Source organism: Streptomyces sp. NPDC017448 (genome assembly GCF_044330565.1).
Taxonomy (GTDB): domain Bacteria; phylum Actinomycetota; class Actinomycetes; order Streptomycetales; family Streptomycetaceae; genus Streptomyces.
In genome coordinates this window covers 1-115,343 of the sequence record NZ_JBIRLM010000017.1, presented here as the reverse complement: position 1 = coordinate 115,343, position 115,343 = coordinate 1, and the positions used below count along the sequence as shown (strand labels likewise).

General features: G+C 72.6%; 91 protein-coding genes, 2 tRNA genes and 5 pseudogenes. 51 read left to right on the top strand and 47 right to left on the bottom strand.

The annotated features are described in order from the left end of the window. Positions 1-170 precede the first annotated feature (170 nt). Positions 171-587 (top strand): annotated as a pseudogene (locus ACH4K1_RS25090) (transposase); the annotation flags it as partial. A gap of 41 nt (positions 588-628) precedes the next feature. Here ACH4K1_RS25090 and ACH4K1_RS25085 read toward each other — a convergent pair. Beyond that, a complete protein-coding gene (locus ACH4K1_RS25085; protein WP_398091705.1) occupies positions 629-1,042 on the bottom strand; it encodes a DUF6086 family protein in 414 nt (137 codons plus the stop codon). 301 nt (positions 1,043-1,343) lie between these two features. On the opposite strand from ACH4K1_RS25085, the gene ACH4K1_RS25080 reads away from it, so the two are divergent. Continuing rightward, a complete protein-coding gene (locus ACH4K1_RS25080) occupies positions 1,344-1,634 on the top strand; it encodes a hypothetical protein (protein ID WP_398091704.1) in 291 nt (96 codons plus the stop codon). 654 nt (positions 1,635-2,288) lie between these two features. Here the strand turns inward: ACH4K1_RS25080 and ACH4K1_RS25075 are convergent. Both ACH4K1_RS25075 and ACH4K1_RS25070 read right to left on the bottom strand, forming a co-directional pair. Then, positions 2,289-3,341, bottom strand: a complete 1,053-nt coding sequence (locus tag ACH4K1_RS25075) for an aminoglycoside phosphotransferase family protein (protein WP_398091703.1) — start codon at positions 3,339-3,341, stop codon at positions 2,289-2,291. Between the two features lie 475 nt (positions 3,342-3,816). Beyond that, entirely contained in the window at positions 3,817-4,260 is a 444-nt protein-coding gene (locus ACH4K1_RS25070) for a hypothetical protein (RefSeq protein WP_398091702.1), read from the bottom strand. A gap of 297 nt (positions 4,261-4,557) precedes the next feature. On the opposite strand from ACH4K1_RS25070, the gene ACH4K1_RS25065 reads away from it, so the two are divergent. Continuing rightward, positions 4,558-4,932 (top strand): hypothetical protein, encoded by a 375-nt coding sequence (locus ACH4K1_RS25065; RefSeq protein WP_398091701.1) that lies wholly within the window; start codon positions 4,558-4,560, stop codon positions 4,930-4,932. Between the two features lie 295 nt (positions 4,933-5,227). Here the strand turns inward: ACH4K1_RS25065 and ACH4K1_RS25060 are convergent, their stop codons facing one another. The 8 genes from ACH4K1_RS25060 to ACH4K1_RS25025 form a co-directional block, all read right to left on the bottom strand. Continuing rightward, positions 5,228-6,739, bottom strand: a complete 1,512-nt coding sequence (locus tag ACH4K1_RS25060; protein ID WP_398091700.1) for a hypothetical protein — start codon at positions 6,737-6,739, stop codon at positions 5,228-5,230. A 1,167-nt stretch (positions 6,740-7,906) separates the two neighbouring features. Further along, positions 7,907-8,242 (bottom strand): YnfA family protein, encoded by a 336-nt coding sequence (locus ACH4K1_RS25055; protein WP_398091699.1) that lies wholly within the window; start codon positions 8,240-8,242, stop codon positions 7,907-7,909. Positions 8,243-8,484: 242 nt separating this feature from the next. Further along, on the bottom strand, positions 8,485-9,675 hold the full coding sequence (locus ACH4K1_RS25050) for a cytochrome P450 (RefSeq protein WP_398091698.1): 1,191 nt from the start codon (positions 9,673-9,675) through the stop codon (positions 8,485-8,487). 48 nt (positions 9,676-9,723) lie between these two features. Further along, entirely contained in the window at positions 9,724-10,779 is a 1,056-nt protein-coding gene (locus ACH4K1_RS25045; protein WP_398091696.1) for an MDR family NADP-dependent oxidoreductase, read from the bottom strand. Further along, complete coding sequence (locus ACH4K1_RS25040) at positions 10,776-12,497, bottom strand: phytoene desaturase family protein (RefSeq protein ID WP_398091694.1); 1,722 nt, start codon at positions 12,495-12,497, stop codon at positions 10,776-10,778. The genes ACH4K1_RS25045 and ACH4K1_RS25040 overlap by 4 nt, the downstream gene beginning before the upstream one ends. Beyond that, positions 12,494-14,176 (bottom strand): phytoene desaturase family protein, encoded by a 1,683-nt coding sequence (locus tag ACH4K1_RS25035; protein ID WP_398091692.1) that lies wholly within the window; start codon positions 14,174-14,176, stop codon positions 12,494-12,496. The genes ACH4K1_RS25040 and ACH4K1_RS25035 overlap by 4 nt, the downstream gene beginning before the upstream one ends. Further along, entirely contained in the window at positions 14,166-23,624 is a 9,459-nt protein-coding gene (locus ACH4K1_RS25030) for an amino acid adenylation domain-containing protein (protein WP_398091690.1), read from the bottom strand. Before ACH4K1_RS25030 ends, ACH4K1_RS25035 begins: the two co-directional genes overlap by 11 nt. Positions 23,625-23,665: 41 nt before the next feature. Beyond that, the gene (locus ACH4K1_RS25025; protein ID WP_398091689.1) at positions 23,666-24,607 is read right to left on the bottom strand and encodes a sterol desaturase family protein; all 942 of its coding nucleotides are present in this window, start codon (positions 24,605-24,607) and stop codon (positions 23,666-23,668) included. Positions 24,608-25,229: 622 nt separating this feature from the next. On the opposite strand from ACH4K1_RS25025, the gene ACH4K1_RS25020 reads away from it, so the two are divergent. After that, positions 25,230-26,438, top strand: coding sequence for a cysteine desulfurase-like protein (locus tag ACH4K1_RS25020; RefSeq protein ID WP_398091688.1), 1,209 nt, complete (start codon positions 25,230-25,232; stop codon positions 26,436-26,438). An 82-nt stretch (positions 26,439-26,520) separates the two neighbouring features. Here ACH4K1_RS25020 and ACH4K1_RS25015 read toward each other — a convergent pair whose 3' ends face one another. Continuing rightward, complete coding sequence (locus ACH4K1_RS25015; RefSeq protein ID WP_398091687.1) at positions 26,521-27,480, bottom strand: MerR family transcriptional regulator; 960 nt, start codon at positions 27,478-27,480, stop codon at positions 26,521-26,523. A 194-nt stretch (positions 27,481-27,674) separates the two neighbouring features. On the opposite strand from ACH4K1_RS25015, the gene ACH4K1_RS25010 reads away from it, so the two are divergent. Then, positions 27,675-28,199 carry a DUF4383 domain-containing protein gene (locus ACH4K1_RS25010; RefSeq protein ID WP_398091685.1) on the top strand — a complete coding sequence of 175 codons (525 nt, stop codon included), beginning with the start codon at positions 27,675-27,677 and terminating at the stop codon, positions 28,197-28,199. 5 nt (positions 28,200-28,204) lie between these two features. On the opposite strand, the gene ACH4K1_RS25005 is transcribed toward ACH4K1_RS25010, so the two are convergent. Beyond that, positions 28,205-29,044, bottom strand: coding sequence for a DUF1206 domain-containing protein (locus tag ACH4K1_RS25005; protein ID WP_398091683.1), 840 nt, complete (start codon positions 29,042-29,044; stop codon positions 28,205-28,207). Positions 29,045-29,263: 219 nt separating this feature from the next. Between ACH4K1_RS25005 and ACH4K1_RS25000 the strand changes: the two genes are divergently transcribed. The 3 genes from ACH4K1_RS25000 (at position 29,264) to ACH4K1_RS24990 (ending at position 32,708) form a co-directional block, all read left to right on the top strand. Next, the gene (locus tag ACH4K1_RS25000; RefSeq protein WP_398091681.1) at positions 29,264-29,845 is read left to right on the top strand and encodes a fasciclin domain-containing protein; all 582 of its coding nucleotides are present in this window, start codon (positions 29,264-29,266) and stop codon (positions 29,843-29,845) included. A 92-nt stretch (positions 29,846-29,937) separates the two neighbouring features. Continuing rightward, positions 29,938-30,438, top strand: coding sequence for a MarR family winged helix-turn-helix transcriptional regulator (locus ACH4K1_RS24995; protein WP_398091679.1), 501 nt, complete (start codon positions 29,938-29,940; stop codon positions 30,436-30,438). Positions 30,439-30,578: 140 nt separating this feature from the next. Beyond that, positions 30,579-32,708, top strand: coding sequence for an MMPL family transporter (locus ACH4K1_RS24990; protein WP_398091677.1), 2,130 nt, complete (start codon positions 30,579-30,581; stop codon positions 32,706-32,708). A gap of 36 nt (positions 32,709-32,744) precedes the next feature. Here the strand turns inward: ACH4K1_RS24990 and ACH4K1_RS24985 are convergent, their stop codons facing one another. Further along, the gene (locus ACH4K1_RS24985; RefSeq protein WP_073770289.1) at positions 32,745-33,272 is read right to left on the bottom strand and encodes a DoxX family protein; all 528 of its coding nucleotides are present in this window, start codon (positions 33,270-33,272) and stop codon (positions 32,745-32,747) included. A gap of 229 nt (positions 33,273-33,501) precedes the next feature. Here ACH4K1_RS24985 and ACH4K1_RS24980 point away from each other — a divergent pair, with 229 nt between their 5' ends. Then, a complete protein-coding gene (locus ACH4K1_RS24980) occupies positions 33,502-35,517 on the top strand; it encodes an FAD-dependent oxidoreductase (protein WP_398091754.1) in 2,016 nt (671 codons plus the stop codon). 64 nt (positions 35,518-35,581) lie between these two features. Further along, positions 35,582-36,112, top strand: coding sequence for a PadR family transcriptional regulator (locus ACH4K1_RS24975; protein ID WP_398091675.1), 531 nt, complete (start codon positions 35,582-35,584; stop codon positions 36,110-36,112). 68 nt (positions 36,113-36,180) lie between these two features. Here ACH4K1_RS24975 and ACH4K1_RS24970 read toward each other — a convergent pair whose 3' ends face one another. Together ACH4K1_RS24970 and ACH4K1_RS24965 are read right to left on the bottom strand one after the other, a co-directional pair. After that, positions 36,181-37,149, bottom strand: a complete 969-nt coding sequence (locus ACH4K1_RS24970; protein ID WP_398091673.1) for a DMT family transporter — start codon at positions 37,147-37,149, stop codon at positions 36,181-36,183. Continuing rightward, entirely contained in the window at positions 37,146-38,150 is a 1,005-nt protein-coding gene (locus tag ACH4K1_RS24965; RefSeq protein ID WP_398091671.1) for a phosphatase PAP2 family protein, read from the bottom strand. Before ACH4K1_RS24965 ends, ACH4K1_RS24970 begins: the two co-directional genes overlap by 4 nt. 164 nt (positions 38,151-38,314) lie before the next feature. On the opposite strand from ACH4K1_RS24965, the gene ACH4K1_RS24960 reads away from it, so the two are divergent. From ACH4K1_RS24960 to ACH4K1_RS24945, 4 genes are all read left to right on the top strand, one after another. Beyond that, positions 38,315-38,944: a TetR/AcrR family transcriptional regulator gene (locus ACH4K1_RS24960; protein ID WP_398091669.1), complete on the top strand. Its 630-nt coding sequence runs from the start codon at positions 38,315-38,317 to the stop codon at positions 38,942-38,944. A gap of 353 nt (positions 38,945-39,297) precedes the next feature. Then, the gene (locus ACH4K1_RS24955) at positions 39,298-40,311 is read left to right on the top strand and encodes an SPFH domain-containing protein (RefSeq protein ID WP_398091667.1); all 1,014 of its coding nucleotides are present in this window, start codon (positions 39,298-39,300) and stop codon (positions 40,309-40,311) included. Further along, positions 40,308-41,207, top strand: a complete 900-nt coding sequence (locus ACH4K1_RS24950) for a hypothetical protein (protein ID WP_398091665.1) — start codon at positions 40,308-40,310, stop codon at positions 41,205-41,207. Before ACH4K1_RS24955 ends, ACH4K1_RS24950 begins: the two co-directional genes overlap by 4 nt. A gap of 273 nt (positions 41,208-41,480) precedes the next feature. Continuing rightward, complete coding sequence (locus tag ACH4K1_RS24945) at positions 41,481-41,885, top strand: SHOCT domain-containing protein (RefSeq protein ID WP_398091663.1); 405 nt, start codon at positions 41,481-41,483, stop codon at positions 41,883-41,885. A gap of 229 nt (positions 41,886-42,114) precedes the next feature. Here ACH4K1_RS24945 and ACH4K1_RS24940 read toward each other — a convergent pair whose 3' ends face one another. Together ACH4K1_RS24940 and ACH4K1_RS24935 are read right to left on the bottom strand one after the other, a co-directional pair. Then, a complete protein-coding gene (locus ACH4K1_RS24940) occupies positions 42,115-42,771 on the bottom strand; it encodes a LysE family translocator (protein WP_398091661.1) in 657 nt (218 codons plus the stop codon). 122 nt (positions 42,772-42,893) lie between these two features. Continuing rightward, on the bottom strand, positions 42,894-44,600 hold the full coding sequence (locus tag ACH4K1_RS24935) for a SpoIIE family protein phosphatase (RefSeq protein WP_398091659.1): 1,707 nt from the start codon (positions 44,598-44,600) through the stop codon (positions 42,894-42,896). Positions 44,601-45,244: 644 nt separating this feature from the next. Between ACH4K1_RS24935 and ACH4K1_RS24930 the strand changes: the two genes are divergently transcribed. Further along, positions 45,245-46,291, top strand: coding sequence for an NAD-dependent epimerase/dehydratase family protein (locus ACH4K1_RS24930; RefSeq protein ID WP_398091657.1), 1,047 nt, complete (start codon positions 45,245-45,247; stop codon positions 46,289-46,291). Between the two features lie 60 nt (positions 46,292-46,351). On the opposite strand, the gene ACH4K1_RS24925 is transcribed toward ACH4K1_RS24930, so the two are convergent. The 4 genes from ACH4K1_RS24925 to ACH4K1_RS24910 form a co-directional block, all read right to left on the bottom strand. Further along, positions 46,352-47,611 carry a cytochrome P450 gene (locus ACH4K1_RS24925; RefSeq protein WP_398091655.1) on the bottom strand — a complete coding sequence of 420 codons (1,260 nt, stop codon included), beginning with the start codon at positions 47,609-47,611 and terminating at the stop codon, positions 46,352-46,354. 67 nt (positions 47,612-47,678) lie between these two features. Further along, positions 47,679-48,488, bottom strand: coding sequence for an SDR family oxidoreductase (locus ACH4K1_RS24920; protein WP_398091653.1), 810 nt, complete (start codon positions 48,486-48,488; stop codon positions 47,679-47,681). A gap of 180 nt (positions 48,489-48,668) precedes the next feature. Next, positions 48,669-49,787 carry an FUSC family protein gene (locus ACH4K1_RS24915; RefSeq protein WP_398091651.1) on the bottom strand — a complete coding sequence of 373 codons (1,119 nt, stop codon included), beginning with the start codon at positions 49,785-49,787 and terminating at the stop codon, positions 48,669-48,671. 482 nt (positions 49,788-50,269) lie between these two features. Further along, positions 50,270-51,406: an amidinotransferase gene (locus tag ACH4K1_RS24910; RefSeq protein WP_398091649.1), complete on the bottom strand. Its 1,137-nt coding sequence runs from the start codon at positions 51,404-51,406 to the stop codon at positions 50,270-50,272. 354 nt (positions 51,407-51,760) lie between these two features. Between ACH4K1_RS24910 and ACH4K1_RS24905 the strand changes: the two genes are divergently transcribed. The 7 genes from ACH4K1_RS24905 (at position 51,761) to ACH4K1_RS24875 (ending at position 60,214) form a co-directional block, all read left to right on the top strand. Continuing rightward, a complete protein-coding gene (locus tag ACH4K1_RS24905; RefSeq protein ID WP_398091647.1) occupies positions 51,761-52,924 on the top strand; it encodes a glycosyltransferase in 1,164 nt (387 codons plus the stop codon). Further along, positions 52,921-54,021 carry a glycosyltransferase family 4 protein gene (locus tag ACH4K1_RS24900; protein WP_398091645.1) on the top strand — a complete coding sequence of 367 codons (1,101 nt, stop codon included), beginning with the start codon at positions 52,921-52,923 and terminating at the stop codon, positions 54,019-54,021. The genes ACH4K1_RS24905 and ACH4K1_RS24900 overlap by 4 nt, the downstream gene beginning before the upstream one ends. Further along, positions 54,018-55,049: a glycosyltransferase gene (locus tag ACH4K1_RS24895; protein ID WP_398091644.1), complete on the top strand. Its 1,032-nt coding sequence runs from the start codon at positions 54,018-54,020 to the stop codon at positions 55,047-55,049. The genes ACH4K1_RS24900 and ACH4K1_RS24895 overlap by 4 nt, the downstream gene beginning before the upstream one ends. Next, entirely contained in the window at positions 55,034-55,927 is an 894-nt protein-coding gene (locus tag ACH4K1_RS24890) for a glycosyltransferase family 2 protein (RefSeq protein WP_398091642.1), read from the top strand. Before ACH4K1_RS24895 ends, ACH4K1_RS24890 begins: the two co-directional genes overlap by 16 nt. Positions 55,928-56,126: 199 nt before the next feature. Continuing rightward, on the top strand, positions 56,127-58,406 hold the full coding sequence (locus ACH4K1_RS24885) for a catalase (RefSeq protein ID WP_398091640.1): 2,280 nt from the start codon (positions 56,127-56,129) through the stop codon (positions 58,404-58,406). A 172-nt stretch (positions 58,407-58,578) separates the two neighbouring features. Beyond that, positions 58,579-58,767 (top strand): hypothetical protein, encoded by a 189-nt coding sequence (locus tag ACH4K1_RS24880; protein ID WP_398091638.1) that lies wholly within the window; start codon positions 58,579-58,581, stop codon positions 58,765-58,767. A 121-nt stretch (positions 58,768-58,888) separates the two neighbouring features. Then, complete coding sequence (locus tag ACH4K1_RS24875; protein ID WP_398091636.1) at positions 58,889-60,214, top strand: APC family permease; 1,326 nt, start codon at positions 58,889-58,891, stop codon at positions 60,212-60,214. A 189-nt stretch (positions 60,215-60,403) separates the two neighbouring features. Here ACH4K1_RS24875 and ACH4K1_RS24870 read toward each other — a convergent pair whose 3' ends face one another. Together ACH4K1_RS24870 and ACH4K1_RS24865 are read right to left on the bottom strand one after the other, a co-directional pair. Then, the gene (locus ACH4K1_RS24870) at positions 60,404-62,452 is read right to left on the bottom strand and encodes a CocE/NonD family hydrolase (protein ID WP_398091634.1); all 2,049 of its coding nucleotides are present in this window, start codon (positions 62,450-62,452) and stop codon (positions 60,404-60,406) included. A gap of 81 nt (positions 62,453-62,533) precedes the next feature. Then, positions 62,534-63,814 (bottom strand): acetyl-CoA carboxylase biotin carboxylase subunit family protein, encoded by a 1,281-nt coding sequence (locus tag ACH4K1_RS24865; RefSeq protein WP_398091632.1) that lies wholly within the window; start codon positions 63,812-63,814, stop codon positions 62,534-62,536. A gap of 174 nt (positions 63,815-63,988) precedes the next feature. On the opposite strand from ACH4K1_RS24865, the gene ACH4K1_RS24860 reads away from it, so the two are divergent. Both ACH4K1_RS24860 and ACH4K1_RS24855 read left to right on the top strand, forming a co-directional pair. Continuing rightward, positions 63,989-66,478 (top strand): molybdopterin oxidoreductase family protein, encoded by a 2,490-nt coding sequence (locus ACH4K1_RS24860; protein ID WP_398091630.1) that lies wholly within the window; start codon positions 63,989-63,991, stop codon positions 66,476-66,478. Beyond that, complete coding sequence (locus ACH4K1_RS24855; RefSeq protein WP_398091628.1) at positions 66,475-66,966, top strand: hypothetical protein; 492 nt, start codon at positions 66,475-66,477, stop codon at positions 66,964-66,966. The genes ACH4K1_RS24860 and ACH4K1_RS24855 overlap by 4 nt, the downstream gene beginning before the upstream one ends. Before the next feature lie 211 nt (positions 66,967-67,177). Here ACH4K1_RS24855 and ACH4K1_RS24850 read toward each other — a convergent pair whose 3' ends face one another. After that, positions 67,178-68,170: a GlxA family transcriptional regulator gene (locus ACH4K1_RS24850; RefSeq protein ID WP_398091627.1), complete on the bottom strand. Its 993-nt coding sequence runs from the start codon at positions 68,168-68,170 to the stop codon at positions 67,178-67,180. A gap of 52 nt (positions 68,171-68,222) precedes the next feature. Here ACH4K1_RS24850 and ACH4K1_RS24845 point away from each other — a divergent pair, with 52 nt between their 5' ends. Further along, positions 68,223-68,618, top strand: coding sequence for a cupin domain-containing protein (locus ACH4K1_RS24845; RefSeq protein WP_398091625.1), 396 nt, complete (start codon positions 68,223-68,225; stop codon positions 68,616-68,618). 418 nt (positions 68,619-69,036) lie between these two features. Here the strand turns inward: ACH4K1_RS24845 and ACH4K1_RS24840 are convergent, their stop codons facing one another. Then, complete coding sequence (locus ACH4K1_RS24840; RefSeq protein ID WP_398091623.1) at positions 69,037-69,279, bottom strand: hypothetical protein; 243 nt, start codon at positions 69,277-69,279, stop codon at positions 69,037-69,039. Between the two features lie 445 nt (positions 69,280-69,724). Between ACH4K1_RS24840 and ACH4K1_RS24835 the strand changes: the two genes are divergently transcribed. Further along, positions 69,725-70,312, top strand: coding sequence for a hypothetical protein (locus ACH4K1_RS24835; protein ID WP_398091621.1), 588 nt, complete (start codon positions 69,725-69,727; stop codon positions 70,310-70,312). A gap of 107 nt (positions 70,313-70,419) precedes the next feature. Here ACH4K1_RS24835 and ACH4K1_RS24830 read toward each other — a convergent pair. Next, positions 70,420-70,527 (bottom strand): annotated as a pseudogene (locus tag ACH4K1_RS24830) (IS630 family transposase); the annotation flags it as partial. 260 nt (positions 70,528-70,787) lie between these two features. On the opposite strand from ACH4K1_RS24830, the gene ACH4K1_RS24825 reads away from it, so the two are divergent. Beyond that, positions 70,788-72,653 carry a glycosyl hydrolase family 18 protein gene (locus ACH4K1_RS24825; protein ID WP_398091619.1) on the top strand — a complete coding sequence of 622 codons (1,866 nt, stop codon included), beginning with the start codon at positions 70,788-70,790 and terminating at the stop codon, positions 72,651-72,653. Positions 72,654-72,947: 294 nt separating this feature from the next. On the opposite strand, the gene ACH4K1_RS24820 is transcribed toward ACH4K1_RS24825, so the two are convergent. After that, positions 72,948-74,012: an alpha/beta hydrolase family protein gene (locus tag ACH4K1_RS24820; RefSeq protein WP_398091617.1), complete on the bottom strand. Its 1,065-nt coding sequence runs from the start codon at positions 74,010-74,012 to the stop codon at positions 72,948-72,950. 115 nt (positions 74,013-74,127) lie between these two features. Here ACH4K1_RS24820 and ACH4K1_RS24815 point away from each other — a divergent pair, with 115 nt between their 5' ends. The 5 genes from ACH4K1_RS24815 to ACH4K1_RS24795 all read left to right on the top strand — a co-directional run bounded on the left by ACH4K1_RS24815 (position 74,128) and on the right by ACH4K1_RS24795 (position 78,625). Next, on the top strand, positions 74,128-74,763 hold the full coding sequence (locus ACH4K1_RS24815; protein WP_398091615.1) for a GNAT family N-acetyltransferase: 636 nt from the start codon (positions 74,128-74,130) through the stop codon (positions 74,761-74,763). 35 nt (positions 74,764-74,798) lie between these two features. Further along, the gene (locus tag ACH4K1_RS24810) at positions 74,799-75,644 is read left to right on the top strand and encodes a PaaX family transcriptional regulator C-terminal domain-containing protein (RefSeq protein WP_398091752.1); all 846 of its coding nucleotides are present in this window, start codon (positions 74,799-74,801) and stop codon (positions 75,642-75,644) included. A 544-nt stretch (positions 75,645-76,188) separates the two neighbouring features. Continuing rightward, complete coding sequence (locus ACH4K1_RS24805) at positions 76,189-76,989, top strand: alpha/beta fold hydrolase (RefSeq protein WP_398091613.1); 801 nt, start codon at positions 76,189-76,191, stop codon at positions 76,987-76,989. A 2-nt stretch (positions 76,990-76,991) separates the two neighbouring features. Next, positions 76,992-78,275 carry a SpoIIE family protein phosphatase gene (locus ACH4K1_RS24800; RefSeq protein ID WP_398091751.1) on the top strand — a complete coding sequence of 428 codons (1,284 nt, stop codon included), beginning with the start codon at positions 76,992-76,994 and terminating at the stop codon, positions 78,273-78,275. Continuing rightward, positions 78,272-78,625 carry an STAS domain-containing protein gene (locus ACH4K1_RS24795; protein WP_398091612.1) on the top strand — a complete coding sequence of 118 codons (354 nt, stop codon included), beginning with the start codon at positions 78,272-78,274 and terminating at the stop codon, positions 78,623-78,625. The genes ACH4K1_RS24800 and ACH4K1_RS24795 overlap by 4 nt, the downstream gene beginning before the upstream one ends. A gap of 32 nt (positions 78,626-78,657) precedes the next feature. Here the strand turns inward: ACH4K1_RS24795 and ACH4K1_RS24790 are convergent. From ACH4K1_RS24790 to ACH4K1_RS24780, 3 genes and pseudogenes are all read right to left on the bottom strand, one after another. Continuing rightward, positions 78,658-78,879 (bottom strand): annotated as a pseudogene (locus ACH4K1_RS24790) (transposase family protein); the annotation flags it as partial. Positions 78,880-78,948: 69 nt separating this feature from the next. After that, a tRNA-Pro gene (locus ACH4K1_RS24785) sits at positions 78,949-79,022 on the bottom strand. Positions 79,023-79,071: 49 nt separating this feature from the next. After that, positions 79,072-81,726: an ATP-binding protein gene (locus ACH4K1_RS24780; RefSeq protein ID WP_398091610.1), complete on the bottom strand. Its 2,655-nt coding sequence runs from the start codon at positions 81,724-81,726 to the stop codon at positions 79,072-79,074. A 110-nt stretch (positions 81,727-81,836) separates the two neighbouring features. Here ACH4K1_RS24780 and ACH4K1_RS24775 point away from each other — a divergent pair, with 110 nt between their 5' ends. The 3 genes from ACH4K1_RS24775 (at position 81,837) to ACH4K1_RS24765 (ending at position 85,118) form a co-directional block, all read left to right on the top strand. Continuing rightward, complete coding sequence (locus ACH4K1_RS24775) at positions 81,837-82,316, top strand: DUF309 domain-containing protein (protein WP_398091608.1); 480 nt, start codon at positions 81,837-81,839, stop codon at positions 82,314-82,316. Between the two features lie 84 nt (positions 82,317-82,400). After that, positions 82,401-83,063, top strand: coding sequence for a hypothetical protein (locus ACH4K1_RS24770; protein ID WP_398091606.1), 663 nt, complete (start codon positions 82,401-82,403; stop codon positions 83,061-83,063). 120 nt (positions 83,064-83,183) lie between these two features. Next, entirely contained in the window at positions 83,184-85,118 is a 1,935-nt protein-coding gene (locus ACH4K1_RS24765; protein WP_398091604.1) for a DUF2264 domain-containing protein, read from the top strand. Between the two features lie 161 nt (positions 85,119-85,279). Here ACH4K1_RS24765 and ACH4K1_RS24760 read toward each other — a convergent pair whose 3' ends face one another. Beyond that, on the bottom strand, positions 85,280-85,567 hold the full coding sequence (locus tag ACH4K1_RS24760; RefSeq protein ID WP_398091602.1) for a DUF3040 domain-containing protein: 288 nt from the start codon (positions 85,565-85,567) through the stop codon (positions 85,280-85,282). 443 nt (positions 85,568-86,010) lie between these two features. On the opposite strand from ACH4K1_RS24760, the gene ACH4K1_RS24755 reads away from it, so the two are divergent. The 3 genes from ACH4K1_RS24755 (at position 86,011) to ACH4K1_RS24745 (ending at position 88,682) form a co-directional block, all read left to right on the top strand. Further along, positions 86,011-86,964 carry a HAMP domain-containing sensor histidine kinase gene (locus tag ACH4K1_RS24755; RefSeq protein ID WP_398091601.1) on the top strand — a complete coding sequence of 318 codons (954 nt, stop codon included), beginning with the start codon at positions 86,011-86,013 and terminating at the stop codon, positions 86,962-86,964. 2 nt (positions 86,965-86,966) lie between these two features. Next, entirely contained in the window at positions 86,967-87,659 is a 693-nt protein-coding gene (locus tag ACH4K1_RS24750; RefSeq protein ID WP_398091599.1) for a response regulator, read from the top strand. A gap of 111 nt (positions 87,660-87,770) precedes the next feature. Beyond that, a complete protein-coding gene (locus ACH4K1_RS24745) occupies positions 87,771-88,682 on the top strand; it encodes a DUF2510 domain-containing protein (RefSeq protein ID WP_398091597.1) in 912 nt (303 codons plus the stop codon). Between the two features lie 243 nt (positions 88,683-88,925). Here the strand turns inward: ACH4K1_RS24745 and ACH4K1_RS24740 are convergent, their stop codons facing one another. Both ACH4K1_RS24740 and ACH4K1_RS24735 read right to left on the bottom strand, forming a co-directional pair. Beyond that, positions 88,926-89,432 (bottom strand): GNAT family N-acetyltransferase, encoded by a 507-nt coding sequence (locus tag ACH4K1_RS24740; RefSeq protein ID WP_398091595.1) that lies wholly within the window; start codon positions 89,430-89,432, stop codon positions 88,926-88,928. Between the two features lie 266 nt (positions 89,433-89,698). After that, on the bottom strand, positions 89,699-90,304 hold the full coding sequence (locus ACH4K1_RS24735; RefSeq protein WP_398091593.1) for a DinB family protein: 606 nt from the start codon (positions 90,302-90,304) through the stop codon (positions 89,699-89,701). 110 nt (positions 90,305-90,414) lie between these two features. On the opposite strand from ACH4K1_RS24735, the pseudogene ACH4K1_RS24730 reads away from it, so the two are divergent. Then, a pseudogene (locus ACH4K1_RS24730) lies at positions 90,415-90,765 on the top strand (transposase); the annotation flags it as partial. A gap of 135 nt (positions 90,766-90,900) precedes the next feature. Continuing rightward, positions 90,901-91,578 carry a hypothetical protein gene (locus ACH4K1_RS24725; RefSeq protein ID WP_398091591.1) on the top strand — a complete coding sequence of 226 codons (678 nt, stop codon included), beginning with the start codon at positions 90,901-90,903 and terminating at the stop codon, positions 91,576-91,578. A 957-nt stretch (positions 91,579-92,535) separates the two neighbouring features. Here the strand turns inward: ACH4K1_RS24725 and ACH4K1_RS24720 are convergent. Next, positions 92,536-94,761 (bottom strand): hypothetical protein, encoded by a 2,226-nt coding sequence (locus tag ACH4K1_RS24720; protein ID WP_398091589.1) that lies wholly within the window; start codon positions 94,759-94,761, stop codon positions 92,536-92,538. A 401-nt stretch (positions 94,762-95,162) separates the two neighbouring features. Between ACH4K1_RS24720 and ACH4K1_RS24715 the strand changes: the two genes are divergently transcribed. Then, on the top strand, positions 95,163-95,657 hold the full coding sequence (locus tag ACH4K1_RS24715) for a hypothetical protein (RefSeq protein ID WP_398091587.1): 495 nt from the start codon (positions 95,163-95,165) through the stop codon (positions 95,655-95,657). Between the two features lie 3 nt (positions 95,658-95,660). On the opposite strand, the gene ACH4K1_RS24710 is transcribed toward ACH4K1_RS24715, so the two are convergent. The 3 genes and pseudogenes from ACH4K1_RS24710 to ACH4K1_RS24700 form a co-directional block, all read right to left on the bottom strand. Then, positions 95,661-95,912, bottom strand: a complete 252-nt coding sequence (locus ACH4K1_RS24710) for a hypothetical protein (RefSeq protein ID WP_398091756.1) — start codon at positions 95,910-95,912, stop codon at positions 95,661-95,663. Between the two features lie 20 nt (positions 95,913-95,932). Next, positions 95,933-96,205 (bottom strand): annotated as a pseudogene (locus ACH4K1_RS24705) (helix-turn-helix domain-containing protein); the annotation flags it as partial. 259 nt (positions 96,206-96,464) lie between these two features. Next, positions 96,465-96,541, bottom strand: a tRNA-Pro gene (locus ACH4K1_RS24700). A gap of 125 nt (positions 96,542-96,666) precedes the next feature. On the opposite strand from ACH4K1_RS24700, the gene ACH4K1_RS24695 reads away from it, so the two are divergent. Continuing rightward, positions 96,667-97,404 (top strand): transketolase, encoded by a 738-nt coding sequence (locus tag ACH4K1_RS24695; RefSeq protein ID WP_398091585.1) that lies wholly within the window; start codon positions 96,667-96,669, stop codon positions 97,402-97,404. 70 nt (positions 97,405-97,474) lie between these two features. Then, positions 97,475-98,377 carry a transketolase family protein gene (locus tag ACH4K1_RS24690; RefSeq protein WP_398091583.1) on the top strand — a complete coding sequence of 301 codons (903 nt, stop codon included), beginning with the start codon at positions 97,475-97,477 and terminating at the stop codon, positions 98,375-98,377. A gap of 39 nt (positions 98,378-98,416) precedes the next feature. Here the strand turns inward: ACH4K1_RS24690 and ACH4K1_RS24685 are convergent, their stop codons facing one another. The 5 genes from ACH4K1_RS24685 to ACH4K1_RS24665 are packed head-to-tail and all read right to left on the bottom strand — an operon-like array spanning position 98,417 to position 102,443. Continuing rightward, complete coding sequence (locus ACH4K1_RS24685) at positions 98,417-99,001, bottom strand: GAF domain-containing protein (RefSeq protein WP_398091581.1); 585 nt, start codon at positions 98,999-99,001, stop codon at positions 98,417-98,419. Beyond that, a complete protein-coding gene (locus ACH4K1_RS24680; protein WP_073770229.1) occupies positions 98,998-99,621 on the bottom strand; it encodes an ATP/GTP-binding protein in 624 nt (207 codons plus the stop codon). The genes ACH4K1_RS24685 and ACH4K1_RS24680 overlap by 4 nt, the downstream gene beginning before the upstream one ends. Beyond that, positions 99,599-99,970: a DUF742 domain-containing protein gene (locus ACH4K1_RS24675; RefSeq protein WP_228989365.1), complete on the bottom strand. Its 372-nt coding sequence runs from the start codon at positions 99,968-99,970 to the stop codon at positions 99,599-99,601. The genes ACH4K1_RS24680 and ACH4K1_RS24675 overlap by 23 nt, the downstream gene beginning before the upstream one ends. A 2-nt stretch (positions 99,971-99,972) precedes the next feature. Continuing rightward, positions 99,973-100,404 carry a roadblock/LC7 domain-containing protein gene (locus ACH4K1_RS24670; protein ID WP_228989364.1) on the bottom strand — a complete coding sequence of 144 codons (432 nt, stop codon included), beginning with the start codon at positions 100,402-100,404 and terminating at the stop codon, positions 99,973-99,975. Continuing rightward, positions 100,401-102,443 carry an ATP-binding protein gene (locus ACH4K1_RS24665; protein ID WP_398091578.1) on the bottom strand — a complete coding sequence of 681 codons (2,043 nt, stop codon included), beginning with the start codon at positions 102,441-102,443 and terminating at the stop codon, positions 100,401-100,403. The genes ACH4K1_RS24670 and ACH4K1_RS24665 overlap by 4 nt, the downstream gene beginning before the upstream one ends. Before the next feature lie 453 nt (positions 102,444-102,896). Here ACH4K1_RS24665 and ACH4K1_RS24660 point away from each other — a divergent pair, with 453 nt between their 5' ends. Further along, positions 102,897-104,342 (top strand): glyceraldehyde-3-phosphate dehydrogenase, encoded by a 1,446-nt coding sequence (locus tag ACH4K1_RS24660; protein ID WP_398091576.1) that lies wholly within the window; start codon positions 102,897-102,899, stop codon positions 104,340-104,342. A gap of 91 nt (positions 104,343-104,433) precedes the next feature. Here ACH4K1_RS24660 and ACH4K1_RS24655 read toward each other — a convergent pair whose 3' ends face one another. Together ACH4K1_RS24655 and ACH4K1_RS24650 are read right to left on the bottom strand one after the other, a co-directional pair. Next, positions 104,434-104,862: a pyridoxamine 5'-phosphate oxidase family protein gene (locus tag ACH4K1_RS24655; protein WP_398091574.1), complete on the bottom strand. Its 429-nt coding sequence runs from the start codon at positions 104,860-104,862 to the stop codon at positions 104,434-104,436. A 309-nt stretch (positions 104,863-105,171) separates the two neighbouring features. Beyond that, complete coding sequence (locus tag ACH4K1_RS24650) at positions 105,172-106,377, bottom strand: MBL fold metallo-hydrolase (protein ID WP_398091572.1); 1,206 nt, start codon at positions 106,375-106,377, stop codon at positions 105,172-105,174. Between the two features lie 155 nt (positions 106,378-106,532). Between ACH4K1_RS24650 and ACH4K1_RS24645 the strand changes: the two genes are divergently transcribed. Further along, entirely contained in the window at positions 106,533-107,174 is a 642-nt protein-coding gene (locus tag ACH4K1_RS24645) for a TetR/AcrR family transcriptional regulator (protein ID WP_398091570.1), read from the top strand. Between the two features lie 135 nt (positions 107,175-107,309). Here the strand turns inward: ACH4K1_RS24645 and ACH4K1_RS24640 are convergent, their stop codons facing one another. Then, complete coding sequence (locus tag ACH4K1_RS24640; RefSeq protein WP_398091568.1) at positions 107,310-108,314, bottom strand: DUF6745 domain-containing protein; 1,005 nt, start codon at positions 108,312-108,314, stop codon at positions 107,310-107,312. Between the two features lie 92 nt (positions 108,315-108,406). Then, positions 108,407-108,733, bottom strand: coding sequence for a hypothetical protein (locus ACH4K1_RS24635; RefSeq protein WP_398091566.1), 327 nt, complete (start codon positions 108,731-108,733; stop codon positions 108,407-108,409). Positions 108,734-108,908: 175 nt separating this feature from the next. Here ACH4K1_RS24635 and ACH4K1_RS24630 point away from each other — a divergent pair, with 175 nt between their 5' ends. Genes ACH4K1_RS24630 through ACH4K1_RS24605 form a run of 6 tightly spaced genes read left to right on the top strand, consistent with a single transcriptional unit; the run spans position 108,909 to position 115,247 of the window. Further along, positions 108,909-109,862 (top strand): STM4015 family protein, encoded by a 954-nt coding sequence (locus tag ACH4K1_RS24630; protein ID WP_398091565.1) that lies wholly within the window; start codon positions 108,909-108,911, stop codon positions 109,860-109,862. A gap of 13 nt (positions 109,863-109,875) precedes the next feature. Further along, positions 109,876-110,832, top strand: a complete 957-nt coding sequence (locus ACH4K1_RS24625) for an STM4015 family protein (RefSeq protein ID WP_398091563.1) — start codon at positions 109,876-109,878, stop codon at positions 110,830-110,832. Continuing rightward, positions 110,813-111,970 (top strand): STM4014 family protein, encoded by a 1,158-nt coding sequence (locus ACH4K1_RS24620; protein ID WP_398091561.1) that lies wholly within the window; start codon positions 110,813-110,815, stop codon positions 111,968-111,970. Before ACH4K1_RS24625 ends, ACH4K1_RS24620 begins: the two co-directional genes overlap by 20 nt. A gap of 43 nt (positions 111,971-112,013) precedes the next feature. Next, positions 112,014-112,925 (top strand): STM4013/SEN3800 family hydrolase, encoded by a 912-nt coding sequence (locus tag ACH4K1_RS24615; protein WP_398091559.1) that lies wholly within the window; start codon positions 112,014-112,016, stop codon positions 112,923-112,925. Continuing rightward, complete coding sequence (locus tag ACH4K1_RS24610; RefSeq protein ID WP_398091557.1) at positions 112,922-114,322, top strand: STM4012 family radical SAM protein; 1,401 nt, start codon at positions 112,922-112,924, stop codon at positions 114,320-114,322. Before ACH4K1_RS24615 ends, ACH4K1_RS24610 begins: the two co-directional genes overlap by 4 nt. A 7-nt stretch (positions 114,323-114,329) precedes the next feature. Next, complete coding sequence (locus ACH4K1_RS24605; protein WP_398091555.1) at positions 114,330-115,247, top strand: STM4011 family radical SAM protein; 918 nt, start codon at positions 114,330-114,332, stop codon at positions 115,245-115,247. The last annotated feature ends 96 nt before the right edge of the window (positions 115,248-115,343 follow it).

Sequence of the window (115,343 nt, the reverse complement as noted above, 5' to 3'; positions counted from 1 at the left end):
TGAGATCCGTTCTCCCCCGCACCGCCAACCGCGGCGCGCACCACACAAGTGTGGCAGACGCGCCCTCGCTTCCATCGCACCGCGGAAGTTGTGCCAGGGCCCGGACTCGTGAACATTCCGGCCCCGCTGCGACCGTGAACCGCCTCTCAAACCGACGTAGAAGTGCTGCCCCTTCTCGGGTCACCGCACGGCCGCCAGGACCCCGCGTGGTGTCCCGATGGATTCTCAGCCGCTCGGAGACACTCACCGAGCTCGAACAGCTACGGCTCAAGGCCGTGTTGGCCGAGTGTCCCGAACTCGATGCACTCGCCGATCACGTGCGGTCCTTCGCCCGGGTGCTCACCGAGTGCCAGGGCGAACGGCTCCCGCAACGGCTCGACGCCGTCCGCCAAGACGACCTGCCCCATCTCCACAGCCTGGCCGCAGGCATCGACCGGGACCGCGACGCCCTCATCGCTGGTCTCACCTTGCCCTGGAGTTCCGGTGTTGTTGAAGGACACGTCAACCGAATCAAGATGCTCAAGCGCCAGATGTTCGGCCGAGCCGGCTTCGATCTCCTCCGCAAGCGTGTCCTGCTCTACACGTAGGGCAACGTTCCTGAGTTGCCAGAGGTGCTGGCAGATCAGGCTCAGGGCGCCATGTGCCGGACGAGCTCCCGTGACTTCTGCTCCAGTGCGCCTGTCCACTCCTTTGCACGGGGATCCGAAGCCGTCTTGAGATAGTGGCTCTCGGCGCGCTCGGCCGCCTGCCAGTTCACCTCGATGTTCGCTATCTCAGCCAAGGCCAGCACCGTGGCGACAAACCCTTCGGACAGGGTGGCCATGACGGCGTGCCTGGTTTTGCTATGCCAGGCGAGCAGAGCGTCGACGAACGCTGCGAATGCGATGGGGTCGATCCGATACTCGTCAGCTTCCATGGGGCCGATGCCGGAGGGCAGACCCACTTCGGCTTGATAGACGGTGACCTGGCTCATGAACAGCCGGGACGCCCCATTGGACGGGTTCCACAGGGTTTGGTCACCCAATTTGTAGTACTGGCTCACGTCAGCCTCTCACTGCTGGTCATAGGAGGTCGACATTACGGTCAGTCAGCCCTCCACGGAACTTGAGCCAGAACCCAAACTCGGGTTCTGGCACGCATTCCGTGAAGCATGCACCGTGAGTGACGGCTGGTTGGAGCACGCTCTGCCCTTCGGGGGATCTGGCCATCGGACGGACGCGCGTACTCATCGGTGGCAGACAGGCAATCAACTGAACCTCAGATTGCCGGTCTCTGGCATGACGGCCGGTCTGTATCCCGGCATACCGTGCACCTACCGAATAGCTCCTGAACGGGAGGAACGGATGTATCTGGCCCCCCTGCTGCTGGGCCTCGGGCTGGTAGTGGTCGGACTTGCGCTGGCGACGAACCACCGCGGTATCACCCAGCGGACCGTGGACACATACCTCAACCCTGCCCACGCCGACCCCAGCCTCCTGCGGACCTTCAACCGACTGGGATTCGAGCATCCAGGGATGGACTCCCTCCGCTACGCCCCACTCCAGCGGCGGCTCGTGCGGATCTGGGGCGGGTTCCTCTCCGTCTTCGGCCTCGCGCTCCTGGCCGCAGGCCTCGTGCTCCTGGTTCGTACGTGACCGCCGCTGCGCGGGCTTCGAAACCGGCGTGACAGCCCCGGCGCGCTCCTCGGCGAGATCTGACTCCCCGTAACTGCTCCACGGACTGTGCGTCAGAGCCCAAACTCGTGAACAAAGCCAGGGCCGGGCTTGTTCTCGAAGACGGCGACGGCCTGGGCGATGGAAGGGCGGTCCGCCGTGGGCACGCCGGGACAGGCTCGGCGAGCCCCTCGATGCTCCAGCGCACCGCGTCAGCACCGTGCCGTTCGCCGGAGCCCAGGAGCACGACGATGTCCAGACGCACCGCCGACGGCATCGTGCGCACGGCATGCGAGCAGGTTGGTCGGGTCCGGGGCGACGCCGACGCTGAGCACCGCCGTGGCTCGCGAGGCGGCAGCCACAGCGCGCAGCTCCGCCACACCGCCGAGCAGCCTTCGGGTGGCGCCGATGTCGACCAGACGGATACCGCGCTCCAGCCATGCACGTGCGATGCCCGTGTCCGGTGACTCGACACACGACACCACCGTGACCACGTCCCCCAACCGGTCCAGCACCTTCCGGCGCCCTTCCACGAACTTCTGCGGGGCGGCGCCGGCGCCGTATCAAGCAACGTGGCCCTGGTTGTCGCCCGGCGGCGCAACACGTCGGCGAAGGGCTCGGGAACCGGTGTGGACGTCAGGGCCGTGTGCTCTGCGTGGGCAGTGCGCGCAGTGTGGGCCATCGTTCCGACAGGCGTACGGCCAGAGCCGCGCTGAGGTGACCGAGTGCGTGCAAATGGTCGTGGTCGCGGGTCAGGTCGGCAACCACCCCAAGTCGGTGGACGAGGCGTTCTCGGGCGGAAACGTAGCCCCACTCGAAGTCCTCCGCAGCCACTCGTGCGAGGTGGTCGACGGACTCGCGGTGGGCACGTTGGACGAGTGCGTCGCCACGGATCAACCAGCCGGCGCATGCGTCGGCGAGGTCGCCCGGAACGTCCCTTCCGGTGAGGTCGCGCCAGGTGGCACGGTAGACAGCCTCGGCTTCCGCGAGCGGCGCGGCCGTGACCGACATGGCGCACCAGCAGGTCGGGAAACCGGTACGGAAGTAGGCCAGTTCGACCAGGCCATTGCCCAGCGATGCCTGCTCGAAGTCGACGAAGTGGACGCCGACGGCGGTGCGCAGGTCGTTGCCGGGGCAGGGGTCTCCGTGCAGCAGCGCATGGTGGGGCGCTGGGTCGAGCCGGTCGATCAGGCCGGCGAGTTCGTTCGGCGCTCCGGGTGGGACGGGGACGTCAAGGGCCTGGGCGAGGGTGAGGAAGGACTCGGCGTCGGCGGCCGTCGGTCCGGACCAGGCGGGGAGCGCGCCCGTGTCAGCCGGCCCGGTGAGCGCGTGCAGCCGGGCGAGGGACTCGGCGTAGCCGGGCATCCAGTCATCGGCCGTGCCGAGGTCGTCCAGGTCTTCCAGAACCATCACACGTGACGCCGCGTCCGTTCCCAGCAGTGCGGGCGCGACGGTCGGCCGGGTCGCCCGTGCGGCGAGCCGCAACGCGGCGACCTCCCGCGCATAGCGCGCATCTCCGTCGGGCCCGGTTCCACCTCCGTCGACGATCTGTTTGACGATCACCCGGCCACCACCGCTCAGCTCGACCCGCCACACCCGGGAGCGCGGGCTGCTGTCCAGGAGCGTGGCCTCCGTGGGGGAGCCCAACGCGGAACGCAGTTCGTCGTTGATCGGCACCCGGGTCGACATGAGGGTCAGCATAGGACCTTCCGGACCCCGCCCGCCCAGGCCACCGCGCCCCCGGCAGCCCTGGCAGCCCCGGCTCATGTTCGGCCTCCAGCCGCCCGGCGTTTCCTCCACCGACTGGGACAGCCCTGTCGGCACGGACACCGAGGTCATGGCCCGGTTCGCCGACCGCTTCCAGGCCGACTCCGGCGAAGCCACCACCATCCGGTACCTGCCGCGCCTCCGGGGAATCCACGGACCGAACATCCCTCTGGACGCCGTCGGCCGCCTGGAACAACGCACTCCGCACCGGACGGCGCGTGGTCGTTCGTGGAGCAGAGGGTCCAGGCGTCGGCGGAACGCGTCGGCGCGGGCACCTGACCTCACGCCGTACGGTCCAGCCGCTCGGGCACGGACGCCCGGGCGATGACGCTCGGTCCGGCCCGTTCGGCGGCAAGGCGTTGCAGGGCCCGTGCCGGGGCGCGTCGCCGGGCCGGACCTACTGCTGGGAGGCCGCTCTGGCGCGGAGCTCCGCGAAGGACTGACGGCCGGCGGCGAAAAGCGCCTCGGGTTCCCGCAGCCAGTCGCGGAGTTGCCGTTCGGCGGCCTCCTGGGGCTCGGGGTCGGTGTGCTGCCGGGTGGCGTGCCAGGTGGCGCGGTGGGCGGCGAGGGCTTCGCGATAGCCGTCAGAGGCTGCTTCCGCGGTCGTCTGGGCCGCTGCTTCCGGCGCGGCCGGGGCGGCGAAGGATCCGAAGGGACGCGGGTTCGTGGCGAGGGGCCGGCTGTACGGGCACTGCCTGTACCGGCGCCGCGAGGAGCCCCGGCGCCGCGAGGAGCCCCGGCGCCGCGATGTGCTGCTGCGGCCCGGCGCTACGGGTCGCCGCGCCTGGTGGGTGGCCGCCGTGGCGGCCCTCGCCATCATCGTCATTGGAGCCTTCTCCACGATGCCCGGCATCCTCCAGAACCCCCTTCAGCAGGAGTTCCACTGGTCGCGCGGCACCATCGGCGTCGCCTCCTCGCGGGAACCGGCCGCCCCGCGCACGGAGTTCGACGGCCCCGGCCCCGCCGCCCGGCTTCACGGCCTGCGACAGGTCCTCACCGACCGCCTCCCGGACAGTGCGACCGCGAGCCGCCGAGGCTCAGCGTCCTCCTCCTCGACGCACTGGCCGGAACAGCCGAAGGCATCGGAGAGCACTCGGTTCCGCCCCGCGGCGCGGCGGAGCGCCCCTACAGTGGCGCCATGGACATGAGCTTGGTCAGGAACGGCATGCGCTACACCCTGAAGGTGGTCGAGCAACCAGTCTGGACGTCGCTGTCCGACTCCAGCACGCCCGGTGCTGTGCGGGCCCTGTTGCGCGGGACCGGAAACAAGATCGTCGGACACGCTGATCTGCGCTCTCCGGTCCTCGTCGTCGTGGGCGTCGCCGCGGCGTCGGCGACGGTGGGCAGCGGACTGACGTTCGCGTGCATGAAGCTCAAGAGTCGGTTTGACGACCGCAAGGCCAAGCACGCCGAGGCGGCCGCGGACGTCGTCAAGGAGAAGGAGACGGACACGCCCGCCGAGGGGGTCGAGGAGACGTACGCGCCCGAGCCCCCACGGCTACGCGCGGTATGAGCGTCAGGCGAAGCGCCGACGGCCCGCGCGCAGCACGCGCTGCCCGTTGATAGCCGCCGGCCGGACCTGTGGGGTCCCATGCTTCTGAAGTGGCCCCTTCCTGCCCTTCCCCATCCCGGCGACCTCGTCGAGCGACGGCCCGCCGAGCTGGTCGGCCCGTCCGGCCGAGAGGCCCGGGGCCGCCGGTCGGCTCGGTGTCGCACAGCGGGCGCCCCTGCCGCGGCTACGCCCCCCGCGCTCTTCCCCCAGGTCGTGCCAGGAGGCCCCGCGCAGACCGGGTCCGTGAAGCGGCGCCCTAATCCCTGACCTTGAGGAAACGCATCCGGGTTGCGCCGTTGCTGTCCGTCCCGCCGGCCTCGGCGTTGGAGATCTTGCCGCCGGTGGGGACGAACATGAGGTGCAGGCGGACCGTCCGGGGACCGGAGGCGACCGCGTACTCGGTCATGATGTGGGTGGTTCCGCCTTGCTGCTCCTGCCTCTCCGCGTTGATCGCCGCGATCTGGGTGAAGCTCGTCAGGAGGGTGTCCGTGGTCTCGTCCCGGAGCCAGCCGATGATGTAGCCGCTCCCGCCGGTGGCGGAACCGAGCGCGTACCGTACATCGCTGTCGATGTGGTAGACACCGGCTTCCGGGAGCACGATGTCGGACTCGGGGATCGGTACGTCGGTACCGGCCCGGGCCAGGAGGTTGGCGTGCTGCCGCTCGGTGTTGAGGAAGGCGCTCACCGGGGTGAGGCGGGCGCCGACCACCCACCGCTCGGGGCAGCCGCGCGCCCCGGTGACGTCGATGTCCACCGACCGTTCGGCGCTGCTGTTGCCGCCGGGGGCGATGCCCCTCACGTCGACCCGCGGCACGAGCAGCCCGCCGGTCGTGTGCCGTGCGGCATTGCACGGGGACGGGTCCAGAGCAGGCGCGTCGGGCGCGTACAGGCACCCGTCGCTGCCGCGGGTGATGGCGTTGCCCCGGTCGGTGGAGATGCACGGAGGGCGGGCGGTGGCGCACCCGTCCTGGCAGGAGGAGACCGGGACGACCGGCGGGACCGGGGCGTAGGGGCGGGACGAGCCGTCGAGGGTGTCGGTCGTGCAGGTGACCGCGCCGTCGCAGTCGCGGCAGGTCGTCCGCAGGAAGGTCCTGCCGCACCCCGGGGCGGACGCCTGGACGGTGAGGACGAAGCTGTCGACGGTCCACTGCTTCGGGCCGACCCGGCAGGCGTCGTCGTTGCCCGTCTCCAGGTTGAGTTCGACGACGACCTTTCCGGCGAGGACGTCCGCGAGGGGCACGGTGGTCGGCGGGATGGCGCCGTTGTCGTCACCGCCCGCCGACAGGTCGGGTGGGCCCAGGAGATCGGTGCGGACCGGGGTCGTGCCGTTCCACAGGGCGAAACGCCCGTAGAGCCGGCAGGCGGTATTCGGCCCGTCGTTGTGAACGTGCACCGAGGCGCTGATCGTGACGTCGGTGGGGTCGCCGCGCAGGGACTCAGGGTCGATGCGCACGACTCCGGCGAGCCAGGTGTGCTGGCCGTTGTGCGTCCCGTCGTCGGCCGGGAACGTGCCCGTGCCGCTGTTCAGGATGGTCTGTGCGACGACGGGGTCCAGTGCGGCGTGGGTGTTGGCGATGGTGTAGTACGGCGTCGGGTCCGTGCTGCTCGCGGTCGCCGCGACCCGGTACGGCGCGGAGTCACGCAGCGGGGTCGTCTCGCACCGGTCGCACCGCGGGGAACCGGCGCAGGCAGTGGGTGGGCAGGCCGGCTTGGGGGGCGGGCAACCGCCGATGGTGATCGGGGACTGCTCGCAACCGCATGCACTCATAGGTCGACTCCTTGTGAGGCGGGGGGCGTTGTACGCAGGGCGTGCGGCGGCGCCGCTGGGGCGCGGGGGGGCACGCGGGGGTGACGCGGCGGCTCGTCGGCCGAAGCGGAGGAAAGTCGGGAGGCAGCGCGATGAGCGATGCCGGGGGTTGGGAGGCGGCCGCGCGAGCGGAGAGCGAAGAAGGCCGTCCGGCGGCTGTTCGCCGGGCCGTGGCCGACATGACGTCGGTCGTCACACGGCCGCGTGCTCCCGCAGCCGGTCATGTCCTGGGGGTGGGGAACAGAAGCGGCCGCGTCGGTCTCTCGCCGCGCTTCTGCTACTGGGCAAACCTCGTGGGGCGCTCCGACAGAGGGGTGCCTGAAGCCCCGTCACTCGTCTTCTTCGTTGCTTTTCTTAAGGTACTGGCCCGTGACCTGTCGGGCATTACCCCGTTAGGGTGACCGGCCTCGCCGGTCAAGGCGTCGGGTGACGGGGAAAGCCCCGCGGGCTCATGTCAGCAGGGTCACCCGGCCCGCTCGGGAATCGCCGGGAGGACCGCCTCGGCGATATCGAGGAACGCGCTGTCGTCGGGGAGGGCTCCGGACTCGCTCCACGCCGTGGATTCGCCGTAGCCGCCCCGATCCTTCTCGTCCAGGGCCGCGGACAGCGTTCTGGCCGGGGGCCCTGCCCCACAGGGCCGCCGGTCCCGCCGCTTCCGAGATCGATCTCGATCGCCATGGTGTGATCCGAGGAGAGGACCGCGGTGCGGCCGAGGACCGGGAGCGTTCTGACGTCCGTCTCCTCCCCCAACTTCATCAGCTTCACGTACTGCGCCATCGACCCGACCCGCCCCTGATGAACAGGGGCTCCCGGGCCCAGAAGGGCAGGAGGCGGCAGAGGAAACCGAGCACCCGGCGATCCCACCAGGACATGAGCGCGTTGACCGTGACGGAGGCCGTAGTTCCGGCGCCGTACTCAAACGTGATGAACCCGGGGCGGTCGACGCTCTCGCCCCGGGGCGGTCGACTCCCTTGCCCGGGGCGTGCGGGCCGGGTGGAAGCCGGGGACACCGGTCGGGCGCGGTCGGCCGCCGGCACGCGTCCGCGAACACCGTCGTCGGGGGTCGGAGGCGAGGGCCGAGAGACCCCGCCGCCCGCCCCGTACGGCGCCTGGCGGCGGACCGGCCGGTCAACCGCCGCGCGGGGCGTACATGATCAGGGCCATGCCCGCGAGGCAGACGAGGGCGCCGACGACGTCGAAGCGGTCGGGGCGGTAGCCGTCGGCGACCATCCCCCAGGCGATCGACCCGGCGACGAAGATCCCGCCGTACGCCGCGAGGATGCGTCCGAAGTCGTCGTCGCTCTGGAGGGTGGCGACGACTCCGTAGAGGCCGAGGGCGATCACTCCGGCGCCGATCCAGATCCACCCCCGGTGTTCGCGGACGCCCTGCCAGACCAGCCAGGCTCCTCCGATCTCGAAAAGGGCGGCGACGGCGAACAGGGCGAGGGAGCGGGCGACGAGCACGTGGTGGTTCCTGGATCTCTGGGGTCGGCGGGCGGGCGGGGGCGGTGGTGGGTGCGGTCGGGCGGCCGTGCCGAAGGGGGCGGTGGGGAGGCCGGCGCCGTCGACGGGCGGGCGGAACCCGGCCCTCATGACGGACAAGCTCCACACTTTCACCCGACTCGAACGGCACGCCCGCCTCCCCCTCATTGTGGGCTCCGACCCGTCTGTACGCCGTCCCGGGGGTGGCCGCCGGACCGGCCGGTCTACCAGGCGACCCCCAGCCGCAGCGGGCTGCGGGAGGTCGTTCCGGTCCGCCAGGCGACGGCGTCCACGGGGGCGGCCAGGCGCAGCTCCGGGAAGCGGGCGGCCAGCCGGTGCAGGGCGAGCTGGAGCTCGGTGCGGGCCAGCCACACCCCCAGGCAGTAGTGGGGGCCCGCGCCGAACGAGAGGGTGGGCGCCTCCAGCGGGGCGAAGAGGTCGTGGAGGGTGGCGGGCGGGAAGACGTCAGGGTCGCGGTTGGCCATGCCGCAGTCGGCGATCACGATCGCTCCGGCCGGGATCGTCACCCCGCCGACCTCGACGTCCGTGGCGGCGTGCCGGGTGCTCCCCCGGTCGTCGCCGAGGGGGACGAGGTGGACGAGCCGGTCCACGACCCGTCCGGCGGCCTCCTCGTCGGCGCCGATGCGGGGCCAGGTCTCACGGCGTTCGCCCAGGAGGTAGAGCAGCGCGTTGCCGAGCATGGTCATCGTGCTGTCGTGGCCGCCGACGACCAGCCCGCACACCAGGCTGACCAATTGCGCCTCGGGGACGCCCCCTTCCGCGTCGGCCGCCGCGACGATGCCGCTGACCAGGTCGTCGCCCGGCGACCTGCGCCGCTCGGCGAGGAGGTCCGCGCCGAACGCGCTGAACTCCTCCAGGGCGGACGCCACCTGTGCGCTGTCGTGGGTGCCGTCGGAGAAGGCGTGCTCGCTCCAGTGGCGCATCCGGGCCCAGTCGGACTCGTCCAGGCCCATCAGCCGGCTGATCACCGCCGCCGGCAGCGGGAGGGCGAACTCCGCCACCACGTCGGCGGGTTGCTCCCGCCACTCCAGCCGGTCGAGCAGCTCCTCCACGATCGCGGCGATCCACGGCCGCCAGCGGGCGACGGCCCTCGGGGTGAACGCGCGCCGCAGGGTGCGGCGCAGCCGCAGATGGTCGGGGCCGTCCTGGTTGAACATCAGGTCGGGGTCGTTGACGAGGTCCGGTACGTCGGAGAGGGCCGGGGCGTCCGCCGTGTACAGGCCCGCCCGGCCGAACCGCGGGTCGGAGAGGACCTGGCGTACGTCGGGGTAGCGGCTGACCAGCCAGGCGGGAGCGCCACCGGGCAGTTCGGCGGGGCGCGGTGGCCCGGGTTCCTCGAACCGCAGGCGGTGCATCGGCTCCGGAGCGGGGGCCATGGGGTCGTCGGTGGTCAACGTGCCTCCTCGGCGGCGACGTCGGAGTGTCCAGGGGTCGGTCCGCCCTCAGAGTGCGACGAGCACCTTGCCCCGGTTGGCGGCCCGGTCGCCGTAGAGGCTGCCGTAGGCGGCGGGGATGCTGTCGAAGCCGTGGTGGAGGGTGTGGTCGAAGGCGACCTCGCCGCGCCGGACGCGGCCGCCGAGTTCGGTGTGGAGGCGCTGCCAGTTCTCCTCGGTGAACCACTCCAGCGAGAAGATGCCGCGGACGGTGGCACGCGGGAACATCAGGTAGGGCAGCAGCCGGGGGCCGGTGGTCTCCTTGCCGACCTGGGTCGCCCACTGCCAGCACACCGCCACCTGGCTGCCGACGTTGAGCAGCGGGAACACCGCGTCGGTGACCGTGCCGCCGAGGTTGTCGAAGTACCGGTCGACGCCGTCCGGGGCGGCCTGTGCCAACGCCTCGCGCACGGCGTCGGCGTCGTCCCCGTGGCGGTAGACGACCACCGCGTCGAAGCCGAGCCCGGTGAGGTAGTCCGCCTTGCCCGGGGACGAGGTGGTGCCGACGACCCGGGCCCCCGCGAGTGCGGCGAGCTGGCCGACGAGGGAGCCCACCGCGCCGGAGGCCCCGCTGACGACGAGCGTCTCACCGGGGTTGATCGTCATGTACGTGGAGAGGGTTCCCCACGCGGTCATGCCGGGGCCGCCCATGACGCTGAGGGCGGACGGCAGCGGCAGGGCGTCGTCGTACCACCCGGGGTCGAGCCTGCGGTACGCCGGGAAGACCATGGGGAACGTGCCGGTCTGCCAGAGTTCGGGGGCGCCGGTGGAGACCACATGGGTGCGCCAGCCGCCGAAGCCCTGTACGAGGTCGCCGACGCGGTGGGCGGCGCGCGGGCCCGCCTCCACCACCTCCATGATCGAGTCGGCGCCCATGTGGCCGCCGAGGGGGGTGTCGAGGGCGATGCCCTGGAGGTAGGGGTCGACGGAGACGTACAGGGTACGCAGCAGCATCTCGTCCGGCGCCAGCGTGACGTCGACGTCCTCGACGACCTTCTCGTAGACGCGGTCCACGTCGGGGATGCCCTCGACGTGTTCGCGGACTACCCATTTCGCGATCCTCATGGCTTCCTCTCCGGCGGGGTGGCGGGGCGGACGGGTACGGGAACGACCCGGTGGGTCGGGGCCGGTGCGGTGAGATCGAGCGAGGCGGTGAAGGGCTTGCCGTCGTCGCGGCAGACGAACTGCATGACGTGGCGGCCGGCCGCGGCGGCCCGGATGAGGCCGCCGGTGGTGGCCCAGACGCCGGACTGGTAGAAGTCGCGCAGCCCGGGGAGGCCGGGCCCGTGCTTCTTGATCAGCTCTTCCAGGGTCTCGCCGCTCTCGACGAAGGGCTGCCAGCCCAGCACGGTCCCGTCGTAGTTGCCCGTGTAGCGGACCTGGGTGAGGGGGCTGGAGACGTCGCGGACGACGATCGCGTCCCGCAGCCCGGGGTGGCGCTGCTCCAGGAAGCCGATGAGCGCCTCGCGGGCCCGGCGCTTCGCCGCGTAGTAGCCGCGCCCGTGGCGTACGGGCAGGGTGTGCAGCTTCTGGCCGCCGCGGGTGCGGGTGACCTGTTCGGGGCCCTCGTCCAGGGCGCGCCAGGGGGCGATGTCGCAGAAGTAGGTGGCGTAGACGACGGTGGTGCCGTCCGGGGACAGTTCGGGGTAGTGGCGGCTGCGGAACTGGACGTTGACGCTGGGGTGGCGGATGCCGGTCAGCTCGGCCGCCAGCGCCTCGTCGATGAGGTGCGTCGTACAGGGGTCGCCCTCGGGGAAGGGGCGGGAGAGGCCGAGGAAGAGGGTGAAGTAGCCGGGGAAGACCATGCCGGGTCGGTGGATGGTCTCGGTGTAGAGCTTGCGGTAGTCCTCGCCCAGGTACCTCCCCTCCAGGAACTTCATGGTGGTGGTGTAGCCGTCGCAGGCGGAGACGACGATGTCGGCCCGCAGCTCCCCGCCGCCGCTGAGGCGGACGCCGACGGCCCGGTCGTCCTCGACGATCACCGATGCGACCTTCGTGTTGTACGTGACCTCGCCGCCGAGCCTGCGGTAGCGGGCCTCGATGGATTCGGCGAGGCCGAGGGAGCCGCCTTCGGGGACGCCGGCGGAGAGGTTGGCGTGCGAGGCGAGCTGGAAGTGGAACGGCAGGACGGGGAAGGCCGGGTGCTTCTCGTACAGGATGAAGTTGAACGCCTCCCGCAGGAGCGGGTCCTTGAACTTCTGGGAGAAGTCGCTCATCAGGACGGTGATCGTGGTGCGGACGGTGTTGAAGTAGGGGAGGAAGGAGGCGAGCATCCGCCAGCGCTCCACGCGTCCCATCAGCCCCACGGGCTTGAGGAAGGGGTAGACGGCGAGCGCCTTGCGGAAGTTGCGCAGCTGCCCGCAGAACTTGCGTACGAGGCGGGCGTCGGCGGGCGAGATGGCGATGAGGTGGGCTTCGAGCCGGTCCGGGTCGGAGTAGAAGTGAACGGCCCGCCCGTCCGTGCCGCGCACGATGTTGAAGACGTCGAAGTGGCGGATCTCCTTGCCCTGGAGCGCGCCGAGTTCCAGCCAGATCTGGTGCATCTCGTTGCCGGGGCCGCTGCCGAGGAGCCAGCTGACGCAGGCGTCCAGGGTGAAGCCGCCGCGCTCCCAGGCGGTGCAGCAGCCGCCGGGGATCTCGTGCATCTCCAGGATGCGGGTGCGGTAGCCGTTCATCTGGGCGTAGCAGCCGGTGGAGAGGCCGCCGAGCCCCGCTCCGATGATGATCATGGTCTCCCGGGGCCGGTCGCCGTCCTTCCGGGGGGTGGCACCGCGGTCGCTCATGAGCCCTCCCTCTCCCGTGCGGACCACCGGTCGAGCTGGGGCAGGTGTCCCAGCTTCCCGGGGTGCCAGGGTTCGGTCCCCTTGCTCTCCCAGGCCCGGAACTCCAGGCCGAGTTCGCGGCAGAGGTACTGGACGGCGAAGCGGCCGGTGGAGGCGGCGCGGATCAGGCCGCCCATGCCGGCCCACTGTCCGGCCATGGAGAAGCCGCTGAGTCCGGGCAGCCGCATCCGGTCCTTGCCCACCAGGCGGGTGGCGACGTCGTCGGCCTCGGAGAACGCCTTCCAGGCGAGGATGGAGCCGTTGAGGTTGCCGGTGTAGCGGTGGGTGGTGGCGGGGGTGGCGACCTCGACGACCTCGATGCGGTCGGCGGTGCCGGGGCTGCGGCGTTCCAGGAAGTCCCGGACGAAGTCGGCTACTTCGCGTTTGCGGCGGCGGTACTCCTTGCGGTCCCTGGTGCGCAGGTTCTTCCAGTGGGCGTAGTCGCTGAAGTAGGTGCAGTGCAGGACGGAGTGGCCCGGCGGCGCGAAGCCCCCGGAGTAGCGGGAGCGGGCCTGTACGACGAGGCTGTCCTGGAGGGCGGCGGGGAGGTGGGCGGCGTCGTCCGGGGCCAGGAGGTGGGTGGTGCTGTGCGCCTCGCCGGGGTCCAGGTCGCCGCGCAGGCCGACGAAGGCGGAGACGACGGCGGGGAAGAGGGTGCCGGGGCGGTGGAGGAGGTCGGTGTACAGCTTGTCGATGCGGGGTCCGGTGTACCGGCCGCCGAGCAGTCCGTAGACGGTGGTGTGGCCGTCGCAGGCGGACACCACGTGCTCGGCGAAGTACCTTCTGCCGTTGCGGAGTTCGATGCCGATCGCCCGGTCCCTCTCGACCAGGATCCGTTGGGCGCGGGCCCGGTAGGTGATCGTGCCCCCCAGACCCCGGTAGCGCTCCTCGATCGAGCGGGCGAGGCCGAGCGAACCCCCCTGGGGGAAACCCGCGTTGCCGTGGTGGGCGGCCGCCATGTTGAAAAGGTACGGCAGCAGCGGGAAGCCCTCCGGGTCCTGGAAGAAGATGTTGCGGAACGCCGTGCGCAGCAGCGGGTCCTGGAACCGGTCGGCGAAGGCGTGCATCGGGGTGGCGGCGGTCCGCCAGAACAGCCGGAAGGCGGGCATCACCGTGCGCAGGGTCCGGGCCCTCTCCCGTACGGTCCGCAGGGCGGGCGCGGTCAAGAACGGGTACAGCTCGATGTCGATGAAGCGCCGCAGGTCGCGGGTGAAGGCCCGGATGAGCGGGGCGTCGGCCGGTGAGACGTCCAGGAGGTGGGCCTCCAGGCGGTCGGGGTCGTTGTAGAAGGTCACCGACCGGCCGGAGGCGTCCTCGACCTTGTTGAACAGCTCGAAGTTGGTGACGGTCTTGCCGTCCAGCGCCCCGAGTTCGGCCCACACCTGATGGGCGTCGTTGCCCGGCGCGGTGCCGATGAGCCATTCGATGCAGTAGTCGAAGAGGTAGCCGTCGCGCGACCAGGCGGTGCAGCAGCCGCCGGGCAGCACGTGCTTCTCGAAGACGCGGGTCCTGGCCCCGCTCATCTGCGCGTAGCAGCCGGTGGAGAGGCCGGCCACGCCCGCGCCGACGACGATGACGCGGGGCGGGGCGCCCGGGGCGCGCTCCCTGGTGGTCCAGTCGGTGGAGTCGTCATCCGCCATGGGGCGTTTCCCCCTTCAGGGTGGAGCGCACCAGCTCTGCGTTGCGCGGCAGGTGTTCGGCGTCGAGCATGTCGGCGTGGACGCCGGAGCCGCGCAGGACGGCGGTGGTCCCGGTGGAGCTGCCGTGCCAGGTGCCGGGCTGCCCGGCGGCGTAGAGGGCGGCCTTCTCCTCATCGGCGATGACGGTGACCGCTGCGGCGACGGCGCCGGTGTTGGGGGTGCGCCCGCAGAACGCGAGGTACTCGGCGGCGTGGACGAGCGTCTCGTGGGCGACGGCTTCGGACCCGGTGTGTTTGCGTACGTGCTCGGCGAGTTCGGTCTCGAAGGCGGCGATGCCGGAGGCGTCCGGTTCGTAGGCGGTGAGGGTGCGGCGGGAGTCGATGATGACGACGTGGGCGACGCGGTGGCCGCGCCGCTCCAGCTCCTTGGCGGTCTCGAAGGCGAGGTTGCCGCCGAGGGAGTAGCCGAGGAGCAGGTAGGGGCCCTCGGGTCGCGCGGCCTCGACGAGGTCGGCGTACCGGGCGGTCTTGTCGTCGCCGGGCAGGTAGTTGAAGCCGATGACGGCGAGGTCGGGGAGGTGGGCGGCGAGGCCGCGGTAGACGAGCCCGTGGCCGCCGGCGGGCGGGAAGCAGAAGAGCGCGGTGTCCTGTCCGGCGTTGAAGGTGAGGCTGGGCAGCTCCTCGGCGCTCGCCCCGAGCAGGACGTCCTCGACGGTGGCGGCCATCCCGTGCAGGGTGGTGACCTGGTAGAGCCTGCTGACGGGGACGCCGACGCCGAACTCGGTGCGCAGGTGGTGGAGGAGTTCGATGAGTTTGATCGAGCTGCCGCCGAGTTCGAAGAAGTCGTCCTCCAGGCCGACCTGTTCCCGGCCGAGGAGGGTCTTCCAGTGCCGGGCGAGGCTGATCTCGTACAGGGTGACGGGCTCCTCCCGGGGCCGGTCGCCGGCCCCGGCGCGGGGCGCGGGCAGGGCGGCCGTGTCGACCTTGCCGTTGGCGGTCAGCGGCAGGGCGGGCAGCTCGGTGAAGTGGGCCGGGATCATGTACGAGGGCAGGGAGCGGGCGAGGTGGCGGCGCAGGGCGCGGACGTCCAGCGTGGCGCCGGCCTCCGGTACGCAGTAGGCGCACAGGGCCGCGTCTCCCCCGGTGTCGGTGCGTACGGTGACGACGGCGCGGGCGAGCGGGGGCCACTGGGCGAGGTGCGCCTCGATCTCGCCGATCTCGATGCGGTGGCCGCGCAGTTTGACCTGGCCGTCGGTACGGCCGAGGAGGTGGACCCTGCCGTGCGCGTCCCAGCGGGCGATGTCCCCGGTGCGGTAGAGCCGTTCGGGGCGGGCGCCGGCGGTCGCGGAGAGCGTGCGGGTCACGAAGCGTTCGCCGGTCTGCCCGGGGTCGCCGGCGTAGCCGAGGGCGACGCCGGCGCCGCCGATCCAGAGTTCGCCGGGCACGCCGGGCGGGACGGGTTCGCCGTGGGCGTCGAGGACGTGGAGGGTGCTGTTGGGCAGGGGGCGGCCGATCGGGACCATCAGGCCGGGTTCGAGGTCGTCGACGGGCCCCTCGAAGTAGGCGCTGTCGATGGTGGCCTCGGTGAGGCCGTAGGAGTTGACGAGGCGGGTTCCGGGGCCGCACAGCTCGGCCAGCCGTCGGTACTCCCCGACGCTCCAGGCGTCCGATCCGACCACCAGGAGGCGCAGGAAGTCCAGTCGCAGCCCTTCCCGTTCGCAGTGGTCCATCAGGCCGCGCACCACGGCGGGGACGAACTCGGCGCAGTCGACGCGCTCCCGGCGCATCGTGCGGTACAGCCGGGTCGTGTCGAAGAGGAGGTCGCGGTCGGCCAGGACGAGCGTGCCGCCCGAGCAGAGGGCACGCACCAGGTCGCCGGTGAACACGTCGAAGGACGGGTCGGCCATCTGGAGGTGCACCCGTACGTCGGTCTCCAGCCGGTACGTCTGCCGCCAGGCTTCGTAGGCGGAGGCCAGGTTGCGGTGGCCGACGCGGACGGCTTTGGGGCGGCCGGTGGAGCCGGAGGTGGTGATGACGTAGGCGGGGGCGTCCGGGGCGGTCGCGCGGGGCGCGGCCTCGGGGTGCGGTGCGGTGGCGTCGAGCGCGGCGAGGGTGAGCGCCGGGGCGGCCAGGGCCGCGGTCCGCTCGGGTGCGGTGTCGTCCGCGACGAGGACGAGTGCCGCGCCGGTGGCCGCCACGAGGTGCGCGAGCCGGTCGGCGGGCTGGTCGGGGCGGAGCGGGAGGTAGGCCGCGCCGGCCTTGAGGACGCCGAGCAGGGCGACGACCAGCTCGGGCGACTTCTCCAGGCACAGCACCACCGTCGAGCCCTCGCCGACGCCGAGGGTGCGCAGCCGGGCGGCGGTGTCGTCGGCCCGCCGGTCCAGCTCCGCGTAGGTCATCCGGTGCGCCTCGCCGTACGGGGAGGGCGTGGTGACGGCGGTGGCCCCGGGGTGTTCGGCGGCGGCACGGGCGATCAGGGCGTGGACCGGGGTGAACGGTTCGCCGTCCCGGTGGCCGGTGGACGGCAGGGCCGGGCGGCTCCACTCCCCCACGAGCCGCTCGCGCTCCCGGTCCCCGAGCATCTCCAGGCGGGAGGCGGCCCGGTCGCCCGGGGCGCGGGTCATGCGGTCGAGGAGACGGGTGTAGTGGGCGGCCATGCGGCGCATGGTCTCGGCGAGGAAGAGGTCGGTGTTGTACTTGAACACGCAGTGGAAGCGGCCCTCGGCCTCGTCCTCGTAGGCGGACAGGGTTATATCGAACTGCCCCTCCTCCTCGGGTAGTTCGATGTACTCCAGCCGGTATCCGTACTGCTCGGCGGCCACCTTGTGGGTGAGGAGGATGAACATCGCCTGGAAGACGGCGGAGCGGCTGGGGTCGTGCTGGAGGCCCAGCTCCTCGACGAGGAGGACGAAGGGGTACTCCTGGTTGTCCAGGCCGCCGAGCACGGTCCGGCGGACCTGTTGGAGCAGTTCGGCGACGGTGGGGTCGCCGGACAGGTCGGCGTGCAGGGGCAGGGGGTTGACGAAGTAGCCGTAGACGGAGGCGAAGTCCTGCCGGGTGCGGCCGGTCACCGGGCTGCCCACGACGAGGTGGTCCTGCCCGGAATAGCGGTGCAGCAGGAGGTAGTACGCGCTCAGCAGCACCATGAACGGGGTGACGCCGTGCGCGCGGGCCAGGGTGTGGACGCGGGCGCTCAGCTCGTCGTCCAGGACGAAGAACTCGGAGGCCCCGTTGTGGGTCTGGACCGCCGGGCGCGGCTTGTCGACGGGGAGGTCCAGCAGCGGGACCTCGGCGGGCAGGTGGGCGCGCCAGTAGTCGAGCATGCCGGCCGCCTCGGGTCCGGCCAGGAAGGTGTTCTGCTGGTTGAGGAAGTCGAGGTAGCGGGCCTCGACCGGCGGGAGCTGGGGCTCCTGGTTGCGTCGCAACGCCTCGTAGACGCTGAGGAGTTCGTCGATGAAGGTGAAGGTGGAGATGGCGTCGGAGACGATGTGGTGGACGGCTTTCATGATGATCCAGCGGTCCGGTGCGCGCTTGAAGAGGCGGAAGCGGACCAGGGGGTCGTGGGCGAGGTCGTAGGGCTTGCGGTACTCCTGGACGATCGTGGCGTGGATGGTCTCCCAGTCCTCGCCCTGGACGTCGAAGAGGGCGAGGTCGCTGGCGGCGTCCTCGGAGACCCGCTGCACGGCCTGCCCGTCCACCAGGTGGAAGGTGGTGCGGAGCGCGGGGTGGCGGGCGATGAGGCGGCGTACGGCGTCGAACATCAGGTCGGGTTCGAGGGCGACGTTCACCTCGACGGCCCCGCCGATGTTGTACGCGTAGCCGTCGGGGTTGAGGTGCTTGAGGAACCAGAGCGCCTTCTGGTTCTGGGTCAGCGGGTACTCCCGCTCGTCGGTGTGGAGGGCGACCGGCCCGGCCGCCCCCTCGCCGGCGTCCGCCGCGGCCAGGGCGGTGAGGCCGTCGTGGAGCTGGGCTGCCAGCTCTCCGGCCGGGGTGCCGCTGAGCAGGGCCACCACGGGCAGGGCGACGCCGAGTTCGGCGTGGACACGGGCCCGCAGCTCCATGGCGAGGAGCGAGTCGAGGCCGAGTTCGCCGAGGCCGGCGGCGGGGTCGATGCGGTCGGCGCCGGTGCGCAGCACGGTGGCCGAGAGCGCGGCGAACCGCTCGGCGACCAGGGTGCGGCGGGTCTCCTCGTCGGCCGCGCGGAAGGTGTCGAGGAACCCGTTGCCGGAAGCGGCGTCGGCCGGCGGGGCGGCGGCTGCCGCCAGCTCGGCGACCAGCGGCGGCGGTGAGGGGTACCAGGCGAGGAAGACGGGCCAGTCGACGACGGTGGCGACGACCAGCTGGGCGTGGTCCTGTCCGATGACGCGTTCCAGGACGGCCATGCCCGCCTCCGGGGAGAGCGAACTCATGCCCCGGCTGTGCAGGTAGTGGTCGACCAGGCCGAGTTCCTCGATCATGCCGGTGGCCCACGGGCCCCAGTCGAGGCTGAGCGCGGGCAGCCCCTGCGCGCGGCGGTGGTGGGCGAGGGCGTCCAGGAAGGCGTTCCCCGCGGCGTAGTTGGTCTGGCCGGCGGTGGTCAGCAGGGAGGCGATCGAGGCGAAGAGCACGAAGTGGTCGAGGGGTTCGTCCCGCAGGTGCCGGTGCAGGAGGTGGGCGCCCACGGTCTTGGGGTCGTGGACGGCGTCGAAGGCGGTCCGGTCGAGGTCGGCGACGAGGGTGTCGCGGACCTGTCCCGCCAGGTGGAACACTCCGCGTACGGGTGGCGCCCCGCTGTGCCGGTAGGCGTCGAGCCAGGTGGTCAGGGCGTCCTCGTCGGTGATGTCGAACGCGGCGGGGACGGGCTGGGCGCCGAGCGCCTCCAGTTCGCGCAGCAGGGCCACGGCCCGGCCCTCGGCGGTGGCGGGGTCGGCGCCCGCCCACTTCTCCCGGGCCGGGACGGGGGTGCGTCCGACCAGGACGATCCGGCGGGCCCCCCGGCGTACGAGGGTGCGGCACAGCAGCCGGCCGAGCGCGCCGAACGCGCCGGTGACCAGGTAGGTCCCGTCGGCCCGCAGACGCGGTGGCAGCGGTCGGGTCAGGTTCCCGGCGGGGCGGAGGCGGCTGGTGCGGCGGACGCCGTCGCGCAGCGCGATCTCCTCCTCGTCGTCGCTCAGCGCCTCGGCCAGGAGTGTTCCGGCCTCGGCGCGGTCGCCGTCCTGGCCGGGGCGCCGCCGGGGGTCGAGGTCGATGAGCTTGCCCGGGTGGTCGGTGAGCTCCTGGTGGCGCAGGACGCGGCCGATGCCCCAGGCGGGCGCGCCGAGGGGTTCGGGCGCCTCGCCCGGCAGGGCGGGCTGCGCCCCCCGGGTGACGATGTGCAGGCGGCCTCCCCCGCCCCGGGCCGCCAGCAGCCGGGCGAGGGGGATCAGGGAGTACGCGCCCGCTCCGGTGTGGTCGCGCAGCGAGGTCCGGTCGCAGTCGGCGAGGGCCGGCGCGTCGAGGTTCCACAGGTGCAGGACCGCTCCCCGGAAGGGGCCGCCGTTCCGGTCGAGGTCCGCGAACAGACGGCGCAGGTCGGCGTCGGAGGTGGGGTCGACGGTGTACGTGGCGCCGTCGCCGGAGGCGGTGTAGGCCGCTCCCGTACGGACCAGGCGGCAGCGTTCGCCGCGGGCCCGGGCCAGGGCCGCGAAGGCGTCCGCGACGCCCCCGGTATCGGCGAGGAGGAGCCAGTCGCGGTCGTGCGCGGGGGTGGCCGGGGGTTCGGGGCGCGTGTCGTCCGGGCGCTCCGCACCCTCCTCGCCCGCGGCGGCCGGGTACGCGTCCCGGGGCGGGGCGCCGGTCTCCCCGGCGGGCAGCGGCGGGCAGTCGGTCCAGACGGGTTCGGCCAGCCAGGAGTCGATCGTGGTGCGGGCGACGGCGGTGGCGGCCTTCTCCACGTCGGCGGCGCGGAAGCCCTGGACGCGGCCGAGCGGTGTGCCGTCGTCGGCGTACAGCGCGATGTCGCCGAGGGTGGTGTCCGCGTCGGCGGGGCGCAGGGTGGCGTGCGCCCAGAACGGCTGGTCCCCGACGGGTTCGAGGGCGACCTCGTCCAGGGAGAGCGGCAGCCTGATCCCGGCGTCCGGGGCGGGGCCGTCCAGGATCAGCGGGGTGAGGAGGGTCTGGAAGCAGGCGTCGAGGAGGACGGGGTGGAGGTGGTGGCCGGCGGCGCCGCCGTCGATCTCCCGGGGCGCGCGGATTCTGGCGAGCACTTCACCGCTGCCGATCCAGACCTCTTCCAGGGCCTGGAAGGCGGGTCCGTAGTGGTAGCCGAGGGCGGCCAGCGCGGTGTAGCAGTCGGGGCCTTCGAGGCGCCGGAGCGCCCTGCCCCGGATCGTGGGGGCGTCCAGCGGCTCGGTGGTGCGGCGGCGCTGCCCGGTGCGGACGACCCCGGCGGCGTGCACGGCCCTCTCGCCGTCGTCACCGGTCGGGGAGGCGATGGTGAAGGCGGCGTTCTCCAGGGAGAGCGAGAGCTCCACGGTGCGGTCCTCGCCGTCCGGCAGGAAGAGCGCCTTGCGCAGGTCGACGTCGGCGAGGACGGCGGTGGTGCCGCCGGTGAGCCGCAGGACGGCCTGGGCGGCCATCTCCAGGTACCCGGCGGCGGGGAAGACCACGGTGTCCTGGATGCGGTGGTCCGCGAGGTAGGGCAGGTCCTCGGTGTCCAGGCGGGCCAGCCAGGTGGGTTCGGTGGCGCCGGTGCGGCGGCCGAGGAGCGGGTGGTCGCGGTGGCCCAGGCGGACCTGGGCGACGGGGCCGGGCTCCGTCCAGTGGCGGTCGCGCCGGAAGGGGTGGCGGGGCAGGGTGACCGGGCGGCCGGCGGGGTGGAGCAGTTCCCAGTCGACGGGGACGCCGAGGGTGTGGAGGGAGCCGAGCGAGGTGGCGAAGCGTTCGCTCTCGTTCTCCCGGCGGCGGATGGAGGGCAGGGTGGCCCCGGACGTGGAGGCGGCGTCGAGGCATTCGCGGATCGCGTGGCCGAGGACCGGGTGCGGGCCGATCTCCAGGAAGAGCCGGTGGCCGTCCGCGGCGATGCGGTCGACCGCCGACCGGAAGCGCACCCGGTCGCGGACGTTCTTCCACCAGTAGGCGGCGTCCAGCTCCTCGCCCCGGACGGTCCCCCCGACGCCGGTCGGGTACAGCGGAACCCGTGCCGGCTGCGGCTCCAACGGGGCGAGTGCGTCGAGGAGTTCGTCCTTGATCCGCTCCATGGCGACGCTGTGGTAAGGCACTTCGACGGTGAGGAACTTGGCGAACCGCTGCTCGGCCCGCAGCTCCTCGGCCAGCCGGGTCAGCGCCGCCCCGTCCCCGGCCAGCGTGATCGCGGTGGGGCTGTTGACGGCGGCGATGGAGACCCGGTCGGCGTAGGGGCGCACCCGGCGCTCCGCCTCGTCCTCCGACAGGCTGACGGCGAGCATGCCGCCGCTCCCGGCCAGGGTCTGCTGGAGCCGGCTGCGGTGCACGGCGATCCTGGCCGCGTCCCGCAGGGAGTAGACGCCGGCTTCGTGGAAGGCGGCGATCTCCCCGGTGCTGTGGCCGACCACGGCGTCGGGGCGCACCCCGTGGGACCGCCACAGGGCGGCCAGACCGGCCTGGAGGGCGAAGTTCGCGGGCTGGGCGAGCCAGGTCTCGCTCATCCGGGAGACGGATTCGTCGGCGGTCATCTCCTCGACGAGGGACCAGTCGGCGAACTCCCGCATCGCCCGGTCGCAGGCGAGGACCGTATCGCGGAAGACCGGTTCCTCCTCCAGGAGTTGGCGCCCCATGCCCCACCACTGGGGGCCCATTCCGGTGAAGACCCAGACCAGCCGCCGGTCGTCGGCGTCCCGGGTCCGGCCGTGCACGACCCGGGGGTGGGGCTCGCCGCGCCCGTGGGCGGCCAGGGCCTCCTCCAGGGAGGCGCGGGTGGAGTAGGCGACGGACAGCCGCTCGGGCAGGTGCTGGCGGCGGTGGGCCAGGGTGTGCCCGAGGTCGTCGAGGGAGACCGCGGGGCCGTCGGCGCCCGCCAGCTCGGCCCGGATGCCGGCCGCCATCTCCGTCAGGGCGTCCGGGTTGCGTGCGCTGAGCGGCAGGATGCTCCAGCTCCGCCCGGCGGCCGCGGGCGCGTCGCCGTCCACGGGGGCCGGCGGGGCCTCCTCCAGGACGACGTGGGCGTTGGTGCCGCCGAAGCCGAAGGAGTTGACCCCGGCGCGGGCGGGCCCTTCGTGGTCGGGCCAGGCGGTGGGCCGGGTGGGGATCTCGTACGGCAGGGCGGTCGGGTCGATGGCGGGGTTGAGGTTCTCCAAGTTGATGTGGGGCGGGATCGTCCGGTGTTTGAGGCTCAGGACGGTCTTGATCAGCCCGGCGACCCCGGCGGCGGATTCGGTGTGTCCGATGTTCGTCTTGACCGAGCCGACGTAGGCGCGGGCGCCCGGGGCCCGTCCGATGGCCAGCGCGCGGGCGAGGGCGTTCGCCTCGATCGGGTCGCCGACGGGGGTCGAGGTGCCGTGCGCCTCCATGTACTGGAGGTCGCCGGGGACGATGCCCGCCTCCGCGCAGACGCGGCGGATGAGGTCGACCTGCGCGTCGGGGCTGGGCACGGTGATGCCGTTGGTGTGGCCGTCCTGGTTGACGCCGCTGCCGATGATCACCGCGTGGATCCGGTCCCCGTCCCGTACGGCGTCCTCCAGCCGCTTCAGCGCGACCAGGCCGACGCCTTCGGCCCGTACGTAGCCGTCGGCGGCGGCGTCGAACGTGCGGGAGCGGCCCTCGGGTGACAGGAAGCCGCCCTTCGTCTCCGCGACGGTGTACTGCGGGGCCATGTGCAGCAGCGTTCCGCCGGCCAGCGCGAGGTCGCTCTCCCCGCTGTTCAGCGCCTGGCACGCCAGGTGGACGGCGACCAGGGAGGAGCTGCAGGCGGTGTCGACGGAGAGGCTGGGGCCGCGGAAGTCGAAGCAGTACGAGATCCGGTTGGAGACCATCGTCATCATGGTCCCGGTCGCGGTGTGGGCGGCCAGCGAGGTGAAGCCCAGGTCGGCGAATTGCAGGATCTTGTAGTCCAGGGTGAAGGCGCCGACGTAGACGGCGACGTTGCCGCCGGCGAGGTCGTCGGGCCGCTGGCCGCCGTCCTCCAGGGCCTCCCAGGCCACTTCGAGCAGTTTGCGCTGCTGCGGGTCCATGTGGTCGGCCTCGCGGGGGCTGATGCCGAAGAAGGCGGGGTCGAACTCGTCGAAGCCGTCGATGTACCCGCCGCGCCCGCCGACGAGGCGGCCGGGCTTGTCGCGGAACCGGCTGCCGAGCGTACGGACGTCGTACCGGTCGGGCGGGGTGGGCGTGATGCAGTCCTTGCCCGCCACCAGGTTCCGCCAGTACGCGCGGTGGTCCGAGGCGCCACCGGGCAGGCGGCAGCCCATACCGATGATCGCCACCTTGTCCCGTGAGGCCCGGTTGTTCACGTCGGCCATGCGAACTCCTCAGATCGTCGTGGAGCGTCAGGGGGCGGCGGTCACTCCGGGCAGCCGTCCGGTGCGGTTCGGCGCCGCCAGGGGTGCAGGAGTGCGGCGAGGATCTCGCCGGTGGCGGGGAAGGACGTGGGGTCGTGGAGGCCGACGGCGGTGGGCTCGCGGCCGGGGTGCCAGGTGAAGCTGCCGAAGAGGTGGTCCCAGCACGCCAGGTCGGAGCCGTAGTGGCCTGCTTCGGACAGGTCGGTGCTGTGGTGCAGGCGGTGCTGCTCGGGGCTGGCCAGCAGATGGTTGAGCGGCCCGATGCGGACGTCGACGTTGGCGTGGACGAAGTAGCCCTGGGCCGCGACGAAGAGTCCGACGACCAGCACCGCGGGCCGGGAGAACCCCAGGAGGGCCAGGGTCAGTTGGACGAGGCCCTGCGCCAGGACGACGTCCAGCACGTGGTTGACGCCGTTGTTGGCGACGTTGACCTTCTCCGGTACGTGGTGCACCCCGTGCAGCCGCCACAGCAGAGCGTTGCGGTGGCCCAGCCGGTGCACCAGATAGCTGACGAGGGATCCGGCCAGCAGGGCCCCCGGTATCTCCACCCCGAGGGGATAGGTCGGCTCCACCGGCGATATCAGGCCGACGGCCACGGCGACCAGGAGTTGCGCCAGTCCGCTTCCGGCCATGGTGAGCAGGAACCAGATGCCGTACCAGCGCCATTCCTTCGTGTCCGGATGCCAGGTCCGGTCGTAAGGAATCAGCCTTTCCAGAAGGGTCAGGTAGGAGATGACCCCGATCAGGAAAAGCGGACTGACCCACGCCGGATCCCACCGCAGCCGCAGCGCGGCCCCCGCCACGAGAAGGACCGCGAGCAGGAGAAGAGGATAGCCCGCGACCCGGAGGAGTCGAGCAGGGGGATTATCGAACCCATCTTTCCGGCCAACCGAAAAGGCGGCCGAATGGTTTTCGCCATCGGCGGATCGTTCACGCTCGTTCATCCGTGACCCTCCACGAGAGACCTTGTCCGGGAGAGAGTCCGCCACATCGCATCCGTGCAGTTCAGAGCTGCTGGTGAGTGGCGGTTTCCCCATCGGCGGCCAGGGCGCCGCACCGGCCGATCTCCGACGCCCGGCTTCGATTAATTCCAGCCGCAGCGTGAACCGATGCCCCCCGGCCCCATCGATCCCAGATCATCTATTTCCCGATCCACCGGCTTTAACCACAGCCCGCCCCTGGAAATTCGCGGACGCTTTCCTCCGGAGGCCAAGGCGAAGAAAGTCCGCACAGCGGAGGCGAGACCGCCCGCACGAGGCATTCCTTTGTAGGATTATCTTCATGCCGAGAAACGGCGCATTTTCGCGCGCCGGAACATAGTTTTTCACGCGGAGGCGCCCGCATTCTCCGGAAGCGGTGCGCCCGCGTGAAAGGGGCGCTTTCCGAGCGCTCCACCGGAACGGCTCCCCCGGGCCGGCAGCCCCGTACGGGGCCCCGCTCCTTCCGCCGGACGGCGCCTCCCTGCGATGATCACGGCGAAGCCCGGCACACAGTCCGGCACACAATCCGGCGCGAAGGCCGGCAGCGAAGGCCGGCAGCGAAGTCCGGCCCGACCGAGGAGCCTCCTTGTCGTACGACGTCCGCGCGGTCCGCGCGCAGTTCCCCGCCCTGCGGTCCGGCACCGCGCACTTCGACGGACCGGGCGGCACCCAGACCCCGGCCTCCGTCGTGGCCGCGATCAGCGAGGCGATGAGCGGCCCCCTCTCCATCAGGGGCGGCGGCCTGCCCGGGGAGGTCAACGCCGAGGAGATCGTCCTCGGGTTCCGGCGGGCGATGGCGGATCTGCTGGGCGCGGACCCGGGCGGGATCGTGTTCGGCCGCAGTGCGACCCAGCTCACCTACGACTTCGCCCGCACCCTGGCACGGGGGTGGGGCCCGGGCGACGAGGTGGTGGTCAGCCGGCTGGACCACGACGCCAACATCCGCCCGTGGGTGCGGGAGGCCGAACGGGCGGGGGCGGTGGTGCGGTGGGCCGACTTCGATCCGGCGACCGGAGAGCTGCCGCCGGAGGCGGTCGCCGCGCAGCTCACCGGGCGGACCCGGCTGGTCGCGGTGACCGGCGCGTCCAACCTGATCGGCACCCGTCCGGACATCCCGGCCATCGCCGAACTCGTGCACGGGGCCGAGGCGCTGCTGTACGTGGACGGCGTCCATCTCACGGCCCACCACACGGTGGACGTGGAACGGCTCGGGGCGGACTTCTTCGTCTGCTCCCCGTACAAGTTCTTCGGACCCCACCACGGCGTGCTCGCCGCCCGGCCCGAGCTGCTCGACACGCTGCGTCCGGACAAGCTGGCCCCCTCCACCGACGCCGTCCCGGAGCGCTTCGAACTCGGCACCCTGCCCTACGAGGTGATGGCGGGGACCAGCGCGGCGGTGGACTTCATCGCCGGCCTCGGGACGGGGGCCGAGGCGGCGGGCGGGCGCCGCGCGCGGCTGCGGTCGGCGTACGCGGCGATCGACGCCCACGAGAGCGGACTGCGGGAGCGCGTCGAGCGGGCGGTGGGCGAGCTGGACGGGGTGGCCGTGCGCTCGCGTGCCGCCGAGCGCACCCCCACCCTGCTGCTCACCTTCCAGGGCCGCGACCCGGCCGACGCCTACCGCTTCCTCGCCCGCTCCGGGGTGCACGCGCCCGCCGGTTCCTTCTACGCCCTGGAGGCCTCCCGCCACCTGGGGCTCGGGGAGGCCGGCGGCCTGCGCGTGGGGCTGTCCGCGTACAACGACGCCCAGGACGTGGACCGGCTCCTGACGGGGCTCGCGGACTTCCTGCGCTGAGGGGGCGGGCAGTCGCCGCACCGGCCCGCGCCACCACCGGACGCGTTCGCCGGCGCGGCCACGCGCCGACGCCAGGGCACGCCTACCGCGCGGGCACCGTGGCGAGCACGTCCACGGCGTGGGCCAGCCCGGAGAGGTGGCGGGTTTTCGGCGGCCGCCGTCCGGCCCAGCCCGGTCCGGCGACCAGGACGGCGGGCCGCCGCCGCGCGCCCCGTACGCCCCACTCGACGGCCTCCACCCGGTCCACCGTCGCACCGGCCGCCGTGTCCGGGGACTGCGCCCAGAGCACCACCGCGCTCGGCCCGGTACGACGTACCGCCTCCACCAGCGCCTCGACCGGCAGCGCCGCACCGAACATGCTGACGGGAAGACCCCGGTGGGCCAGGGTGGCGGCAAGCGCCTCCAGGGCCAGCGAATGGGTCTCCCCGGGCACGCAGGCCAACAAGGAGAGGCCCGCGCCGGAAGAGGGCGACGGCGGCTGCGCCGGCACCCTGCGCAGCGCGCCGGAGACGTGCCACGACAGCAGGTGCTCGACCTCGATGTACCGCTCCCCCGCCGACTCCCACCTGCGGCCCACCGCGTGCAGCACGGGCATGATCACCTCGTCCCACGCGGCCGGCAGGCCGTACCGGTCGAGCGCCCCCGTGAGAAGTTCGTCCATGGTCCTCCCGTCCAGCCGGGCGGCCGCGCGGGCCAGGCCGCGGCACTCCCGGCGGGCCCGGCCCGCCGGAAGCGGTACGGGGGCCCGCGAGGCACGTCCCGGCGCCACTGGAGCGGGGGCCTCCCCGGCGAGGACGGTACGGGCGGCCTCGGCGGGCGGCAGTCCCGCGCTCGTGAGTCGGCACATGGCCCGCAGGGCGGCGATGTCGGCGGCGGTCCAGCGGCGGTGCCGGCCGTCCTCCCGCGCGGCCGGGCCGAGGCCGTAACGGCGGTCCCACGAGCGCAGAGTGGTGGGCGCGACGCCCAGGAGGCGGGCCACCGCACCGGTGGTGAGGCCACCCTCCGGCGGGGCCTTGGACAGCAGGTCGCCTGACAGGTCCATCAACCCGCCATACGATGCGAAAACGACGCATGTTGCCGAGCGGGCTGCGGCGCGGTTCGCTGAGAACGGAGTGCGGACCTGCTGCTTCCGCGCTCCGGGACCGCGCCCGCCCGAGCCGTGCGGGCGCGCCCCCCAGCCCGTACCGGACGGGCCCACCCCTAGGAACCGGCCCGCAGGGACTGAAGGAGACGGTCATGAAACTGAGCGACGAACTCCCCGTCGATCACCGCCTGGCGAAGGTGTACCGGGTGGGCGCGGGGCTGTGCGGCGCCATCCTGGTGACCTTCGGCATCCTCGGCTTCACCCGGAATCTGGGCTTCTTCGACACCAGCGGCGAGAGCATCGCGGGGCTGTCCACCAACGGGCTGCTCAGTCTGATCTCGCTGGTCGTCGGCGGGCTGCTCCTCGTCGGAGCCGCTGTGGGCGGCAACGTCGCCTCCGCCCTGAACATGACGATCGGCACGCTGTTCGTGCTCAGCGGCTTCGTGCACCTCTTCATCCTGGACCGGGCCGCCAACATCCTGGACTTCGGGATGTCGAACGTCGTCTTCAGCTTCGTGATGGGGCTGCTGATCCTGACGTTCGGGATGTACGGGCGGGTGGCCGGCGGGCTGCCGCACGACAATCCGTACTGGCGCCGCCGCCACCCGGAGGAGGCCGAACGCGAGGCCGACGCCGCCCGCCGGAGTGCGGCGGCGGGCGGCATGCTCGGGCGGTGAGCCCCTCAGACCTTGCGGTAGCGGGCGTTGGCCCAGGAGAACACGCCGAAGGCGACGAGTCCGAGGGCGATCACCACGAGCAGCCACGGGCCCACCGGGGTGTCGGCGAAGGAGCGCAGCGTGTCGTCCATGCCCTTGGTCCGGTCGGCCTGGTGCTCGATGGCGGCGGCCACCGCGAAGCCGCCCGCGGTGGCGAAGACGACGCCGCGCGCCGTACCGCCGAAGACGCCGGTGAAGTCGACCGCCTGCCGGACCCGTTTGGACATCGTGGACATCTTCAGGTGCTTGCGGTACTTCCGCATCATCGCGCGGACCGCGATCCAGAGCCCCGCGCAGGCCACGCCGACGCCGGCGATCCCGACGATCCACTGACCGCCCGGCCAGCCGAGCGTCATGGCGGTCACGTCCTGGGACTGCTGGTCGGACGAGCCGCCGCCGCTGCCCGAGCCACCGGCCGCGAAGGACAGGACGGAGTAGGCGACGAATCCGTAGAAGACGAAGCGGCCCGCCGCCATGGCCCGCTTCGTGGGCTTGCCCCCGTCCGGCCCCACCGAGCCGAACAGCGCCTCGGAGAGCCTCCACAGGGCCATCCCCACCAGGGCGATGCCGAGGGCCCACAGCAGGATCTTCCCGAAGGGCTTCTCGGATATCTCGGCGACCGCGCCGCCCCGGTCGGCCTGTTTCCCGCCGCCGGACAACGCTATCCGCAGGGCGAGGGCGCCCACGAGGGCGTAGATCGCGCCGCGGGCGACGAACCCCGCGCGGGCACCCGCCTCGACCGCCTTGCTGTTCGCGGCTCTTCGGGCGTGACCGCGTCCCTGCGCTGCTACTGAACGGGTATTCATGTCCTCCCCTTGCCCCCGCCCCGGCATTCGATGTCACGAGCGGGCCGGAACTCCTCCCCCTCTCGCCGCCCGCCACGCCCGGCACCGCTCCCGCTCCCCGCGGCGGGGTCTTTCGACGCAGAAACGACGCGGCAGGCCGACCCGGCGGGAGCGCGAGAACGTGGGGTGACGGAGACCGCCCTCCCTCGCTCGCCTCGAGGGACATCCGGAGGAGACCTCATGACGATCACCCGCCTGCAGCGCACCGCCGCGGCCGCCGCCGCCCTCGCCTTCCCCGCCTCGCTGGCGTTCTTCGCTCCGCAGGCCGGGGCGGAGGCGCCCGCCGAACCGTACGGCCCCGCCTGCTCCTCCGTACCGAAGGAAGGCGCGGGCAGCCTGGAGGGGATGGCGAAGGACCCCGTGGCCACCGCCGCCTCGAACAAGCCGGAGCTCTCCACCCTCGTCAGCGCGGTGAAGAAGGCCGGGCTGGTGGACACCCTGAACAACGCGAAGGGCATCACGGTGTTCGCGCCGACCAATGCCGCGTTCGAGAAGATCCCGAAGGCGGATCTGGACGCGCTCCTCAGCAACAAGGCCCAGCTCACCAAGGTGCTCACGTACCACGTGGTGGGCGAGAAGGTCACGACCCAGCAGATGGAGGAGGGCACGTTCAAGACCCTGGAGGGCAGCGACCTCATGACGAAGGGCTCGGGCGCCGAGTTCACGGTCAACGACTCCTCCAGGATCGTCTGCGGCGGTGTGCCGACGGCCAACGCCACGGTCAACCTGGTCGACACCGTCCTCATGCCGCCGTCCTCCTGACGTCCGCGAATCCGCCCGCCCGCGGGGCTCCGGGCCCGGAGCCCCGCCGGTCCGCGCGCGGCCCGCGGACGGAGGTTCTATACGCTGAGGGCGTGACCAGCGCCGACGACCGATCGCCCCGGGGCCCCGCCGCACGACCCGAGGCGGGGCTCGCCGACCTTCAGGCGTTCGCGGTGGAGCTGCGCCGGATGAACGGCGAGATCAACCGGATGACCCACGGCTTCGCGGCGCACCAGCAGCTGCATCCCACGGACGTGAGCGCGCTGGCCGCCATCCTGGACGCGCCCTCGCCCCTCACGCCGGGGGCGCTGCGCGAGCGTCTGGGGCTCACCTCGGGAGCGGTGACGGCCTGCCTGGACCGGCTGGAGCGGGCGGGTCACGTCCGGCGGGCGCGGGAGAGCGCCGACCGCCGGGTGGTGCACGTCCACTACGAGCCGAGCGCCCGCACCGCCGCCCGCGATTACTTCATGCCGCTCGCCGAGGCCACGGCACGGGCCAGGGCGCGCTTCAGCGAGACGGAGCTGACGACCGTCCTGCGTTTCCTCGCCGCGATGAACGAGGAACTGGCCGGCCCGCCTCCGGCGCGTCGCTGAGTTTTCGCCCCGCCCGGTGCGTCCATGAGGGGATGGACCGCCGAAGCCACCCCGCACGACCGGACAGGACAGCTACCCCGTAATGTATTTCAACGATTGAGATTGTTAACCGCTGAGCTATCTCCACTCCCGGGAGCCCCATGTCCACCCCCGCACGGCCGCTCCGCCGACTGATCCCCGTCGTCCTGCTGCTCGTCTGGCTCGGCATCGGCGGCGGGCTCGGCCCGTACGCCGGAAAGCTCGGCGAGGTCGCCACCAACGACCAGGCCGCTTTCCTGCCCCAGAACGCCGAGTCCACACAGGTCATCGACGCCCAGAAGGCGTTCCAGCAGAACGAGACCGTCCCCGCCATCGTCGTCTGGACCTCCAAGGAGCAGGACGCCCCGGTGGGCGCCGCGCAGCGGAAGGCGGCCACCGACGCCCTCGCCTCGCTCGCCGGGAGCGAGGGCGTCGCCGGAAAGCCCTCCCCCGCCCTGCCCTCCGAGGACGGCCGGGCGCTGCAGGGCATCGTGCAGTTGAGCCCCGATCTCGGGGACGAGTTGCCGACGGTGCTGGAGAGGATCGAGAAGGCGGGCGCGTCCGTGTCCGGCACGACGGTCCAACTCGCGGGACCGGCCGCCAGCCAGGCCGATCTGTCCGACGCGTTCGCGGGCATCGACGGGCTGCTGCTCGGGGTCGCCCTGATCACCGTGCTCGTCATCCTGCTGCTGGTCTACCGCAGTGTGCTGCTGCCGTTCGTCATCATCCTCGGCGCGGTCTTCGCCCTCGGCCTGGCCTGCGCGGTCGTCTACGTCCTCGCCGACCACGACGTGGTGCGCGTGGACGGCCAGGTGCAGGGCATCCTGTCGATCCTGGTGATCGGCGCGGCGACGGACTACGCACTGCTGCTCACCGCCCGGTTCCGGGAGGAGCTGGCCGTCCACGGCGACCGGTTCACCGCCATGCGGGTCGCACTGCGCGAATCCTTCGGCCCGATCACCGCGAGCGCCGCGACGGTGGCGGCGGGGCTGCTCGCCCTGCTGCTCAGCGACCTCACCAACAACCGGGCGCTCGGCCCGGTGGGCGCGATCGGCATCGTCTGCTCGGTCCTGAGCGCCCTCACCTTCCTGCCCGCCGCCCTGGTGCTGCTCGGCCGGGCCGCGTACTGGCCGGCGAAGCCCAGGGCCGCCGAGGAGAAGGCGTCCGGCGGCCGGGGCGTCTGGCACAAGGTCGCGGCGCTCGTCGACCGGGCTCCCCGCAAGGTCTGGGCGATCACCCTCGCGGCTCTGATCGCCTGCGCCGCGTTCGCCCCCACGCTCACCTCGAAGGGCGTGCCGCTGGACGAGATCTTCGTCAACGACGCGCCGTCCGTGGCCGCCCAGAAGACGCTGGGCGAGCACTTCCCCGGCGGCTCCGGCAACCCGGCGGTGATCATCGCGTCGGCCGATCGCCTGGCCGAGGTCACCGAGGCCGCCGAACGCACCGAGGGGGCGGCCTCGGCCGCTCCGGTGAGCGCGAGCGGACGGCCGGGCGGCGAACCCCTCGTCGTCGACGGCAGGGTCCGCATCGACGCCACCCTCGAGGACGCGGCCGACAGCGACGGCGCCAAGGAGGCGGTGGCCGCGCTGCGCACCGCCGTCCACGCGGTGCCCGGATCGGACGCCCTGGTCGGGGGCTACACCGCGCAGCAGTACGACACCCAGCGGACGGCCGAGGACGACCGCATGCTGATCGTCCCGGTGGTGCTGGCGATCATCCTGGTGATCCTGGTCTTCCTGCTGCGGTCGCTGCTGATGCCGGTGCTGCTCGTGGCGACCGTGGCGCTGAACTTCCTCGCCACGCTCGGCATCTCCTCCCTGGTCTTCACCCACGTGTTCGGCTTCACCGGTACGGATTCGTCGGTTCCGCTGTACGGGTTCGTGTTCCTGGTCGCCCTGGGCGTCGACTACAACATCTTCCTGATGTCCCGGGTCCGGGAGGAGTCGCTGCTGCACGGCGTCCGGGAGGGCATCCTGCGCGGGCTCACCACCACCGGCGGGGTCATCACCTCGGCGGGCGTCGTCCTGGCGGCCACCTTCGCGGCGCTGGGCGTGATCCCGCTGGCGTTCCTGCTCCAGATCGCGTTCATCGTGGCCTTCGGCGTCCTGCTGGACACCCTGGTGGTCCGCTCGCTCCTGGTCCCGGCGCTGGTGCGGGACATCGGACCGAAGGCGTGGTGGCCCGGGGCGCTCAGCCGCCAGGGCGCGGACGCCGCGCCGGGGGCGGAGTCCGGGGCCGCCGGGGCCCGGTAGAGACCCCGGACGAAGGGGCGGACCGAGCGGCCGGCGTCAGAACTCCTCCGGCTCCCGCTCGGCCTGCCCCTTCGCGCGTTTGCCGACCACCGCGGCGGCCGCGACGGCGGCGCCCGCGAAGGCCAGGGCGACCGTCCAGGGGCGGTCGAAGACATGGCGGGTGGCGTGGTCCACGGAGTAGCGGCCGGGACCGATCAGGCCGATGGCGGCGGCGGTGAAGCCGAGGAAGGCCGGGTACTCGTAGCCGCCTCCCTGGGCGAAGAACCCCGCCGGGGCGTGCACGGCCACCGCTCCGGCCATCGCTCCGGCCGCCGCCGCGCCCGCCGCCGGAGTGGCGAGGCCCAGCGCCAGCAGGGCGCCGCCGCCCGCTTCGCCGAGACCGGCGGCCACCGCACTGTGTTTGGGCGGATGGAAGCCCATCGCCTCCATCGCGGCCGTGGTGCCCTGGATGCCCCCGCCGCCGAACCAGCCGGCCAGCTTCTGGCCGCCGTGGGCGGCGAGGACCGCGCCGGTGCCGACGCGCAGGGCGAGCAGGCCGAGATCACGCCGGTTGACGCAGACCATGGGGACTCCCGGGATGAGGGGCGTACGTGCGGTACGGGTTCCACTCTCGTCGGCGGCCGCCGACCGGGCACGGCCGATTGCGCCGTGCGGGGAACGAGCCGGGCGCCCCAAGGGCTCCGCGGGCCCCGGTGCGACGCAGATCATTATGCAACTTGTTGCACAAGAAAGCCGCGGTGGTCTACAACTGTCCCGACGACCCTGTGCGGAGGAGACCCCCATGAGCGCCCCCCTGACCCCGTATCCGAATCTGCTGAGCCCGCTGGACCTGGGGTTCACCACCCTCCCCAACCGGGTGCTCATGGGCTCGATGCACATCGGCCTGGAAGAGGCCGAGCGCGGCTTCGAGCGGATGGCCGCGTTCTACGCCGAGCGCGCCCGGGGCGGCGTCGGCCTGATCGTCACCGGGGGGATCGCCCCCAGCGAGCGGGGCTGCTCCTTCCCCGGCGGCGCCAAGATGACGACCGAGGCGGAGGCCGAGCAGCACCGGGAGATCACCTCCGCGGTGCACGCGGCGGGCGGCCGGATCGCGATGCAGATCCTGCACTTCGGCCGGTACGCCCACCACCCCGACCTGGTCGCTCCGAGCGCCCTCAAGGCCCCCATCAGCGGGTTCACCCCGAACGCCCTGACCGGCGACGAGGTCGAGGAGACCGTCGAGGAGTTCGTCCGCGCGGCGGAGCTGGCGCGCCGGGCCGGGTACGACGGGGTCGAGATCATGGGCTCCGAGGGCTATCTGATCAACGAGTTCATCGTCTCCGCGACCAACCACCGCACCGACCGCTGGGGCGGCTCGTACGAGAACCGCATCCGGTTCCCCGTGGAGATCGTGCGCCGGGTCCGTGAGCGGGTCGGCGGCGACTTCATCCTGATCTACCGGCTCTCCATGCTGGACCTGGTGCCGGGCGGATCGACGCTGGAGGAGGTCGTCACGCTCGCGAAGGAGATCGAGGCGGCGGGCGCCACCATCATCAACACCGGGATCGGGTGGCACGAGGCGCGCATCCCGACCATCGCCACCTCCGTGCCGCGCGGCGCGTTCACCTGGGTGACCGAGAAGGTGCGCGGTGCCGTGTCCGTACCGCTGGTGACGAGCAACCGCATCAACACCCCCGAGGTGGCGGAGGAGATCCTCGCGTCGGGCCGGGCCGACATGGTCTCGATGGCACGCCCCTTCCTGGCCGACCCGGAGTTCGTCGCGAAGGCCGCGGCGGACCGGGCGGACGCCATCAACACCTGCATCGGCTGCAACCAGGCGTGCCTGGACCACGTCTTCAGCCTCAAGATCACCTCCTGTCTGGTCAATCCGCGCGCCTGCCACGAGACCGAGCTGGTGCTGAGCCCGACCCGGACACGTAAGCGCGTCGCCGTGGTGGGGGCCGGTCCGGCGGGCCTCGCCTGCTCGGTGACGGCGGCCGAACGGGGGCACGCGGTGACCCTGTTCGACACGGCGGACGCGATCGGCGGCCAGCTGAACGTGGCGCGCCGGGTGCCGGGCAAGGAGGAGTTCGAGGAGACGCTGCGCTACTTCCGTACGCGGCTGGCGGAGCTGGACGTCGAACTGCGCCTGTCCACCCGGGCGGACGCCGAAGCGCTGGAGGACTTCGACGAGATCGTGCTGGCCACCGGCGTCGAGCCGCGCACTCCGGCGATCCCCGGCACGGACCGCCCGAACGTCGTGAGCTATCTGGACGTACTGCGCGACGGGGCGCCGGTCGGCGACCGGGTCGCGATCGTGGGGGCGGGCGGTATCGGTTTCGATGTCGCGGAGTTCCTCACGGACGGCGGCGAGGCGGCGAGCCTGGACCCGGACACGTTCTTCCGGCAGTGGGGCGTGGACACGGCGTACGAGGACCGGGGCGGACTGCGCACCCCCGAACGCCCCAAGCCGCCCCGCACGGTCCACCTGGTCCAGCGCAAGAGCACCAAGGTCGGTGCGGGGCTGGGCAGGACGACCGGCTGGATCCACCGCACCGAACTGCGCCACCGGGGCGTCGAGATGATCGCCGGGGCCTCCTACGACCTCATCGACGGCGATGGCCTCCACCTCACCGTCGACGGTGAGCGCCGGGTGCTGCCGGTCGACACGGTGGTGCTGTGCGCGGGCCAGGAATCGCGCCGCGAGCTGTACGAGGAGCTGCGCGCGGGAGCCGTCCCGGTCCATCTGATCGGCGGCGCGGACGTGGCGGCCGAGCTGGACGCGAAGCGGGCGATCCGCCAGGGCACGGAGCTGGCCGCCGCGCTCTGACCGCCCCGGCGGCCGGGGCGGCGGGCCCGTCGCCCCGGCTCCGTACGTCCTTAGGATGCACCCCATGTCACTGCCGCACGCGATCCTCACCGCCCTGTTGGAGAAGCCGTCCTCCGGTCTGGAGCTGACCCGCAGGTTCGACCGGTCGATCGGCTACTTCTGGTCATCGACCCACCAGCAGATCTACCGCGAGCTGGGGAAGCTGGAGCAGGCCGGGCGGATCAGGGCGCTGCCCGCGGCGGTGCCGGCCCGGGGACAGAAGAAGGAGTACGAGGTGCTGCCCGCCGGCCGCGAGGAGCTGGCGGCCTGGGTGGCGCTCCCCGAGGACCCCAAGCCGGTCCGCGATCCGCTGCTGCTGCGCATGCGGGCGGCGGCGGTCGTCGGGGCGGACGGCATGGGCGCGGAGCTGCGCCGTCACCTGGCGCTGCACGAGAGCCAGCTGGCGGAGTACCGGGAGATCGAGCAGCGCGACTTCACCCCCGCGCCGACGACCGACGAGGGCCGGCTGCGGCATCTGGTGCTGCGGGGCGGCATCGATCTGGAGACGTTCTGGACCGGCTGGCTGACCCGGGCCATCGCCGATCTGGACGGCTGAGCGCGCCTGCGGGCCGGCCGCCGCGTGAGCCGGTGCGCGCCCGACCCATCGGCCGCCCCCTCCCCCGGTCAGCCGCTCGCGTGGGCGGGAACGGGTTCGGGAGCGGGCGGCGGCGTCGCGGTGTCCGCGCGCCGGGGGCTGCGGATGACGGTCCGGGAGGAGGGCCGCTCCATCGGGGCGGGCCCCCCGGGCGCGTCGTCCGGCTCCGTCCCCCGCGCCTGGGCCCGGCTGAGGAGGACCACTCCTCGCACGGCCGCCGCTGCGCCGAGGAGGGCGAGCGCCAGGCTGACCGGACCGCCCTGGAGGCGTTCGCCGAGCAGGGCCAGGCCGATCGCGGCGGCGGCGACCGGGTTGGCGAGGGTGACCACGGCGAGCGGGGCGCCGAGCCCGCCCCGGTAGGCGGTCTGGGACAGCAGCAGACCGCCCATCGCGAAGGCCGACACGAGCAGGGCGACCGTCAGCAGCCGCCAGCTGAACAGCGGGCCGCCGGAGTGGTCGGTGACGGCGACGGTGAGCGTCTGGGTGAGGGCGGAGGCGACGCCGGAGGTGATCCCGGAGGCCGCCGCGTGCCGTAGCCCCGGACGGACCCCGGGCCTGCCGAGTCCGGCGACGACCGCCATGGTCGCCGCGCCCACGCCGAGCGCTTCGGGGAGGGTGAGGGTGTCGTGCGGTGCGGAGCCGCCCGCGGTCAAAAGCAGCGCGCCGAGACCGAGCAGGGTCAGGGCGGTGCCCCGCCACTCGACGCGGCCGACCCGGCGTCCGGCGGCGCGCGCCCCGAGCGGGACGGCGACGACGAGGGTGAGCGCGCCGAGCGGCTGGACCAGGGTCAGCGGACCGTAGTTGAGGGCGGCTACGTGCAGCAGCGCTCCGGCGGCGTTGAGACCGACCGCCGACCACCAGGCTCCCCGGCGGAGCATCCGCAGGAATCCGGTGGCGGGGTCGGTGCGGCCGGCCAGCCGCGACTGGGCCACGGCGGCGGCCGCGTAGGCGCCCGCCGAGACGAGGGAGAGCGCGACGGCGAGAAGAGTGGCGTTCATCGCACGGCTCCGGCACGGGTGCGCGGGCGCGGACCGGGGCCCGCCTCCGCGGTGGAAGCGGCGGACCGGCGGAAACCGGCCGGCGCGGGCGGACCGGCGGACGGGCCGGGCGGCGGGGCCGCGGCAGCCGCCGGGCGGCGGGGCACGAGGGCGGTCCCGCGGAGGCCGGGGACGGCCGCACCCCCCGCGTACGCGCCGACCACGCCGCCCGCGTACGCCGGTACGGGGGCGGCGGCGCCGCTCGCCCACCGGCCCGGCCGGGGGACGGTCCGGGCGGACGGCGGCAGCCGGAACGCGGCGAGGGCCACGGCGAGCAGCGCCACGACGACGACGGCGTCGAGCCAGTAGTGGTTGGCCGTGCCCACGACGACGAGCAGGGTGATCGCCGGGTGCAGCAGCCACAGCCACCGCCACCGGGAGCGGGTGGCGGCGATCAGCCCGACGGCGACCATCACGGCCCAGCCCACGTGCAGCGAGGGCATGGCGGCGAACTGGTTCGCCATCGTGTCGGTCGCGGGCGTGTGCCCGTACACCGTCGGCCCGTAGACCTGGCCGGTGTCGACGAGGCCGGCGGCCGGCAGCATCCGGGGCGGGGCCAGCGGGAAGACCAGGTGCAGGGCCAGGGCGGCGGCCGTCAGCACGGCGAGGACGCGGCGCGACCGTACGTAGTGGCGGGGACGCCGCCAGTAGAGCCAGACCAGGAAGAGGGCCGTGGCCGGAAAGTGCACGACGGCGTAGTAGGTGTTCGCCGCGTGGATCAGGGGCCCACTGTGCAGCAGCATCCCCTGGACCGCGCCCTCGCCGGGGAGGCGCAGGGCGCGTTCGAGGTCCCAGACGTTCCCCGCGTTGCGGAACGCCTCCTCGACATGGCCGTTGGCGGCCTGGCGGCCGAATTTGTAGGCCAGAAAGAGTCCGGCCACGAGAAGGAACTCGCGGACGAGGGGCGGTCGGGCACGTATGTCCGGCTCCTGGTCCACGGGCTCGGTGCGGGCGGGTGTCACCCGGTGCCCCCTTGGATGCGAAGCGGTGTCAGGACGGCCCGGTCATCTCGATCCACGCCGTATCGATACGCCAGTGTACCGATACGTTGGCGTATCGGTACACCTGCGTATCGGTACACTGGCGTATCGACAACCTCGCCGCACCGCCGCAGGAGGTACCGCCCATGCCGTCGCCCGATTCCGCGCAGGAGTCAGCACCCGTCTCCCCCCGGTCGAAGATCACACCGGAGCGGGCGCAGGAGCTCTACACGGCGGTGCTGGACCTGTTGCGGGAGAGCGGATACGAGTCGCTGACGATGGAGGGCGTCGCCTCGCGCACCCGGTGCGGGAAGTCGACGCTGTACCGGCAGTGGGGTTCCAAGCCCGAGCTGGTGGTGGCCGCACTGCGGGGCACCCGGCGCATGCGGCTTCCGAGGATCGACACCGGGACGCTGGCCGGGGACCTCCTGGAGGCGGCCCGGGCGATCGGCGAGGCGGCGGGGCGCGACACCCCGCTGATGCACGCCCTCAGCCACGCGGCGCTCCAGAGCCCGGAGCTGCTGTGCGCGCTGCGCGAGGCGCTGATCGCGCCGGAGGTCGCGGCGATCGACGCGATGGTCCGGCGCGGCCAGGAGCGCGGCGAGATCGCGGCGGACCACCCGGGGGCCGCGTTCGTCTCGGCCCAACTGCTCGGCGTGATGCGCGCCCGCCCGCTGCTGGAGGGGCGTTACGCCGACGCCGCGTACCTGACCGGGTTCGTGGAGAAGGCGATCCTCCCGAGCCTCGGACTCCCGGCGGGGGCGCCGGAGTCCTGACAGACGTGGACCGCCCGTCCCGGCGGATGGGGACGGTCCACCCGCGCCGCACCGTGGGGACGGGGGCGGCGCACCCCCGGGCGGCCGGCGACCTCTGCGGAGGCCGCCGGCCGCCCGCATGTCCACGCCCCCGCAAGCGCTCGGCGGTTCGCGGGGCCGGGCGGGCGCGACCGGGCCCGCACCCGTCCGGCGAGGGCCGGACCACGGCCCCGCCCCGGCGACGCGCTCCACGGGGCGGACGGCGCTCGCGACCGTCACACGGCCCGCCGGACCGCACCCCTCCTTATCGTCACCTTGACACTATGAACGAGGCCCCTTATCGTCGTCTTGACGAAATCAAGGGGGTTCCCATCATGGCCGACATCACCCGCCGCTTCGGCTGGCGCCACCTGCGCTCCGCGCCCACCGCCCACATCCGCCACCACAAACGCGGACGGCTCGCCCACGACGGGCAGGGGCTCAGCTTCTGGTACCGGTCCCTGACGGCGGCGCTCTCCGAGGTCCCGGTGGACGACCGGGAGCTGGCCATGGCCTTCCACGCCCGTACGGCCGACTTCCAGGACGTCACCGTGCAGGCCACCGTCACCTACCGGATCAGCGACCCGGCCGAGGCGGCGAACCGGCTGGACTTCTCCGTGGACCCGGACACCGGGAGCTGGCGCGGCGCCCCGCTGGAGCAGATCGCCACCCTCCTCACCGAGACCGCGCAGCAGCACACCCTGGACGTCCTGGCCCGCACCCCGCTCGCGGCGGCCCTGGTGGACGGGGTCGCCTCCGTACGCGAACGGGTCGCCACCGGTCTCGCCGCCGAGCCCCGGCTCCCGGCCACCGGCATCGACGTGGTGGCCGTGCGCGTCGTCGCGATCCGCCCCGAGGCCGAGGTCGAACGCGCCCTGCGCACCCCGGCCCGCGAGCAGATCCAGCAGGAGGCCGACCGGGCGACCTACGAGCGGCGGGCCGTGGCGGTCGAGCGCGAGCGCGCCATCGCCGAGAACGAGCTGGCCAGCCAGATCGAACTGGCCCGCCGCGAGGAGCAGCTGGTCGATCAGCGGGGCACCAACGCCCGCCGCGAGGCCGAGGAGAAGGCCGCGGCCGACGGGGTACGGACCGAGGCGCAGGCCGCCCGCACGGTGCGCCTGGCCCGCGCGGAGGCCGAGGCGGCGCGCGAGACGGGTGCGGCACGGGCCGAGGCGCAGGCCGCCTGGCTGCGGGTGCACGGCGAGGTCGATCCGGCCACGCTGCACGCCCTGGCGACGACTCGCCTCGCGGAGAATCTGCCGCGCATCGAGAGCCTCACCCTCTCCCCCGACGTCCTCACCGGCCTGCTCGCCAAGCTCGGCCGCGCGGAAGGCGGGGCGGGAGCGTGAGCCTGGCGCCCCGGGCGGTGCTCGTCCACCGGCGGACGGAGTACGAGGAGCTGCTCGCCCGGCACGGCACGCACGGGCAGGCCGCGTTCTTCCTCTCCAGCCGGGGCCGCGCGATCGACGAGGTGGCCCGCCGCCACGAGGACACCCGGCAGGCGCTGCGCGAGGTGGCGGCGGCGGTGCCGCTCACCTGGCGCTCCACCCGGGTGGAGCGGGCGGACCTGGACCGCTTCCTGTTCGCCCCGGAGGACGTGGTGGTCGTGGTCGGCCAGGACGGACTGGTCGCCAACACCGCGAAGTACCTGTCCGGCCAGCCGGTGGTGGGCATCGACACCGACCCGGGACGCAACCCCGGCGTCCTGGTCCGCCACCGCCGCGCCGACGCGGCGGCCCTGCTGCGCGCCGCGACCGCCGCCGGAGGGCGGGCCGACGAACTGACCATGGTCGAGGCCGTCGCCGACGACACCCAGCGCCTCCTCGCCCTGAACGAGATCTACCTCGGACCGCCCGGCCACCAGACGGCCCGCTACCGGCTCGGCCGCGACGGCGAGAGCTCCCCCGGCGAAGCGCAGGCTTCCTCCGGAGTGCTGGTCGGCACCGGCACCGGCGCCACCGGCTGGCTCCGCTCGCTGTGGCTGGAGCGCGGCAGCGCCCTCCCGCTCCCGGCGCCGTGCGACGCGCGCCTCCTGTGGTTCGTACGCGAGGCATGGCCCTCACCGGCGACCGGGACGTCGAGGGTGGCCGGGGGGCTGGGGCGGGGCCAGGGGCTGCGGCTGACCGTGGAGTCGGACCGGCTGGTGGTCTTCGGGGACGGCATGGAGTCCGACGCCCTGGAACTGACCTGGGGTCAGAGCGTCCGGCTCGGCATCGCGGAGAGGTCGCTGCGCCTGGTGGTCTGAGCGTGCCGGGGCCGCCGGTTCGCTACGGCGGCCCGAGCGCGTGCCCGCACCCCCAGCGACCCGGTCCCGTTGTCCGAGCCGGCGGCGCGGATCCCGGCGGTCGACGGCCCGGGTCGGGGATCTCCCACCCGCCCGCGCACGTCCTGCGGATCGCACCGTCCGGACGCCGCGGCCGACGGGCCGCGCCGCCGCTCGCGCCCCCCTTTGCACAGATGCGGGTAAAACGGTCGCACTGTATGAATAAGGGACCATCCGTGCGATCGGAGAAGCCCCATGGACGATTACCCGCTCCTGAACCTCTTCCTGACCATGCTGTACCTGTTCCTGTGGGTCATGTGGTTCTTCCTGCTGTTCAAGGTGGTCACCGACCTCTTCCGGGACCACTCTCTGAGCGGCTGGGCCAAGGCGGGCTGGCTGATCTTCGTGATCCTGCTGCCGTACCTGGGTGTTCTGGTCTACCTCGTCGCCCGCGGACGCAGCATGCACGAGCGCGACGAGAAGGCGGCCAGGGAGTCGGAGGCGGCGTTCCGCAGTTACGTGCGCCGGGCGGCGGGGCCCCGGGAAGGGGCCGGCGGCGGATCCCACGTGGACGACCTGGCGAAACTCGCCGAGCTCAAGGAGAAGGGCGCGCTCAACGACGAGGAGTACGAGCGGGCGAAGGCGAAGATCCTCGCCTGAGGGTCACGCGGCCCGACGGCCCGGCCGCGTTTCCCGTGAAGCGCCTACCCGCCCGGGGCCCCGGCCCGGGGCCCGCGCGGCCTGGCGGGGGGGGGAAGCGGCCTCGTCCCCGGCGGCGGGTGGGGTTCCCGTCCCCGCGAGAGAGCCGAACGCCGTGGTGGGGGAAGCCGGGGCGATGCCGCCGCCCGTCCCGCCGCGCCCTCTCGCTTCCCGTCCCCGGGGCCGGAGTTCAGGCCGCGGCCGCGAGGCCGACGCCGACGCCGATGAACAGCCACCCCGTGGTCAGCTCCCAGCGCCGCTGGATCTTCGGACGGGCCAGCAGGGTGCGCAGCCGGGCGGCGACGGCGACCACGATGAACCAGTAGGCGATCCCGATCAGGACGTCCAGGGTGCCGAGGAAGAAGATCTGCCGCGTGGTCGAACCACCGCCGTCGACGAACTGCGGCAGGATGCTGAGGAAGAACAGCGCCGCCTTGGGGTTGAGCACGTTGGTGAGGAAGCCCTCGGCGAAACCGGAACGCCACCGTGCGCCGGTGGACCCCCGCCCTCCCGTCGGCGGTCCCTCGCCCTTCGCCTTCCGCGCCACGGACCGCTCCCGGGCGGCGCGCCGGGCGGCGAGCACCGCCCGAACCCCGAGATGGACCAGGTAGGCGGCGCCCAGGAGTTTGATCGCCGCGTAGACCGCCGGGGAGCGGGCGGCGACCACCGCCAGGCCGACGGCGGCGGCGAGCATGTGCACGCACAGCCCCGCCTGGGCGCCCAGCCCCGCCGCCCGGCCCTTGGAAGGGTGCTCCACCGCCGACCGGAACACCACCAGGAAGTCGGGGCCGGGGACGGCGTACGCGATCAGCGCCACGCCGAGGAATCCCATGAGATCGACCGACATCCGCTCTCCCCTTCTTCACCCCGGCGTCCGGGGCCCTGGGCACCCTGTACCCGCCGACCGGTTCGGACAGGCAGCGGATGCCGGGGCGGTTTCGGCCGGGCCGCGGGGGCCCGGGCCTCGGCTCAGGTGGTGGAGGGGATGCGGATGGCGAGCAGCGCGACGTCGTCATCGTTGTCGGCAGGACGCGAGCGTGCGAGCAACTGGTCCACGAAAACGTCCAGTTGCCGGTGGCCGAAGTCGGCCGCGTGTTGGCTCAGCCGCTTCAGGCCGGCGTCCAGGGGCTGGCGGCGGGATTCGATGAGGCCGTCGGTGTAGAACAGGAGCGTCGAGCCGGGCGGCAGGTGGACATGGGCGTCGGGCCGGGGGCGGTTGGCGGAGGCTCCGAGAAGGATGCCTCTGCCGTCGTCGAGGAAGCGCGTCCGGCCGGCGGAGTCGAGCAGCAGCGGAGGCGGATGGCCGGCGTTGGTCCAGCGCAGGACCCGGCCTCCGGTCGGGGCGGTGGTCAGCCTGGCCAGCACGAGGGTGGCCATGGAGACGTCGGTGATGTGGCTCATGGCCTGGTCCAGGCGTTCGACGGTGTGGTGCGGCGGCTCGTCCTGGGCCCAGGTGTAGGCACGCAGCATGTTGCGGAGCTGGGCCATCCCGGCAGCGGCTTCCAGGTCGTGACCGACGACGTCGCCGACGACCAGAGCGGTGTCGCCGTTGGGGAGGGGGAAGGCGTCGTACCAGTCGCCGCCCACGTGCGACGCGTCCGGGGCGGGAAGGTACCGCGCCGTCATCTCCACCCCGGTCAGCCGGGGAAGCTGGGGCAGGAGATAGCGCTGCATGGTCGCGGCGACCTGGCGTTGGCGCTGGTAGTGCCGGGCGTTCTCCAGGGCGATGCCGATACGCCGGCCGATGTTCTCCAGCAGCTCCAGGTCGCCCGGGGTGAACGGCTCCTCCCCCGCGGTGCGCCCCAGGGTGATGGCGCCGAGTACCTCGCTCGGCCCCTGGACGGGAGCGATGGCCGCCGTCTCGATGCCGGTCGCCGTGAACAGCTTCCGCTGCTCCAGCGCCACCGCGCTGTCGGGCGGTACGTCGTAGGTCTTCGGTCCGGCGAGGGTGGAGGCCACTCCGCGCAGGGCCATGGACAGCGGCATGGGCGAGGAGGCGGGCACGGGCGGCATAGGCCCCTGGAGGTCCTCGCGTACCTCCAGGCCGTCGGAGCGGGCATGCAGCACGAGCGACCTGTTCACCTCCTCCGTCTCCGTGATCAGGTCGATGACCGCCCAGTCGGCGAGACGCGGCAGCAGCAGCTCCACCACTCTGCGCAGGGACTCGTCCACGTCGATGTTGTAGATCAGCTGGGCCGTGGTGTCCGCCAGCAGGGCCAGCCGGTCCCGCTCCGACAGGGTCCGCGTGTACGAGGACGGTCCGGTGGGGCGGTGCCCGGGTCCGTCCTCGTCGGTGTCGAAGGCGAGCAGACGCACCCCGCCACCGCCACCGCCGCCGGAATCGACGGGCAGCGGGAACCACCGGACCGCCAAGGGCGAACCGTCGCCGCGCGACAGCCACGTCCTGTCCTCGGCGGGGACGGCCGGCGCCCCGGCGTCCTCCCCGGCCGACCGGGGAGGGGGGACCGGCCGGGCGCCCGGGTGGAGCAGCGCCCGGAGGCCCCGGCCGACGACCTCCGGGGCGGAGCACGAGAGGAAGGCCAGGGACGCGGCGTTGGCCCAGACGATCCGGTCGTGGCCGTCGAGCGCGAACACGCCCACCCTGAGGCGGTCCAGCACGGCGGCCAGCTCCTGCTGGACGACGGCCTGCGCCGAGGTGCCCGTACCGTCGCCCACACCGGCTCCTTGCCTCGGAAACGTAGCCCCGTGGGCGCCGGCGGACGGAGGCGCACCCCTTCACGCCCCCCGGGGGCTCAAGGGAGAACGAGCGCGGCACGGGGGGCCGTGGGAGGGCTGCTTCCGTCCGAACAGCCGCCGACCAACCGGCCACGAGGACCGAAGGACCATTACTAACACGGATCGCCGGGATGGACCGCTTCGCCCGCCCCGCTCCTGGGGGGGGCGGGGCCCGGCGCCGGTGAGCCCTTCGACGTACGACGCGCCCGTTCCGGGGGAGGCGCCCGGCCACCGGCCCCGGATCTCCCGGCGGGCGGGAGTAACCAAGATCTCTTCGGGGGCGCCGAGCGGGCAGGCCCTCCCCGGAGTCCCGCCGGGTTCACGGGAAGCGTTCCGGTCTTCCGCCGCCCGTTCGCTTCGCGGCCCCCGTGCTCCGCGTCGGGACGGCCCTGCCGTCGCCGGGTACCGCCGGCCGGGCCCCGAACGCCGAGGCCGCCGGGCGAACGGCCCCGGGCCGGACGTCACGTTAGGGACGCGCTCCGGGGGGAACCCACTCCGCGGTGAACCGATCCACCGACTGAACGCGCCCGGCCGTCCGGAACCACGGCGCAGGACACGGCCGGAGGAGAGAAGGGACGTTCCTCATGGAGACCGAAGACCACCCTCCCGGCAGGCGGGTCGTGGTGACGGGGGCCACCGGCAACGTGGGGACCGGTGTGGTGCGCGCGCTCGCCGCCGATCCGGAGATCGGCTCGGTCCTCGGGCTGGCCCGCAGGCGGCCCGCGATGGAGATCGCGAAGGTGCGGTGGGACACCGTCGACCTGTCCCGCGCCGACTGCGAGGACAGGCTCACCGCCCTCCTGCGCGGTGCGGACGCCGTGGTCCATCTCGCGTGGCGCTTCCAGCCCACGCACGATCCGGTCGTGACCTGGCGGAGCAACGTGCTCGGTTCCCGGAGGGTGTTCGACTCCGTGGTCCGCAGCGGGGTTCCCGCCCTGGTGTACGCCTCCTCCGTCGGGGCCTACTCCCCGGGTCCGAAGGACGAGCCGGGCGTGGACGAGACGTGGCCCACCGACGGATGGCCCGACGCGGCCTACTGCCGGGAGAAGGCCTACCTCGAACGGGTCCTCGACGCCTTCGAGCCGCGGCATCCGGAGGTGCGGGTGGTCCGGATGCGGCCCGGGTTCATCTTCAAGGAGACGGCCGCGCCCGAACAGCGGCGCATCTTCGCCGGGCGCTGGGCCCCCGGGCCCCTCCTGCGGCCCGACCTGCTGCCGTTCGTGCCCGACCTGGAGGGCCTGCGCTTCCAGGTGCTCCACACCGACGACGCCGCCGAGGCCTACCGGCTGGCCGTTCTCCGTGACGTCCGGGGCCCCTTCAACCTGGCGGCGGATCCGGTGGTGGACGCCCCAGTACTGGCGGACCTGCTCGGCTCGCGGGTCGTACGCCTCCCCCGCACCCTGGTGCGTACCGCCCTGGCGGGCGCGTGGCACACCCGGGCCGTGCCGGCCTCGCCCCACCTGTTCGACGCGGTGCTGCGGATGCCGGTCATGGACGCGGCCCGGGCGCACGACGTACTGGGGTGGCGGCCGAGCCGTACGGCGGAGGACGCGTTGAGCGAGTTCCTGCGGGGCGTGCGGCGGGGCCGGGGCGAGGGCACGGCGCCCCTGGCCGGCGGAAAGGCCCGTTGAGCGGAGGAGCTCTCCCACCGCCCGGCCGCGTCGCGGGGCCGGGCGGGGGCGCCGTGCGGGTCAGGCGGAGAGGTCCCGGCCCTCCGCACGGTGGCCGGCCGGAGCCCCGGCGACGTCGCTGACCACGAATCCGCTGCGGGGGGCCGTGGGGATCCGGCGGAGCGGGATCCGCAGGTCCTGCTCGGGGACCTCGTACGTCGACCGCGCCAGGAAGCGGGCCACCGTCGCCAGGACGGAGACGGTCACGTCCTCCCCGGGACAGCGGTGGCCGTCCACCGGGCCTCCGCCCTGGGGCACCAGGGCATCGGACGGGACCGGACCGGACAGGAAGCGCGACGGGTCGAAGCGGTAGGGATCGGGCCACAGGTCCGGGTCGTGATCGAGTCCGTACAGGTCGAGCAGCACCATGGTGCCGGGGGCGATGGTCCGTCCGGCCCACTCCAGCCGCTCGGCCGCCAGGCCCCCCACGAACGGGGCGAAGGGGTAGAAGCGGCGTACTTCCTGGGCGAACGCCCACCCGGCCCGGAGCCCGTCGTCGGCCGCCAGGGCTCCGCGGTGCTCGGGGTGGCGGTGCAGCGCGTGGGCGGCGAACACGGCGAACCAGGTGATGGCGACGGTGGGCCGCAGCACGTTGAGCAGTTCGACCGCGGCGGTGCGCGGAGGGAGCAGGGCCCCGTCCGCGTCCCGGTGCGCCACGACCGTCCGGAACACCGTGGCGGCGGGGTCGTGGGCGTCCTCGCGAGCCGTCTCCACGAGGGGCGCCAGCCGCTCTTCCTGGCGTCGGCGCGCCCGGCGTGCCCGCAGGTGGCGGGGGCCGGGGGTGGCGAACCCGTCGACCATGGCGATCAGATCGCGTGCCGTGCGCTTCAGCTCGCCCTCGTCCAGGGGAACCCCGGCCCAGGTGTGCACGGCGCGGGTGAGCACCCTCGCCATCGCGTCGAAGAGCACGACGCGCCCCTTCCCGGACCATTCCGCCCGCGCCCGTTCCAGTTCCGCGCCGACCTGGTCGGCGAGTTCCCGCACCGCCGCCGGGTCCTGGAGCAATCCGGTGAACAGCGCCTTGCGCACCCGGTGGCGCTCGCCGTCCAGCGTGTGCACCGCTCCTCGGCCGAACAGCGTGTCGATGATCGGTTGCGGCAGGGCCTCGTGCCGGTGGATGTGCTGTTCGTCGTAGAAGAACCGCACGGCGGCCGGGCCGTGCAGGGCGATGGCCTTCTTGCCGAGGAGGCGGGTGCGTACCGGCGCTCCGCCGCTGCGGCGCCTGCGGTCCGGGAGCCAGGCGTAGCCCTTCAGGAGAAGCGGGAGAGTGCTGTCGACCATGGGGGAGATCCTTCGTGGGGGGGGTGGGGCCGAGGGGTCGCGGGTACGGCTGCGGACCGGTCGGGGGTCAGGGGCGGCGCCAGTCGTGGGACCGGAGGTGGGAGCCCGCCTGCGGGCCCATCCGCAGCATCCCGCCGTCCACGGCCCAGGAGGCGCCGGTCGTGTACGAGGATTCCGGCCCGGCGAGGAAGGCGACCACGGAGGCGACCTCCCGGGCGTCCCCGGGCCGCCCGAGGGGGATGCCCGGCCGGTCCGCGCTCTCCACGTCGGTGTCCTCCTGGCCCGTCATCGGGGTCGCGATCTCACCGGGGGCCACCGCGTTCACCGTGATGCCGTACTCGGCCAGCTCCAGGGCCATCACCTGCGTCAGCAGGCCCAGACCGCCCTTGGCCGCGCAGTAGGGGGCCGCCCCCACCCGGGGCTGGTGCTCGTGCACCGAGGTGATGTTCACGATGCGTCCCCCGGCCCCCTGGGCGATCATGCGGCGGGCCGCGTGCTGCGAGCAGAGGAAGGGGCCGACGAGGTCCACGTCGATCACCCGCTGAACCGTGGCGTGGTCCAGGTCGAGGAAGGGGGTGGACGTGCCGGTGCCCGCGCAGTTGACGAGGACGTCGATGCGGCCCAGTTCGTCCGCCAGCTCGTCCACCACCTCGGCGGCGGCGGGCAGTTCGGTGAGGTCCAGCCGGGCGAGTGCGGCCCGTCGGCCGGCGCCGCGGACTTCGGCGGCGGTCTCCTCGCCGCCCTGCCGGTCCCGGTGGTAGGTGATGGCTACGTCCATGCCCTGTCGCGCGAGCTTCACGGCGACCGCTCGGCCGATGCCCGAGTCCGCTCCGGTCACCACGGCGACGGGGATGGTCGGCCCGGTGGCGTCGGTCATCTCTCCTCCAGGTTCGGTTTTGGAAGGCGGCGGGCCCGTGCGGGCCGGGCTGGGGGGTACCGCGGCCGCCCGATCTCAAACGTGCTGCTCCCCGCCTCCGCGGTCCGTCCCGGGGCCCGGGGGCCGGCAACCCTCCAGGCGCCGGGGGCGGGACGGCCTCGGGGAGTCGGCACTCTCCCGTCATGCGCGGGTGGGCGTTTCGCCGGTGTCCACGTCTCCCCCGCCCGGGGCGAGGTCGTCCAGCAGCGCTTGGCAGTCGGCCACGAGACTGCCGAGCGCGGCGCCGACGTCGGGGTCCTGCCCGTGCAGCTGTTCCTTGGCGGCGGCGAGGGCCCGGTGGGCGTCGGCGAGCGCGGCGCGCCGTCGGTCGCGCGCCTCCCGGTCGGTGCTGTTCTCCATGATCGTTCCGCAGGCCTCGCACGACTCCGCCGCCGACGTCAGGAGCCGGCCGAGTTCCTTCAGGGCGGGGGGCGAGGGCCGGGGCAGCCCCCGGTCCTCGGAGGCGGTCTCCCAGAACGTCAGGGTCAGGGCGAGCAGCCTGTTCGCCACCCGGGCCCAGACGACGTCCCAGTCGGCGGAGGGGGCGGGCGTCCAGCGGCGTAGCCGGTGGCCGGGGTTGAGCCGGAAGCTCTCGGAGTCCCATCCCCGTCCGACGTACAGCTCCGACAACCCGGCCAGCAGGTCCTTGGCGCTGTGGTGCCACTGTTCCGCCCGCGACGTGTCGTAGTCCTCCACGCCCTCGGCCATGTCCCGCAGCAGCCGCGCGCTGTCGCGCGGCAGCGCGACCGCCAGCCTGGTGACGTGGTGGGAGTGGACCGGCGGCAGCACCACGGCGTTCACGGCGACGCCCACGGCGGCCCCCACCAGGGTCTCCAGCAGCCGGTGCCCGACGGCAGGGGCCGAATAGGAGCCGTACGCGAGGACGAAGAGAGCGGTGGTGGACGCGTACAGGCCCTGTCCTCCGACGGGAGCCACGTTGCCGAGCAAGGTGGTGAGGGGGAGGACCACGACCATGGCGATCATCGTGTCGCCCGTGAGGGCGGCGGCGCCGGCGGCGAGCAGCGTCCCCACCGTGATCATGAGGACGAGCTGTACGGCGGTGCGCACCGACCGGTACACGGTTCCCTGCACCAGCGCGACGGCCGCCCAGGGGGCCATCAGGGCCATGGGGGCCGACAGCCACCACCCGGTCAGGGCCCAGGCGATGATGGCCGCGGCAGCCGACTTCAAGGACTGCGACACCTGGTAGCGGTCGGGGCGGTGCAGGCCGGGTTTCAGGCGGGCGAATGCGTTCTTCATGGGGCGTGAACCCGTCGCGGATCGTTCGTCGGCTCCCCCCGGTCGCGGCCGGGGAGCCGTGCGGCCGGTCTGCGGGACGCCCGCTGCGCGGCCGACTCCTCCCGGGGCGGGCGCGGTCCCTGGCCGGACGCAGCCTGCATACGTGCTCACTCCTCGTCGATGGTGCGGTGGACCGCCGTGGGAGTGGGTGGCACCGGGAGGACAGGGCCGCCCGGGCCCCCACGGGCGTGCCTCCTGTCCGAAGCACGTCGCTCGCTTGCCCTTGCGAACAGGGCCTAAACGTCTCCGTCCCCCTGCCGCCGCCGGAGCATCCCTTCGCCCCGCGGAGAGCCGGGCGCGGGCCTCGGGGCAGGAGCGGGGCCGGGAAGCGCCATGAGGGTCCGGTCACGCGGGAGGCCGGCCCCGCGACGAAGCGGCGTGGCGGAAGCGGGGCTCAGTCGAAAGCGGAAGCGGAAGCAGGGCTCAGCCGAAAGAAGCGGGGCTCAGTCGAAATAGGACTCCAGGCCGCCGCGACGCCGGATGTCGAGTGTCGCGCAGTGGAAGGACCCGCCGAAGGGCGCGTAGTGCAGCAGGTCGCAGGGAATGGGTTCGAACCCCCACCTCTCCAGTGCGCGCAGCATGGTGACGTGGTGCCGCTCGGCGATGACGCGCTTTTCGTCGATCATCAGGACGTTCATGCTGAGCCACTTTCCGCACAGGGAAGTGATCTGCAGCAGCGGGTCGCGGATGGGGTCCGGCGGGGGCGCGATGAGAATGTCCCAGGACCTCAGGATGTCGGGGAGCCGGTCCACATCGATGTATTCGGGGTTGACGAGGACTTTCCCCGGGGCGAGCACCATGAAGGTGGTGTCGATGTGCATGGGGGTACGGCATCGGCTCTCGATCTCGTGAATCCGGTAGTCCGGGCCGAGGTGGCGTCGCACCCATTCGATGCCCAGGCGGTTGGTGACGTTGCTGCGGGTGACGAACAGGTCGCGGCCCGCCCGGACGAAGTCGGCGGCGTCGAAGACGGGCTCGAACTCGGTCAGGATGTAGCGCATGGGCTCGCCGGGGCCGGGGGGCCGGTAGCCGGGGTCGTACAGCGCGTCGGTGAGCTGCGGTTTCGGGGCGGCGGTCCAGCGGGCGCCCCTGCGGAAGTAGTCCTTGAGCAGGCCGCGGTAGGAATGGGTCTCGAAGTATCTGCACGGCCAGGCCATCGGGGTTTCGATGATCTCGTCGCCGATCACCAGCATGCTGTCCCGGGGGCAGGTGTTGCAGAAACCCCGTGACGACCAGTCGGGGGTGGCGAAACGCCGTCGGTGGTCGACGGCGTCGGGGCGGGTGACCGTGATCCCGAGGGTCTGCAGGAGCGTGACGAAGCGGTCGAGCTCCTGCTGCGCCGGTCCGATCAGGGCGCGCGGATAGCTCATTCCGGCGGCGAGCCGCTGAAACCGGGCGGCCAGCGGCGGCACGTTGCAGGAGACGACCGAGTGCCGTGAGGGTGTGGTGGCGCCCTCGAGACGGCCGACGAGAACTTCCTCCAGCGGATCCCATTCGTTGTGCGACCCGACGGGCGACCGCGGGGTCTCCGCCCTCCCGCCGGTTCTGTCCTCGTTCTCCGCTTCCAGCGGTTCGCTCATGGGTATACCCCGATGCATTTCCCGACGCCGACAGATGCCTGGGGCGTGAGTATCCCGCCGGGCCGGTGTGTAACGCGCCCGGTCGGCCGAAAAAGGAAGGGCCCGGCCGGGGAATCGGCCGCCCGCCGCCGCCGCACCGCCGTGCGGCCGACGTACTCGTCCTCTGCGCATCCGCGCCTTCTTCGGCCGAGGTGCGTTTGATCCGCGGATTGCGGGAACTCGGAGGCTCGACCCTGAGCACCCACCGAGCCCTTCACCCCGTCGGTCCAGCCGCTCGTCCACCGGCCGCCGGGGACGCCGACCGCCCCGACGCGGGCCGGGGGCGGGGGGCGACCGAAGAACGAGGAGACCGTCGTGGCCGAACCCCTGGCCCGCCACCCCCGGGGCCGTCCGCCGCTCCGAACGCCCGCCGCCCCCCGAGGCGTGCGAGCGGCGGGGCGGTCCGGGCGCCGACAGGCGTCCGCCGACGCCATCAGGGTCGCGTCGGTACCGGCCGGCCACGTCTACGTCCGCCACCTCTCGCCGCCCGAGGGCGACCGCGTGACCCGGCTCGCCGACCCCCGCCCGTGCGGCGCTCCCAGCGGTTCCCAGCAGTGGTGGCCCCCCGTCATGCTCGACCCGGACTGGGTGGACGAGCATGCCGACGCCTTCGACGTCTTCCACCTGCACTTCGGCTTCGACGCGCAGTCTCCCGCCTCCTTGAAAGCTCTGCTCGCCGCGCTGCGCCGGAACGGGAAACCGCTGGTCTACACGGTCCACGACCTGGCCAACCCCCATCACCACGACGAGGGCGAGCACCGGGCGCAGCTGGACGTGCTCGTCCCCGGGGCGGACGGGCTCATCACGCTCACGCCGGGCGCCGCCCAGGAGATCGCCGCACGGTGGGGCCGCACCGCCACGGTCCTGCCGCATCCGCACGTCGTCGGGCCCGACGGGCTGGTGCGCCCCCGCCCCCGGCACGAGGCGTTCACCGTCGGCCTCCACGCCAAGAGCATCCGACCCAACATGGCCCCCCTGCCGGTGGTCAGGGTGCTCGCCGACGTGCTGGCGGAGCTCCCGGGCGCGGTGCTCCGCGTCGACTGCCACCCGGACGTCGACGATCCGGCAAGCCACTGGTACGCGCCCGGAGTCCTCGACGAACTGCGCGGGATGGACCGCGAGGGACGGCTGGAACTCAGCGTGCACGACTACTTCGACGACGACGCGCTGTGGGACTACCTGATCGGCCTGGACGTGTCGGTGCTGCCCTACCGGTTCGGCACCCACTCCGGCTGGCTGGAGGCGTGCTACGACCTCGGCACCACCGTCGTCGCTCCGTCCTGCGGGTTCTACGCGCAGCAGCGCCCGTGCCTCACCTACGGACACGACCGGCAGGGCCTGGACGCGACGTCCCTGCGCGACGCCGTGCGCACGGCCTACGAGGAGCGCCCCGCCTGGCGTGCCGACCCGGTGGAGCGCGGGGCGGAACGCGTCCGGATCGCCCGTGCCCACGAGATGCTCTACGCGGACCTGCTGTGACCGGTTCCCCCCAGGCCCCGACCCGTCCGGCGACGGCGCCGCTGCGCATCGCGCTGATCGCCTCCGCCCGGCACCCGATCGCCGAGCCCTTCGCCGGCGGTCTGGAAGCGCACACCTGGACGCTCTCCACGGCCCTGCGGGCCCGCGGCCACGAGGTCACCGTCTTCGCGGGGCCCGGCTCCGACCCCGGTCTGGGCGTGGTCGAGATGCCGTTGCGTCCGGCCCGGATCAGCGAGACGGCGCGCCGGGACACGAGCACGGCGGCCGCGCCGTGGATCGAGGAGCACCACGCCTACCTCCAGCTGATGCTCGAACTGGGGCGCGGGCCGTCGCGGTACGACCTCGTCCACAACAACAGCCTGAACTACCTGCCGGTGGCGATGGCCCCCGCGCTTTCCGTCCCGGTCGTCACCACGCTGCACACCCCGCCCACCCCGTGGATCGAATCGGCCATCCAGGTCGCCCCGCACTGCCCGGTGCGCTTCAACGCGGTCAGCGCCCACACGGCGGCCGCCTGGCGCCACATCGTCCCCGCGGCCACCGTCGTGCACAACGGCATCGACACCCGGCGCTGGCGCCCCGGACCCGGCGGGGACGACCTGGTCTGGTCGGGGCGGATCGTCCCCGAGAAGGGCGTGCATCTGGCGATCGAGGCCGCGGAACTGTCGGGCCGGGGGCTGCGGATCGCGGGGCCGGTGGGGGACGCCGACTACTTCGACGCGTGCGTCCGCCCCCGGCTCGGCCGCACCGTCACCTACGAGGGCCACCTCCGCCAACCGGACCTGTGCGAGCTGGTGGGGTCCTCGGCGGCGGCCGTCGTCACTCCCTGCTGGGACGAACCGTACGGACTGGTGGTGGCGGAGGCGCTGGCCTGCGCCACGCCCGTCTGCGGATTCGCCCGGGGCGCGCTGCCGGAGATCGTCACCCGCGCGTGCGGCCGTCTCGTACGGCCCGGCGACACCGCGGCCCTCGCGGAAGCGGTCGAGCCCACGGTCGCCCTCTCCCGGGCCGACGCCCGACGCCACGCGGAAGCCTTCTGCTCCATGGACGCCATGACGCACAGCTACGAACGCTTCTACCGGTCGGTGGCGGCGTGATCGGTTACTACGTCCACCACCACGGCAGCGGCCACCTCCACCGCGCCCGGTCCATCGCGGCCCACTCCCCCTTCCCGGTGACCGGGCTCTCCTCCCTCCCGGCCCCCGACGACTGGCCCGGCGCCTGGGTGCGCCTGCCGAGGGACGACGACGGCGACCCCACCGCGTTCGGCGACGTGACGGCCGGAGGACGGCTGCACTGGGCGCCGGTCGGGCACGCCGGGCTCCGGGGGCGCATGGCACGGATCGCCGAGTGGATCGCGGCGGCGTCACCGGCGCTCCTGGTCTCCGACGTCTCCGTCGAAGTCGCCCTGCTGGCCAGGCTCCTGGGGGTTCCGACGGCGGTCGCGGCCATGCGGGGCGAGCGCACGGACACGCCGCACCGGACGGCCTACGACCTGGCCGAGCTGCTTCTCGCCCCGTGGCCGGCGACGCTGCCGGAACCGGGCTGGCCGGAGCACTGGCGGGCCAAGACGGTCCACACCGGGGCGTTCTCCCGGTTCGACGGCCGCTCCCCCGCCCCGGTGGACGAACGGGCGGGGAGGACGCGCCCCCGGCGGGTCCTCCTGTTCATGGGGTCGGGCGGACGCGACGTCTCCACCGCCGAGGTCGCCGCCGCGCGGGCCGCCGCCCCCGGCTGGCGGTGGACGACGCTGGGCGGTCCGGACGGCCGGTGGGAGGCGGACCCCTGGCCCGCGCTGTGCGCGGCGGACGTCGTGGTCACCCACGCCGGCCAGAACGCCCTCGCCGAGTGCGCCGCCGCACGCCGCCCGGCGGTGGTGGTGCCGCAGGAGCGTCCCTTCGGCGAGCAGGCGGCCACCGGGCGCGCCCTCGCCCGCGGCCGCTTGGCCGTCGTCGCGCCCCGGTGGCCGGAGGCCGGCGAGTGGGCCCCGCTTCTGGAGCAGGCTCACGCCCACGGCGGAGACCGCTGGTCGCAGTGGGCGCCCGGGGACGGCGCCGTTCGCGCCGCGCGGGCCCTGGCCGATGCCGCGTACCGGGGAAAGGGGGCCGGATGCGTACAGCGGTGATCACTCCGGCGGCCGGGCGGCACCGGCATCTGGCTCTGCAGCACCTCGGCCTCGCGGCCGGCTCGCACTCCCCCGACCGGTACGTGGTCGTCGCCATGGACGATCCGGGGCTCGGCGCGGTGGTGGCCGGTCGGGAGCCCGCCGCGACGGTGGTCGACTGCCCGGTGCGGAACGGGGCCCTGCCGCTGGCCCGGGCCCGGAACCTCGGCGCCGCCCGCGCGATGGACGACGGCGCCGAACTGCTGGTCTTCCTGGACGTCGACTGCGTCCCCGGGGAGCACCTGCTGGAACGCTACCGGGAGGTCGCCCTCGACGCCCGGCACCGGCGCTCCCTGCTCTGCGGCACCGTGTCCTACCTGCCGCCCCCGGGCCCGCAGGGGTACCGGCTGGCCGACCTCCCGGAGCTGGCCGGGCCCCACCCCGGCCGACCGGCTCCCGCCGCCGGGGAGCTGCGCCGGAGCGAGGACCACCGGCTGTTCTGGTCCCTGTCCTTCGCCGTGACGGCCGACACCTGGCAGGCCGTCGGCGGGTTCTGCGAGGAGTACGAAGGCTACGGCGGCGAGGACACCGACTTCGGCCAGCGGGCCCGGGCGGCCGGCGCCCCGCTCACCTGGGTCGGCGGCGCCCCGGCCTTCCACCAGCACCACCCGGTCTCCGACCCGCCGGTGGCGCACCTGCACGACATCCTGCGCAACGCCGGGATCTTCCACCGGCGGTGGGGCTGGTGGCCGATGACGGGCTGGCTGGAGGCGTTCGCCGACCGCGGACTCGCCCACCGGAACCCTGCCACCGGCGAATGGTCCCCCGGTCCCGCACCCGAACAGCGCGTAACCGCACCGGGCGACCCCGGGGCGCCCCGCGGAGAGGACGTTCCATGACCGGGAACGTGCCCTCGAGAGCTGCGGAGACCTTCCGCGGCACGGCATGCCTGCGTGCACCGCCCGCCGCGGGCGGCCCGACGCGACCAGAGCCACGAACACGGTGCGTAGCCGTCCAGGTAGCGGCTCCTCCCCTGAGCCGCACATTCTGGACGAGCGCCCGCCCTCGGCAACAGACCCCCGCAACGATCGGAACCCCATGAGCGAGAAGAAGAACCCCCTCAAGGCCGCGGCCGACAAGGTGGCCGAGAAGGTCCAGGACGCCGTCGACCCGGGGAACGAGATCCCCGGCGCACCGGGGCCGGTGCCGCCGCCGGTGGACGAGCCGACCACGCCGGCGGATCCGCTGCCGCCCAAGCACGACCAGCGCGGCCCGGACACGTACAGCCCGACCGGACAGGAGACCGGGGTTCCGCAGAAGGAAGTGGCGCAGAGCGGTGCGTACCTGACGACCGCCCAGGGGGCCCGGCTCTACGACACCGACCACTCGCTGAAGGCGGGGGCGCGGGGCCCGGTGCTGTTGCAGGACCACCACCTGCGGGAGAAGATCACCCACTTCGACCACGAGCGGATCCCGGAGCGCGTCGTGCACGCGCGGGGCGCGGCCGCCCACGGGGTGTTCCAGGCGTACGGCACGGCGGCCGCCGTGACCAAGGCGGCGTTCCTCGCGAAGGGCGTGGAAACCCCGGTGTTCGTCCGCTTCTCCACCGTCCTGGGTTCACGCGGTTCCGCGGACACCGTGCGCGACACCCGGGGCTTCGCGACGAAGTTCTACACCGAGGAAGGCGTCTTCGACCTGGTCGGGAACAACATCCCGGTCTTCTTCATCCAGGACGCGATCAAGTTCCCCGACATCATCCACGCCGGCAAGCCCCACCCCGACCGGGAGATCCCGCAGGCGCAGAGCGCCCACGACACGTTCTGGGACTTCGTCACCCTCCACACCGAGGCCACGCACCACACGCTGTGGAACATGTCCGACCGGGGCATCCCGCGCTCCTACCGGATGATGGAGGGCTTCGGCGTCCACACCTTCCGCCTCGTCAACGCCGAGGGCGCCACCACGCTGGTGAAGTTCCACTGGAAGCCCAAGCTCGGCGTGCACTCCCTGGTCTGGGAGGAGGCGCAGATCGCCGCCGGCGTCGACCCCGACTTCCACCGCCGGGACCTGGCCGACGCGATCGAGGCGGGCGCCTTCCCGCAGTGGGAGCTGGGCATCCAGACGTTCCCCGACACCCCGGAGCAGAACTTCGCGGGGATCGACCTCCTCGACCCGACGAAGATCGTGCCCGAGGAGCTGGCGCCGGTCCAGCCGATCGGCCTGCTCACCCTCAACGCCAACCCGTCGAACTACTTCGCCGAGACGGAGCAGGTCGCCTTCCACCTCGGCCACCTCGTGCCCGGCATCGACGTCACCGACGACCCGCTGCTCCAGGGCCGCCTGTTCTCCTACCTCGACACCCAGCTCACCCGGCTCGGCGGCCCGAACTTCGGCCAGCTGCCGATCAACCGCACCCACGCCCCGGTCAACGACATGCTGCGCGACGGCATGCACCAGACCGCCGTCCACCGCGGCGTCGCCCCCTACCGGCCCAACAGCCTCGACGGCGGGTGCCCCTTCCTCGCCGGGGAGGACACCGGCGCGTTCATCGACGTGCCCGCCGCGGTCGCCGCGAGCGTCAAGGAGCGCAAGGCGCCCGCCTCCTTCGACGACCACTACAGCCAGCCGCGCCTGTTCTGGCTCAGCATGACCCCCACCGAGCGCGAACACACCATCGCCGCCTACACCTTCGAGCTCGGCAAGTGCTACGAGCAGGCCGTCAAGGAGCGGGCCCTGACCGTACTGGCCAACATCGACCCCGAGCTCTGCGCCCAGGTCGCCGCGGGGCTCGGCCTCCCCGCGCCGGCCGCCGGCACGCGGCTCGCCGACCCCGCTCCGAGCCCCGCGCTCTCCCAGCTCGGCCAGGACTGGCCGCTGGACGGCCGGATCATCGGCATCGTCGCCGACGCCGACGCGGACCTGGACGGTGTCAGCTCCGTACGGCAGACGATCCTGGACGCCGGCATGGTGCCGCTCGTCATCGCCCCGGCCGGCGGCACCATCGGACCGGACGACGCCCCCGTCACCGTCCAGCGCACCTTCACCACCGCGCGCTCGATCGAGTTCGACGCCCTCCTCGTCGCCGGCGCCCCCGCCCCGGGCGCGGACGGCTACGGCGCCCGCGACGCCAAGGTCGACGACGGGGCGGCGGCGGCTGCCGGGATCGACCCCCGCGTCCTGCTGCTGCTCACCGAGGCGTTCCGGCACGGCAAGGCCGTCGGCGCCTGGGCCGGCGGCCTCGAAACGCTGAGGGCCGCCGGTATCGCCCCCGACGCGCCCGGTGTGGCGGCCTCCGACGATCCGGCCGCGGTCCTGGAGTCCCTGAGCGGGATGCTGGCCCGCCACCGGGTCTGGGACCGGTTCACCCCGGCTGTCTGACGCCGCCTGCCGGGGGCCCCGCCCGCGCGGGGCCCCCGGTGCGTACCGAACGCGGGGAGGCCGCGGCCCCCCGGGGACGGCGTGCGTCGGCCCTCTGCCGCCTCCCGCGCCGAGTCGTTCCTCCCCGCACGGGTACGAGACGAAGGCACTCACCACGAAGGAGGACCCGATCATGACGGAGACATCGGAGGCGGAAGGCGAGCAGCGGTTCTGCACGGCATGCGGCACCCCCGCCGGAACGGCGAAGCTGTGCGAACGCTGCGGTGCCGTGTTCGCCCCCGACCGCGGCGGCCTCGCCGACGACGAGGGCGCCGTCGCGCGCCGCGTGTTCGAAGGCCGGGAAGAGGCTGCCCGGGAGTGAGCCGGACGGTGTGGCGCCGGCCCGCGGAGGCGGGCCGGCGCCCGCGACGGCTCCCCGGCGGGGCGGACGGGCGCCGAAGGGACGCGGATTACCGGATGGGGGGCGGGGTACCCGGCGCCCCGTGAAACCATCTCCTACGAAGCCCCCCGCCTCGGACGCTCCGGCGCCGCTCAAGAAGGCTCTCACCACACGGCTCCTCTACTTCTTCATTCTGGGGGACGTGCTCGGCGCGGGCGTGTACGTCCTGGTGGGCCAGGTCGCCGCCGAGTCCGGCGGGGCCGTATGGGTTCCCCTGCTCGCGGCCATGTGCCTGTCCCTGCTGACGGCCGCCTCCTACGCGGAGCTGGTCACCAAGTACCCGCGCGCCGGTGGCGCCTCCCACTACGCGACCTTGGCCTACGGCCCGTTCCTGGGGTTCCTCGCGGGCTTCTGCATGCTGGCCGCGGGCGTGGTCTCGGTGGCCGCCCTGGCCCGGGGGTTCGCCGGCGACTACCTGTCCGAGTTCGTCACCCTCCCCGTGGTGCTGGTGGTCGTCGTCTTCCTCGTCCTGCTGGCGCTGCTCAACGCGCGGGGCATCAACGAGTCGACCCGGGCCAACGTCGTCGCCACCGTCGTCGAGGTGGGCGGGCTGCTGCTGGTGATCGGTCTCGGCGTCCGGATCATGCTGCGCGGCGACGGAGACCTGGGGAGGCTCACGGAGCTGGGCACCTCCCACGAGGGCCCGGTGGCGGCCGTGCTCAGCGGCGCCGTACTCGCCTACTACTCGTTCGTCGGGTTCGAGACGTCCGTCAACGTGGCCGAGGAGACGCGCGAGCCCCGCCGCTCGTACCCCCGCGCCCTCTTCGGCGCGCTTCTGACCGCGGGCGCGGTGTACGCCCTGGTCGGTGTGGCGGCGTCCGCGGCCGTGCCGACGAAGACGCTGGCGGACTCGAGCGGTCCGCTGCTCGAGGTGGTCCGGGCGGCAGGAGGGGTTCCCACCGAGCTGTTCGGCGCCGTCGCCCTGGTGGCCGTCGCGAACGGGGCGCTGCTGACGGGCATCATGTCCTCGCGGCTGGCCTACGGCATGGCGCGGGACGGCCTCCTCCCCCGCTTCCTGACGAAGGTCCTCCCCGGCCGCCGCACCCCGTGGGCGGCCATCGCCGCGACCACCGCGCTCTCGCTCCTCCTCGCGGCGACCGGCGACGTGTCCACTCTCGCCTCCACACTGGTCCTGCTGCTGCTGGTGGTCTTCTTCCTCGTCAACACCTCCCTCCTGGTCCTGCGCCGCGACCCGGCGCCCGGGCGCCACTTCCGGGCGCCGACCGTCGTACCGGTGCTCGGAGCCCTGTCCTGCCTCCTGCTCGCCACCCAGATCGAACGTGAGGTCTGGCTGAGGGGGCTGGTCGTCCTGGCCGTCGGCGGTGGCCTCGGCGCCATCGCCTCGCTCCGCTCGCGCCGGGCCTCCTGACCTTCCGTACGGACCCCGGAGCCGGCCCCGACCGGCCCCGGAGACGACCGGGGGCCGGTTCCGGAGCGCTCCGGAACCGGCCCTGATCACGGAGGGCGCGGCGCTCCCCGGCCCTCGGACGGGGCTACTCGCCGGGGAGCCCGCCCCGCCGCGCGACCGCCACCAGCCGCGGCACCGCCCGCGGGCGTCCTAGACGCGGGTGCGGGGCACTTCCTCGTTCCACGTACGGGAGAACACGCGCCGGCCGCCCTCGTAACCGTCCAGGGTCGCGTCCACGTGGAAGGCGTCCCTGTCCGACGTCAGGACGGTACGCGTCTCGACGCGCACGTCCCACCCGGGCCGGCCGAAGCTCATGGTCCAGGCCGACTCACCGCGTACCGAGGCGAAGTCCTCGGCCACCCAGCTGTACCGCTCGCAGGCGCGCAGGCCGACGTCGATCCCGGCGTCCTCGTACCGCCGCACTCCCTGGTCCTTCACGATGTCGAGCACGGACCGGTAGTTCACCAGGTCGCGGGAGACCGTCCACGCCTGTTCCGGTTCGCCGAGCTGGACGACGGCCGACGGCGCGCAGCCCTCGGGCTCGCCGAAGGGGCGCAGCTCCGCGTCGGTGGCGACGTCCTGGTCGCGGACCGGCAGGGTGAGCGCGCTTCCGCTCTCGTACACCGTGAGCAGGACCGGCTCGGGCGCCGGCCAGACCAGCGGCCAGTACGAGGTGGACAGGGAGACCCGGATGCGGTGGCCGGGCGGGAACGCCTGCGCGACCCCGTGCAGAGGCACGCGGACCGTGTACCGCTCCCCCGGGACGAGCTCGCTCGGCTCCGCCTCACTGCTCCTGTGGGCGAGGTTGAGCACCCCGTAGGTGACCCGCGTCGAGCGCCCGTCCGGAGCGACGTCGGAGAGGCGGACGTTCACCTGCGCGGCAGGGGCGTCGGCCGACACGTCGAGGGTGACGGAGGGAGCGCCGAGGATCTCCACCCGGTCGGTCAGGACGTCGGTCTCGAAGACGAGCGACCCGCCGTCCTCCTCGCGCTGGTCGTAGGGCAGATCCGGCGGGGCGTTGTAGGACGCCCACTTGCCGGCGAACTGGCCGACGGACAGCGGGGACTGGACGGTGTACGCGCGCTCCGGGCCCTCCGGCCGCTCGGCCGCCCCGCCGCTGCCGGGAGGCATCAGGAGTCCGCGGTCGTGGAAGGGCAGCACGGTGTCCGTGACGTGCGGCGAGGGCCAGGAGGGCTCCCCGATCCAGCGGCCCGGCCGCTCCTCGTACGAGGTGGAGGGCGGCACGCTCTCCTGCATCCAGGTGCGGAGCATGGGCCCGTCCATGACGCCGTTGTCCACGCCCTTGAGCCAGTGGTCCCACCAGCGCACCACTTCCTGGAGGTAGCCGATGGCGGGGCCCGGCTCCCCCAGGTGGGGCAGCTTGTGCGACCAGGGGCCGATCAGCCCCTTGCGGGGCACGTCGACGTGGTGCAGCAGCCGGGTGACGGCGTTGGAGTAGCCGTCGGCCCATCCGCTGGAGGCGAGGACCGGGCAGGCGAGGGCGCTGTAGTCCTCGCTGAGGCTGGCGTGGCGCCAGTAGGCGTCGCGCTGCGGATGGCGCAGCCACTCCAGGACCCAGGGCCGGGCGGCCCGCAGCCGCTCCTCCCACATCGCGCGCCACCGGTCGCCGACCACGGCCGGGTCGGGCGGGCAGGTGGCGTAGGCGAACATGGTGCCGGCCTCGGCCAGGTTGTCGGAGAGCATGGCGCCGCCCAGGTAGTGCATGTCGTCCGCGTACCGGTCGTCGGTGAAGGACGAGATGCAGATGGCGCGCAGGCTCGGAGGCCGGCGGGCGGCGACCTGGAGGGCGGCGAAGGCGCCCCAGGAGATGCCCATCATGCCGGTGGCGCCGTCGCACCAGGGCTGGTCGGCCAGCCAGGCGAGGACGGCTTCGGCGTCGGCCTGCTCCTGTTCGAGGTACTCGTCGACGAGGACTCCGTCGGACTCGCCGGTGCCCCGGATGTCGACCCGGACGCAGGCGTAGCCGTGCCCGGCGATGTAGGGGTGGTGGATGGAGTCCCGTGGGGAGGTGAGGTCGTTCTTGCGGTAGGGGATGTACTCAAGGACCGCCGGGACCGGCTCGGTGTCGGAGGAGACGGGGCGCCAGATCCGTGCCGAGAGCCGGGTTCCGTCGGCCATCGGGATCGTGACGTGCTTCTCTTCCTTGACCGCGTGGGGGAGTTGGTCCACGTGTCGCATGGTGCTGCGACCTCCTCTGCTGCTCGGGTGTCCGGGCCCGCTCGGTGCGGTGGGGCCCGTGGCCGCCGTGGTGCGCGCGGGTCAGTCGAAGGAGAGGCCCAGGGCCGCCACGGCGAGGTCGAACTTGCGGCGCAGGTCCTCCTCGTCGTTCCCGCCGGTGAAGATGTGCGCGACCTCGTAGCTGTAGCTGTCCTGCTGCGAGACGGTGGAGAGCTTCTGCCCCTCCTCGGGGACGACGTCGATACGGACGCCGGGTATCTCCTTCTCGATCTCGGCGATCCGCTCCGGGCCGGGTATCCCGTGCACCTTGCCGTCGGTGAACCAGCGGTAGTACCACTTGGCCGCCATGGCGTAGTCGCCCCGGCCGCCGGGCAGCGCCGGGTCGCGGCCGAGCGCCAGCGCGATCATCCGGTGGTGGTTGGGGACGCCGTCGACGTACTGGAACAGCTCCGCGTGGGACTGGGAGTGGCGTGGGTTGATCTCCAGCAGGCTGACGTCACGGGTCTTGGGGTCGTAGAAGTACTCGATGCTGAAGGTGGCCGTGTCGAACCCGATCTGGCGCATCGTGCGCTCGCTGACGTCGTGCAGGGTGCGGATGACGTCGGGCGGCAGGGTGCTGGGGTACTGGTGGCGCAGGAAGCAGGACGAGCCGGGGTAGTTGATCGAGTCCAGCACGCCGTAGACGGTGGGCCGGCCCTCGTGGACGTAGCCCTCGACGGCCACCTGGATTCCGGTCATCGCCTCTTCCGCGAGGCAGACCTCGCCTCCGACGCCGTCCATCTCCTCGGGCAGCTCCAGCATGTCGAGCACGGTCTCGAAGGGGCGTCCGACCCGTCCGATACCGCTCCGGATCTCCTTCACCGCGGCACGGAACTCGCTCTCGTCCTTCACACCGAAGGCCAGCTCGGACGAGTAGGCGAGGGCCGGCTTGAGCCACATCGGGAAGGAGACGCCCTCGGGCGGTCGCGGGTCGTCGGTGTCGAGGTCGACGCGGCCGAAGCGCGGATACGCGTCGACCGCCTTGCGCTGCTCCAGCCGGCTCCAGTACTTGTGCTCGCACTTCACCACGGACTCCAGGCTCGTGGTGCGGGTGCCGTACTCCTTGCCGAGGATCGGGACCATGGTGCTGACGGGGAAATCCCAGTAGCCCACGATGGCGTCGATGCTCCCCTCGTGCGCGTCGAGCACCTTCCGGGCCCGGTCGAGGAGGTCGTTCACGGAGACCTCGCCCTCCTGGAGCTCCTCCACGGTGAGCAGCCCGTGGAAACGGTAGGAGTCCGCGTCCGGAACGGCACGCAAGGTGGGCAGATTGGCCTCGTCGAGGCCGACGACGAAGATGTTCTGACGATGGTCCTCGGGCATGCGGGGTCCTTTCGCAAGGGGACGGTCGTGTGTATCCGGCCGCGTGCCCGGTGACGGCGAGCCCATGCGTGGACGTACGCGGGGCGACGTCCTCCCTGTTAGGGAACGCCCGTGGCGGGTACCGATGGTCGGTCGAGGAAACGGGCACCGGCGGGTGCCGGCCGAGAGGTGCGTATGGAGACGTCGGTTGACCGGATCGCGCAGCCGTGGGGCGGCCGTACCCCGTACGCCCGCGGTCAGGCGTGGCCCCCGCGGGTGGACGCCTTTCTGGCGGAAGGCGTGGAGACCGAGGAGGTGGAGCGGTGGGTCCAGGCCGCTTCGATTCTGCACTCCGACGGGGATGCCATGGACATCGCGGTCAAGGACGGCCGGATGGTCGGGGTGCGCGGCCGGAAGGCGGACCGGGTCAACCGCGGCCGTCTGGGGCCGAAGGACGTGTTCGGCTGGCAGGCCAACGCGTCACCGGACCGTTTGACCCAACCGCTCGTCCGCCGTGACGGGAAGCTGGTCCCGACGGACTGGGACACCGCGATGGGCCTGGTGGCCGCTCACTCGCGCGAGCTGCTCCGGGAACGGGGGCCCGGATCGATCGGGTTCTACACCTCCGGCCAGCTGTTCCTGGAGGAGTACTACACGCTGGCGGTCGCGGCCCGGGCCGGTATCGGCACGAACCACCTCGACGGGAACACGCGTCTGTGCACCTCGACGGCGGCCGAGGCGCTCAAGGAGTCCTTCGGCTGCGACGGCCAGCCCGGTACGTACGACGACATCGACCACGCCGATGTGATCGCGCTCTTCGGCCACAACCTCGCCGAGACCCAGCCCGTGCAGTGGATGCGCGTCCTCGACCGGCTCGACGGGGGCGACCCGCCCCGCCTGGTATGCGTGGATCCGCGGCCCACGCGGGTCGCGCGGGCGGCTGCCGTGCACCTGGCTCCGCGGGTCGGGACGAACGTGGCCCTGCTCAACGCGCTCCTGCACGAGATCATCCGCAGCGGCCGCGTCGACCACGCCTACGTCGACGCCCACACCGTCGGATTCGACGAGCTGGCGAAGACGGTCAAGGAGTGCACCCCCGCCTGGGCGTCGCGCGTCTGCGACGTTCCGGCCGCGCGGATCGCGGAAGCGGCCGAGGTGCTCGGTACGGCCGACAGGCTCCTGTCCACCGTCCTGCAGGGGGTCTACCAGTCCCACCAGGCCACCGCCGCCGCCGTGCAGATCAACAACCTGCACCTCCTGCGCGGCATGCTGGGACGGCCGGGCGCCGGCGTACTGCAGATGAACGGGCAGCCCACGGCGCAGAACACCCGCGAATGCGGTGCCAACGGGGACCTCCCCGGCTTCCGGAACTGGCAGAACGAGGAGCACGTGGCCGACCTCGCCCGGGTCTGGAACGTCGAACCCGCGACGATCCCCCACTACGCCCCGCCCACCCACGCCATGCAGATGTTCCGCTACGCGGAGCAGGGCTCGATCCGCATGCTGTGGATCAGCGGCACCAACCCTGCCGTCTCCCTGCCCGAGCTGTCGCGCATCCGCTCCGTCCTCTCCCAGGACCGGCTGTTCGTCGTGGTCCAGGACCTGTTCCTGACGGAGACCGCCCAGCTGGCGGACGTGGTCCTGCCGGCGGCGACGTGGGGCGAGAAGACCGGCACCTTCACCAACGCGGACCGTACCGTGCACCTGTCCGACAAGGCGGTGGAACCGCCGGGCGAGGCGCGAGCGGACCTCGACATCTTCCTCGACTACGCCCGGCGCATGGGCTTCACCGACAAGGACGGCGCGCCGCTGATCACCTGGCACGACCCCGAGTCCGCCTTCGAGGCGTGGAAACGCTGCAGTGCCGGCCGCCCCTGCGACTACACCGGCCTCACCTACGACGGACTCCGCGGGGGCAGCGGAATCCAGTGGCCGTGCACCGAGCAGGCGCCGGGGGGAACCGACCGCCTGTACACCCGGGGGATCACCTGGGCGGGCCCGGACGCGTGCGAGAGCTACGGCAAGGACCTCCTCACCGGCGCCTCCGTCACCGCCGACGAGTACCGGTCCCTCAACCCTGACGGCAGGGCGATGCTGAAAGCCGCCGACTACGTTCCCCCGCATGAAGCACCGGATGACGCCCACCCGTTCCAGCTGACCACCGGGCGCACCCTCTACCACTTCCACACCCGCACCAAGACAGGCCGCACCCCTCAGCTGAACGCGGCGGCGCCCGACGTATGGGTGGAGATCTCTTCCTCCGACGCGGCGGCCCAGGGGCTGGACGAGGGCGACGTCGTGGAGGTCACCACCCCCCGGGGCGCTCTGCGAGGGCGTCTGAGGATCACCGGTATCCGGCCCGGCCTGCTCTTCGTCCCCTTCCACTACGGCTACTGGGACACGGCCTCCGGTTCGGGGCCGGACGACGGAACCCCGCCGCGCGCGGCCAACGAGACGACCGTCACCGACTGGGATCCGGCATCCAAGCAGCCGCTGTTCAAGACGGCCGCCGCCGCGCTCGCCCTCGTCGAGAAGGGCGCGGGGCGCTCCGCGCCGGCCCCCACGACCACCGCGTCGGCGCCCGTCCGCCCGGGCGGGGTCCGCCCCACCCGAGGCGGCGCCTCGGCGCGGGTCCGGGAGACGACCGGCCCGTACGGGGACGACACCGATGGAGCCTCACAGTGAACACGATCGCCCTCGTCCTGCGCGCGCTGCACGACGGGGAGCGGCGCCTGGCCGGGGAACTGGCCGTCGTCGCGGAACGCCACAGCGCCGAACACGAGGTCCGCCACGTGGCGAAGGAGCTGGTCGCCTGGTCGAACGAGCACTGCGTCCGGCTGGCGGCGGCAGCCGGGCACTACGGCCTGGATCTCGACGGCCCCGCCCACCGGCCCACCGCCGGCCCGGCGCCGGCGCACCGCGAGAAGCCCGCCGGCATCCCGGGCCGTCGACCCCCGCCAGGTCTCCTCCTGCTCGAAGACCTGCGGGAGCTCCACCTCGGTGCGGCGGGGAACTCCCTGTACTGGGAGATGCTCGCCCAAGCGGCCCGGGCGGCGAAGGACACACGGCTGCTGGACCTGGCGACGTCCTGCCACCCTCGGACGCTGCGGCAGATGCGCTGGACCACCACCATGGTCAAGAACCTGTCCCCACAGATCCTGACGAGTCGGTGAACACGGCTTTCGCCCCGGTATGCCGCCGGCGGGTGCGGGCTGATGTCTCCGGCGTGCCCCCGCTGTCCGCGCACGTCCCCGGCGCCCGCGCACGGCCGTGGGCGGGCCGCCCCGCGAGGACGGTCCCACCGTGCCGTGACACCTCTGCCTCGGAACGCCGGTCCGTCGCCCGGGGACGCGCCCCGTCCTCGTCGCCCGGGGACGCGCCCCCTCAGTCCGCTCCCGGCCCGAACCGGCGCTTGTACGCCGACGGTGGGATGCCGGTCTCACGACGCATCAGGGTGCGCAGATGGGCGGCGGTGCCCAGCCCGCTGCGTCGCGCGACCACCTCGAACCGGGACTCGCCCCGCTCGATCAGCCGGCACGCCAGAGCAACGCGTTCCCCCGTGAGCCACGTCAACGGCGTCGTGCCCAGTTGCGCCCGGAAGCGGCGGTGGAGCGTCGCCGGACTGACCGCCGCACGGGCCGCGAGGTCCGAGACGGTGAGCGGTGAGTCCAACCGCTCCTGGGCCCAGGCCAGGACGGGCGCCAGGGACTCGTCGGGCAGGTCGGGCATGGGCCGCTCCACGAACTGCCGCTGTCCGCCGTCCCGGTGCGCGGCGAAGACCAGGCGCCGGCTCACCGAGTTGGCGATCTCCGCACCGTGGTCGCGGCGCACCACATGCAGCCCGAGATCGAGCGCGGCCGCACTCCCCGCCGCGGTGAGGATGTCGCCGTCGTCCACGAACAGCACGTCCGAGGTGAAGCGGACGGAGGGGAAGCGGGCCCGGAAGGAATCCGCCCACTGCCAGTGCGCGGTGGCCCGGCGCCCGTCGAGGACTCCGGCCTCGGCGAGGGTGAAGGCTCCGCTGCAGAAGCCGACCAGCCGCGCACCGCGTGCGTGCGCCCGTCGGACGGCGTCGAGGACAGCGGGGCGGCGGGGCACCTCGACGTCCGGGCGGTTGGGGACGATCAAGGTGTCCGCCGCATCGGCCGCTTCCAGGCCGTCGACCCCGGTGAGCGTGAAGAATCCGTCCCGCATCAGGGTGCGGGGCTCCGGGGAGCAGAGTCCGAAGTCGTAGAGGTCACGGCCGATCTCCGGTCTGCGCAGACCGAAGACCTCGGTCGCGCAGCCGAGCTCGAAGGGGTTCGAGTTCTCGTCCACGATCACGACGACCCGGTGCACGCCCGCCGCGGGGTCCGTGTGCGAGGATTCTTTCGCCATGTGCGATTCCTAGCACTCCCGGCGCCCCTGCGGAACAGCGCAGGATGAGCCCGTGAGTAACGAACCCCTCTCTCTCAGCCATGCTCTGGCCTCCTTCGACGCTCTGTGGAGCCCTCGCATCGTCACGCGCGTCAACGACTACGACGTCCGCGTCGCGAAGGTCGAGGGCGAACACCTCTGGCACGTCCACGACGACACCGACGAGTTCTTCCTGGTACTCGACGGCGAGCTGCACATCTCCTTGCGCGAGCCCGCCGGGGAGCGCACGGTCCTGCTCCCCCGGGGGGCGGTCTTCACGGTTCCCCGGGGCACGGAGCACAAGCCGTACGCCCCGTCCCCCACCGCGATCCTCCTGTTCGAGCCCACCGGGACGCCGTCCGTGGGCGATCGCCACGACGAGATCCCGGAGCACGTCGACTCGACGACCGGGCACGCCCTCGGCACCTGACCCGACAGGCGGGGGCCCGCCCCCGCCCAGGGCGCCGGCCCGTCAGCGGAGAGCCGCTGTCGGGCGCTCGCTCTCGTCCTCACTCCTGACCGGGCCGGAGACCCGCCCGCATTCCCTCAGCCCCGGGTCCGCCTGCGGGTGCAGCGACCGACCGGCCGGCCCGGGGGCGCCCCTGGCGCGGTGCCGGCCGGCAAGGCGTACTCGTCTCACGCCATCCGGGCCCGTCTCCGCCGACCCGGAATCCGAGCGGTGATTCCGCAACCGGTCAACCAGGCTGCGAGAGTTCCCGAATCCACTGGTCGAGCCCCTTCTCCTACGGTGGCCTCCGCGGATCCTGCCCGTACGTACGGCATGACCGTGCGACGGGCAGGGGCGGGAACGAACGATCATGGGGAAAGGGGCGGCGGGTGACGCTCCCTCAGGGGAGCTTCCACAGCCGCACGGACATGTCCTCGCCGCCGCCGGCCACACTCTTTCCGTCCGGGCTGAACGCCACCGCTTCGATGGGTGAGGTACGGCCCGTCAGTACGACTCCGCGAACACGGACTCCTTCTTCTTTCCTGCCCTTGGAGGCGTTTCCCCCTGCCCGGTCTCCCCCTGAACTGTTGAGCGCGATGGCCGCGGGGACGGCGCCTACCGCCAGTACGCCCAGACCCGCCATGAGTGCGCCAGTCGTCTCCCTCCGCAGAGGCCCGGAAGTCCGGTGCCCGGTCAGTCGCCCACTCTGCGGCTGCAACACCCTTTGCCGAGGGAGGCGGAACAGGAGAGTCCGTCGTTTCGTTGACCAGTTCCCGTAGGGCGGCACGGCATTCGGCCAGAGGCCGATCGCCGATCCGGCCGGCCCACCGGCGGTCGATGTCCTCCGCGCTGCGCCGGCCTGCCTCGGCGGCCACCGCGGGCATGTCCGGCCTGCAACGCCCTCGGAGGACCGGTGCCGCCGGTCGGAGCGTTCACGTCAGCGGCGGCCCGGATCACCGGTCACCTCGGGCCCGTGCCCGCCCCTCCACCTCACCACCGGTCCGTCCACGTTCAACCATGCTGCGCACCGACTGCTACGGAGCGGCCCGACCGTAGACGGCCCAGCACGTTCAGGGCAGGATCCACCTATGGAGAACGGGGTGGTGATCGCGCTGATCGGGGCGGGCAGCGCCCTGGCCGGCGCCCTGATCGGCGGTGCCGCTGCTGTGGTCGGAGCGTCGAAGGCGGCCCGCAGCGCCTATCTCGGATCCCTCGACGTCACGCGCCGCACGGCGCAACGGGAGGTCTACTCCGAACTCCTGAGAGCCGCGCATGCCTACGAGGCCGGGACCAGAGCCGTGCTGGAAGAGGCGGGCTTCCTGCTCGATGACCTGTTCAACGAGCAGGAAGGTCTCCCGGTCCGGCACAGCGACTCGGAACGGTCCGCCCTCCGACGGGCCGTCTCGTCCGCGGCCGACCCCCAGCCGGTGGCGGCCGCAGCCCGTCAGGTCGAGCTGGAGGGGCCTTCGAGCGTCGCAGCGGCCGCCCGCGCCGTTCAGGCCGCAGCCGAACGACTGGGCGCTACGCTCAACGGCATCGGGGACGGTTTCGAGGCCGCCGACGGGGGGCTGCCTCCCTCCACGCCGACGGATCTCCCCCGGGAGCACTCCGAGCTCCTGAAGTCGGCCATCAGCGCGTTCGCCGGGGTCGCGCGCAAGCATCTCAACCACCGTTAGGGCTGCCGCCCGCGTGGTCACCCAGCGGTCTCCACCCGTTCGGGAGACCGAAACCGCGGCGCGTCGAGCCGGTTACCGAGGTTGAACTCGGGATGTCGTGCTGCTGGTCAGGCGGGTCGGACAGTCAGGCCGGTCTCGGCGAGGCAGCCGTCGATGAGGTCGCTGCGGTACTGGACGCGCCGTAGGCCGCCCCGGCGTGTGCGGATGAGGCGCTCCGCCCTGCCGCTCGTAGGCCAGGACGCCGGCGTCCGGTATCTGGCGGGTAGGGGCTCGGCGCCCCTGGAGGCGTAGGCACTCGAGTTCCCTGATCTCAACTCCTCTTTGGCCCAGACCCCTTGACGATTGGTCTAGTCCTTCTTAGGGTCACGGCAACACTGCGGGGCGCCGAGGAGAAAGCTACGTGCTCGTGGCCACGCAGGGTTGACGGGCCAGGGATTCCCCCTGTCCCTTGAAGCCCCCCACTTATGGAGCAGCGTTGAGTACGAAAACGCGATGGCGCCTCACCAGATCCTCACAGCGCGTCTCCCCGGCCAAGCGGTCCAAGGCCGTCGCGGGAGCCACGGCGCTTCTCCTGCCGCTGGCCGCCATGGTGGGCCTCGCAACCCCGGCGGAGGCCGCGACCTCGGCCACCGCCGTCTACACCAAGGCATCCGACTGGGGCAGCGGCTTCGAGGGCAGGTGGACGGTGAAGAACACCGGTACCACCACGCTCTCCGCCTGGACCGTCGAGTGGGACTTCCCGGCGAACACCAAGGTCACCTCCGCCTGGGACGCCGGCGTCACCAACTCCGCGAACCACTGGACCGCCAAGAACCTCGGCTGGAACGGCACCCTGGCCCCCGGCGCGTCCGTCTCCTTCGGCTTCAACGGCTCCGGCACCGGCGCACCCTCCGGCTGCAAGCTCAACGGCAACCCGTGCGACGGCGGCTCCACCAACCCCGGCGACACCGCCCCCACCGCGCCGGGCAAGCCCACCGCGAGCGACATCACCAACTCCTCGGTGAAGTTGTCCTGGGCGGCCGCCACGGACGACAAGGGCGTCAAGAACTACGACGTCAAGCGCGACGGAGCGACGGTCGCGACCGTCACCGGCACCACGTACACCCAGACCGGCCTGACCGCGGGCACGGACTACAGCTACTCCGTGGTGGCCCGCGACACCGCCGACCAGACGGGCCCCGCCTCGGCCGCCACCACGGTCCGCACCGCCGGGGGCGGCGGCGGCGAGAACCCCGGCGGCAACGGGAAGATCAACCTGGGCTACTTCACCAACTGGGGCTCCTACACGGTGAAGGATCTCGTGGCCTCCGGCTCCGCCGAGAAGATCACGCACATCAACTACGCCTTCGGCAACGTGCAGAACGGCAAGTGCACCATCGGCGACGCGTACGAGGACTACCAGAAGCCCTACAGCGCCGCCCAGTCGGTCGACGGCAAGGCCGATGCTTCGGACCAGCCGCTGCGGGGCCACTTCAACCAGCTGCGCAAGTTGAAGGCGCAGTACCCGCACATCAAGGTCCTCTGGTCCTTCGGCGGCTGGACCTGGTCCGGCGGCTTCGGCCAGGCCGTCCAGAACCCGGCCGCGTTCGCCCAGTCCTGCCACGACCTGGTCGAGGACCCCCGCTGGGCCGATGTCTTCGACGGCATCGACCTGGACTGGGAGTACCCCAACGCCTGCGGGCTGTCCTGTGACACCAGCGGCCCCGCCGCGTTCAAGAACATGATGCAGGCCATGCGGGCCGCGTTCGGCCCGAACAACCTCCTCACCGCGGCCATCACCGCGGACGGCTCCAACGGGGGCAAGCTCGACGCCGCCGACTACGGAGGCGCCGCACAGTACATCAACTGGTACGACGTGATGACGTACGACTACTTCGGCGCCTGGGCGGCGCAGGGCCCGACGGCCCCGCACTCCCCGCTGACCTCCTACCCGGGCATCCCGGCGCAGGGCTTCAACTCGGCCGACGCCATCGCCAAGCTGAAGGCCAAGGGCGTCCCGGCCTCCAAGCTGCTCCTGGGCATCGGCTTCTACGGCCGCGGCTGGACGGGTGTCACCCAGTCGGCTCCTGGCGGTACGGCCACGGGTCCGGCGGCCGGAATCGAGCCCGGCAACCAGTACTACAAGGTCCTCAAGACGGCGTGCCCGGCCACCGGCACGGTCGGAGGCACGGCATACGCACACTGCGGGAACAACTGGTGGAGCTACGACACCCCGGCGACCGTCGGCACCAAGATGGCGTGGGCCAAGAGCCAGGGCCTTGGGGGCGCGTTCTTCTGGGAGTTCAACGGTGACACGGCAAACGGCGAACTGGTGACGGCCATCAGCAGCGGCCTGAAGTAATCCCCGGTACTCCCCCGTGCCCGCCCGCCCCGAGAACAGGGGCGGGCGGGCACGGCACTTTCGGGGCGGGCGGAGTGGCGTGTCCCGAGCGGCTCGTCCCCCCGGCGCCGAGGCGGCCGCCCTGATCGCCCCGAGCCCGGTCGGCTCGCTCGCCGCCGTCCTCGACCAGCGCAAACCGCCGGCTGGGCGGATCGAGTAGCGGCTGAAGACCTACCCTGTCGGCGTCCATTTCGAAGTGCACCGGCCAGTACACGTGAACGTGCGCCCCGCGCCACAGCCGGGCCTGCGAGAGTGTCATGAAGTGACGCGACCGCCTCGGCCGAGCTCCTGGAGGAACCGTCCTTGGCCGTCCAGGAACCCGTCCGCGAAGAGCGAGCGGGGGGCGAAGAGCGCGGTGAGAGTGGTTTCGAGCTCCGACTGCTCGATGGACTGCTTGAGCAGTGAATGGGTCGCGTCCGGGTAATGCCTGACCGTCAACGCGCCGCCTGCTCCCAGCACTCGGCGGTAGGTGCGCTCCGTGTCGGCGGTGTCCACGTTGATGTCATGTCCCGCGAGGGCCAGCAGCACCGGTACGCCGCGCAGGGCGCGGAGGTCTCGCGTGGCGTCCGCGGTGTAGTTCTTGGAGACGAAGCCCCAGCGGCCGGCGGTCATACCGTCCGCGTCGCCGCCCATCGCCCTGACGTACTCCTCGAAGCTCGCGCGGCGTCCCAGCAGCCGACGGGTGGTGTCGCTCTTGGCGACCTCCGCCTTGGTGCGGGCTGCCGATGCGTTGTCGGCGCGCAGCTCGGCGAGGAGGTTGTAGCGGCCTTGCTGGAGCCAGTTGATCGCGGGCGAGACGGCGATGACGAAGCTCACGGGCGTCTTGGCGGCGATCTTCGGCAGGACCCAGCCCGCCTGGCTGGCACCCCACAGTCCGATCCGGTCGCCGTCGACGTCCGGGCGCGCGCGGGCCCAGGCGATGGCGGCGGCCGCCTCGTCGGCCCGGTCGTCCATGGACTGGTCGAGCCAGTCGCCGGGCGCGCCCGCGACGCCGGGCTTGTCCCAGGACAGGGAGGCGTACCCGGCCTTGGCGTTCGCCTCCCACATGGGCTTGTAACCGTCGTCGTGGGTGGCGTCGACGGGGCCGTCGCCGTGGACGTACACGACCAGGCCGTGGCGGTTGCGGCCGTCCTTGGGGACGGCCAGTACGCCGTTGAGGGTGTGGCCGCCGCGGCGGATCGTGACCCGCTGCTCGTCCATGCCGTAGGAGTTCTGCCACAGCACCACACCGACGAGACCGACGGCCAGGATCAGGACCGTGACGAGTGACCACACGGTGATGCGGAGCCCGCGTCGTCGGGGCTGGGTCTTCGGACACATGGGAGGGCCGCCTCTGTTCGGGTGGGAAGCAGACAACGAAACTATCATCACGGAAACGACCGTTGTAAATCTGATAGTTTTGGGTCTCGATCGTGGAGAGAAGAGGAGGCACGGCATGGGAGTGGACACGACAGGGCCCGCGGCCGGACCGATGACGGTGCGGCGGGGTGTTCCGGCTGGAGCCGAGCGGCGGGTGGCCGAGCTGTACTGGGACGCCTTCGGCCGCAAACTCGGTCCCGCCCTGAACCCGGCGAGCAAGGCGGTGCCCTTTATCGCCGCCCACCTGAACACCGATCGAGCGGTCTGCGCACTCCTCGACGGGCAGCTCGTCGGCCTCGCCGGCTACCACCACGGCGGGCGGGCCTTCACCGGAGGATCGGCCCGCGCCGTCCTGCGCGCTTACGGGCGCCTGCGTGGACTGCACCGACTCCTGCTCCTCTCCCTGTTCGAACGTCGCCCGGCCCCCGGACAGCTCGTCATGGACGGCATCGCCGTGGACCCGGACATGCGCGGCCGCGGCGTCGGAGGCCTGCTCATCGAGGAGGTGGCCGCCGTCGCGGCGGAGCAGGGCTGCCGGGAGATCAGACTGGACGTGATCGACACCAACCCACGCGCCAGGGCCCTGTACGAGCGGCGCGGCTTCACGGCCGTACGGACCGAGTACACGCCCTACCTGCGCGGGCTGTTCGGATTCGGCGCGGTGACCACCATGCACCGCCCGGTCGGAACAGGAGGGGCGGGAGAACTGTGAGCGCCGACACCGACCACGTCGAGATCCCCACCCGCATGCTCGTCCACGCGCTGATCCGCGAGGACGGCGCCGTGGACGCGGACGAGCTGTACACCGTCGCCAACACTCTGGGCATGAGCGACCAGCAGGTACGGCTGTGCGTCAAACGCCTCGTGACCGAAGGCCGATTCACCCACGAAGGCCGGGGCCGCAAGGCGGAACTGCACGCGACCACGGACACCGTGCGTGCCCTCGCCCCCCATGCGGACTTCCTGCGGCACGCATTCCAACAGGACGCCGGGCTCGCACCCTGGGACGGAGTCTGGCACCTGGCCGCCTTCGCGGTGCCCGAATCGGCGCGCACCGCCCGGGACACCTTGCGCGAGACACTCGTCCACCTCGGCGGCGCCCCGCTCCAGGGCGGACTGTACGTCTGCGCCAACCCATGGGAACCGTACGTCGAAGAAGCGGCCCACCGCCTCGGCGCCCACGATGCGCTCACCCTCCTCACCACGACCGACCTGCGCAGGGGCGACATCCGGGAGCCCGCCGAACTCGCCCGGCGTCTGTGGCCTCTCCAGGAGATCGCCGACCGCTACCACCGCCTCGGCCGCATCGCCCGGCCCCGCCTCGCCCGGCTCACCGGTCCCGTCGAACTCTCCCCGGCCGCACTTCTCACCATCGCTGTCGAGTTGGCCGCCGAACTCACCCGCGCCATGGAGCCCGACCCGCTGCTGCCGCCTCAGCTCCTGCCCCGGCCCTGGCCCGGCACCCAGGCCCGGGAGCTCATCGCCCGGTGCTGGGCGGCCCTGCACCAACGCGACCGGGGCGAGGCCCGCCCGGCCCTCTTCCGCCTCTACGCCGACATCACGAGAGAAACAGCCGACCGGGCCACGCGCTGAAGACACAACAGGCGGCGCGGGCCATGCCGGTGGAGTGAAGCCACCGCGAGAGCGCCCGCCCTTGCGGACAGACGAGCAGCAGATCAAGGTCGTGCACTTTGATCCGTACCGATCGGCGCACGTTCGGATGTACGCCGACACATCCCCTTTCCCAGCTCCTCCGACAGCAACCCCTCGAACTACCAGGCCCCGCCTGTCGGGCTCGTCACCCCCGCCCGGTCCCTCCCGCCAGTCGAGGAGACCGCTGAGGGACCAGAAGCAGGGCCGGCTCCACCGGCGGATTCTTGGTGCTGAGGCAGGTCACGGCCGCAGGTGGGGGAGCTGCTCGAGGACCTGGTCGACCAGGTCCTCGGTGGGCTTCCCGGGTCCGAGCCGCCCGCACGCGGGGCTCTCCCGAACGTCGTTCCTCTGGGACCGCACGAGCCTCCGGAAACATCCGGACAGGGGGGTGCCGGACCCGTGATCTTGGACTTACCGCAGGGGGGCACCGGGGTTACCGGGCCCCTGCGCCGGGGCGGAACGGGGGGATGGGAAGCTGGCGGGTATGGATATCCGTCGCAGGAACAACGTCACTGTCACCGGCCGTGCGGACGGACCGGTGGTCATGCTGGCTCACGGGTTTGGCTGTGACCAGAACATGTGGCGCCTGGTGGTCCCCGCCCTGGCCGAGAACTACCGGTTGGTGCTCTTCGACTACGTGGGCTCGGGCAAGGCCGACCCGTCGGCCTGGGACGAGCGGCGCTACAGCTCCCTGGAGGGCTACGCACGGGACGTGCTGCAGGTCTGCGAAGAGTTCGACCTGCGGGACGTGGCCTTCGTCGGGCACTCGGTCAGCGCGATGGTCGGGGTGCTCGCGACCGCGAAGGCGCCGGAGCGGATCTCCCGGTTGGTGATGGTCGCGCCCTCTCCGTGCTACATCGATGATGAGGGTTACCGGGGCGGATTCAGCGCCGAGGACATCGACGAGCTGCTGGAGTCGCTGGAGTCGAACTACCTGGGCTGGTCGGCAGCGATGGCCCCGGTCATCATGGGCAACGCGGACCGGCCCGAACTCGGTCAGGAGCTGACGGCCTCGTTCTGTGCGACCGACCCGGACATGGCGCGCGTCTTCGCCCGCACGACGTTCCTCTCCGACAGCCGCCAGGACCTGAAGACGGTCACGGTGCCGACGCTGGTCCTGGAGTGTCGGCAGGACGTGATCGCTCCCCGGGAGGTGGGCGCCTACGTCCGCGACACGATCCCCGGCAGCCGGCTGGTCACCCTGGAGGCGACGGGGCACTGCCCGCAGCTGAGCGCGCCGCAGGCCACCGCGCGGGCGATCGTCGACTTCATGAGTGCGGCCTGATGATGTGCCGCACCGACCAAGGGCCCGAGCCGGGTGAGGAGCAGGACGTGGACGCCACGGACGCGGTGTTCACCTCGCTCTTGGAGGACAGTGCCGAGGAGCTGTACGAGCAGGCCCCGTGCGGATACCTGTCCACGCTGATGGACGGCACCATCGCCAAGATCAACACCACCCTGCTGGACTGGCTGGGTCTGGACCGGTCCCGGGTGGTGGGGCGGATGCAGTTCATCGACCTGCTCACGGTGGGCGGCAAGCTGTATCACGAGACGCACTTCGCACCGCTGTTGCAGATGAAGGGCGAGGTCAACGGCATCGCCCTGGACATCAAGGCCGCCGGAAAGCAGCGGATGGCGGTGCTGGTCACCTCGAAGGTGAAGACCAGCCAGGACGGCGAGCCGATGCTGATCCGCACCACCGTCTTCGACGCCCGCGACCGCCGCGCCTACGAGGCAGAGCTGCTGCGCGGCCGCAAGGCGGCCGAAGAAGCCCGTCGGCGGTCCGAGGCCGATCGCGCCCGGCTCCAAGAAGCCCTCGCCGTCCTCCAGCAGAGCCTGCTGCCCACCGCGCTGCCCGTGGTGCCGGGCCTCGAAGCCGGCTCCTACTACCACACGGCCTCCCCGGACCTGCTGGGCGGAGACTTCTACGACTTGTTCCCCCTGGGCCCCGGGCGGTGGGCGTTCTTCCTCGGCGACGTGTGCGGCAAGGGCCCCCAGGCCGCAGCCGTCACCTCGTTGGCCCGCTACACCCTGCGCGCCGCCGCCCTGCACAACGCCGACCCCGTCACCGTGCTCACCACCCTGAACACCGTGCTGCACGAGCGGTACGCCAGCGGCGAGGGACGCTACTGCACCGCCATATTCGGCGTCCTCGAACCCGGCGACGGCCACGTCGGTGTGCACCTGGCTTCCGGCGGCCACCCCTCCGCACTGATCCAGCGCGCGGACGGCAGCGCCGACTACCTCCCCACCCCCGGCGGACTGCTCATCGGCGTCCTGCCGCAGGCCCCGTTCACCGCCGCCCGCACCGATCTGCTGCCCGGCGACACGCTGCTCCTGTACACCGACGGCCTCACCGAAGCCCGCATCGGACCCGAACGTGAGCTGTACGGCGAGGACGCCCTACGCACCTTCACCGCCGCCCAGCCGCCAGCGGGACCCCAGGCCCTGATCACCGCCCTGAGCGGGCTGCTGACCTCCTTCGGCGACGGACTCGACGACGACACCGCGCTACTCGCCCTCGGCGTGCCCGCCGCCCGCCCCACCTCCGCGAGCGAAGACCTGACATGAGCCCACTCACGATCACCATCCGCGACGCCGGCACCGGTCCCGTACTGGAGATCGCCGGTGACCTCGACCACTACACGGCATCCGAACTGCGCAAGGCCGTGGACGGCGTGACTGTTGCCGTAGGGCAGCTGTTGGTCCTGGATCTGGCAGGTCTGGAGTTCTGCGACTCCAGCGGGATCAGCGCCCTGCTCTCCGCCCGGAGCGTGGCCGTCGAACAGGGAGGGGGCATAGCCCTGGCCGCAGTGCCTGCCAACACCGCCCGCATCCTGCGCATCGTCGGCTTGGACCAGGTCTTCGCCATCCACCCGGACGCCGCAGCTGCCACCGCCCACGGCTCCGTCGCCGGATGATTCCGACGGACCCGGTCCCGGCACGCTGACTCGGCGAGGCGGTCGATCGGCAGCAGGGCGCCGTCGGGGATGGCGAACGCCTTCGCCTGGATCGTGTGCATCGCCTCGGCCAGGGACGGGGCGAGCACGGCCAGGGCCTCGACAGCTTCGCGGATGTAGCGGTAGACGGTCGCGATCCCGAACCCGGCGGCCGGCCTGGCTCAGGTGTCACCGCACCGCAAGTGAGCCAGGGCGAGCAGGGCTGTCCCTCTGGTCCCCAAAAAATGATCAAGGGCCGGTCTCGGATTACTCCGAAACCGGCCCTGATCTACGACTGTCTCCAGTCGGGACGACAGGATTTGAACCTGCGACCCCTTGACCCCCAGTCAAGTGCGCTACCAAGCTGCGCCACGTCCCGCCGCGTTTCCCCCCGGTTTCCCGGGTGGCCGCGCAGGACAAACATTACCTCACTCAGAGGACCGGATCGACGCACGCGCCTGTTGGGCGCGGGCGGCCAGGCCCTCGGCTCCGCAGGCCATCGCCTGCTTCTGCGCACGGGCCAGCTCCCGGTGCGAACCGATCGCGATGCCGTACTCGACCCGGGCGAGGGCGTGCTCGTAGGAGGAGGTGGACCTCTCCAGGTGGCCCACCGCCTCGGCGAGCAGCTGCGCGGACCGCTCCGGCGGTGCGAACAGGGCGACACAGCGCAGGGCCTCGCCCATGGCGGTGGGTGTGCCGAACCGTTCGGCGTGCATACGGTTGCGGGCGGCGAGATGGGCCGCGCGGGCCGGGTCCTCCTGGGCCAGCGCCCGCGCCAGGTCGCCGGCCCAGGGAGCCCAGACGCCGTTGAAACGCTCCCTCGCCTCCAGGGCGGCGCCCGCCGCTTCGAGCTCGGCGATCGCCTCCTTCGTGCGGCCCTCCGCCAGCAGCAGCCGGCCCCGGATGCACGGCCCGTCCGGCAGGACCATGGCGCTGGGGTAGGGCGGCCCGAAGTGGTAGCGGTCGGCGATGCCGCGGGCCTCCTCGGTACGGCCCCGGGCCAGCAGGGTGTCGATGAGCAGACACGTCGCGTCCCAGTGGACGGGCAGCCCCGAGCCGACACGGTCGGCGAGGCGCAGCCCCTCGCGCAGGAAGCCCTCGGCCTCCGCGAGACGCCCGCGACGGCGGTGGACCATACCGAGCAGGGTGTGGGCGAACGCCAGGTGGGCCCCGCTCCAGCCGGAGATCTCGAAGGCCCGGACCGCTTCGCCGAAGAGGCTTTCGGCGCGGTCGAGCTGATCGACGAAGGTGTAGGTGATGCCGACCATGGTGGGGAACTCGAAACCCCACTCGGTGTCGGTCCAGCCGAGCCCGCGGGCGGGGCTTCCGTCGATCAGGGCGCGTTCGCAGAGGTCCACGATGAGCTGGGCGTTCTCGCCGCGCAGCATCCCGTCGAAGGCCCGCAGGGTGAGCAGTGCCCGCTCGGCGTTGTCGCGGCCCTTGAGGTGGTCGGCGTTGAGGGTGAGCCGCCGGGAGCGGGTCGGACCGTCCTCCTCGACGGCCTGCATGCCCTCCCACATGAAGTGGGCTGCCTGCAACCGCATCAGCCCGGGGCCGGGTGCGGTGCGCGCGGCCTCGGCGGCCAGCGAGATCGCCGCTTCCTTGAGCTGGTTGTTGTGGGCGAGCGCGGCGGCGAGCCGGAAGGTGGCGTCGATCCGCAGACCGTCGTCGAGCCCCGGCATGTCCAGGGCGGCGCGCAGGTGCTGGACCGTGGTGGGCGGTGAGCTGAGGAGCGTCGCGCAGCCCAGCTCGTACAGCAGGACGGCCCGGTCCTTGGGGCGCGGCGGCTCCTCCAGCGCCCGCTCCAGGCAGCGGCGGGCCGCTTCGGGCGCGCCGACGGCGAGGTGCTGGCCGGCGGCTTCCCGCAGCTGGGCGACCAGCTCCTGGTCGTCGTCCGGGTGGACCTCCAGCAGGTGCCGGGAGGCCGCGGCGGCTCCGAGACCGGCCCGGGTGATCGCCCAGGCGGCACGCCCGTGCATGGCGGTGCGGGTGGCCGGAGGGATCGAGCGGTAGACGGCGGAGGCGATGAGCGGGTGGACGAACTCCAACGGATCGAAGCCGCTGACGATACGGGCGTCGCGCAGCCGGGCCGTGCAGTCGGCGGCCTCCGCCGAACTCATCCCGGCGAGGGTGGCGGCCAGTTCCTGCGAGATGTCGGTGCCGAGGACGGCCGCTGCCCAGGCGAACCGGTTGGCGTTCGTGCCGAGCCGCTCCAGACGGGCGACCAGCCCGCTGCCCCTGGCGGAGGCGCCGAGCGCCCGCAGTTCGCCCGCCGATTCCTCCACCGGAGGCAGTTCGTGGTCCTGGACCTTGGCGACCAGTTCGACCGCCTCGTACGGGTTGCCTCCGGTGACGGCCCACACCTCGCGGCAGAACGGGTCGTCGGCGTGTTCGCCCAGCGCCGCCCGGACCAGTACGGCGGTGGCGTCCGGTGTGAGGGCGCGCAGGGCGACGCGGGTGACCCTGCCCTGACTGCCCTGGGCGCGCTCGGCGGCACGGTCCGCGATGTAGTTGGCGTCGCGTTCGGCCAGCTCCTGCGGGCGGTGCGCCTGCACCACCAGGACCGGCAGTTCACCGAGGCGCGCGGTGAACGAGGAAAGCCAGGCGAGGGATTCGCCGTCCGCCCAGTGGGCGTCGTCCACGATGAGCAGCAACGGGCGGTGGCTGAGCCGGGACGCGAGCCGGCCGACGACGAAGTCCAGGCCGTCGCGCACACCTTGGGGGTCGGGCTGGGGCCCGCTCGGCTCGGCCAGCCCCAGGGCCGGGGCGGTGGTCTCGTACCAGTCCCCGAACAGCGCCCGGGTCTCGTCCGGCGGGAACTGGTCGAGTGCGGGCTGCAGCAACTGCCGTACGACGTGGAACGGTACGGAGGTGACGGTCTCTCCTCCCCGGGCGGACCACACGGTGCAGCGGTCGGCGGCCATCGACTGGATCTCGTCGAGCAGCGCGGTCTTGCCGATCCCGCCCTCCCCGCTGAAGACCAGGAGCCCTCCGACGGCCTGCGCACCGCACAGAGCGTCCACCGCCTCGGCAGCGGCGGCGAGTTCCGGTTCACGTTCGTACAACGGCCGGGACGGCTTCATGCCCACCCTTCCCACAGAGGCAGTCTTGTCGACGGTCGAGCCTAGTCGTGCGCGGGTGCTCACCGACAGGGTTCGCATGATTCCTTGCAGGTACGGGGCACAATCGAGTAGTGGACGAGATGCGCAGGGATCGCGATGCCGAGGGCCGGGCGCACAACGCGCGCCCCCGTGACGGGCTGGGACGCCCCCTGCCGTACGGGTCGCCCGGCGTCGCGCGCCAGCCGGAGGGGGTCGTGCGCACGCCTCCGGAAACACTGGCGGAGGCGCAACGGCTGCTGGACGCGGGGATGCCGTTCCACGCCCACGAGGTCTTCGAGGACGCCTGGAAGTCCGGGCCGCAGGACGAACGCGAGCTCTGGCGGGGGCTGGCCCAGCTCGCGGTCGGGCTGACCCACTCCGCACGGGGCAACACCACCGGCGGGGCGCGGTTGCTGCGCCGGGGCGCGGGGGCGCTCGCCCCGTTCGTCGGCTCCGCACCGCACGGGATCGCGGTCGCCGGACTGTCGGGCTGGGCGCGGGAGTTGGCGGACCGGGTGGAGTCGGGACCGGTGGTGGACGCGGCGGCCGAGGCGCCCCGCCTGCGCAGGTGACCCGGATCGCCGCACCGGAGCCGGTCGGGCGGACGCACCGGGTCCGGGAACCGGCACCGTCCCCAGCTACTACGATCCGGCTCCATGAGCACTTCTGACCGGGACCAGCACCGGGACCAGCACGAGAACGGATCGAGCGACGAGCGGACCGAGCAGGACGGGGACACCGACACCCTCATAGCCGAGGCCGCCCCGAAGACGCGGGAGGAGACGGGAGCGGCCGGGAGGGCGGCCGAAGCGGACGGGCCCCGGGGAGGGGGCCGGGGCGGGGACGGGGGCGGTCCCGGCGCCCGGGACGAGCGCGACGGGCAGAAGGAGCCGGACGGGCCGGACGGGCCGGACGCCGCGGGGGGCCCGGACGGGCCGGCCGCCCCGGCCGTCCCCGGCGGCCCGGTTGCCGGGGACGGGCAGAACGAGCCCGCCGCCCCGTCCGGTTCCGCCGAACCGGCCGCCCCGGGGGGCGAGGACGGGCAGGACGGGCAGGACGGGAAGAGGTTGACTCCGCGCCAGGCGCGGCGGCTGCGGGTCCTGCTCTCGGCCGTGGGCATGGCGGCGATGGCCGTGGTACTCGCACTGCGCATCGCGAGCCGGTCGTCGGTGCTCGTGGTCGGCGTCTACGGACTCGCGCTCATCCTGTGCGGCGTGATGATCGAGCTGAGCAGGAACGGCCGTACCAGGATGGCCAGTTGGCTGCTGGGAGCCGGGCTGCTGGCCGCCGTGGGAGCGGACTGGCTGCTCCTTCCCTGAGGCGGCCCGCCCGAGGGCGGTCAGGATGAGCGAGGACGCCCCACCGTGATTGTTTGATCGATCCACCTCGCTTCTGATCGATTCATTGACCCTCTTCGATCGGTCGATCATGATTCCTCCATGACCGCCTCTGCTGCCGCCCTCTTCGGTCTCCCCCCGGAAGACCGCACGTCGAGCCCGTACACCGGTTACACCCGCGCCCACTGGGAAGCGGCCGCCGATGGGCTGCTGGACGCGGCGTGGAAGTGGGCGACACCCGGCGGCGCCCGGCTCGATCTGCCCGGGCCTCCGTCGCACTCGGGTGTCCGCTCGGACGGACTGGAGGGGTACGCGCGTACCCTCCTGGCAGCCGGTTTCCGGATCGCGGGGTCGGGCGGCAAGGATCCGAACGGCCTTCTGGAGCGGTACGCGGCCGGACTCGACGCCGGTACGCGGACGCCGGGACGGGACGACGCGGAGTCCTGGCCGCTGATCCTGGACCACCACGTACAGGGGCAGCCCATGGTGGAGTCCGCGTCGGTGGCCCTCGGCCTCCGGCTCACCCGGCCCTGGCTCTGGGACCGGCTGGCGCCCGACGTACAGGACCGGGCGGAGCACTGGCTGCGCGGTGCGCTGCGGCACGTTCCGGCGGGCAACAACTGGTACCTCTTCCCGTACACCGTCGCCGGGTTCCTGGAGTCGGTGGGGCGGGGCGACGCCGAGACGGCACGGGCCCGGGAACGAGCGCTGGAGCTGCTGGAGCACTGGTACCGGGGCGACGGCTGGTACGCCGACGGGGACGGGCGCTCCTTCGACCACTACAACGGGTGGGCACTGCACCTGTACCCGCTGCTCGACGCCCACCTGGCGGGGGACGAACGCTCATCGGCGCGCCACGGGGCCCGGTTGCGCGAACACCTGGAGAGCTATGCGCTGATGTTCGGCGGCGACGGCTCCCCCCTGTATTTCGGCCGCTCGCTGGCCTACCGCTTCGCCGCGAGCGCGGCCGTGGGCCTGGGCGCGGTGACCGGGCACACTCCCCTCGCGCCCGGCGCGTCGCGCAGGGTGGCCAGCGGGTCGTTGCGGTACTTCCTGGAGCGCGGGGCGGCCGGGGACGACGGGTTGCTGAGCCTCGGTTGGCACGGCCCGCACGCCGCGACGCTGCAGACCTACTCCGGTCCCGCGTCCCCCTACTGGGCCTCGAAGGCGTTCGTGGCCCTGCTGGCCCCCGCCGGGCACCCGCTGTGGACGGCGCCGGAGGAGGCCGCCCCGAGCGAGGGCCCCGACCGGGTGGTGTCCGTACCGGCGGCGGGCTTCCTGGTGCAGTCGACGCGGGCGGACGGCGTGGTGCGCCTGCACAACCACGGCAGTGACCATGTCCGCCCGGACGAGGGCGAGTCGGCGGCCGACGAAGACCCGCTCTACGCGCGGCTGGCGTACTCCACCGTGACCGGCCCGACCTCGGCGGACAACACGGCGGACAACCACCTGTCGGTGACGGTGGGCGGCGCGCGCAGCGCACGCCGGCGCATCCACCCGCTCGGCTCCGGGCACGGCGACGGCTGGGGCTGGGCAGCCTCCTGGCACCTGCCGGTGTTCCCGGCGGGCGCGTCCACCGTTCCCGGCCTGCGGGTGGAGAGCGTGACCGTGGCGCGGGGCCGCCACGAACTGCGGGTGCACCGGGTGCTGGGCGCGCCGGACGGGGCGCGGGCCGAGCTGACGGGCTGGGCGGTGGGCCCGGGCGGCTCGGTGCGCTCGGAGCTGCGGGGGCTGCACGGCTGGGAGGCTCCCGAGGACGTACGGGCCCCGCGGGGAACGGCGTTCGCCCGGTGGGCGACCGTACCCCGGCTGGCGGCGGAGGTGAGCGGCACGGTGGTTCTGGCCGCTCTGGCCTCCCTCACCGCAGAGCCGGAGGCCGACCCGGAGGCCGACCCGGAGGCCGGTTCCTCGGCGGGGGCGGTGGACCGGGTGGAGGCGGTGGGCGACACGGTCGCCGTGCACTGGGCGGACGGGGCGCGGACGTGCGTCGCCTTCGGCCGTGACGCGGTGACGGTCGATCACGACCAGGCCCTGTAGGCGGGATTCCGTCACGGCCCGGCGCACACCACCGGGGGCCCGCCGCACTCCGGCTGGGCCCCGGCCGCCTCGCCGGGCTACGCGTCCGTTCGGGGCGCCGCCTCCGGTGCCCGGGGGTCTGGACGCCCTCCACCCGCTCCGGTGCGGAGAACGGGGCCCGGTCAGCGGGTGGAGGGGATGTTCCGCCCGTGCAGCCGTCCGCGCTGCGGGTCGAAGAGGTGGGCCGCCGCCCCGGACACCACCAGGCCCGCGGCGATCAGGAGCCCGTGGCCCGCGGCGATGCCGGCGCCCAGCGCGGCGAGGCCGACGAGGAGCCACAGCCAGGCGTTGCGCCGGCGGTACTCGCGCGGGGAGCGCGGAACCCCGCCCGACATCGCCTCGGCGAAGCCGGGATCGTCGTGACGCAGCTGTTCCTCCAGCTCGCGCAGCCGCTCGTCGTACGTGGGCATGGCGTGTCTCCCTCCCCGGTACGGGTGCCCTCCCGGCCCCGGCGACCCCTGTCCCGCGCCCGGCACGGGGCAGGGCCCGGGGCCCTGGAGCTCATCGTCGTCGGGGAGGGGCCCCGGCGCCATGAGGGGCAGCACCCATATCCGGGGGTGCGCACCCTGCAGAGGAGAGGGCGCGAGGCCCGCCGAGGAACCGCCGGAGCAGAACCGACCGGCGAAGGAAGGCCGACGCACGGCCACCGGCCCGGGCGGCATCAGCGGTGGGCGGTCCGCCCTCGGCGCCGACCCGGACGGCAGGGGCGTCCCGGACCTGGCGGCCCGGCGGCCGGAAGGCCGGAAGGGCCGAGCGCGCATGCCCGGGCGGCACCGGTCGCCCCGCGCGGCGGTGATGGTGGAGGCTGTCAGCGGGCCCGTACACCCCCGCCCTCCGAAGGAGCCGTTCCCCCTTGTCCCTGTTCTGGCGGATCTTCCTGCTCAACGCCGCCGTGCTGGTCGCGGCCGGCGCCCTGCTGCTGCTCGGGCCGGTCACCGTCTCCACCCCGGTCCTGCTGACCGAGGCCATGATCCTGACCGGCGGCATCGCCTTCATGCTCGCGGCCAACGCGGCGCTGCTCCGCGTCGGCCTCTCCCCCCTCCAGCGGGTCGCACGCGCGATGACGACCACCGATCTGCTGCGGCCGAGCCCGCGCCCCGAGGTAGCGGGAGACGGAGAGGTCGCCGCGCTGATCGAGACGTTCAACACGATGATGGACCGGCTGGAGGCCGAGCGGGCCGCCAGTAACGCCCGTGCGCTCTCCGCGCAGGAGGCCGAGCGCCGCCGCGTGGCGCAGGAGCTGCACGACGAGGTCGGACAGACGTTGACCGCGGTCCTGCTGGAGCTCAAACGGGTCTCCGACCACGCCCCGGAGCCGCTGGGCGAGGAGTTGCGGCAGCTCCAGGAGATCGCCCGCGGGTCGCTCGACGAGATCCGCCGGATCGCCCGGCGGCTGCGGCCCGGGGTGCTGGAGGAACTGGGCCTGGTGAGCGCGCTGACGGCGCTGACCACCGAGACGCCGGCGCCGGACGGATTGACGATCCGCCGGCGGCTGGAGAAGGAGCTGCCGGAGCTGGGCGCGGAGGCCGAACTCGTCGTCTACCGGATCGCGCAGGAAGCCCTCACCAACACCGTCCGGCACGCCCGCGCCACCCGGCTCGACCTCTCGCTGCGGCGCGTCCGCGGCGGGGTGGAACTGCGCATCCGCGACGACGGCCGCGGCCTCGGCGACGTCCCGGAGGGGGCCGGCCTGCGCGGTATGCGCGAGCGCGCCCTGCTGGTCGGAGCCGAGCTCTCCCTCGGCCCCGGCCCCCGGGGCGGTACCGAAGTCCGACTCCATGTGCCCGTACCGAACGGAAGCAAGTGATCATGCCCACCTCCCCGTCCATCGTCACGCCGTCCGGGGGAGCCGCCGCTTTGACCCGCATCCTGCTGGCGGACGACCACGCCCTCGTACGCCGGGGCGTCCGGCTGATCCTCGACGGCGAACCGGAGCTGACGGTCGTCGCCGAGGCCGGCGACGGCGCCGAGGCCGTCGAGATGGCCCGCGACGTACAGCCCGACCTGGCGGTCCTGGACATCGCGATGCCCCGGCTGACCGGCCTCCAGGCGGCGCGTGAACTCTCCCGGACCATGCCGGGCCTGCGCATCCTGATGCTCACCATGTACGACAACGAGCAGTATTTCTTCGAGGCGTTGAAGGCGGGCGCGTCCGGTTACGTCCTCAAGTCGGTCGCGGACCGGGACCTGGTGGAGGCGTGCCGGGCGGCGATGCGCGACGAACCGTTCCTCTACCCGGGGGCGGTGACCGCGCTCATCCGCGACTTCCTCGACCGGGCCAAGAACGGCGGGGAGCTGCCGGCGCGGGCCGTCACGGAGCGGGAGGAGGAGATCCTCAAACTGGTCGCCGAGGGCCATTCCTCCAAGGAGATCGCCGATCTGCTGGTCATCAGCGTCAAGACCGTGGAGCGGCACCGCGCCAACCTGCTCCAGAAGCTCGGTCTGCGCGACCGTCTGGAGCTGACCCGTTACGCGATCCGGGCCGGGCTGGTCGAGCCCTGACCGGCCGTGGGGGCGGGAGGCTCGCCCGGGGCCGTGAACCCCGGCAGGCGTACGGACGATCACCCCCGGTCGTTTCATGTGATTCTCAGCCGATCCGCATAGGGTGCCCCCGTGACCCAGATGACCCCGCCCGGCTGGCACCCAGACCCCGGGCACTCAGGCAAAGGCCCCGCCCAGGAACGCTGGTGGGACGGTGGGCAGTGGACCGGCCATGTCCGTACGGCGCCCGGAGCGGCGCGCCGTCGCGGGCTGCGTATCGGCGTCGGCGTGGCGACCGGCGCGGTGGTGCTCGCCGCCATCGGGGGCGGCGTGTATCTGCTGGGCGAGGACGACGGCGGCCGGCCGGGAACCGCGGCCTCCTCGCCGTCCGGCGCCCCCGAGCTCCCCGGCGCACCGGACGGTGGCGAGGAGGACGGCGGAAAGGGCGGAAACGGGAACGGCGGGCAGGACGACGGCCGGGAGCGCGGCGCCCAGCCGCCGTCCGAACCGGGCTTCGCCACGGACGTCGCCGCCGGGGTCAGCCTCCCGGTGCCCAAGGGGTGGAAGGGAACGTCCGGGATGGTCGGCGCCGGATTGACGACGGGCGAGCACCCGTGCCCCGGCGACACCGCCGAGACCTGTGTACGCGGTGGGGTGTTCTCGGCTCCGGCGGCGGCCGTGAAGCTGTCGGCGAAGACGCCGGAGGAGGCGGCGAAGAAGGACATCGCCGTGAACGCCAAGGAGTCCTACGGCGGCAAGAGCTACGGGAAGATCACCTCGCACGAGGAGCTGAAGTCCGAGGCCGTCACGGTGGCGGGCGGCAAGGGCTATGTCGTGCGCTGGAAGGTGGTGACGGAGAAGGGCGACGACGGCTACGTGGAATCGCTGGTGTTCCCCTCCCCCACCTCCAAGAACATGCTCGTCGTGGTCCGGTCCGGTTTCGACGTCGGCGAGGACGCACCGGAGCTGAGCGTCCTGGACGAGATCACCGGCGGGATCAAGGCCGCGTCCGGGGGCGCGGGAGGAGCCGGCGGAGCGGCCTGACCCCCTTCGGCCCACCCCGCCGCCCCGCCCTGGCGCAGCGCCGGACGGCGGGTGTGGAGCTGCCCGGGTCCACACCCGCCGTCTCCTGGAGCCGCCGGGCCCCCTCAGCCGGTGATCGTGCCGGGATCGCCGAGGCGGGCCCCCCGTCTCCCCCTGGCCGGCGAACCGGCGCAGGAAGACGGGGGTCGCCCGCCCAGTCGTGGTCGAGACCTGGGAGGAACCGCGTCTCCAGGCCGTCGGCGGTCAGGGCAACGAGCGTGTCAGCCAGGCCACTTCGCCGTTCTCCTCCGTGGAGAGGCGGTCCCGTTCGAACCCGAGCTTCTCCAGCACGCGGAGCGACGGCGTGTTCCAGGTGCCGACGGTCGACCAGAGCCGCTTCCGCCCGGTCGCCGCGGCGGCCTCGATCACCGCACCGGCCGCCTCGGTGGCGTAACCGCGTCCGTGCACGCGCCGGAACAGCTCATAGGCGATCTCGGGCTCCTCCAGGGTGGTGCGGCCGACGATCAGACCGCAGTAGCCGATGAAGTCGCCCTCCTCGCGGCGCTGGACGGGCAGGAGGGCGATCCCCGTACGCTCCGTCTCGGCGAGAAATTCCGCGATGGACGTGCGGATGCGCTCGACCGGGGGCGTTCCCCTGCCGCGCTCGGAGAGAAGGGCGCAGAACTCGGGGGCGTCGGACTCGGCCCACGGCCGGAGCGTCAGACGTTCGGTCTCCAGAGGGAACGGCAGGGGCTCATACGTGGTGGACATGCCCGCACTCTGCCCCACGCTGCCCGCACTCCGTCCCCCGGGGCCCGCCCACCCGGGGGCAGCGGCGGCAGCGGCGGTGGCGGTGGCGGTGGCGGTGGCGAACCGTTCCTGCAAGAGGCCCACGAGAGGCCGGGCCCGCGCCGCAAACAGCGGAGGGCCGTCCAGCCTTCCCGTACGTCCGTGCGGAGCGGGGCCGTCCGCCGTTGCCCCGCCGGGTCGAGGGGCCGGTCCCGGCCACAGCGGACCGGCAGAGCGCCGCACGAACATCACCTCGTGGAGGAGGACTTCCCGGCCTCCCCCCGTACGGCCGACCCGGCGGCCTGTTCGACCTTCGCCCAGTGGGCCGCGCGGGACTGCTCGTCGATCCGCTTCTCGTGTTCGGCACGCAGCCCGGTCCGGCCGTCGAGGCTTTCGCGCAGGATGTCGGCGTGACCGGTATGCCGGGCGGACTCCCCGAGGACGTGGACCATGACGGCGAACAGGGTGGTGGTGGAGTACGGCTCCGGCCACCACGGCACGCGGCCGGGAGCGTCGAGGGGAAGCCCGTCGATCGTCGTGTCCGCGTGTTCCCACGTGCGCCGGTAGAACCCGATGACCTCATCGCGGGTCTCGTCCGCGGTCGCCCACAGATCGCTGCCGTCGGACTCCTGCCACCGGGGCAGCGGTTCCGGGGAAGGGCGGTCGAAGACCTCGCCGAAGTACCTGGCCTCGACGGTGGCCACGTGCTTGACCAGACCGAGGAGGCTGGTCCCGGTCACCGTCAAGGGCCGGCGGGCGTCGTATTCGGACAGGCCGTCCAGTTTCCAGAGCAGCGCCTCACGGTCCCGCCGCAGTCTCCCGTGCAGGCCGGCCTTCGCGCATTCATCGATCATGCGGCAGGAGCCTGCCACGGGTTGTTCGCGGCCTCAAGATCTCGTAGGTGGTCCGCGACGGCCCGCAGGCCAGGGCCGTGGCCGCGGCCCTGACCTGCACCGAGCGCCTCTACCGGTACTCCACCAACCACCAGGTCGTCATCGACGCCGACACCCGTCTTGTCGTCGTGGTCGGCCGGCCGCTCGCCGGGAACCGCAACGACTGCAAGGCATGGGAGGAGTCCAGCGCCAAGGCCGCCGGACTCGTCATCCCGCACCGCCGACAGCGCGGCCAGCGCGAACTCCCGGACTGGAAAGAGGAACACAACAAGTCCCACAAGCAGGCCCGAGCCCGCGTCGAGCACGTCTTCGCCCGCATAAAGACCTGGAAGATCCTCCGCGACTGCCGCCTCAAAGGCGACGGCGTCCACCACGCCATGCTCGGCATCGCCCGGATGTACAACCTCGCCTTTGCCGAGTAGACGAGCGGTCCGCACGATAGGGCGGGCTCGCCTCAGTCGACTCGTAGACCATTTACGGGACAACCCTTAGCTTGGGTTTTAACCTCTGCCTGTTCCTATGGCGCCGGGTGCGAGGGTGTGGGGCACACTCTGTAGGTGTCCTCCACTAGACCACTTGCGGGTGCCGACGAGATACACACCTATCTCGTTGAGCAGTTGAACTCTGCCCTCCGGCGTCCCGGCATGTTCTCGCAGCGTGACGCTGCGCTGCGGATGCTGGTGGATCACCTGCTGTTCGTGGAACGCCAGCCCGAGGTATGGGGTGAAGAGCAGCGTTCCTGGGCAAGTCGAGGGGACGGGAGCAGCACCGGTTTGGGCGGCATGTTCGAAAAGTTGATGCAGGGAGGCTACGACCAGAACTGCGTCGCCTCGGTCTACGCCGAGTTCGCGCACCGCCGCGGCTGGCTCCGGCCCGATCGCCTTCTGCCGGCTGACGAGCATCACGCGCTGCGGGCAAGAGTGCGCCCGTGGGCGCAGACGGACCGCTCGGAGGCAGACGTCCTCTCCGAGTTCGGCCCACCGTCCATCCTGTGCGGAGGGACCAGCCCCCTCTACAGCAAGACGCTGGGCTACCTGGGAGAAGACCCCGAGGAGCCCATGGTCTTCTTCCATCTTTGGAATGGCAGCACCACGGCAGCCGAGTCCGCATGGCCCGAGCTCGACGAACCGGTTCTGCTTGCTGTCCGCTTCGCAGACGCACTCTTTGATGAAGCCTTCACCTTCACCCCTGAGGGGCAACGACGGCGCCCCGAGCCAGGCTCGCGCTACGGCTGAGTACCGGAGAGGTTACGCAACACTAGTAGGGCGGGCCTGTGCACTGCCGGTGCTCCTCAACCCGCCTACCGCTCACTGCGCGATCGGCCGCTAGAAGGCCTGACCGACCAGTTTCGCCCCTGCCATGTCGAGCAACGCACCTGCAGAGGTTAAGACTCAAGTTAGGGCCTGACATTCGACAAGCGGCCTCGCCGCCCGTCTGCGTGTGGGTTCCTCGGCCCTGCACCGTTGGCCCCTTGCTCGGCCTCCCCCGTGCCCGCCGTTCGTCGCCGTCTCGGAACGCATCATCATGTACAGCGCGGCCGACGCGGAGAAATGGCCACACAGCCTCCGGACCGTCCCGCCCCGAGACGCACGAGGACCCAGAAGGCCACGGGGCCGGCCGGTGTCCGGCGCTCCACCGACAGCGAGTACCGGCCTGATCGCCTCACTCCCTACCGCCCCGCCTCCCTACCACGCGCGAGTCCGCTGGTTCGACGACATCGATACCACCCAGCGGATCGGGACCGGGCGACGTCAGACCACACCCGCGCCCGGGGCCCGCCTCAGCACACCGCGCTCACTTCCGAGCCCCCTCGCCATGCCCCGCCGACCCGGTCAAGGACGCCGGATCCCAGCCGGATCCCAACCGGCCCTCAGGAATGATCAAGGGCCAGTTTCGGATTGCTCCGAGACCGGACCTTGATCTACGAATCTCTCGAGTCGGGACGACGGAATTTGAACCTGTTCCCCTTTGACCCTCAGCAGTTTGAGTCGCCTAAATTACCTGCCCATAGCGGAACTTATCCGGGTGTAAGTCGGGTACAGAAAGCTCTGCTGTTCGTTACAACGCACGCGGTGTGGTCCCCGCCGGGGCCCCACGCGGGGGCATCGAACTCCACGAGAGCCGATGACGGGTGACGGGTGACGGCAGGGCCCGGTGCCCGCAGCGGCCACCCGTAGTGGCGCAAGGAGTACTTACTGGGCGCCAGGACGATGTGCTTCTTCCGCTTTGCTCTGCAGATCGTGGACGATCCGCCGCCACCGCCGGGAACCGTGGGTGTACCAGTTCTCCTCCCCGATGGGATGCCAGTCCGCCAGTTCACTCAGCCGGGAGCTGAGCACATCGACATCAATGCGGTCGTAGCCGCGCCGCCCTGTGTCCAGTTGCTGAGCGATGTCGTGGAGCCGGTGTGCCGCACGGTAGTAGGAGAGCTGGGTATCGGTCAGTCTGCGCGCCGCATAGCCGCCGCACCTGCTGCACCAGTCGAAGTCGTCCCGGCCGACCAGATCCGAGACGGTCAGCAGGTCGTCCCCGTCGACAACACCACGCTCCCGGGAGTGCCGGCACAGGGGCGAGTGGCCTTTGCCCTCGTACCGCAGATCAGCGTTCACGGCATACGCCTGGACATCGGCCAGGACACCCAGCGGAATCCCGCTACCGCCGCTCCACCGGTCCTCGGTAGGACGTTCGAACGGTTCGAGGTCCAGCTGCCTGTCGGTGAGCACCCCCCGCCACACCGCGTAGGGCAGGGTGCGGGCATGGCCGTTGTGGTCGCGTCCGCCATCGAGGGTCCGCAGGTCGGGGACGCCGCGGGCCATGGCGAGGAGGCGCAGGTTACGTTCCCTGTCGCGGTCGTCATAGGCCAGCCAGGCAGCGCTCCGCGCCCCTGCGGCGAGCCCCAGTTCCTCACCGAACCGGGCGTCCTGCACGTCATGAATGTACTGGGGCCAGATACCCCCTTCTGATGGGGGCCTTGGTCCGACCTCCGTCACCCATGGCTCGATCACGCTGGCGGGAAGGTCCGATACACCAGCGACGATGGCACCCTGCCAACCCTGGGCCAGCCGTGTCTCCACCACTGCCAGGGGCAGAGTCTCGACCCCGCCGCTGGGTGAGAAGACGATGTAGAACTGGTCGGCGTGGGGCAAGGCCGTGTGCAGCGCCCGCAGGTGTTCTCCCGTAACGGGACGCCGGTCGAAGACGGGCGTGTCGTCGAAAATCCCGGGCTGGATACAGCTCGGTTGCCTGCTCGTACCGGGAGCCGTCAACCAGTCCTCCCCCTCGGCGGGGGCTTCAGCGACGGCCATGCCTCCATCAGCGGTCAGCCGATCGGCGATGAGGGCGGGGACTCGGAGCGTGACGGTACGGTGTCCCCAGTCGGCATCGGTGAGGCAGGTGACCAGGACGCCGACGGTCCACGGGTCCAGTGCGTCGAGGAAACCATCATCGCCCCGGCGGGTGCTCTCGTCCCGGATCTCCGGCAGGCGGACGGTCACCAGCCGTGCAGGGGCGGAGTTCTCAGCAGCCGCGGCACGGGCCTGTTCCTCCCAGGATTCGATGAGAGCCTGAGCGCCGGCGAGGGCTTGGTCGTATCCCTTCCGGTTGCTCCGGAACCGGTGCAAGAGGGTGTAGGCGATGTACGAGCGTTCGCTCGGATCGCCCCAGCCGTACTCGGCTTTGCTACGCCACTTGTGCCACAGCTTCCTCAGCTCGCCGGTAATCTCCTGGCTCTTGCCGAGCATTGTGAACGCATGATCACTCACCGGAAGTTCCGGATCGTCCATCCCGGCCACCGCAGCGGCGGCCAGAAGCCCGTCCCGATCGACGAACTGCGCCGCTTGCGTCCGCAGGGTCTCCAGGTACCACTCCTTCAAGGCCAACTTCGGCTTCGCCCACTCCTCCAGCCAGGGAAACCTGGTCGCGGCGGCCTGAGCCTGGTGCAGGCTTTTCGCCGCGCCGCGCCACGTGGAAAGCACCCGGTCCCGAAGCCGTTCGGCGTCCTCACGGATCCCCCGCTCGTCAAGGGCCTCTTCACCGTCTTCATCCGTGTCCTCGGAGGGAGAACGCAGAAGATCAGCCGCAGCCTTTACCTCCTCTCCGTCCCAGCGGTCGTCCTCGTCGGGTGCCGTGTACGACCGCAGCTGATAAAGGAGTCCAAGTCCACCGAGCGACTCCAGGAAGATACCGAGAGCGGTCGTGGGCCGCGTCCAAGAACCCCATTCCGCACAGCGAGCGCACATGCGTTTGACCATCGCCGCGTCCAACGGAACCCGCGCCGTCACCACATCGCTCGTGCGCAACTGGGTACAGCTCGTAGAGGCGTGCAGCTTGGCGTTCTTGCCTTTGGCCGAGTAGGCCGTGACCACTGTTCCCTCGAACGGGCCCAATGGGACATCAGCGGTCAGCGCGTAATCGCGCACGGAACTCCCCTATCCTCGTGGGCTTGCGAGCTTAGACCCGGGCACTGACAGCGCTGCCCGTGCGGGCCTACTTCGCTTCACCTCTCCTCCCTGCCGCTGGTCCGCGTGCATCGACATGCCAGAGCCACAGCCGCCACCGCGAGGGGCGAAGTCGGCGAACACCCGACCCAGATGGTCATCGAACAGGGTGAGGGCGGGCAGGGGAATTCCCTGGGACTTCCAGCTGCATCAACGGGTATGGCCGTCAAGCAGCCGAAGGGAAAGTAACTCCCGTCAGCAACCTGACCCCAGCAAGGCAGCAGGTCACGGACCTACTGAACTTGAATGGGTGATGTCGGGAACGGTGAGTGTGGTGGTATCCGGGGGTGCTCCGTGAACGGCTGCTGAGTCAAGATGAGCGCATGACCGGCGATGAAGCGGATCTGCTGGTGCTGCTGCGCGAGCTCGATGATCCGGAGTGGCTGGAGTGGCCGCAGCACTACGACCGCGGCGAGGCCGCAGCGCACTTCAGTGTCCTGGTAGCCCGGCTCGAGAGTGGCTTCGCAGTTCGTTGCACGGCCGAGCGGGATACCCAGGACTCCAGCGAGTACGGACGCGTCGTCGTGCCCGGGGATGCGACCGTATGCGGTACTCGGATCGTCGTCTGCGTGAGCAAGTTCGGCTCACTGGCCCTGGTCTGCGCCGACAACCCGGGCGCCTTCTTTGGAACGGCTGACGCCCAGGCCGAGGGCGAGCTGGATGCCTCGGACCTTGTCGAGGTCAACCGGGCGCTTGTCGAGCTTGGCTATGTCTTGGTTGTTGAGGAACTGCTGGAGAGCGACTACGGAGGGCCGAGCAGACTGCCCTGGCACGTTCGGCGGCCCAGTTGGTCGGATCGCTTCTTCGGTATCGTCTGATGATCACGCCGACAGGGTCAGGCCAGTGCTGGCCAGGCATCCGTCGATCACCTCCGGCCTGTACTGCAGCATTTTGAGCTTGCGCTTCACAGCGCGGGTGACCTGGCCAAGGCCGGCGGCGGCCAGGTTGCCGATGTCGCGTTCGACCAGGGACCAGATGCCCTCCTGCGGGTTGAGGTCCGGGGCGTAAGTCGGCAGCTGGAATACGGTGAGCCATGAGGCGAGGACCAGCCATAGCGCCGCAGCAGTGGCCACGTGCCCTCCACGGTGTACGAGACGTGGAACAGCCGGCCGATCAGCGTCTTCACGCGGGCCGGCGTCCACCGCTGGCCGGCCCACCCGTGTGCCAGCGGACCGCGCTCCAACTCCCGCTCCAACCTGGCCATCTGCGCGTCAGATAGTCGGGGCCGGCCAGGTGATCCCTTGGAGGCCACTCCGGCGTGGCCGCCCTCGCGCCACTGGTGTCGCCAACGCTCCACCGACCGTTCCGAGACCCGCAGCACGGCAGCGAGCTCACGGTTCTTCCCGTCAGCCTCGAAGCACGTCACGGCCTGGCACCGGACCCGCTCCCGCGCGTCTCTCTCGACGGCGGTCGAGCCGCCGCCCTCCGGGCATCTCACCGAACGAGGACTACCGGGGCAACCTTCACGCTGTCTGGCGAACAGGCCGACATCACCCGATCATGTTCAATAGCTCGCCCCTCCCGGAACATCTGACGCATAGGCGCCGCCAGACCGTGTGACCCCCAAGAACGCCGGAAAGGCGGTATCGGATTTCTCCGATACCGCCTGCGACCTGCGAAAACGCTGGTCGGGACGACAGGATTTGAACCTGCGACCCCTTGACCCCCAGTCAAGTGCGCTACCAAGCTGCGCCACGTCCCGATGCCCGTCTGACCTGGGGTTTCCCCTGGCCGAACGCGCATGAGAACAATACCGCACTCCAGCGGGTGATCACCAACGGCTTCCCTCTTGACCTCAACCTTGGTTGATGTTGAACGCTCGGCGTCATGACGAACCCCGCTCCCGCACCCGCCCAGGACCGCCGCGCCACGTCCGCCCCCGCTCCCGCACCCGCCTTCCGGGATCTGCCCCGGCTGATCGCCCTCATGGCCGGGGACGAGAAGCACGCCCCCGCCGCCCATTCCACGCTCGACGCCCTCTGGGTCCTCTACAACCGGGTGCTCCGGGTCACACCGGCGACGGTCGACGATCCCGGGCGGGACCGCTTCCTGCTCTCCAAGGGGCACGGGCCGATGGCCTACTACGCCGTTCTCGCCGCCCACGGATTCTTCGGCGAGGACCTGCTCCCCGGCTTCGGGTCGTACGCGTCGCCGCTCGGCCACCACCCGGACCGGCTGCTCGTACCGGGGGCGGAGATCGGCAGCGGCTCCCTGGGGCACGGGCTCCCGATCGCCGTCGGCACCGTGCTGGGGCTGCGCGCCCAGGGTCTCACCGACCCCCGGGTGTGGGTCCTGATCGGCGATGCCGAGCTGGACGAGGGCAGCAACCACGAAGCCATCGCCCACGCCGGCCCGGCCGGGCTCGATCAGCTGCACACGCTGGTGATCGACAACGCGTCCGCCACCCACGGCTGGCCCGGCGGGATCGCCTCCCGCTTCGCCTCCGCCGGGTGGGCGGCGGAGACCGTGGACGGCCGCGACCACGAGGCCCTGTACGCGGCGTTCACCGCGCCCCACCCGGGCAGGCCGCTGGCCGTCGTCGCCCGCGTCGAACCCAAGGGCTGACCGCGCCCGCCTCCTCCGCCACCGCCACCGCCACCGCCGATCCGTACGTCGCACGCCCCGGGAGGGCCCCATGGACACCATGCGTGACCGATTCATCAGCACCGCCTCACGGCTCCTGGACGAGGAGCCCCGGCTGGCCGTCGTGCTCGCCGACATCAGCGCCGACGGCTTCGCCCCGGCCCGGCGCGCCCACCCCGACCGCGTGGTCAACGTCGGCATCCGGGAGCAGCTGCTCGTCGGGGCCGGCGCAGGCATGGCGCTGGCGGGCATGCGACCGCTCGTGCACACCTTCGCCGGCTTCCTGATCGAGCGCCCCTTCGAGCAGGTCAAGCTGGACTTCGGGCACCAGGGGGTCGGCGGCGTCCTGGTCAGCGCCGGCGGCTCGTACGACTGGCCGGCCGGGGGTTTCACGCACATGGCGCCCGGCGACGTGGCCCTCCTGGACACGCTCGACGGCTGGACCGTGCACGTGCCGGGCCACCCGGACGAGGCCGAGGCGCTGCTGCGGGACGCGGTCGCCGGGGACGACCGGGTCTACGTACGCCTCTCGCTCCAGACGAACCGCCGGGCGCGCCCGGTGAACGGCGCGGACGGGTTCGCCGTGGTGCGCGAGGGACGGCAGGGAACCGTGATCGCGGTCGGCCCCCTGCTCGACAACGTCCTCGCGGCCACCGAGGGGCTGGACGTGACGGTGCTCTACGCGACGACCGTGCGGCCGTTCGACGCGGCGGGGGTACGCCGGGCGGCCGGTGCGACGACGGCCGCGGACGTGGTGATCGTGGAACCGTACCTGGCGGGCACCTCCGCCACGGCCGCGGGCGAAGCGCTCGTGGACCTGCCCCACCGGGTGCTCGGACTGGGGGTGGGCCGTGCCGAGCTGCGCCGGTACGGCGGCATGGACGAGCACCTGCGGGCACACCGCCTGGACCCGGCGGGCCTGCGGGAGCGGATCACCGGGTTCCTGCGCCCCTGAACGGCGGGCGTCCCCGGGGCCGGGGCGGTGCCGGCGGTGTCAGGGGGAGTGGTGGCCTTCCCGGTCGTCGATCTGCCGGACGAGTTCATGGGCGAGCGACTTGATGGTGTCGAGCCCGGCCCTCCCCCAGGGGCGCGGCACGGTGTCGACGGCGCAGACGGTGCCCAGCGCTATGCCGGTGCGGTCGATCAGCGGGGCCCCGAGGTAGGAGCGGATGCCTATGTCGTCCACCACGGGGTTTCCCGCGAACCGCGGATAGTCGCAGACGTCGTCCAGCACGAGGGCCTTGCGCCGGACGAGGACGTGCGGGCAGTAGCCGTGGTCGCGGGCCATGTACCGGCTGCCGCGGTCGCTGCCCGCCGCGGCCGAACCGAGCTCCTTTCCGCGGTGGCCGCCCGCCGGGGTGTGCAGTCCGGCGAAGAACTGCCGGTTCTCGTCGATGAAGTTGACCATCGAGAAGGGGGTGGCGGTGACTTCGGCCACCCTGTCGGCGAAGGCGTCGAAGTTGTCGTAGGAGGAGTCGGGGCGTTCGCCGAGGTCCAGCGTGCGCAACCGCTCGGCGCGGGCCGGGCCGTGCCGGTCGATGGGCGTCAGAAGCATCCTGCCGGTGGCGAAGGATGTCACGGGTGGGCTCCGAAGGTCTGGAGTGGGGCGGGGGCCGAGGTGGCGTTGATGAGGTGCTGGACCAGGGTGACGAGGGCGCCCGTGCCGGAACTGGCGATCCGGGCGTCGCACAGGACGACGGGCACCTCCGGCCCGAGGTCGAGCGCGGCGCGGACCTCGTCGGGCTCGTAGCGGTAGGCGCCGTCGAACTCGTTGACGGCGACGATGAATCCGATGCCGCGCCGCTCGAAGAAGTCCACGGCGGCGAAGCATTCGGCGAGGCGCCGGGTGTCGGCGAGCACCACCGCGCCGAGCGCGCCCTGGGAGAGTTCGTCCCACATGAACCAGAAGCGTTCCTGGCCGGGTGTGCCGAACAGGTAGAGGACGTGTTCTTCGGACAGGGTGATGCGGCCGAAGTCCATGGCGACGGTGGTGGCCGTCTTGGACTCGACGCCCTCCAGACTGTCCGTCCCCACACTGCTCTGGGTCAGCAACTCCTCGGTGGAGAGCGGGGCGATCTCGCTGACCGCGCCCACGAACGTCGTCTTGCCGACGCCGAATCCTCCGGCGACCAGCACCTTCAGGGCCACGGGGAAGAAGCCGGGGGCTCCGGTGCGGTCAGAGCTGTCGTCGTAAACCATCGAGCACTGCCTCCAGCAGAGATCGGTCGGTGGGCATGTCGTGGAAGGCGGGGGCGTGTGCGGTGACCGCGCCGCAGGCGACCAGGTCGGAGAGGATGACCTTGGCGACGACCGCGGGCAGCCGGAGGTGGGCGGCGATCTCCGCGACGGACATCGGCCCTTCGCACAGACCGAGGGCGATGGTGTGTTCCGGGCCGAGCGGGACGTCCGGCTCGATGCCCGTGGCCATGATCAGGGACAGCAGGTCGAACGCGGTGGACGGCCGGGTGCGGCCGTTGCTGATCGTGTACGGGCGGATCAGCCGGCCGGCCGCGTCGTCGAGCAGGGGCCCGTCCTGCGGGGCCGGCACCCTCAGATCCCCGGGGTGAACGGCCCGGCGGGCTGCCGCAGCGGGGTCGTCAGGTAGGGGCGGACGCTCTTGACCAGCATCGCCATCTCGTAGCCGAGGACGGCGGCGTCCGCCTCGCGCCCGGCGAGGACGGCGAGGCAGGTGCCCGATCCGGCGGTGGAGACGAACAGCAGGGTGGAGTCCAGTTCGACGACCACCTGCCGCACGTCCCCGTTGTCCCCGAAGCGGGCCCCGGCGCTGCGGCCCAGGGAGTACAGGCCGGCGGCCAGGGCCGCCATGTGGTCGGCGCTGTCGGGGTCCATGCCGTGGACGGATTTCACCAGCCCGTCGGCGGAGAGCAGGACCGCGCTGCGCGTGTGGGGCACGCGCTGGACCAGCCCGCTCAGCAGCCAGTCCAGGTCCGAGACCTGCCCGGACCGCATGTCGCTCGTCATGGTGTCTGCTCCTTGGAGGTGATGTCTTTCCGGGGTTCCGGGACGGCCCCGCCCGGCGGGTACGGGGGGATGGCGTGCGGGTACGCGTCGGGCGGGTAGCCGGCCGGTACGGGCAGATCGGCCGCGGAGAGCGCCTGGTCCTGCCGGAGCCCCCGGGCGGGGTTGGGCCGCTCGTGCGGGACGGTGGCGCCGCGTACGGGGAGGGGCGAGAGGGATTCCAGGGGGGCGTCGAGCGCGGTCTGCCCGAGGGCCCCCGCGGTGCCGGAGCCCCCGTGCTCCCCGTGTCCCCTGCCTCCCCCGTCCAGGCTCTCCTCCTGGGCGGTCCGGGCCTCGGCGAGGTCGATGCCGCGCCGGAAGGCGGCCATGAGCCCCGGGTCGTGCAGGGCGTGCTCGTCCTCGACGCGCGGAGCGGGCGCTTCCCTCAACTGCGGTACGAGGTGTTCCTGATGCGACCGCCTGGGCAGCTCGGGGCGGGCGGAGGGCGCGGCCCGGGGGCCGTCGTGCTCGCGGCTCTCCGCGGGCGCGGGCCCGCTGTCGTCCCCGGCCGGGGGGGCGGGAGACGGGGGCCGGCCGGTGCGTTCGGCGCGCAGCGGAAGGGGCGGGGCCTGCCCCGTCGGGGGCTGCGGGCGGCCGCTCTGCCCGGGGGCGGGCGGGCGGGCGTCTGCCGGGGACGGAGGGGCCGGGGGCGCGTCCCGCAGCGGCCCGCTCTGCTGCGGGACGGCGGAGGGCCCTGCCTCGACGGGCGGACGGTGTACGGCCCCGGGGGGCGGCACGGGCGCGGCGTCGGACGACGGCGCGGCGTCGGGGTCGTCCCCGAGCAGCGCCTGCGGAAGGACCAGCACCGCCTGCGTACCGCCGTAGATGTTGCTCTGGAGGCGGACCGCGATGCCGTGGCGGCGGGCCAGCGCCGAGACGACGAAGAGGCCGATCCGCCCGTCCTGGAGCAGGTGGGCGACGTTGACCTGGTCGGGGTCGGAGAGCAGGGCGTTCATCCGCTTCTGCTCGTGGTCCGGCATGCCGAGGCCGCGGTCCTCCACTTCCAGGGCGAGCCCGGCGGTGACGTGCTGGACGCGCAGGAGGACCTGGGTGTGCGGGGCGGAGAACACCGTGGCGTTCTCGACCAGTTCGGCCAGCAGGTGGATCACGTCGGCGACGGCGTGGCCCCGCAGGGTGCCTTCCATCGGCGGGACGAGCTTGACCCGGGGGTACTGCTCGACCTCGGCGATGGCCGAGCGGAGCACCTCGGTCATGGTGACCGGGTTGCTCCACTGCCGGCGGGACACGGCCCCGCCGAGCACGGCGAGGTTCTCCGCGTGGCGGCGGATCCGGGTGGCGAGGTGGTCGACGTGGAAGAGGCCCTTGAGGAGATCGGGGTCCTCGACCTCGTGTTCGAGCTCGTCGAGGATCTGGATCTCGCGGTGGACGAGGGATTGCAGCCGACGCGCGAGGTTGACGAAGACCTCGACCTTCTGTTCGTTGCCGGCCCGGCTGAACAGCTGGGACGCCTGGACGACGGCGGCGACGGCGGCCTCTTGGCCCCGGGCCATCTCCTGTCCGAGCAGGTCGAACGCGTCGCCGCCGGCCGTCCGGGGCTGCCGGGGCGGGCGCGGTGCGACGCTCTCGCCGTCGCGCAGCCGCTCCACCACCCGCCGCAGTTCCGCCTGGCCCTGGGCGCCGGCCCGCCGGAGCGCGAGCGTCCGTTCCACCACCTGTCCCGCCACCCGGTTGGCGCCGATGCAGGCGGCGGCGACCGCGGCGACGGCGAGGGCGCCCGATCCGGCGAGCGCCGCCCACAGACCCGGCGAGGGGTCGACGGCCCCGGCGCGCGCGGTGAAGAGGACGGCCGCGGCCCCGCTGAGCACCGCGGCGACGGTCGGGAGGAGGGCGGTCCGCAGCAGTTGGGGGCGCAGGCGGAGGTCGGGGGGCGGCCCCGCGGCGCGCGGGCCGCTCGGGGCCGATGGGGCACGCGGTCCGGGGCGGCCGTGCCGCCCGCCGTCGCGGCGGTCCGGTCGCGCGTCGGGTGCGCGAAGTTGAGACATCAGCGTCCTCGGTACAGGGGGCACCGGGGGCCGGCGGTCGTGCCGGCGTCCATGCGGTGGCCCCTACGGTGGTCGGTCAGGCGCGGGTCATCGGTCGGGCAGGCCCGAACGACATGAGCCCACCGCTGATCACCGGGCACACACGGTAGTCGTCAATGTCGTATGCGCGACGGGCAGTTGTCGAACTTGCCCGCCATCCGTCCCACTCTGGTATGAGCCCTCGTACGCGCGCCCGATTGCCCCATCCCGGTCCAGGCCGCCCCCCGGCTGCCCCCACCGCCCCCCGGCCGCCACCCGCCGTCCCCCGACCATCCGCATGCTGGACATCACGAGCACGCCGGGCCGCTCCCCGGGGCCGCGATACGCGCCCTACTCGCAGGTAGGGCACCGCCTGAAGGGCCCGGGAAGCGTCCGGTTACCATATGAGCGCCGCCTAGCTCGAAAGATAAACTTGTGACTGTCAACGACGACTCGTTCACCAACTGGATGCACCGCGAGGAGATCGCGGAGTCGATGATCCCGATCATCGGGAAGCTGCACCGTGAGCAGGACGTGAACGTCCTGCTGCACAGCCGCTCCCTGGTGAACAAGTCGGTGGTCAGCATCCTCAAGACCCACCGCTTCGCCCGGCAGATAGCCGGTGAGGAACTCTCGGTCACCGAGACGATGCCGTTCCTGCGGGCGCTGACGACGCTCGACCTCGGCCCGTCCCAGATCGACATCGGCATGCTGGCCGCCACCTACCGGGCCGACGGCCACGGGCTCTCCGTCGAGGAGTTCACCGCGCAGGCCGTCGCCGGGGCGACGGGCGAGAACAAGATCGAGCGCCGCGCGTCGCGCGACGTGGTGCTGTACGGCTTCGGCCGTATCGGCCGCCTCCTGGCCCGTCTGCTCATCGAGAAGGCGGGCTCGGGCAACGGACTGCGCCTGCGGGCGATCGTCGTCCGCAAGGGCAAGGGACAGGACATCGTCAAGCGCGCCTCGCTGCTGCGGCGCGACTCGATCCACGGCCAGTTCCAGGGCACGATCACCGTCGACGAGGCGAACAGCAAGATCATCGCCAACGGCAACGAGATCCAGGTGATCTACTCGGACGACCCGACGGCGGTCGACTACACGGCGTACGGCATCAAGGACGCCATCCTGATCGACAACACCGGCCGGTGGCGCGACCGCGAGGGGCTGTCCAAGCACCTCCGGCCGGGCATCGCCAAGGTCGTGCTCACCGCGCCGGGCAAGGGCGACGTCCCCAACATCGTCCACGGCGTCAACCACGACACGATCAAGCCGGACGACCAGATCCTGTCCTGCGCCTCCTGCACGACCAACGCGATCGTCCCGCCGCTGAAGGCGATGGCGGACGAGTACGGCGTTCTGCGCGGACACGTGGAGACCGTCCACTCGTACACCAACGACCAGAACCTGCTGGACAATTACCACGACTCCGACCGTCGTGGCCGTTCGGCGGCGCTCAACATGGTCATCACCGAGACCGGCGCCGCCTCCGCCGTGGCGAAGGCGCTGCCCGACCTCAAGGCCCCGATCACCGGCAGCTCGATCCGCGTGCCGGTGCCGGACGTCTCGATCGCGATCCTCAGCCTGCGGCTGGAGCGCGAGACCACCCGCGAGGAGGTCCTCGACTACCTGCGCAACGTGTCGCTGGCCTCGCCGCTCAAGCGCCAGATCGACTTCATCAGCGCGCCCGACGCGGTCTCCAGCGACTTCATCGGTTCGCGCCACGCCTCGATCGTCGACGCGGGCGCCACCAAGGTCGACGGCGACAACGCGATCCTCTACCTCTGGTACGACAACGAGTTCGGCTACTCGTGCCAGGTCATCCGGGTCGTCCAGCACGTCTCCGGGGTGGAGTACCCGACCTACCCGGCCCCGGCGGTCTGATCCCCGGTACGCCACTCCGTACGGCGCCCGGTGTCCGGCAGGCTCTCCTGCCGGACACCGGGTGCCGTCGTGGTTCCCCTACCTCGCCGGCTCAGACCTGGCCGAGGTCCGAGCTGACCCACCGCTCGGGACGCATGGTGACCACCACCTGTTCACCATGGTGTTCCCAGGCGAAGTCCACATAACCCGCGACCTTCTCCGCCGGGAGGTAGCGGGCCGACATCTGCTCCAGGTCGGCGCGGGTGGCGGGCCTGGTGTCGACGGCGGGCCCCTCGACGGAGACGTACCGGATGGTCGGCTCCAGCCGGTCGACCAGCAGCGTGAACCGGCCTGCCGCGGAGATCAGTTCGGCCTTGCGCGAGGTGCGCCCGGTGAGGATGCGGACGTCGCCGCCCGGTTGGTACGCGTACCAGATCGGCACGCTGAGCGGGGCTCGGCCGTCCTCCCCCGACGCCACGGACAGGGCGGCGACATGGGGTTCGGCGAGGAACTGTTCGCGTTCTTCACGGGTGAGCGCCACGGCGCCCTCCTTCGTACGGGGTTTCGGGGACTGCTCCAGTCTGCCCCGCACGCCCCGGAGGCGACCGTCGGCCCGCGGTCGGCGTGTCCTGTGCGGGGCGAGGGGCCTGACCTGAGCGTCGCACGCCGGCCGCGGTGCGCAGCGCGGCGGCGGTGACGGCGGTGAAGGCCGCGGGCCGGAGCGCGTGGTGCCTGAACGGGCCGGGCCGCACGCCCGCGTCCTCCTCGTCGGAGCCGACGGGTGGTTGAGAAGATCCGCCGGGCCGGAGGAGAGGCACGCCGCGCGGCCCTCATCGCGTCGCGCGGCCGGTCAGCGCTCTCCGGCGAGGTCGAGGTCGCCCGTGGCCGCCGGTGCGGGGCCGGGACCGGCCTGGTCGGCGGGGAGAGGCCACGGCCGGGCGAGCGGGGACGACAGCGGCCGCCACCACGGCTCCACGGGCAGTATCCCGGCCGGCTCGAACGGTTCGCCCGGCCGGGGGAACGCCAGCGGCTGATCCGCCTCGTCACCCGCGTCCTTCGTCCACTCGGCGGGCTCCGCCCAGGCGTGCGGGGCCAGGTTGAACGTGCCCCAGTGGATCGGCAGCAGCACCCCGTGCGGGCTGCCGCCCTGGAGGTCCAGGTGGGCGCGCATGCCTTCGGCGGGGGTCATGTGGATGTCCGGCCAGTACTCCGAGTACGCACCGATCTGGATCATGGTGGCGTCGAAGGGGCCGTGCTCGGCGCCGATCTCCCGGAAGCCGGGGAAGTAGCCGGTGTCCCCGCTGTGGTAGATCCGGTGCTCCGGGCCCGCGACGGCCCAGGACGCCCAGAGGGCGTGCTGCCGGTTGCGCAGTCCACGGCCGCAGAAGTGGCGCGCGGGGGTGGCGGTGAGCCGGATCCCGCCGACGGTCGTGGTCTCGTTCCAGTCGAGCTCGCGCATGCGGTCGGCGGGGACGCCCCAGCGCTCCAGGTGGGCCCCGACCCCGAGCGGCACGGCGAAGACCGTGTCGGTCGCGGCCAGGGCACGGATCGTCGGCAGGTCGAGGTGGTCGTAGTGGTCGTGGGAGATCACCACCACGTCGACGGGTCCGAGCGCGGTCAGCGGCAGCGGCGTCGGGTGCAGGCGCTTGGGTCCGGCGAACGGGAAGGGGGAGCAGCGCTCACCCCAGACCGGGTCGAACAGGACGCGGCTGCCGTCGATCTCCGCCAGCACACTGGAATGGCCCATCCAGGTCAGCCGGAGCCCCGAGACGGGAGGCGCGGCCAGATCGGCGAGGGTCGTGGGATGGACGGGCACCGCGCCGTTCGGCGTTCGGCGGGCGCGCTGCTCCCTCTGGAAGTAGATCTTGGCGAATTCGACGGTGGACCCGGAGGGCCGCGTGCGGGCTCCCACCGAGTTCTGGAAGGACCCGTCGACGAAATGGGGCGAGCGGCGGATGCGCTCCATCCGCGCGCCGGCCGGGTCGGCTCCGAAGGGCTCGGTGCGCAGGGAGCGCAGTCTGGTACGGAGCGGAAGCAAGTAGTCAGCGCCGGTCACAACATCTCCTGAGGGAGTCGGTGTCGTCTCATTATGGTCGTGCTGTACGACAGGGCGACCAGAAGGTGCTGAACGGGGCAGTGGGTCCGGTCGGCGGGGGCGCCGGGGCGGGCGGGGCCGGGTCGCCGGCCCCGCCGATTCGTTAGGGTGGGCCGGTGGCAAGAGTCCGGTTGAACGTGGCGGAGCGTCGTGAGGAGATGCTGCGCGCGGCGGTCGGGCAGATCGAGCTCCGCGGGGTCTCGTCCGTGCGGATCGCCGATGTGGCCTCCGCTCTGGGGGTGAGCAACGCGCTCGTCCTCTACCACTTCTCGACCAAGGAGAAACTGGTCGCGGCGGCGTTCGCGTACGCGGCCGAGGCCGACCTCGCCCATCTCCGCAAGCTGCTGGCCCGCCGCACCTCCGCCGTACGACGGCTGCGGGCGGCCGTGCGGTGGTATGCGCCCACCGGGCAGGCCAAGGGCTGGCGGCTGTGGATCGAGGGCTGGGCGGCGTCCCTGCGCCACCCCGCCCTGCGGGAGGTCGCGGGCGACCTCGACCAGCGGTGGAAGGCGGAGCTGGCCCAGGTCATGGCGGAGGGCGCCGCCGCCGACGAGTTCCGGTGCGAGGATCCGCGGTCGGCGGCCTGGCGGCTGACCGCCCTGCTGGACGGGATGGCGGTGCAGACGATCTCGTACGCGGGCCCGCTCTCCCGGGCCACGATGCTGCGGTGGACCGATGAGGCGCTCGCCCGCGAACTGGGTATCGACCTCGCGGCCCTGACCGGCTCCGCCGTCGCGGACGCCCCGGACGCGGGCTGAGCGGTCGGCCCGCGGGACCGGCGGGGCGACGCCCGGGCGGTCGGTCTTCCCCCGGTCCTGGCCCCGGCCCCTCCGGCTCCGCGGCGTGCGCCGCCCCTGCGCCCCGCGCCGCCCGCGCACCGCCGTCCCGGCGGCTCAGGTCTGGCGCAGCGGTGCGTAGGCCGCCCCCTCCAGTCCGAACGTCCAGGCGACGCCGTCCTTCGCGGTCCGGGTGGCGGGCGGCACGCGCAGCCAGTACGTGCGGTACGTGCCGTCCGGCTCGGGGGTGGAGTTGACCACCTCGACCATCACCACGTCCTCGTCGCCGTCGAGCGCGATGCGCCAGAGGACGCCCGTCCCGTCGCGGTGGACGGGCTCGGCGCCGGACTCGGTGAGATAGCGGTCGTAGCCGTAGTACTCCAGCATCACGCGGCGCAGCTCCGCGTTCTCCTCGGCCCGGATGCGCTCGGGGGTGAGGGAGGACAGCTCGGCCAGGAAGGCGGCGGGCACGGGCATGCCGCGCCAGGCGTGCAGGGCGAAGCCGTCCCCGTACGCGAGGGCCGGTCCCTCGCCGTGGTCGAGCCGGCCCGCCTCGTCGCGGTGGAGGACGTCGGGCCGCTCGGTGATGACCACGGCGTTCTCGTAGGGCCACCACCAGCCGGCGTTGCGTGCCACCTCCGCGAGGCCCGCCAGGCGGTCGCCGCTCCCGTCGAACGCCGCGAGCCAGGCGGCGTCGTGCTGGCCGAGCACCGCGTCCAGGAGCACCAGGCGCACGGCTCCCTCCTCCTCGGGTCCGGAGGCCAGGTCGGCGACGACCCCGGTCCGTATCCGCTCGGCGAGCGCGGCCGTCGTCTCCCAGAGCTGGGCGCCGGTGGCGGACCAGAGCGCCGACCAGCCCGCCGGGCCCAACTCGTCGTACATCCGGCGGCGTTCCGCGGCCCACGGGCGGGTGCGGACCTCCTCCCGCACGGACCGTCCGACGCCTGTCAGCTTCTCCACCGTCTCGACGGCGGCCCGGGGCGACGCCGCCCAGACGACCCGGTCCGGCGCGGCCAGTCCGGCGGTGCGGTAGGCGCGCTGCACCCCTGCCTCGGCCGCCGCCCGGTCCGCCCGGCCGGTCGCGGCCGCCACGTTCCGCCAGGTTTTCACGTCACTGCTCATCTGCTGTCCCCGTTCCCTGCCGTGCTCGCTCCGCACGGTGTTCGATGTGGCTGTGCCGGTCGGAATGGCGCGTTCGATCGCGTCGGCAGCGGTCAGTCCGCCACGACGCGGACCGCGCCCGGCGCGTACTCCCGCTGGCGCACGACGCGGAACCAGCCCTTGGGGAGCGGGATCACCGCGTGCTCCTCGTGCACCACCCGCCCGCCCTCGGGGAGATGGAGCAGCATCGGACCGAACGGCCCGGCCTCCCGGATCAGTCGGCCGGGGCCCTGCACGGCGTGGGCGTGCCCGGTGACCTCGCCCAGCGCGAGCACCAGCCGGCCCCGTGCGTCGCGCAGTTCCCCCGGAGCCTCCAGGTAGGGCGCGGGCACCGCCGACTCGTCCAGCTCCATGATCAGTACATCGCCCTGGCGGTACACAGACGTCTCCCCTCGGCCGCGGCACCCGCTGTGCCGCCCATGGGAAAAACGCTAGGGGCAGGGTCTGACAACGGACCGTCGCGACCGCCGGAACGGATCCCGGTCGCGGCGCTGTCAGTGCGGCTTGATAAACCTTGCGGGCATCAGCCGTCCCCACGATCAGGAGCTCAGGGCCATGTACGGTGCGCAGCATCTGCACGAGTTCGGCGGCCTTCCGGCCGTCGACTTCCAGCACCCGGCCGAGGGGGGTTCCCGGCCCGCCGCGGACGCCGCGGCCTGGCGCGTTTCCGTCGATCCGTACGGCGACGACGACCGGTCCTGGGAGGAGGAGTTCGCCGCGTTCCTGGAGGCGGTGGACCCGGCCCGGGTCCGGGCGCTGATCATCGGCCAGTGGGGCGAGGCGTACGAGGAGAAGTCCTCGGTCCCGATCGACCTGGTGATCGCGGCCGCCGGCCGGCTGACCGCGCTGGAGGCGGTGTTCGTCGGCGATCTGGAGGCGGAGGAGGCCGAGATCACCTGGATCGAGCAGTCGGACGTGACGGCGCTGCTGCGCGCCTTCCCCGCGCTGACCGAGCTCGGGGTGCGCGGCGGCACGGACCTGGTGTTCCCGCCGACCCGGCACGAGCGGCTGCGGTCGCTGACCGTCCAGGCGGGCGGACTGCCCGTCGAGGTGGTGCGCGGGGTGCTGGACAGCGAACTGCCGGCGCTGGAGCGGCTGGACCTCTGGCTCGGGGTGTCCGCCTACGACGGGAACACCGGCGTCGCCGACCTCGCGCCGCTGCTCTCCGGCACGCGTTTCCCCCGGCTGAACCACCTGGGCGTGCGCAACAGCGAGATCCAGAACGAGATCGCCGCCGCCGTCGCGTCGGCTCCGCTCGTCGCCCGGCTGCGGGTGCTCGACCTGTCGAACGGGACGCTGGGCGACGAGGGGGCGGCCGCTCTGCTGGAGGGTCAGCCGCTGACCCACCTGGAACTCCTCGATCTCCATCACCACTTCCTCACCGAGGCGATGGAGGAGCGGGTCCGCACCGCGCTGGAGCCGCACGGGGTGCGCGTCGACCTCTCGGAGAGGTGCGAGCCCTGGGGCGACCGGGGTGCCGCGGGCCGCTACACCGCCGTCTCGGAATGAGGAGCACATCAGCATGACGTATATCGACATCGAGCATCTCGACCGTTTCCACGGGCTGCCGGTCCACGCCCCGGCGCCGTCGTCCGGGGCCCTGCCCGCCGCCGACTCCGTCGCCTGGCGACTGGCGTGCGACGAGGACGAGGACGAGGACGAGGACTTCGCCACCCTGTGGGAACAGTTCCTGGAGACGGTGGACACGACCCGGGTGCGGGCGCTCGTCGTCGGCCCCTGGTGGAGCGAGGACTACACGCCGTTCGCCCCGGTGATGGAGTTGATCGTCGCCCACGCGGACCGCTTCCCGGCCCTGCGCGGGCTCTTCCTCGCCGATGTGGTGGGTGAGGAGTGCGAGATCTCCTGGCTGCGGATGTGCGACGTCACCCCGGCGCTCGAAGCGTTCCCGCTGCTGGAGGAGTTCGCCGTGCGCGGCTGCGGTCAGGAGGGCCTCGCGCTGCGTCCGCTGCGCCACACGGCGCTGAAGTCGCTGCGTTTCGAGTCCGGCGGGCTGCCCGGCGGGCTGGTACGGGCGGTCACCGCGAGCGAACTGCCCGCGCTGGAGCGGCTGGAACTGTGGTTCGGCAGCTCGTGGTACGGGGGCGACGCCACGGTCGAGGACGTCCGGCCGATCCTGGCGGGCGGCCTGTTCCCCCGGCTGCGCCACCTGGGGCTGCAGAACAGCGAGCTCCAGGACGAGATCGCCGCCGCCGTGGGATCGGCGCCCGTCGTCGCCCAGTTGGAGTCCCTGGCGCTGTCGATGGGAACGCTGAGCGATACGGGCGGCGAGGCCCTGCTCAACGGGCAGCCGTTGAACCACCTGGCCCTGCTCGACCTGCGCCACCACTACCTCACCGCCCCGGTGGTGGAACGGATCAGGACGGCGTGCGCCCCGACCGTCGTCGAGGCCGGCGAGGCCGAGGAGGACTACGCGGACCCGGACGACGAACCGGAACGCTATGTCGCGGTCGGTGAGTAGCGCCGGGGACGGGCCGGCACCGCGTTTCGCGGTGGTCGGCAATCCGGACAACCGCCGCGTCGCCTTCTTCGAGGAGGCCGTGCGGGGCGCCGGCCTGCCGCCGGCCCGGGTCGTGCCCTGGCTCCAGGTGCTGCGCGGCGAGGCGGAGTTCCGTCCCGGCGAGAGCGTACGGATCGATTCGCCCGGTGAGGACGCCGAGGTGGAGCGGATGCTGCGCGGAGTCGACGACCCGACCCGGGTGGAGGGTTCCGCCCGGTGGTACGCGCGCTTCACCGCGGCGGTGGAGGCCGTGGCGGGTGCGGCCTCGGCGGCGGGGGCCGAGGTGCTGGGCTCCCCCGCCGACATCGCCGTGCTCTTCGACAAGCGGCTGTGCCACGGGGTGCTCGACCGCGCGGGGGTCCCCGTGCCCGCCTCGCCGACGTCGGGTCCGGCGGCGGCCCCGGTGCGCGGCTGGTCCGACGTGCGGGCGTCGCTGCGCGAGCACCGGATGCCGCGGGCGTTCGTGAAACTGGCGCACGGCTCCTCCGCTTCGGGGGTGCTGGCGGTGGAGACGGCGGGGCCCGGACGGGTCCGGGCGAGCACGTCGGTGGAGCGGGACGCTTCGGGCCGGCTGTTCAACTCGCTGCGGGTGCGGCGCTACACCTCGGAGGCGGAGGTCGGCGCGGTCGTGGACGCGCTGGCCCCGGACGGGCTGCACATCGAGCGCTGGCTGCCGAAGGCGTCGCAGCGGGGACGGGCCGCGGACCTGCGGATCATGGTGGTCGGCGGCCGGGCGACGCACGCCGTGGTGCGCACCAGCAGGAGCCCCATGACCAATCTGCACCTCGGCGGCGCGCGCGGCGACCTCGACGAGGTCCGGGCCGCCGTGGCGGCGGCGGGGGGCTGCTGGCGCGAGGCGCTGACGATGTGCGAGCGGGCGGCGGCCTGTTTCCCGGGGACGCCCTGCGTGGGCGTCGACCTGCTGCCCACGGCCGGCTGGCGGCGCTTCGCCGTCGGTGAGGTCAACGCCTTCGGCGATCTGCTGCCCGGACTGACCGGTCTGCCGGGCAGCGGCGCCGAGGGCCTGAACACCTACGCGGCGCAGGTCGCCGCCGTACTGGACCGAGCGAGGAACCACCGTGCAGCCACCGCTTCCTGACCCCTGCCCCGCCCGCCCGCCCGAGCGTTCCGAAGGGCCCGACATGGGCGAGGTCGTGGGCAGTCACGATCTGCTCCTGGTCACGCTGGACACGCTGCGCCACGACGTCGCCGTCGAGCTGGCGGCCGCCGGGCGCATCCCCCACCTCGCCCGGCACCTGCCCGGGGGCGTCTGGGAGGAGCGGCACGCCCCGGGCAGTTTCACCTATGCCTCGCACCAGGCGATGTTCGCGGGGTTCCTGCCGACGCCCGCCTCGCCCGGCCCGCATCCGCGGCTGTTCGCGGCGCGGTTCGCGGGGAGTGAGACGACGGCGGACGGCACGTTCGTCTTCGACACGCCGGACCTGGTGTCGGGGCTGGCCGCCGAGGGCTACCGCACGGTGTGCATCGGCGGGGTCGGCTTCTTCAACCGCCGGGGGCCGCTCGGTTCCGTCCTGCCCGGGATGTTCCAGGAGAGCCACTGGGAGCCCGGGTTCGGCGTCGCCTCCCCCACCTCGTTCGAGGAGCAGGTGGCCCGGGCGGAGGAGGTCGTCGCGGCGCTCCCCCGCGAGCAGCGGTTGTTCCTCTTCGTCAACGTCTCCGCCCTGCATCAGCCGAACTGGTTCCATCTGCCGGGGGCGACCGGCGAGGCGGGTGACTCGCGCGCCACGCACGCGGCGGCCCTGGAGTACGTGGACCGGCACATCGGCCGCCTCTTCGCCGCGGCGAGCAGCCGCCGCCGGTGTTTCGCCATCGTCTGCTCCGACCACGGCACCGCCTACGGCGACGACGGCTACACCGGTCACCGGCTCGGCCACCCGGCCGTGTGGACCGTTCCGTACGCCCACTTCTTCCTCGAACCGCCCGAACCGGCCGGGCCGACCGGACCGCCCGGGCCCCCCGGACCGACAGAACCGACCGGTCCGGCCGCACCGGCCGCACCACCCGTACCGCACGAGCCGGGGGCCGCCCGATGACCACGACCACCACCGCCACCGCGTCGGCCCCGTCCCCGCTCCCCGCCGTCCGGCCGTACGAGAGCTACGTCTACGCCTATCCGCACAAGACGGCCTACCGCCCGCTGGAGGACCGCCCTCGCCTGCGGACCCTGTGGGCGGCGGAGCCGAAGGACGCGCTCTCCCTCTACCTCCACATACCGTTCTGCGAGGTCCGCTGCGGCTTCTGCAACCTCTTCACCCGGATCGGCGCGCCGGAGGAGCTGACGGCGCGCTATCTGGACGCGCTGGACCGCCAGGCCCTGGCGGTGCGCGAGGCGCTGGGCGACGAGGAGCCGGTGCGGTTCGCGGCGGCGGCGTTCGGCGGCGGTACGCCGACGTTCCTCACCGCCGGGGAGCTGGAGCGGCTCTGCGACACGGCCGAGCGGCGGATGGGCGCGGACCTGCGCTCGATACCGCTGTCGGTGGAGACCTCCCCGTCCACCGCGACGGCGGACCGGCTGGCGGTGCTCGCCGACCGGGGCGCCACACGGATCAGCATCGGTGTGCAGAGCTTCGTGGACGAGGAGGCGCGGGCGGCCGTCCGTCCGCAGCGCCGCGCCGAGGTGGAAGCGGCGCTCGGCCGGATCCGCGAGGCCCGGATACCGGTGCTGAACATCGACCTCATCTACGGCATCGACGGGCAGACCGAGCGCACCTGGCGCACCTCGCTGGACGCCGCGCTGGCCTGGCGGCCGGAGGAGCTGTACCTGTATCCGCTCTACGTCCGTCCGCTCACGGGGCTGCACCGCCTGGGCGGCCCCGCGGCCGGTGCTTCGGCGCGGGCCGGGGAGGAGGCCGCCTGGGACGAGCAGCGGCTGCGGCTGTACGCGGTGGGGCGCGACCACCTGCTGGCTCACGGCTACGAGCAGGTGTCGATGCGGATGTTCCGGCGCGCCGACGCCCCCCGGGAGCAGGAGGGGCCCGAGGACTACGCCTGCCAGACCGACGGCATGATCGGCCTGGGCTGCGGGGCCCGTTCGTACACCTCGGCCCTGCACTACTCCTTCGACTACGCGGTGGACATGCGGGAGATCCGGTCGATCATCGACCGCTTCACCGCCGCGGAGGACTTCTCCCGGGCCGAGGTCGGCCGGTACGTCGACGCGGACGAGGCCCGGCGGCGGCATCTGCTGCAGTCGCTGCTCCAGGCGTCGGGGCTGCCGGTGGCGGAGTACCGGGCCCGGTTCGGTACGGATCCGGGCGCGGACTTCCCGGCCGAGCTGGCCGGGTTCGCGGCGCGGGGCTGGCTGGACGCCTCGGCGCCGGAGGGCCTGCTGCGGCTGTCCCCGTCCGGTCTCGCCCACTCCGACGCGCTGGGCCCCGCGCTGTTCTCCCCCGGTGTGCGGGCCGCGATGGCCGCGTACGAGCGGAAGTGACCGGGCCGTGGACCTGACGATCCTCTACCGGGGCCCGCTCGCCTCGTGCGACTACGACTGCCCCTACTGCCCGTTCGCCAAGCGGCGGGACAGCCGTGCGCAGCTGACGTCGGACCGGGAGGCGCTGGAGCGGTTCACCGGTTGGGCCGCGGAGCAGACCGGCGACCGGCTGTCCGTGCTGTTCACCCCGTGGGGCGAGGGGCTGGTGCGCTCCTGGTACCGGCGGGCGCTGACCGAGCTGTCGCGGCTGCCGCACATCGGGCGGGTGGCGATCCAGACCAATCTGAGCGGCCGTACCGCGTGGCTGGCGGAGGCCGATCCGGAGCGGATCGCGCTCTGGTGCACGTACCACCCGGGGCAGACCCCGTACGAGCGGTTCCTGGGCAAGTGCCGGGAGCTGTCCGCGCTCGGCGTCCGCCACAGCGTGGGGGTGGTGGGGTTCGAGGCCCATCTGGAGGAGGCGCGGCGGCTGCGGGCGGCCCTGCCCGCGGAGGTCTACCTCTGGGTGAACGCCGCCGAGGGGCACACGTACACCGACGAGGAGGCGGCGCGGTGGACGGAGCTGGATCCGCTGTTCCCCTACAGTCGGGAACCGCACCGTTCGGCGGGGCTGCCCTGCCGGACCGGCGAGTCGGTGATCTCGGTGGACGGCGAGGGCACGGTGCGGCGCTGCCACTTCGTCAAGGCGGAGCTGGGCAACCTCTACGACGGCAGCTACCGCCGGGCGCTCGGTCCGCGGGGCTGTCCGCTCGCCGTGTGCGACTGCCACATCGGCTATGTGCATCTGGAGTCGCTGCCGCTGTACGACGTGTTCGCCGGCGGCGTCCTGGAGCGGATACCCGCCGGGTTCGGCGCGGGCGCGCCACGGAGCGGGCCGACCGTGCCGAACCCGTCCCGGCGTGCGCTTCCGCTGCTGGGGCCCTGAGCCTAGTAGTGCTTCGTTACCTTGAGTGATCTTGCCTGGTGGTGGGCATCTTCGAGGTGTGAAGCTGAGGGATGTCGAGCGGTTCCGGGGCGAGTT

Coding starts and splice junctions, on each gene's coding strand:
- ACH4K1_RS25080 (WP_398091704.1), top strand. CDS start 1,344: ATGTATCTGGCCCCCCTGCTGCTGGGCCTCGGGCTGGTAGTGGTCGGA.
- ACH4K1_RS25075 (WP_398091703.1), bottom strand. CDS start 3,341: ATGTCGACCCGGGTGCCGATCAACGACGAACTGCGTTCCGCGTTGGGC.
- ACH4K1_RS25065 (WP_398091701.1), top strand. CDS start 4,558: ATGGACATGAGCTTGGTCAGGAACGGCATGCGCTACACCCTGAAGGTG.
- ACH4K1_RS25060 (WP_398091700.1), bottom strand. CDS start 6,739: ATGAGTGCATGCGGTTGCGAGCAGTCCCCGATCACCATCGGCGGTTGC.
- ACH4K1_RS25045 (WP_398091696.1), bottom strand. CDS start 10,779: ATGAGGATCGCGAAATGGGTAGTCCGCGAACACGTCGAGGGCATCCCC.
- ACH4K1_RS25040 (WP_398091694.1), bottom strand. CDS start 12,497: ATGAGCGACCGCGGTGCCACCCCCCGGAAGGACGGCGACCGGCCCCGG.
- ACH4K1_RS25035 (WP_398091692.1), bottom strand. CDS start 14,176: ATGGCGGATGACGACTCCACCGACTGGACCACCAGGGAGCGCGCCCCG.
- ACH4K1_RS25030 (WP_398091690.1), bottom strand. CDS start 23,624: ATGGCCGACGTGAACAACCGGGCCTCACGGGACAAGGTGGCGATCATC.
- ACH4K1_RS25025 (WP_398091689.1), bottom strand. CDS start 24,607: ATGAACGAGCGTGAACGATCCGCCGATGGCGAAAACCATTCGGCCGCC.
- ACH4K1_RS25015 (WP_398091687.1), bottom strand. CDS start 27,480: ATGGACCTGTCAGGCGACCTGCTGTCCAAGGCCCCGCCGGAGGGTGGC.
- ACH4K1_RS25010 (WP_398091685.1), top strand. CDS start 27,675: ATGAAACTGAGCGACGAACTCCCCGTCGATCACCGCCTGGCGAAGGTG.
- ACH4K1_RS25005 (WP_398091683.1), bottom strand. CDS start 29,044: ATGAATACCCGTTCAGTAGCAGCGCAGGGACGCGGTCACGCCCGAAGA.
- ACH4K1_RS25000 (WP_398091681.1), top strand. CDS start 29,264: ATGACGATCACCCGCCTGCAGCGCACCGCCGCGGCCGCCGCCGCCCTC.
- ACH4K1_RS24990 (WP_398091677.1), top strand. CDS start 30,579: ATGTCCACCCCCGCACGGCCGCTCCGCCGACTGATCCCCGTCGTCCTG.
- ACH4K1_RS24985 (WP_073770289.1), bottom strand. CDS start 33,272: ATGGTCTGCGTCAACCGGCGTGATCTCGGCCTGCTCGCCCTGCGCGTC.
- ACH4K1_RS24975 (WP_398091675.1), top strand. CDS start 35,582: ATGTCACTGCCGCACGCGATCCTCACCGCCCTGTTGGAGAAGCCGTCC.
- ACH4K1_RS24970 (WP_398091673.1), bottom strand. CDS start 37,149: ATGAACGCCACTCTTCTCGCCGTCGCGCTCTCCCTCGTCTCGGCGGGC.
- ACH4K1_RS24960 (WP_398091669.1), top strand. CDS start 38,315: ATGCCGTCGCCCGATTCCGCGCAGGAGTCAGCACCCGTCTCCCCCCGG.
- ACH4K1_RS24955 (WP_398091667.1), top strand. CDS start 39,298: ATGGCCGACATCACCCGCCGCTTCGGCTGGCGCCACCTGCGCTCCGCG.
- ACH4K1_RS24945 (WP_398091663.1), top strand. CDS start 41,481: ATGGACGATTACCCGCTCCTGAACCTCTTCCTGACCATGCTGTACCTG.
- ACH4K1_RS24940 (WP_398091661.1), bottom strand. CDS start 42,771: ATGTCGGTCGATCTCATGGGATTCCTCGGCGTGGCGCTGATCGCGTAC.
- ACH4K1_RS24930 (WP_398091657.1), top strand. CDS start 45,245: ATGGAGACCGAAGACCACCCTCCCGGCAGGCGGGTCGTGGTGACGGGG.
- ACH4K1_RS24925 (WP_398091655.1), bottom strand. CDS start 47,611: ATGGTCGACAGCACTCTCCCGCTTCTCCTGAAGGGCTACGCCTGGCTC.
- ACH4K1_RS24920 (WP_398091653.1), bottom strand. CDS start 48,488: ATGACCGACGCCACCGGGCCGACCATCCCCGTCGCCGTGGTGACCGGA.
- ACH4K1_RS24915 (WP_398091651.1), bottom strand. CDS start 49,787: ATGAAGAACGCATTCGCCCGCCTGAAACCCGGCCTGCACCGCCCCGAC.
- ACH4K1_RS24910 (WP_398091649.1), bottom strand. CDS start 51,406: ATGAGCGAACCGCTGGAAGCGGAGAACGAGGACAGAACCGGCGGGAGG.
- ACH4K1_RS24890 (WP_398091642.1), top strand. CDS start 55,034: ATGCGTACAGCGGTGATCACTCCGGCGGCCGGGCGGCACCGGCATCTG.
- ACH4K1_RS24885 (WP_398091640.1), top strand. CDS start 56,127: ATGAGCGAGAAGAAGAACCCCCTCAAGGCCGCGGCCGACAAGGTGGCC.
- ACH4K1_RS24880 (WP_398091638.1), top strand. CDS start 58,579: ATGACGGAGACATCGGAGGCGGAAGGCGAGCAGCGGTTCTGCACGGCA.
- ACH4K1_RS24870 (WP_398091634.1), bottom strand. CDS start 62,452: ATGCGACACGTGGACCAACTCCCCCACGCGGTCAAGGAAGAGAAGCAC.
- ACH4K1_RS24865 (WP_398091632.1), bottom strand. CDS start 63,814: ATGCCCGAGGACCATCGTCAGAACATCTTCGTCGTCGGCCTCGACGAG.
- ACH4K1_RS24860 (WP_398091630.1), top strand. CDS start 63,989: ATGGAGACGTCGGTTGACCGGATCGCGCAGCCGTGGGGCGGCCGTACC.
- ACH4K1_RS24850 (WP_398091627.1), bottom strand. CDS start 68,170: ATGGCGAAAGAATCCTCGCACACGGACCCCGCGGCGGGCGTGCACCGG.
- ACH4K1_RS24840 (WP_398091623.1), bottom strand. CDS start 69,279: ATGGCGGGTCTGGGCGTACTGGCGGTAGGCGCCGTCCCCGCGGCCATC.
- ACH4K1_RS24835 (WP_398091621.1), top strand. CDS start 69,725: ATGGAGAACGGGGTGGTGATCGCGCTGATCGGGGCGGGCAGCGCCCTG.
- ACH4K1_RS24820 (WP_398091617.1), bottom strand. CDS start 74,012: ATGTGTCCGAAGACCCAGCCCCGACGACGCGGGCTCCGCATCACCGTG.
- ACH4K1_RS24815 (WP_398091615.1), top strand. CDS start 74,128: ATGGGAGTGGACACGACAGGGCCCGCGGCCGGACCGATGACGGTGCGG.
- ACH4K1_RS24810 (WP_398091752.1), top strand. CDS start 74,799: ATGCTCGTCCACGCGCTGATCCGCGAGGACGGCGCCGTGGACGCGGAC.
- ACH4K1_RS24805 (WP_398091613.1), top strand. CDS start 76,189: ATGGATATCCGTCGCAGGAACAACGTCACTGTCACCGGCCGTGCGGAC.
- ACH4K1_RS24800 (WP_398091751.1), top strand. CDS start 76,992: ATGTGCCGCACCGACCAAGGGCCCGAGCCGGGTGAGGAGCAGGACGTG.
- ACH4K1_RS24795 (WP_398091612.1), top strand. CDS start 78,272: ATGAGCCCACTCACGATCACCATCCGCGACGCCGGCACCGGTCCCGTA.
- ACH4K1_RS24780 (WP_398091610.1), bottom strand. CDS start 81,726: ATGAAGCCGTCCCGGCCGTTGTACGAACGTGAACCGGAACTCGCCGCC.
- ACH4K1_RS24770 (WP_398091606.1), top strand. CDS start 82,401: ATGAGCACTTCTGACCGGGACCAGCACCGGGACCAGCACGAGAACGGA.
- ACH4K1_RS24765 (WP_398091604.1), top strand. CDS start 83,184: ATGACCGCCTCTGCTGCCGCCCTCTTCGGTCTCCCCCCGGAAGACCGC.
- ACH4K1_RS24760 (WP_398091602.1), bottom strand. CDS start 85,567: ATGCCCACGTACGACGAGCGGCTGCGCGAGCTGGAGGAACAGCTGCGT.
- ACH4K1_RS24750 (WP_398091599.1), top strand. CDS start 86,967: ATGCCCACCTCCCCGTCCATCGTCACGCCGTCCGGGGGAGCCGCCGCT.
- ACH4K1_RS24740 (WP_398091595.1), bottom strand. CDS start 89,432: ATGTCCACCACGTATGAGCCCCTGCCGTTCCCTCTGGAGACCGAACGT.
- ACH4K1_RS24735 (WP_398091593.1), bottom strand. CDS start 90,304: ATGATCGATGAATGCGCGAAGGCCGGCCTGCACGGGAGACTGCGGCGG.
- ACH4K1_RS24715 (WP_398091587.1), top strand. CDS start 95,163: ATGACCGGCGATGAAGCGGATCTGCTGGTGCTGCTGCGCGAGCTCGAT.
- ACH4K1_RS24695 (WP_398091585.1), top strand. CDS start 96,667: ATGACGAACCCCGCTCCCGCACCCGCCCAGGACCGCCGCGCCACGTCC.
- ACH4K1_RS24690 (WP_398091583.1), top strand. CDS start 97,475: ATGGACACCATGCGTGACCGATTCATCAGCACCGCCTCACGGCTCCTG.
- ACH4K1_RS24680 (WP_073770229.1), bottom strand. CDS start 99,621: ATGGTTTACGACGACAGCTCTGACCGCACCGGAGCCCCCGGCTTCTTC.
- ACH4K1_RS24670 (WP_228989364.1), bottom strand. CDS start 100,404: ATGACGAGCGACATGCGGTCCGGGCAGGTCTCGGACCTGGACTGGCTG.
- ACH4K1_RS24665 (WP_398091578.1), bottom strand. CDS start 102,443: ATGTCTCAACTTCGCGCACCCGACGCGCGACCGGACCGCCGCGACGGC.
- ACH4K1_RS24640 (WP_398091568.1), bottom strand. CDS start 108,314: ATGAGCAGTGACGTGAAAACCTGGCGGAACGTGGCGGCCGCGACCGGC.
- ACH4K1_RS24630 (WP_398091565.1), top strand. CDS start 108,909: ATGTACGGTGCGCAGCATCTGCACGAGTTCGGCGGCCTTCCGGCCGTC.
- ACH4K1_RS24625 (WP_398091563.1), top strand. CDS start 109,876: ATGACGTATATCGACATCGAGCATCTCGACCGTTTCCACGGGCTGCCG.
- ACH4K1_RS24620 (WP_398091561.1), top strand. CDS start 110,813: ATGTCGCGGTCGGTGAGTAGCGCCGGGGACGGGCCGGCACCGCGTTTC.
- ACH4K1_RS24615 (WP_398091559.1), top strand. CDS start 112,014: ATGGGCGAGGTCGTGGGCAGTCACGATCTGCTCCTGGTCACGCTGGAC.
- ACH4K1_RS24610 (WP_398091557.1), top strand. CDS start 112,922: ATGACCACGACCACCACCGCCACCGCGTCGGCCCCGTCCCCGCTCCCC.